The 115,343-nt window shown below is 41.4% G+C and carries 104 protein-coding genes and 1 tRNA gene (2 of these 105 only partly in view); 52 read left to right on the top strand and 53 right to left on the bottom strand.

The window, feature by feature from the left end; genetic code table 11:
* Nucleotides 1–76: the beginning of a chromate resistance protein ChrB domain-containing protein gene (locus AC1RRY_RS19335; protein WP_492821517.1), read on the bottom strand. 788 nt of this gene lie to the left of the window's left edge; 76 of the gene's 864 nt are visible here — the first part of the coding sequence; it begins with the start codon at nt 74–76; its stop codon lies beyond the left edge, outside the window.
* A gap of 439 nt (nt 77–515) precedes the next feature.
* On the opposite strand from AC1RRY_RS19335, the gene AC1RRY_RS19330 reads away from it, so the two are divergent.
* From AC1RRY_RS19330 to AC1RRY_RS19320, 3 genes are all read left to right on the top strand, one after another.
* Nucleotides 516–1,499: a glycosyltransferase gene (locus AC1RRY_RS19330; protein ID WP_492821519.1), complete on the top strand. Its 984-nt coding sequence runs from the start codon at nt 516–518 to the stop codon at nt 1,497–1,499.
* A gap of 147 nt (nt 1,500–1,646) precedes the next feature.
* Nucleotides 1,647–2,003 (top strand): type II toxin-antitoxin system RelE/ParE family toxin, encoded by a 357-nt coding sequence (locus tag AC1RRY_RS19325; RefSeq protein ID WP_492821521.1) that lies wholly within the window; start codon nt 1,647–1,649, stop codon nt 2,001–2,003.
* 403 nt (nt 2,004–2,406) lie between these two features.
* On the top strand, nt 2,407–2,715 hold the full coding sequence (locus tag AC1RRY_RS19320; RefSeq protein WP_492856573.1) for a helix-turn-helix domain-containing protein: 309 nt from the start codon (nt 2,407–2,409) through the stop codon (nt 2,713–2,715).
* A 93-nt stretch (nt 2,716–2,808) separates the two neighbouring features.
* Here AC1RRY_RS19320 and AC1RRY_RS19315 read toward each other — a convergent pair whose 3' ends face one another.
* Complete coding sequence (locus AC1RRY_RS19315; protein WP_492821525.1) at nt 2,809–5,667, bottom strand: outer membrane beta-barrel protein; 2,859 nt, start codon at nt 5,665–5,667, stop codon at nt 2,809–2,811.
* A 311-nt stretch (nt 5,668–5,978) separates the two neighbouring features.
* On the opposite strand from AC1RRY_RS19315, the gene AC1RRY_RS19310 reads away from it, so the two are divergent.
* Entirely contained in the window at nt 5,979–6,701 is a 723-nt protein-coding gene (locus AC1RRY_RS19310) for a carboxylesterase family protein (protein WP_492821527.1), read from the top strand.
* A 41-nt stretch (nt 6,702–6,742) separates the two neighbouring features.
* Here the strand turns inward: AC1RRY_RS19310 and AC1RRY_RS19305 are convergent, their stop codons facing one another.
* From AC1RRY_RS19305 to AC1RRY_RS19285, 5 genes are all read right to left on the bottom strand, one after another.
* On the bottom strand, nt 6,743–7,441 hold the full coding sequence (locus AC1RRY_RS19305) for a leucine-rich repeat domain-containing protein (RefSeq protein WP_492821529.1): 699 nt from the start codon (nt 7,439–7,441) through the stop codon (nt 6,743–6,745).
* 255 nt (nt 7,442–7,696) lie between these two features.
* Nucleotides 7,697–8,113 (bottom strand): VOC family protein, encoded by a 417-nt coding sequence (locus tag AC1RRY_RS19300; RefSeq protein WP_492821531.1) that lies wholly within the window; start codon nt 8,111–8,113, stop codon nt 7,697–7,699.
* Nucleotides 8,114–8,171: 58 nt separating this feature from the next.
* Nucleotides 8,172–8,498, bottom strand: a complete 327-nt coding sequence (locus AC1RRY_RS19295) for a DMT family transporter (RefSeq protein WP_492821533.1) — start codon at nt 8,496–8,498, stop codon at nt 8,172–8,174.
* Nucleotides 8,499–8,583: 85 nt separating this feature from the next.
* On the bottom strand, nt 8,584–9,147 hold the full coding sequence (locus tag AC1RRY_RS19290) for a Crp/Fnr family transcriptional regulator (protein WP_492821535.1): 564 nt from the start codon (nt 9,145–9,147) through the stop codon (nt 8,584–8,586).
* Between the two features lie 59 nt (nt 9,148–9,206).
* Complete coding sequence (locus tag AC1RRY_RS19285) at nt 9,207–10,916, bottom strand: PHP domain-containing protein (RefSeq protein ID WP_492821537.1); 1,710 nt, start codon at nt 10,914–10,916, stop codon at nt 9,207–9,209.
* 65 nt (nt 10,917–10,981) lie between these two features.
* On the opposite strand from AC1RRY_RS19285, the gene AC1RRY_RS19280 reads away from it, so the two are divergent.
* Nucleotides 10,982–11,374, top strand: a complete 393-nt coding sequence (locus tag AC1RRY_RS19280) for a DUF2141 domain-containing protein (protein ID WP_492821539.1) — start codon at nt 10,982–10,984, stop codon at nt 11,372–11,374.
* Nucleotides 11,375–11,438: 64 nt separating this feature from the next.
* Here AC1RRY_RS19280 and AC1RRY_RS19275 read toward each other — a convergent pair whose 3' ends face one another.
* A complete protein-coding gene (locus AC1RRY_RS19275) occupies nt 11,439–12,233 on the bottom strand; it encodes a thymidylate synthase (RefSeq protein ID WP_492821541.1) in 795 nt (264 codons plus the stop codon).
* Between the two features lie 714 nt (nt 12,234–12,947).
* Nucleotides 12,948–15,206: an acyl-CoA dehydrogenase family protein gene (locus tag AC1RRY_RS19270; protein WP_492821543.1), complete on the bottom strand. Its 2,259-nt coding sequence runs from the start codon at nt 15,204–15,206 to the stop codon at nt 12,948–12,950.
* 387 nt (nt 15,207–15,593) lie between these two features.
* Between AC1RRY_RS19270 and AC1RRY_RS19265 the strand changes: the two genes are divergently transcribed.
* Entirely contained in the window at nt 15,594–16,421 is an 828-nt protein-coding gene (locus tag AC1RRY_RS19265) for a sensor histidine kinase (RefSeq protein WP_492821545.1), read from the top strand.
* Here AC1RRY_RS19265 and AC1RRY_RS19260 read toward each other — a convergent pair.
* The 3 genes from AC1RRY_RS19260 to AC1RRY_RS19250 form a co-directional block, all read right to left on the bottom strand.
* On the bottom strand, nt 16,415–16,891 hold the full coding sequence (locus AC1RRY_RS19260; protein WP_492821547.1) for a YdeI/OmpD-associated family protein: 477 nt from the start codon (nt 16,889–16,891) through the stop codon (nt 16,415–16,417). The two genes, AC1RRY_RS19265 and AC1RRY_RS19260, sit on opposite strands and share 7 nt — an antisense overlap.
* Nucleotides 16,891–17,247 (bottom strand): TfoX/Sxy family protein, encoded by a 357-nt coding sequence (locus AC1RRY_RS19255; RefSeq protein ID WP_492821549.1) that lies wholly within the window; start codon nt 17,245–17,247, stop codon nt 16,891–16,893. Before AC1RRY_RS19255 ends, AC1RRY_RS19260 begins: the two co-directional genes overlap by 1 nt.
* A 164-nt stretch (nt 17,248–17,411) precedes the next feature.
* Nucleotides 17,412–18,356: a KilA-N domain-containing protein gene (locus tag AC1RRY_RS19250; RefSeq protein WP_492821551.1), complete on the bottom strand. Its 945-nt coding sequence runs from the start codon at nt 18,354–18,356 to the stop codon at nt 17,412–17,414.
* A 423-nt stretch (nt 18,357–18,779) separates the two neighbouring features.
* On the opposite strand from AC1RRY_RS19250, the gene AC1RRY_RS19245 reads away from it, so the two are divergent.
* Both AC1RRY_RS19245 and AC1RRY_RS19240 read left to right on the top strand, forming a co-directional pair.
* Nucleotides 18,780–19,313 carry a hypothetical protein gene (locus AC1RRY_RS19245; protein WP_492821553.1) on the top strand — a complete coding sequence of 178 codons (534 nt, stop codon included), beginning with the start codon at nt 18,780–18,782 and terminating at the stop codon, nt 19,311–19,313.
* Between the two features lie 16 nt (nt 19,314–19,329).
* Complete coding sequence (locus AC1RRY_RS19240) at nt 19,330–19,722, top strand: VOC family protein (protein WP_492821555.1); 393 nt, start codon at nt 19,330–19,332, stop codon at nt 19,720–19,722.
* A gap of 111 nt (nt 19,723–19,833) precedes the next feature.
* Here the strand turns inward: AC1RRY_RS19240 and AC1RRY_RS19235 are convergent, their stop codons facing one another.
* The gene (locus AC1RRY_RS19235; RefSeq protein ID WP_492821557.1) at nt 19,834–20,259 is read right to left on the bottom strand and encodes an OsmC family protein; all 426 of its coding nucleotides are present in this window, start codon (nt 20,257–20,259) and stop codon (nt 19,834–19,836) included.
* Nucleotides 20,260–20,652: 393 nt separating this feature from the next.
* Between AC1RRY_RS19235 and gatA the strand changes: the two genes are divergently transcribed.
* The 3 genes from gatA to AC1RRY_RS19220 all read left to right on the top strand — a co-directional run bounded on the left by gatA (nt 20,653) and on the right by AC1RRY_RS19220 (nt 25,722).
* Nucleotides 20,653–22,071 carry an Asp-tRNA(Asn)/Glu-tRNA(Gln) amidotransferase subunit GatA gene (gene gatA, locus AC1RRY_RS19230; protein WP_492821559.1) on the top strand — a complete coding sequence of 473 codons (1,419 nt, stop codon included), beginning with the start codon at nt 20,653–20,655 and terminating at the stop codon, nt 22,069–22,071.
* A 272-nt stretch (nt 22,072–22,343) separates the two neighbouring features.
* Nucleotides 22,344–23,864 (top strand): lytic transglycosylase domain-containing protein, encoded by a 1,521-nt coding sequence (locus AC1RRY_RS19225; RefSeq protein WP_492821561.1) that lies wholly within the window; start codon nt 22,344–22,346, stop codon nt 23,862–23,864.
* Between the two features lie 175 nt (nt 23,865–24,039).
* The gene (locus AC1RRY_RS19220; protein ID WP_492821563.1) at nt 24,040–25,722 is read left to right on the top strand and encodes a glycosyltransferase family protein; all 1,683 of its coding nucleotides are present in this window, start codon (nt 24,040–24,042) and stop codon (nt 25,720–25,722) included.
* On the opposite strand, the gene AC1RRY_RS19215 is transcribed toward AC1RRY_RS19220, so the two are convergent.
* Nucleotides 25,700–25,978 (bottom strand): hypothetical protein, encoded by a 279-nt coding sequence (locus AC1RRY_RS19215; protein ID WP_492821565.1) that lies wholly within the window; start codon nt 25,976–25,978, stop codon nt 25,700–25,702. The two genes, AC1RRY_RS19220 and AC1RRY_RS19215, sit on opposite strands and share 23 nt — an antisense overlap.
* 531 nt (nt 25,979–26,509) lie before the next feature.
* Here AC1RRY_RS19215 and AC1RRY_RS19210 point away from each other — a divergent pair.
* The gene (locus tag AC1RRY_RS19210) at nt 26,510–26,815 is read left to right on the top strand and encodes a hypothetical protein (protein ID WP_492821567.1); all 306 of its coding nucleotides are present in this window, start codon (nt 26,510–26,512) and stop codon (nt 26,813–26,815) included.
* Between the two features lie 7 nt (nt 26,816–26,822).
* Nucleotides 26,823–27,776 (top strand): hypothetical protein, encoded by a 954-nt coding sequence (locus AC1RRY_RS19205; protein WP_492821569.1) that lies wholly within the window; start codon nt 26,823–26,825, stop codon nt 27,774–27,776.
* Between the two features lie 42 nt (nt 27,777–27,818).
* On the opposite strand, the gene mutS is transcribed toward AC1RRY_RS19205, so the two are convergent.
* From mutS to AC1RRY_RS19190, 3 genes are all read right to left on the bottom strand, one after another.
* On the bottom strand, nt 27,819–30,446 hold the full coding sequence (mutS, locus tag AC1RRY_RS19200; protein WP_492823120.1) for a DNA mismatch repair protein MutS: 2,628 nt from the start codon (nt 30,444–30,446) through the stop codon (nt 27,819–27,821).
* Nucleotides 30,447–30,938: 492 nt separating this feature from the next.
* Nucleotides 30,939–31,781, bottom strand: coding sequence for an IS3 family transposase (locus tag AC1RRY_RS19195; RefSeq protein WP_492821571.1), 843 nt, complete (start codon nt 31,779–31,781; stop codon nt 30,939–30,941).
* A 20-nt stretch (nt 31,782–31,801) separates the two neighbouring features.
* A complete protein-coding gene (locus AC1RRY_RS19190; RefSeq protein ID WP_492821573.1) occupies nt 31,802–32,236 on the bottom strand; it encodes a hypothetical protein in 435 nt (144 codons plus the stop codon).
* Nucleotides 32,237–32,430: 194 nt separating this feature from the next.
* Here AC1RRY_RS19190 and AC1RRY_RS19185 point away from each other — a divergent pair, with 194 nt between their 5' ends.
* Nucleotides 32,431–33,195 (top strand): SDR family oxidoreductase, encoded by a 765-nt coding sequence (locus tag AC1RRY_RS19185; protein ID WP_492821575.1) that lies wholly within the window; start codon nt 32,431–32,433, stop codon nt 33,193–33,195.
* 68 nt (nt 33,196–33,263) lie between these two features.
* A complete protein-coding gene (locus tag AC1RRY_RS19180; protein WP_492821577.1) occupies nt 33,264–33,848 on the top strand; it encodes a TetR/AcrR family transcriptional regulator in 585 nt (194 codons plus the stop codon).
* A 6-nt stretch (nt 33,849–33,854) separates the two neighbouring features.
* Here the strand turns inward: AC1RRY_RS19180 and AC1RRY_RS19175 are convergent, their stop codons facing one another.
* The gene (locus AC1RRY_RS19175; RefSeq protein WP_492821579.1) at nt 33,855–34,169 is read right to left on the bottom strand and encodes a hypothetical protein; all 315 of its coding nucleotides are present in this window, start codon (nt 34,167–34,169) and stop codon (nt 33,855–33,857) included.
* 236 nt (nt 34,170–34,405) lie between these two features.
* Between AC1RRY_RS19175 and AC1RRY_RS19170 the strand changes: the two genes are divergently transcribed.
* The 12 genes from AC1RRY_RS19170 (at nt 34,406) to AC1RRY_RS19115 (ending at nt 42,769) form a co-directional block, all read left to right on the top strand.
* The gene (locus AC1RRY_RS19170) at nt 34,406–35,242 is read left to right on the top strand and encodes an SDR family NAD(P)-dependent oxidoreductase (protein ID WP_492821581.1); all 837 of its coding nucleotides are present in this window, start codon (nt 34,406–34,408) and stop codon (nt 35,240–35,242) included.
* A 63-nt stretch (nt 35,243–35,305) separates the two neighbouring features.
* The gene (locus tag AC1RRY_RS19165; RefSeq protein WP_492821583.1) at nt 35,306–36,223 is read left to right on the top strand and encodes a helix-turn-helix domain-containing protein; all 918 of its coding nucleotides are present in this window, start codon (nt 35,306–35,308) and stop codon (nt 36,221–36,223) included.
* 230 nt (nt 36,224–36,453) lie between these two features.
* Nucleotides 36,454–36,888 (top strand): VOC family protein, encoded by a 435-nt coding sequence (locus AC1RRY_RS19160; protein ID WP_492821585.1) that lies wholly within the window; start codon nt 36,454–36,456, stop codon nt 36,886–36,888.
* Between the two features lie 252 nt (nt 36,889–37,140).
* On the top strand, nt 37,141–37,539 hold the full coding sequence (locus AC1RRY_RS19155; RefSeq protein ID WP_492821587.1) for a hypothetical protein: 399 nt from the start codon (nt 37,141–37,143) through the stop codon (nt 37,537–37,539).
* Nucleotides 37,540–37,808: 269 nt separating this feature from the next.
* Nucleotides 37,809–38,135, top strand: coding sequence for a hypothetical protein (locus AC1RRY_RS19150; protein WP_492821589.1), 327 nt, complete (start codon nt 37,809–37,811; stop codon nt 38,133–38,135).
* 16 nt (nt 38,136–38,151) lie between these two features.
* Nucleotides 38,152–38,595, top strand: coding sequence for an SMI1/KNR4 family protein (locus AC1RRY_RS19145; protein ID WP_492821591.1), 444 nt, complete (start codon nt 38,152–38,154; stop codon nt 38,593–38,595).
* Nucleotides 38,596–38,758: 163 nt separating this feature from the next.
* Nucleotides 38,759–39,367, top strand: a complete 609-nt coding sequence (locus AC1RRY_RS19140) for a hypothetical protein (protein WP_492821593.1) — start codon at nt 38,759–38,761, stop codon at nt 39,365–39,367.
* A gap of 193 nt (nt 39,368–39,560) precedes the next feature.
* Nucleotides 39,561–40,073 carry a hypothetical protein gene (locus AC1RRY_RS19135; protein WP_492821595.1) on the top strand — a complete coding sequence of 171 codons (513 nt, stop codon included), beginning with the start codon at nt 39,561–39,563 and terminating at the stop codon, nt 40,071–40,073.
* 243 nt (nt 40,074–40,316) lie between these two features.
* Entirely contained in the window at nt 40,317–40,727 is a 411-nt protein-coding gene (locus tag AC1RRY_RS19130; RefSeq protein WP_492887687.1) for a toxin C-terminal domain-containing protein, read from the top strand.
* A gap of 13 nt (nt 40,728–40,740) precedes the next feature.
* Nucleotides 40,741–41,229, top strand: coding sequence for a hypothetical protein (locus AC1RRY_RS19125; RefSeq protein WP_492821597.1), 489 nt, complete (start codon nt 40,741–40,743; stop codon nt 41,227–41,229).
* Between the two features lie 155 nt (nt 41,230–41,384).
* Entirely contained in the window at nt 41,385–41,903 is a 519-nt protein-coding gene (locus AC1RRY_RS19120) for a hypothetical protein (protein WP_492821599.1), read from the top strand.
* Between the two features lie 359 nt (nt 41,904–42,262).
* On the top strand, nt 42,263–42,769 hold the full coding sequence (locus tag AC1RRY_RS19115) for a hypothetical protein (RefSeq protein ID WP_492821601.1): 507 nt from the start codon (nt 42,263–42,265) through the stop codon (nt 42,767–42,769).
* 283 nt (nt 42,770–43,052) lie between these two features.
* On the opposite strand, the gene AC1RRY_RS19110 is transcribed toward AC1RRY_RS19115, so the two are convergent.
* Entirely contained in the window at nt 43,053–44,225 is a 1,173-nt protein-coding gene (locus AC1RRY_RS19110; protein ID WP_492821603.1) for a PepSY-associated TM helix domain-containing protein, read from the bottom strand.
* Nucleotides 44,226–44,285: 60 nt separating this feature from the next.
* Nucleotides 44,286–46,634, bottom strand: a complete 2,349-nt coding sequence (locus AC1RRY_RS19105; protein ID WP_492821605.1) for a TonB-dependent receptor — start codon at nt 46,632–46,634, stop codon at nt 44,286–44,288.
* A 345-nt stretch (nt 46,635–46,979) separates the two neighbouring features.
* Here AC1RRY_RS19105 and AC1RRY_RS19100 point away from each other — a divergent pair, with 345 nt between their 5' ends.
* Nucleotides 46,980–48,020 carry a DUF4238 domain-containing protein gene (locus AC1RRY_RS19100; protein ID WP_492821607.1) on the top strand — a complete coding sequence of 347 codons (1,041 nt, stop codon included), beginning with the start codon at nt 46,980–46,982 and terminating at the stop codon, nt 48,018–48,020.
* A 70-nt stretch (nt 48,021–48,090) separates the two neighbouring features.
* On the opposite strand, the gene AC1RRY_RS19095 is transcribed toward AC1RRY_RS19100, so the two are convergent.
* On the bottom strand, nt 48,091–48,525 hold the full coding sequence (locus tag AC1RRY_RS19095; protein WP_492821609.1) for a hypothetical protein: 435 nt from the start codon (nt 48,523–48,525) through the stop codon (nt 48,091–48,093).
* A gap of 464 nt (nt 48,526–48,989) precedes the next feature.
* Here AC1RRY_RS19095 and AC1RRY_RS19090 point away from each other — a divergent pair, with 464 nt between their 5' ends.
* From AC1RRY_RS19090 to AC1RRY_RS19080, 3 genes are all read left to right on the top strand, one after another.
* Entirely contained in the window at nt 48,990–49,325 is a 336-nt protein-coding gene (locus tag AC1RRY_RS19090; protein ID WP_492821611.1) for a PadR family transcriptional regulator, read from the top strand.
* Complete coding sequence (locus tag AC1RRY_RS19085; protein WP_492821613.1) at nt 49,322–51,982, top strand: ABC transporter permease; 2,661 nt, start codon at nt 49,322–49,324, stop codon at nt 51,980–51,982. The genes AC1RRY_RS19090 and AC1RRY_RS19085 overlap by 4 nt, the downstream gene beginning before the upstream one ends.
* 240 nt (nt 51,983–52,222) lie before the next feature.
* Nucleotides 52,223–53,602 (top strand): TlpA family protein disulfide reductase, encoded by a 1,380-nt coding sequence (locus tag AC1RRY_RS19080; RefSeq protein ID WP_492821615.1) that lies wholly within the window; start codon nt 52,223–52,225, stop codon nt 53,600–53,602.
* Between the two features lie 257 nt (nt 53,603–53,859).
* Here AC1RRY_RS19080 and AC1RRY_RS19075 read toward each other — a convergent pair whose 3' ends face one another.
* Entirely contained in the window at nt 53,860–54,549 is a 690-nt protein-coding gene (locus AC1RRY_RS19075; protein WP_492821617.1) for a hypothetical protein, read from the bottom strand.
* Nucleotides 54,550–54,935: 386 nt separating this feature from the next.
* Here AC1RRY_RS19075 and AC1RRY_RS19070 point away from each other — a divergent pair, with 386 nt between their 5' ends.
* The gene (locus AC1RRY_RS19070) at nt 54,936–55,808 is read left to right on the top strand and encodes an alpha/beta fold hydrolase (RefSeq protein ID WP_492821619.1); all 873 of its coding nucleotides are present in this window, start codon (nt 54,936–54,938) and stop codon (nt 55,806–55,808) included.
* A 185-nt stretch (nt 55,809–55,993) separates the two neighbouring features.
* Here the strand turns inward: AC1RRY_RS19070 and AC1RRY_RS19065 are convergent, their stop codons facing one another.
* From AC1RRY_RS19065 to AC1RRY_RS19030, 8 genes are all read right to left on the bottom strand, one after another.
* On the bottom strand, nt 55,994–56,818 hold the full coding sequence (locus AC1RRY_RS19065; RefSeq protein WP_492821621.1) for a DUF8758 domain-containing protein: 825 nt from the start codon (nt 56,816–56,818) through the stop codon (nt 55,994–55,996).
* A gap of 2 nt (nt 56,819–56,820) precedes the next feature.
* Nucleotides 56,821–57,705, bottom strand: a complete 885-nt coding sequence (locus tag AC1RRY_RS19060) for a DUF488 family protein (RefSeq protein WP_492821623.1) — start codon at nt 57,703–57,705, stop codon at nt 56,821–56,823.
* Nucleotides 57,706–58,002: 297 nt separating this feature from the next.
* A complete protein-coding gene (locus tag AC1RRY_RS19055; protein WP_492821625.1) occupies nt 58,003–58,437 on the bottom strand; it encodes a VOC family protein in 435 nt (144 codons plus the stop codon).
* Between the two features lie 58 nt (nt 58,438–58,495).
* Entirely contained in the window at nt 58,496–58,996 is a 501-nt protein-coding gene (locus AC1RRY_RS19050; protein WP_492821627.1) for an SRPBCC family protein, read from the bottom strand.
* Nucleotides 58,993–59,313 carry an ArsR/SmtB family transcription factor gene (locus AC1RRY_RS19045; RefSeq protein ID WP_492821629.1) on the bottom strand — a complete coding sequence of 107 codons (321 nt, stop codon included), beginning with the start codon at nt 59,311–59,313 and terminating at the stop codon, nt 58,993–58,995. Before AC1RRY_RS19045 ends, AC1RRY_RS19050 begins: the two co-directional genes overlap by 4 nt.
* Before the next feature lie 262 nt (nt 59,314–59,575).
* Complete coding sequence (locus tag AC1RRY_RS19040) at nt 59,576–59,974, bottom strand: VOC family protein (RefSeq protein ID WP_492821631.1); 399 nt, start codon at nt 59,972–59,974, stop codon at nt 59,576–59,578.
* 74 nt (nt 59,975–60,048) lie between these two features.
* A complete protein-coding gene (gene ppsA / locus AC1RRY_RS19035; protein WP_492821633.1) occupies nt 60,049–62,661 on the bottom strand; it encodes a phosphoenolpyruvate synthase in 2,613 nt (870 codons plus the stop codon).
* A 7-nt stretch (nt 62,662–62,668) separates the two neighbouring features.
* Nucleotides 62,669–63,124, bottom strand: a complete 456-nt coding sequence (locus tag AC1RRY_RS19030) for a MarR family winged helix-turn-helix transcriptional regulator (protein ID WP_492821635.1) — start codon at nt 63,122–63,124, stop codon at nt 62,669–62,671.
* 251 nt (nt 63,125–63,375) lie between these two features.
* On the opposite strand from AC1RRY_RS19030, the gene mce reads away from it, so the two are divergent.
* Nucleotides 63,376–63,783 carry a methylmalonyl-CoA epimerase gene (gene mce, locus AC1RRY_RS19025; protein ID WP_492821637.1) on the top strand — a complete coding sequence of 136 codons (408 nt, stop codon included), beginning with the start codon at nt 63,376–63,378 and terminating at the stop codon, nt 63,781–63,783.
* 47 nt (nt 63,784–63,830) lie between these two features.
* Here the strand turns inward: mce and AC1RRY_RS19020 are convergent, their stop codons facing one another.
* The 4 genes from AC1RRY_RS19020 to pheT all read right to left on the bottom strand — a co-directional run bounded on the left by AC1RRY_RS19020 (nt 63,831) and on the right by pheT (nt 68,838).
* Nucleotides 63,831–64,412, bottom strand: coding sequence for a hypothetical protein (locus AC1RRY_RS19020; protein ID WP_492821639.1), 582 nt, complete (start codon nt 64,410–64,412; stop codon nt 63,831–63,833).
* Nucleotides 64,413–64,492: 80 nt separating this feature from the next.
* Nucleotides 64,493–64,846, bottom strand: a complete 354-nt coding sequence (locus AC1RRY_RS19015; protein WP_492821641.1) for a nuclear transport factor 2 family protein — start codon at nt 64,844–64,846, stop codon at nt 64,493–64,495.
* A gap of 637 nt (nt 64,847–65,483) precedes the next feature.
* Nucleotides 65,484–66,272 carry a hypothetical protein gene (locus AC1RRY_RS19010; RefSeq protein ID WP_492821643.1) on the bottom strand — a complete coding sequence of 263 codons (789 nt, stop codon included), beginning with the start codon at nt 66,270–66,272 and terminating at the stop codon, nt 65,484–65,486.
* A gap of 133 nt (nt 66,273–66,405) precedes the next feature.
* Nucleotides 66,406–68,838, bottom strand: a complete 2,433-nt coding sequence (gene pheT, locus AC1RRY_RS19005; RefSeq protein ID WP_492821645.1) for a phenylalanine--tRNA ligase subunit beta — start codon at nt 68,836–68,838, stop codon at nt 66,406–66,408.
* Nucleotides 68,839–69,338: 500 nt separating this feature from the next.
* On the opposite strand from pheT, the gene AC1RRY_RS19000 reads away from it, so the two are divergent.
* The 4 genes from AC1RRY_RS19000 (at nt 69,339) to AC1RRY_RS18985 (ending at nt 73,825) form a co-directional block, all read left to right on the top strand.
* A complete protein-coding gene (locus AC1RRY_RS19000) occupies nt 69,339–70,253 on the top strand; it encodes a sugar phosphate isomerase/epimerase family protein (RefSeq protein WP_492821647.1) in 915 nt (304 codons plus the stop codon).
* A gap of 229 nt (nt 70,254–70,482) precedes the next feature.
* Complete coding sequence (locus tag AC1RRY_RS18995; RefSeq protein WP_492821649.1) at nt 70,483–71,175, top strand: helix-turn-helix transcriptional regulator; 693 nt, start codon at nt 70,483–70,485, stop codon at nt 71,173–71,175.
* A 75-nt stretch (nt 71,176–71,250) separates the two neighbouring features.
* Entirely contained in the window at nt 71,251–71,664 is a 414-nt protein-coding gene (locus AC1RRY_RS18990; RefSeq protein WP_492821651.1) for a DUF1761 domain-containing protein, read from the top strand.
* Between the two features lie 670 nt (nt 71,665–72,334).
* Entirely contained in the window at nt 72,335–73,825 is a 1,491-nt protein-coding gene (locus AC1RRY_RS18985) for a right-handed parallel beta-helix repeat-containing protein (protein ID WP_492821653.1), read from the top strand.
* A 195-nt stretch (nt 73,826–74,020) separates the two neighbouring features.
* Here AC1RRY_RS18985 and AC1RRY_RS18980 read toward each other — a convergent pair whose 3' ends face one another.
* The 4 genes from AC1RRY_RS18980 to pdxH form a co-directional block, all read right to left on the bottom strand.
* Nucleotides 74,021–74,299: a type II toxin-antitoxin system RelE family toxin gene (locus tag AC1RRY_RS18980; protein WP_492821655.1), complete on the bottom strand. Its 279-nt coding sequence runs from the start codon at nt 74,297–74,299 to the stop codon at nt 74,021–74,023.
* A 6-nt stretch (nt 74,300–74,305) separates the two neighbouring features.
* Nucleotides 74,306–74,512 carry a hypothetical protein gene (locus tag AC1RRY_RS18975; RefSeq protein ID WP_492821657.1) on the bottom strand — a complete coding sequence of 69 codons (207 nt, stop codon included), beginning with the start codon at nt 74,510–74,512 and terminating at the stop codon, nt 74,306–74,308.
* An 85-nt stretch (nt 74,513–74,597) separates the two neighbouring features.
* The gene (locus AC1RRY_RS18970) at nt 74,598–76,199 is read right to left on the bottom strand and encodes a GMC family oxidoreductase (protein ID WP_492821659.1); all 1,602 of its coding nucleotides are present in this window, start codon (nt 76,197–76,199) and stop codon (nt 74,598–74,600) included.
* A 284-nt stretch (nt 76,200–76,483) separates the two neighbouring features.
* A complete protein-coding gene (gene pdxH, locus AC1RRY_RS18965; RefSeq protein ID WP_492821661.1) occupies nt 76,484–77,125 on the bottom strand; it encodes a pyridoxamine 5'-phosphate oxidase in 642 nt (213 codons plus the stop codon).
* Between the two features lie 312 nt (nt 77,126–77,437).
* On the opposite strand from pdxH, the gene AC1RRY_RS18960 reads away from it, so the two are divergent.
* From AC1RRY_RS18960 to AC1RRY_RS18935, 6 genes are all read left to right on the top strand, one after another.
* Nucleotides 77,438–79,723, top strand: coding sequence for a DUF349 domain-containing protein (locus AC1RRY_RS18960; protein WP_492821663.1), 2,286 nt, complete (start codon nt 77,438–77,440; stop codon nt 79,721–79,723).
* Between the two features lie 147 nt (nt 79,724–79,870).
* Nucleotides 79,871–79,943 (top strand) — tRNA-Thr (locus AC1RRY_RS18955).
* A 650-nt stretch (nt 79,944–80,593) separates the two neighbouring features.
* Nucleotides 80,594–86,716 (top strand): hypothetical protein, encoded by a 6,123-nt coding sequence (locus tag AC1RRY_RS18950; protein ID WP_492821665.1) that lies wholly within the window; start codon nt 80,594–80,596, stop codon nt 86,714–86,716.
* 243 nt (nt 86,717–86,959) lie between these two features.
* Nucleotides 86,960–87,379, top strand: coding sequence for a hypothetical protein (locus AC1RRY_RS18945; protein WP_492821667.1), 420 nt, complete (start codon nt 86,960–86,962; stop codon nt 87,377–87,379).
* A gap of 119 nt (nt 87,380–87,498) precedes the next feature.
* Nucleotides 87,499–87,936 (top strand): hypothetical protein, encoded by a 438-nt coding sequence (locus tag AC1RRY_RS18940; protein WP_492892924.1) that lies wholly within the window; start codon nt 87,499–87,501, stop codon nt 87,934–87,936.
* Between the two features lie 77 nt (nt 87,937–88,013).
* Nucleotides 88,014–88,496: a hypothetical protein gene (locus AC1RRY_RS18935; RefSeq protein ID WP_492821671.1), complete on the top strand. Its 483-nt coding sequence runs from the start codon at nt 88,014–88,016 to the stop codon at nt 88,494–88,496.
* Between the two features lie 161 nt (nt 88,497–88,657).
* Here the strand turns inward: AC1RRY_RS18935 and AC1RRY_RS18930 are convergent, their stop codons facing one another.
* Together AC1RRY_RS18930 and AC1RRY_RS18925 are read right to left on the bottom strand one after the other, a co-directional pair.
* On the bottom strand, nt 88,658–89,044 hold the full coding sequence (locus tag AC1RRY_RS18930) for a hypothetical protein (protein ID WP_492821673.1): 387 nt from the start codon (nt 89,042–89,044) through the stop codon (nt 88,658–88,660).
* Nucleotides 89,045–89,155: 111 nt separating this feature from the next.
* Complete coding sequence (locus AC1RRY_RS18925; protein WP_492821675.1) at nt 89,156–89,638, bottom strand: hypothetical protein; 483 nt, start codon at nt 89,636–89,638, stop codon at nt 89,156–89,158.
* 646 nt (nt 89,639–90,284) lie between these two features.
* Between AC1RRY_RS18925 and AC1RRY_RS18920 the strand changes: the two genes are divergently transcribed.
* The 3 genes from AC1RRY_RS18920 to AC1RRY_RS18910 all read left to right on the top strand — a co-directional run bounded on the left by AC1RRY_RS18920 (nt 90,285) and on the right by AC1RRY_RS18910 (nt 93,329).
* On the top strand, nt 90,285–91,331 hold the full coding sequence (locus AC1RRY_RS18920) for a vWA domain-containing protein (RefSeq protein ID WP_492821677.1): 1,047 nt from the start codon (nt 90,285–90,287) through the stop codon (nt 91,329–91,331).
* Nucleotides 91,332–91,597: 266 nt separating this feature from the next.
* Nucleotides 91,598–92,365 (top strand): SHOCT domain-containing protein, encoded by a 768-nt coding sequence (locus AC1RRY_RS18915; protein ID WP_492821679.1) that lies wholly within the window; start codon nt 91,598–91,600, stop codon nt 92,363–92,365.
* Between the two features lie 46 nt (nt 92,366–92,411).
* On the top strand, nt 92,412–93,329 hold the full coding sequence (locus tag AC1RRY_RS18910) for a DUF5655 domain-containing protein (protein ID WP_492821681.1): 918 nt from the start codon (nt 92,412–92,414) through the stop codon (nt 93,327–93,329).
* An 85-nt stretch (nt 93,330–93,414) separates the two neighbouring features.
* Here the strand turns inward: AC1RRY_RS18910 and AC1RRY_RS18905 are convergent, their stop codons facing one another.
* From AC1RRY_RS18905 to AC1RRY_RS18870, 8 genes are read right to left on the bottom strand one after another with little or no spacing between them, the layout of a single operon-like run.
* Nucleotides 93,415–93,798 (bottom strand): hypothetical protein, encoded by a 384-nt coding sequence (locus AC1RRY_RS18905; RefSeq protein ID WP_492821683.1) that lies wholly within the window; start codon nt 93,796–93,798, stop codon nt 93,415–93,417.
* On the bottom strand, nt 93,795–94,331 hold the full coding sequence (locus AC1RRY_RS18900) for a phage holin family protein (protein ID WP_492821685.1): 537 nt from the start codon (nt 94,329–94,331) through the stop codon (nt 93,795–93,797). The genes AC1RRY_RS18905 and AC1RRY_RS18900 overlap by 4 nt, the downstream gene beginning before the upstream one ends.
* A gap of 17 nt (nt 94,332–94,348) precedes the next feature.
* Nucleotides 94,349–94,876 (bottom strand): N-acetylmuramoyl-L-alanine amidase, encoded by a 528-nt coding sequence (locus AC1RRY_RS18895; RefSeq protein WP_492821687.1) that lies wholly within the window; start codon nt 94,874–94,876, stop codon nt 94,349–94,351.
* Between the two features lie 21 nt (nt 94,877–94,897).
* Nucleotides 94,898–95,338 (bottom strand): hypothetical protein, encoded by a 441-nt coding sequence (locus AC1RRY_RS18890; protein WP_492821689.1) that lies wholly within the window; start codon nt 95,336–95,338, stop codon nt 94,898–94,900.
* 22 nt (nt 95,339–95,360) lie between these two features.
* Nucleotides 95,361–99,113 (bottom strand): beta strand repeat-containing protein, encoded by a 3,753-nt coding sequence (locus AC1RRY_RS18885; protein WP_492821691.1) that lies wholly within the window; start codon nt 99,111–99,113, stop codon nt 95,361–95,363.
* Nucleotides 99,114–99,116: 3 nt separating this feature from the next.
* Entirely contained in the window at nt 99,117–100,115 is a 999-nt protein-coding gene (locus AC1RRY_RS18880; RefSeq protein ID WP_492821693.1) for a hypothetical protein, read from the bottom strand.
* Between the two features lie 2 nt (nt 100,116–100,117).
* The gene (locus AC1RRY_RS18875) at nt 100,118–102,139 is read right to left on the bottom strand and encodes a hypothetical protein (protein ID WP_492821695.1); all 2,022 of its coding nucleotides are present in this window, start codon (nt 102,137–102,139) and stop codon (nt 100,118–100,120) included.
* Nucleotides 102,124–102,804, bottom strand: a complete 681-nt coding sequence (locus AC1RRY_RS18870) for a phage tail domain-containing protein (protein ID WP_492821697.1) — start codon at nt 102,802–102,804, stop codon at nt 102,124–102,126. The genes AC1RRY_RS18875 and AC1RRY_RS18870 overlap by 16 nt, the downstream gene beginning before the upstream one ends.
* Nucleotides 102,805–103,476: 672 nt before the next feature.
* On the opposite strand from AC1RRY_RS18870, the gene AC1RRY_RS18865 reads away from it, so the two are divergent.
* Nucleotides 103,477–104,514 (top strand): acyltransferase, encoded by a 1,038-nt coding sequence (locus tag AC1RRY_RS18865; RefSeq protein ID WP_492821699.1) that lies wholly within the window; start codon nt 103,477–103,479, stop codon nt 104,512–104,514.
* Nucleotides 104,515–104,543: 29 nt separating this feature from the next.
* Here the strand turns inward: AC1RRY_RS18865 and AC1RRY_RS18860 are convergent, their stop codons facing one another.
* Complete coding sequence (locus tag AC1RRY_RS18860; protein WP_492821701.1) at nt 104,544–104,702, bottom strand: hypothetical protein; 159 nt, start codon at nt 104,700–104,702, stop codon at nt 104,544–104,546.
* A 209-nt stretch (nt 104,703–104,911) separates the two neighbouring features.
* Here AC1RRY_RS18860 and AC1RRY_RS18855 point away from each other — a divergent pair, with 209 nt between their 5' ends.
* The gene (locus AC1RRY_RS18855) at nt 104,912–105,985 is read left to right on the top strand and encodes an acyltransferase (protein ID WP_492821703.1); all 1,074 of its coding nucleotides are present in this window, start codon (nt 104,912–104,914) and stop codon (nt 105,983–105,985) included.
* A 104-nt stretch (nt 105,986–106,089) separates the two neighbouring features.
* Here the strand turns inward: AC1RRY_RS18855 and AC1RRY_RS18850 are convergent, their stop codons facing one another.
* Nucleotides 106,090–106,332, bottom strand: a complete 243-nt coding sequence (locus tag AC1RRY_RS18850; protein WP_492821705.1) for a hypothetical protein — start codon at nt 106,330–106,332, stop codon at nt 106,090–106,092.
* Nucleotides 106,333–107,112: 780 nt separating this feature from the next.
* On the opposite strand from AC1RRY_RS18850, the gene AC1RRY_RS18845 reads away from it, so the two are divergent.
* The 3 genes from AC1RRY_RS18845 (at nt 107,113) to AC1RRY_RS18835 (ending at nt 111,656) form a co-directional block, all read left to right on the top strand.
* Nucleotides 107,113–107,508, top strand: coding sequence for a response regulator (locus AC1RRY_RS18845; protein WP_492821707.1), 396 nt, complete (start codon nt 107,113–107,115; stop codon nt 107,506–107,508).
* Between the two features lie 157 nt (nt 107,509–107,665).
* On the top strand, nt 107,666–111,463 hold the full coding sequence (locus AC1RRY_RS18840; protein WP_492821709.1) for a PAS domain-containing protein: 3,798 nt from the start codon (nt 107,666–107,668) through the stop codon (nt 111,461–111,463).
* 61 nt (nt 111,464–111,524) lie between these two features.
* The gene (locus AC1RRY_RS18835) at nt 111,525–111,656 is read left to right on the top strand and encodes a hypothetical protein (protein WP_492821711.1); all 132 of its coding nucleotides are present in this window, start codon (nt 111,525–111,527) and stop codon (nt 111,654–111,656) included.
* 86 nt (nt 111,657–111,742) lie between these two features.
* On the opposite strand, the gene AC1RRY_RS18830 is transcribed toward AC1RRY_RS18835, so the two are convergent.
* From AC1RRY_RS18830 to AC1RRY_RS18820, 3 genes are all read right to left on the bottom strand, one after another.
* The gene (locus AC1RRY_RS18830; protein WP_492821713.1) at nt 111,743–112,117 is read right to left on the bottom strand and encodes a zinc ribbon domain-containing protein; all 375 of its coding nucleotides are present in this window, start codon (nt 112,115–112,117) and stop codon (nt 111,743–111,745) included.
* 384 nt (nt 112,118–112,501) lie between these two features.
* Complete coding sequence (locus AC1RRY_RS18825; protein WP_492821715.1) at nt 112,502–113,665, bottom strand: LamG domain-containing protein; 1,164 nt, start codon at nt 113,663–113,665, stop codon at nt 112,502–112,504.
* Between the two features lie 81 nt (nt 113,666–113,746).
* Complete coding sequence (locus AC1RRY_RS18820) at nt 113,747–113,989, bottom strand: hypothetical protein (protein ID WP_492821717.1); 243 nt, start codon at nt 113,987–113,989, stop codon at nt 113,747–113,749.
* Nucleotides 113,990–114,201: 212 nt separating this feature from the next.
* Between AC1RRY_RS18820 and AC1RRY_RS18815 the strand changes: the two genes are divergently transcribed.
* A protein-coding gene (locus AC1RRY_RS18815) for a tetratricopeptide repeat-containing sensor histidine kinase (protein ID WP_492821719.1) crosses the window boundary here: on the top strand, nt 114,202–115,343 show its 5' portion. 814 nt of this gene lie beyond the right edge of the window; only the first 1,142 of its 1,956 coding nucleotides appear in the window; it begins with the start codon at nt 114,202–114,204; the stop codon falls past the right edge of the window.

Here is a 115,343-nt window from a genome sequence, read left to right as displayed (position 1 = left end):
CATCAACAAATTTCCTGATAAGCCAGGGGCATGCCAGGCGGTCAATTTTTGGTTTTTCCCGGGTAATCCATTTCATGGGCTTCTATTTTAGTACAAATCTATTGTGCAGTCATTCTTTGTCAAAGTCTCAGGCAGAATTAGTTTTCAGGTTTCGGAAGACTTTCCTGTTAATCCGGCCTGTATATATCGTTCGGAATGTTTTTCCATAAAGAGATCTCATTGGGTTTTGCCTTTAAAAAACAATTCTCTTAAACTATTTATTTGCTTGCAAACGTTTATTAATGGTTGCTTACCGGAATCTGATGTCCGAGCCGGAAAACGAAGCCGATACTTAACATATACTTTATTCAGGTTTATTTGCCTGTTTGTTTTAATGCCGTAATTTTACCCGCAGTACAACTTTGGTAATGCAATTTTTGCTATGGTCTTAAAATTGGTTCAACAACAAATCAGATGATTTTTATTTTTTTTCTTATACACAATCAGTAGTTTCGCCAAAAATCCAAACTTCATTGATGATGAATATTCTTATAGCGAGTAATACTCCTTTGCCTGTGACAAAATACGGAGGGTCTGAACGTGTTATCTGGTGGCTGGGTGAAGAGTTAAGTAAAATCGGACATAAGATAACTTTCCTTACTCCTCCGGGTACGCAGTGTGATTTCGCAAGGGTAGTTATTCATGATCCGGCTGAGCCTCTGGAAAAGCAGATACCGACTGACATTGATATACTCCACTTGTCTGAAGCGCCGAAAGAACCCCTGCCAAAGCCTTATATTGTAATGAACCAGGGGAACAGAACTGATTTTGAACCTTTTGATATAAACACGGTTTTTGTTTCAAAAAACCACGCCGAAAGATACGGTTCTGAAGCCTATGTATACAATGGCTTAAAACTGGAAGACTACGGTAAGCCTTCTTTCACACAGCCAAGAACACACCTGCATTTTCTGGCCAAAGCAGCCTGGCGGGTGAAAAACGTGAAAGGCGCCATAGATATAGCCCGTGCCAGCCATAACAAACTGGCCGTGTTGGGTGGCAACAGGCTGAATATTAAAATGGGATTCCGGTTTACACCCTACCCTAGTATCAGTTTTTATGGCATGATAGGCGGCGAAGAAAAAAACCGCCTGATGAATACTTCTAAAGGGCTACTTTTTCCGGTGTTGTGGCATGAGCCTTTCGGTATTGCTATTATTGAAAGCCTGTATATGGGCTGCCCGGTATTCGGCACGCCTTATGGCTCTTTACCTGAGCTGGTGCCTGCTGATATGGGTACGTTATCAGACCATAAATCGGTTCTGATTGAGGCCCTCGCAAACCTCGGCCAATTTGACCCTAAAAAGTGTTCTGCTTATATAGCAGACAACTTCACCATGAAGCAGACAACAGCAAAATATCTGGAATACTACGAAATGGTATTGAACGGTAAGCCTGTCAATGCCTCTCCGCCGAAACTAAAGGAATTGGCGCCTAAGTTTTTGCCGTTTTATGAGTGAATGGGTGTGTGAAAAGGTAATATCTATATTTAACAAGTAGATTTTAATCATTTTTTGATATGCTTTCTAAAAAATAAGAATTACCAGATTTGGAAGTATTAAAAATTATCTTCTATCTTTGTGTTATACAATTATATAACTTTTGTTGTGGAATTAATAAGAAAAATCAAATCTCACGAAAACTATTTTTCTGATTTTTACAAAAAGCAGTCGCCCGAAGTAAAAGAAAAAATTGATGAAGTGCTTTATTTTATTCAAGTAGTTGAAAGATTAAGTACCCGTTTTTTCAAACATATAGAAGGTGTAAAAGGACTTTATGAAATTCGGGTCATGGTAGGAAATAATATTTATAGAATATTTTGCTGCTTCGATGAAGGTCATCTAGTTATACTCTTTAATGGTTTCCAGAAGAAAGACCAGAAAACCCCTAAGAAAGAAATTGATATGGCTATTAAGTTAAGGAATGATTATTTGGATAAGAAGAATAACTATCTAACAAAGTAAGTGACAATAAAGACTTAGAACTTTAATGAAAGAAAGAATTTATCAGTGTTATTTATTGTACCATACAGGAATTGAAATCTTTAGCACCAATAAATAATCACATATTTTTACCAACCAGAGTTCACTATTATAAAAGATTAATTACGAAAACTAATCTATATTTTAAAGAATAGTATATTATTATCGTTGCATTTGCATTGAGTCATCGAGGAATTTAAACCTAACTTTAAGCACTAAGTGGTACCTGTAGTTTACATACCAATCGCACCATTAAGGAATTGAAATTAATCTTAAATCAGTTGCCCAAAATAATGTTTACTGATTTAGCATTAGTTTATTAAAGTAAATTGTAAACTTTTTGAATGGAATTTTTCCATTCTTTGGAATTGAAACGCTTAGAAAAATGAACACATTAGATAATGCTCCTTTTCTTAAATCATTTGAAGAGCATTTAGACGAAAACTATGGCGCACTCGGTACGCCGAAAAGGGATGCGTTTGAAGAAAGGGCACAGAAGTTTGTGCTTGCAGAAATGCTAAGAGAAGAGAGATTAAAAGCTCATTTAACACAAGAACAACTGGCCGAAAAGATTGGTGCTAATAAAGGGTATATATCAAGAATTGAGAACGGAAGAACCGATATTCAATTAAGCACCCTTTATAAGATTGTTGAAAAAGGTTTTGGGAAACGACTCAGTTTATCGTTCCTTTAATTTGCTGGTAAGATATTTTCAGCGTATAAAGCAAAGCCCTGGCATTCGAAATGCCAGGGCTTTTTTGTATATCTTTATCTCTTCCCAAATTTATTACAATCTGAAATTACGCAGGTTGTAGGTAAATGTAAGCATGTAATAGCGGCCCAGTACCATGTTTTTCACGTCTTCTACGTAAGCAGTTGATACGTTACGACTGATGCTATTATTTTGTTTCAGAATATCAAACACATTGAAACGCAACTCACCGGCTTGTTTTTTCAGGAATTTGTAGCCAAGGCCACCATTCCATAGCGTGAAGCTTCTGTTGTAGCCTGCTCCCAAACCTGAGAACGACTGGTTAACCACTTCTGTCTGAAACACAAAACCTTTGCCAAACAACCAGTTGAGTTTGAAGTTTGAATTCTGCGACAGGAAGTTGCTGTTCAGGTTGGTCTGCAAGCTATTGCGCACAATGTTGTAGCTCGGTGAATATGACAGCGTGAAGTCGAATTTCTCACTCATGCTGCTGCTCACCACTACCCCACCATTGATACCGTAGTTGTTGGTGAAGCTCTTCACCTCATTAATAAGGTTCGGGTTTTTCAGATAAGAAACCCCCGCATTGAAATTGACATTCGACTTGATGAAGCTAACCGGTACACCATAACTCACAAACGAGCGCAGATTCAGCAGGCCGTCCATATTAACAGGCTTGGTCAATTGCGAACCTTTAAAGAGAATGATATCCGGTGCCAGCTCATAGTCTTTGTCGGCAATAAAGGTCGACTGCACAATGGCATTGTTTGAGTAGCTCAGGTTACCGAACACATTAAGGCTCTGTGCCGTTTTAGATTGCGTTGAACCGAAACGTATGGAAACCGAATGGGTATAGTCTTGTTTCAGATCAGGATTACCGGTTGATAACTGTGTCGGGTTGCCGTTATTGATTACATCCTGCAACTGGTTAACCGATGGCGCATTGGTATTGGTACGATAGAATATACGCAGGTTGGCCTTGTTCTGGAAACGGTAATTGAACATGGCATTGGGCAAAACGCTGTTGAAAGCGTATTTCACATTCTGCGGATTGGGGTATGTCTGCTCACTGGCCAGTTGGGCGTTCTGATACGCTGCGCCTACCGTAAAGAACGATTGCTGGTTGCGGTAACGATAGCTTACGCCGGTACGGTTGGTCAGATAATCATTGTCAAACACGCTGCTCAACGACTGATTCAGTATTGAATAAGTATCTGTTTTTTCGTCAAAAGCATTGACACGTCTATCTGATGAACTCAGGTTATATGAAATGTTGTGATCGAACTGCAATTGGGCTTTTTTGCTGATTGGCTCGGTATAAGTTACGTTGGCCGAAATACGGTTGCTGTAAGTCAGAGACCGGGTTTGCTGGTCGATAATCTGAGTGGTATCGTTTGGAGTGAAATAACGGCTCACCGAATACTGGCTGTTTAATCCTGTGCGGTCACTCAGGTTATCCTGCAAACTAACCGAGAAAGTACGTCCTTCTTTGGCAAATCTATGTCTGAAAAGCAATTCACCCGAAAGGCTATATCCTTTGTTGTTTGAGTTTCCGGTGGTTTGTGTCGTATTCTGCAAGGCGCCTTCCATGATGGTTTGTCCGTTCAAAGTAGAATACGAATCGTTGTTCTGCCAGCTGATGCGCGGCGTAAATATAATCGAATTGTTTTTGTTGATGTTATATTCCAGACGCATGGTTACCCGGTGATTCATGTTGCTGACATCAGAACTGCTGGCTTCGTCGTAAGTCTGTGGCAGCGTGCCCAGGTACTCACGGTGTGACGTGCTGGCGTTGCCGTTATTGGCCGAGTTAAAAAAGTAACTCGTATTCAGTTTTACTTTTTTACCCAGGTTGTCGCTATAGTTTAAGCCGATTGAGGTTGTATGGGCAATACCCGGTTGCTGACCCACCATGAAGTCGCCGGCATTGGCTCCGCCGCCACCACCTCCACCGCCGGGACGTCCACCGCCACCACCGCCGGCTCCACCACCTCCACCACCGGGACGACCACCGCCGCCACCGCCAAAACCTCCTCCACCTCCACCGAAGCCGCCACCACCCGACGAACCTAATACGCCGAGGATATCCTGATTGGAGAAGTTTTGCTGATTGATGTTATTCGATAACCCAATGATGGTTAACCGTTGGTCTTTTTTGAATAGGTTCATACTCACGCCTGACTGGTAGCGGTCGTTTTCGCCATAACCTGCATAAACCTTACCAAACTGGCCGTTGTTTTTGCCCTGCAATGTAGTGATATTGATGGTCTTGACAGAATTGCCATCATCGAAACCTGTAAACTGAGCTTGCTCGCTCAAGCGGTCAAATACCTGTACTTTATCTATGATTTCAGCCGGAAGGTTCTTCAAAGCCAGGGTGGCGTCGTCACCGAAAAACTCCTGTCCGTCAACTGTTACTTTTCTTACTTCTTCTCCCTGCGCTTTCACTACGCCGTTTTCAATGGTTACGCCGGGCATTTTTTTCACCAGGTCTTCTGCCGAAGCATCGGGGTTTGTTTTATAGGCGCTGGCATTGTATTGCACCGTGTCGCCTTTTTGCTCCACACGAATCTGCTTTTCGCGCACAATTACCTCGCTTAACTGGCGGGCGTTTTCACCCATAATTACCACGCCCAGGTTTTTGGCCGTAGTGCCTACTGTAATTTTGTTCTGGAGATCGTCATAGCCGATAGAGGTGATTCGCAGCAGGTAAGCTCCGGCTTGCACGCCTGTAAATCTGAAGAATCCTGCGGTATCGGCCTGCACACCTTTACGCTGTGTGCTGTCTGCCTGGTTAATTAATAATACGCTGGCGCCAACCACTGCTATCTTGGTTTTCGCTTCCTGTACTGTTCCGGTTACTTCTACTCCCTGAGCAAAAACTCTGACCGAAACCAGAAGTGTGAGTGATAATAAAAATAGATGCTTCCTCATTGTTTATGTTTCATTGACATCTCTTAGAATGACAAACGTCTTCAAAGTTTAGCCACCTCCGTTCAATAGGCGACCAATCTGTGAGTTGTGTAGATAAAACATCTCAAACTTACCGATTATCGGCACATTTATCATTGTATTTATCTAATATTACTCATGCAAACACTTTTAAAAAAAATTAGTACGCGAAGCAGAATGTCTGCTGTGCTTCTGTAAAATTGACATATATTTGCTTAAAAAACACCTATATACGGCCTTTTAATTAAAACAACATAAATCACTAACAATCAATCTATTATAATATAGTTCGCATGAATCACACACGGTTTGCCTCATATAGGTTTCTCCTGCCCTGTTTTGCAATTTTGCTCATAGCTGCAAGCACTAAACAAGCACAGGCACCCGCCAAGCCAAAGGCACGCTACAATTATTTATTGCACTTACCTAAGGACTACGACAAAAAAACTGTGCCATATCCGGTAATTATCTATTTACACGGAAGCTCACACCGAGGCAGCGACCTCAACAAACTAAAGGGGTACGGGATACCACAACTGATTGATCAGGGGAAGGAATTTGACTTCATCATTGCCTCTCCGCAATGCCCTGACGGTAAAAGCTGGAACAGCGAAAACTGGTTTGATGCGCTCTATGAAGAACTCAACACCAAATACAGAATCGATCCCGACCGCGTGTACCTAACGGGCATAAGCCTGGGTGGCCAAGGTACGTTTTCGGTCGGGATGGATCACACTGATAAACTGGCTGCGCTGGTGCCACTGTGTGGCTGGGTGAACGATGCCGATATCCCGCGCCTCTGCACGACGTTGAAAAAAATACCCATCCTTACTTTCCACGGCACGGCTGATAACGTTATCTCAATCAGTGAAACAGAGCGGATTGTGAAAGAATTAGAAAGCTGCAATGCAAACATTGCGTTTACAAAACTGGAAAACGAAGGACACGGCATACAGTTCCTCTACGATCGTCCGGAAATTTATGAGTGGATGCTTAAATGGAAGCGACAGAAGTAATGAAGATGCCGTTCTAAGAACGGCTGACTCACTGACTCAATTTAAATTGAGCCAAACGGTGTTGAATCAAACTTGTAACCTGACCTTCTTCTATTTATTTCTTTAAGAATAGTGGTATATTCACCACCACCTTTATGTGCATAAGGGATATAACCTGAGGGAGGTTCAGGCAATTGATTTTCACATTCCTTTGAGCAAAGATTAATCAATAAAGGAAACACATTGCTACCTACATACTGAGAAGTCCATAGTTGATTAGTCTTGGCATAATGTATTTCTTTTTTGCAAATGCTACAGTTGAGGTTTTCGCGGAAATAACGAATCGGATTAGTAGTCAAATCAGGAAAACCTTTATTATTTTTAAAATTCCCAAACAATGTGCTAATACTTACTCTTGTAGTCCTAAGTTTTCTACAATTCAATATTTCGAAAGGAAGCCATTTTAACTCACGAGAGCAGTATACATCAAAAGATTCAAGTGCTTCCATCTCTTCAATTTCCGGAGGTATACTTTTTAAATTGCTCTGATAAAGGTATATTTTTTTTACACTTTTCAACTTAGAGATACTTTCCGGTAGAGTGTACATTTTCTCATACAAATCAGAACCTAACGCATCAACTGGCTTAAACTCATCTCCATTTTCTTCTGCCAATTTATCAATATATTCGCATAATTTCCCCCATGCAACTGAGTTCCGGTCTTGAATATGATTCTTAATTATTGGGTTGGTAGAGTTCATACACTTAAAATTCTTTGCTTAATTTAGTTGAGTAAGCCTAACAAATATTCCCGGATGTGCACACAAATTGAGAAAATCATTATTTTCTATTCATTCCAAAAACAGCCAATTATTTATCTGGTGAAGGTCCAATGTAAAGTAGTTTTGCTGTTTATAATCTCGAATCCAAAGCCAATTGATATCCCTCTGAAGCCGCATTGCAATGCGGCTCTACCCGTTTTGCTTACTGGTTACGAATTCCACTCATTTATTACTCTACCACTTTAAATTCAAACTCAACTGCCAGCTCAACCCGTATTTATCGGCAATGAAGGCGAATTTTTTGCTGAATGGGTATTCGCCGAGGGGCATCATGGTCATGCCACCTTCTGACAGGTTTTTGTAAAGGGTATCAATTTCTTCTTCCGACTCACAGTTGACATAGATAGACACCGCCGGGGAAAAACTGAATTGATGCGCAAAACTGCTGTCGATAGCCATATAGGTTTGTCCACCCAGCGTGAAGGTGGCATGTTTTACTGTTCCTTTGTGGCCACCGGGTTCGTCGGTCTCGTAATGTTCCATGTGCTGTATGCCCGAGTCTTTGAATAGCGTTGTATAGAAGTTAATAGCTTCTTCTGCTTTGCCGTATTGTTCGCCAACGAACATCAGAAAGGTTATCGTTTTTTGCATAAGGTTGTTCTTTCAAGTAGTAGTTGTTCTCTAAAATCTTATTTTATGCTTCGGGGTATCAATGCGAAATGGCTTTCAGTCCTATGATTGACCCAACGAGAGTCAATATAAAGAAAATCCGCCAGAAATTCGCCGGCTCCTTGAATACAAATATGCCGATTAGTACCGTACCGACTGCACCGATGCCCGTCCAGACGGTGTAGGCAGTCCCTAAAGGCAGGTTTTGTATGGCTTTCATGAGCAGTAGCATACTGCAGGCCAAAGAAACAATAAAACCTGTATACCACCAATAGGCTTCGCCACCCGTACTTACTTTTGCTTTGCCTAAACATGCCGTAAAAGCTACTTCAAACAAACCTGCAATGATTAATATTATCCAGTTCATATCCACTTTGTTTTGTTGTGATTACACAACAAAGGTCAGCGCATTAGATTTTGAATCCTTTTACAAATGTTAAAAAAGAATCAGGTTATCTGATTTCGGCTCTGATGCGACTTAAACTTACCTGTGTGATACCCAGATAAGAAGCAATGTATCCCAGAGAAACCCTCTGAAGCAGGTCAGGGTGTGTCCGGAGCAGCGATGTGTAGCGCTCGGCAGCGGTGCTGAACTGTCGGGCAATGAGTCGTTCTTCAGTTTTGATGAGTTCCTTTTCAGCGAATCTTCTACCCCAATTGGCTATATGGATATCCTGATTTAATAGATCCTGCAAATGATTGGTATTCAGGGCGTATAATTCGCTGTCTTCCAACAGTTCAATGTTTTCGTAGCCGGGTTGGTTGGCAACATAGCTGCTCATGGATACAACCGCTTCGCCTTCTTTACCAAACCAGAAAGTGATTTCCGTATCGTTCTGGTAAGAATAGGCTCGTACAATGCCCTTTTTAATGAAGTACATTGTTTTTTCTATGTTCCCGGCTTTTAACAACAAATGTTTCCTTGGGAATCTCACTTCATCAATGCGGTCTGCCAGCCTTGCAAGTGAATCATCAGGTAGTGGGTATATTTGGTTGAGTATCCGGTTTATTGGCATGAGTACAGTGAATAGTATAGCCGCAATGCATTACGGCTATAACTAAGTAAACACTACAATTATTTAATCTTCCGCTTTGCCAGATACGCTTCCATTTCAACCAAGCTCAGGGCGTTGAAGGTCATATCGGTGGTGAGGCCGCCTTTTCGGGCTATAGCTACGCCATAGTGCATATCCAAATAGCCTTCCATTTCGTGAGCATCGGGGTTGATACTCAGCATCACGCCCTTTTCAACGGCATACTGAATCCAGCGCCAGTCTAAGTCCAGTCGATATGGGCTGGCATTAATTTCAATGATTACACCGTTTTCGGCGCAGGCATCTATAATGGCTTTATAATCAATCGGGTACCCTTGCCGTGAAAGCAACAAACGACCCGTCGGGTGACCCAGAATGGTAGTATATGGATTCTCAATGGCTTTGATAAGTCGCTCGGTGGCACGTGCTTCTGTCATAGTCAGATTGGAGTGAACCGATGCCACGATGAAATCGAAAGTTGCCAGCACTTCGTCAGGATAATCGAGCGAACCATCACCCAGAATATCCGATTCTATTCCTTTCAGAATTTTAAAGGGTTTACCACCCCCTTCATTGAGTTTTTTGTTCAGTTCTTCAATTTCAGCATGCTGCTGCATTACTTTATGCACGATCAGTCCGGATGCATACTGCGCCGACTGCGAGTGATCGGCAATGCCGAGGTATTCAAAACCGAGCTCCTGACAATAACGGGCCATCTGTTCCAGCGAATGCCGGCCATCAGAATACGTAGAGTGGTTATGCAGAATTCCTTTCAGGCTCTTCCAGGTTACCAGATCTTCATTTTTGCGGTTCAGAACCCAGTCGAACTCGGCTGCACCCTCACGCATTTCGGGTACAATGTAAGGTATGCCGTATTTCTCGTATATTTCTTCTTCGCTGCCCAAGCCTTTAGCCGTACTTAACTGCATCAATGTTTTGCCTTGCTCGTTTTTGCGTTTCAGGTGAGCCACATCCGCCGAATACATAAATTGTTTCTGCACAAATTTATCGGCCGGAACAAACTTAATCTCGAGGTCAATCTTGTTATCCTGGTATTTTCCACGCCAGGTAAATGGTGACGATATTTTGGGGCTCTCTACAAAGCTTTCAGGTAGCTGTGTAAAGAAACCCGCTGCCTGCGGCTCATCGTTTGAAACCAGAAACAGCAACGAGTCTACAATTTCATTTTTACGACGCACCTGTCCGGACACCTCCACCTTGCTATAGTATTGCTTCAGGTCTTCAGCAATGGCTTCAGCCAGTGCCTCCGCCTTATCCATGCGCAACTTACCTGCCTGGCTCTGCAAAAAGACGATTGATTCGAGTATGGTTTCCTGGGTTTTACCACCAAAGCCTTTTACCTTACCAATAGTGCCGTTTTCGCAGGCTATCTGCAAATCGTTCACGTTATCAATACCTACTTCTTTCCAGAGAGTCTTTATTTTCTTAACACCAATCCCCTTGATTTTAAACATATCAATTACACCTTCAGGGGTATTGGCCAGTAATTCCTGCAATTCTTTCAGTGTACCCGTGGTTACAATCTCAATTACTTTGCCTGCTATCATTTTACCTACTCCCTGCACCTGCGTGAGCTCACCTGCTTCCATAGCGGCCAGATCGCCGGTAAATTTATCGAGATAATAAACGGCATTGGTGTAGGCTCTTATTCTGAATTCGTCAACATCATGCAATTCCATTAACTTTGCAGTCAGTTCGAGCGTTTCAACAATATATTCATTAGTAACCATGAGTAGCTGTTATTAGGATAGAATGTATGTTCTGATTTTTTGAAACTCAAAGTAAACAATAATTTATGAGATTGATATTGTTTTTTATACTGATTTCTTTGGCAACCGCAGCGCAGAATCCGGTGCTGAAAGTACAGGTAACAGGTTTTGAAAGCAATAAAGGTATGCTACTGTTGGAGGTGCTGGATGCCAAAAAAAAATCGGTAAAAAAATTGGTGTTACCCATTAAAGACAAGCAGGTCGATATAAAAATTGCGGATTTAGGCACAGGGCAGTACTCGGTGCGGGTTTTTCATGATGCTAACGGCAACAATAAATTAGACACCAATCTGCTGGGGATTCCGAAAGAGCATTGGGGAATGTCGAACAACGTAAGGGCGGTTATGGGGCCACCCGATTTCAAGGAGAGTCTGTTCTGGTTGAAGGACAATAAGACTCTGGAGATTGTGGTGAAGTGAAGAACCCCACCCTGCCCTCCCCAACAGTGGGGAGGGTAATATTTACCCTTCTCTCATTGTTAGGTCAGACCGCTACCGGGGCTTTGATGGCCGGGTATGGGTCGTATTCTTCCAGTCTGAAATCTTCGTATTTGAAATCGAAAACGCTTTTCACCTCGGGGTTCATCCACATTTTAGGCAACTTGCGGGGTTCTCTTGATAGCTGTAGTTCTACCTGCTCCAGGTGATTCAGATAGATATGGGTGTCGCCACCTGTCCAGATAAATTCATAAGGTTCCAGTCCGCATTCCTGCGCTATCATCATGGTCAGTAAGGCATACGAGGCAATATTGAAAGGTACTCCCAGAAACACATCTGCACTGCGCTGGTATAACTGGCATGACAGTTTGTTATCAGCTACATAAAACTGAAACAAAGCATGGCAGGGCATCAGCGCCATTTCAGGAAGCTCACCGACATTCCATGCTGAAACAATGATACGACGGGAATCGGGAGATTTTTTAAGGGTATTCACAACCTCTTTCAGCTGGTCTATGCTGCGGCCGTCGGTTGTTGCCCAGCTACGCCACTGCTTGCCGTAAACCGGCCCGAGGTTTCCTTCGGCATCGGCCCATTCGTCCCAGATAGATACGCCGTTTTCTTTCAGATAGGCCGTATTGGTTTCTCCTTTGATAAACCACAATAACTCATGAATAATCGACCTGGTATGTACTTTTTTGGTAGTTACAAGCGGGAAACCGTCCTGCAGGTTAAACCGCATCTGATAACCGAAAACACTGATAGTACCTGTGCCGGTGCGGTCAGTTTTTTTTGTTCCGTTTTCAAGTATGTGTTTGAGCAGATCCTGGTATTGTTTCATGAGGGGTATTGGCTATTGGGATTTTATGCAAAGGTAATAAATTCTATTCTAACGATTAGTAATTTGTTACTTGAACTATGAGGTTAAACTTTCATGTATATGAGATATTGAAAAAACATTTCCTGTTCCTCTGTTGTTACTTTTTGAGCTGCAAAAAGTAACCAAAAAGCAGCCCATCATTCTAACTCACACAATTAAAAATCCGATAGACATCTCATGTATTTATAATCAAACGCTTGATTTTTAATTGCGCTCAAACAGGAATGACGTAATATGGTTTTTAATTTTTAGTTGTATTTCGTTTTTTTAAGTATTCTGCGCTTTTACTTTATAAAAATCTGATTTACTTCTGGTATTCTATCTAAAAGTCATTTTATCATTCATCTATCCCTGAATCAATTAATTATGAAAAATTAAAACAACTGAAAATTGTAACCTTATAACATCATTTCCTGTTTGAGCATGGTTAAAAATCTGGAAATAGATCGTATTAATCTTATTTGATTTTCGGATTTTTAATCGTGTGAGTTTAAATGATGCCTGTTTTGCGGACGGCTAGTCTTGCGTTACTTTTTTTCAGGTAAAAAAAGTAACAACCCGATACTTTAAAATCTTTGAACGAAGTCTTTGTCAGAAGTTCTAAATTGAAATGATATCGGAATATAATTGTGGCGGAACATGCTGCAAACAGGATGCTCGCGCCACATGAATTTATTACAACGCAATAGGCGCAGCCAGACAGGAATCCGGGATATTGAAAGCTTCTACCAATGGTACGGCGTCGGTACGGATTTCCCAGCATAACTGATTCACAAGCTTGCGGATAGCCTTTGTCTTTACGGCTTCCATGTAGCCCTCCTCCAGATACCAGCCTTTGTTTTGCTCTATTTGTGATAAGGCAAACAACTGTTTCAATTTTGTAAGAATAGCCTTCGTTCCTGTGTCTTCTACGGCGTTTACCGCTGTCTGAAACTGCTCCAGCATCAGGCGATCGAGATACGCCCGGGCGACATCCTGCATCTGGTGCTGGGCAACGTTGAAGGCATCGTAAGCATCGAGCCCGCTGTCAATCAGTTTTTTCATGCGCCTGGCAGCCGAAGCCAGAATCACTTTCTCACGATACTCGAATGCGTTTTTATGGAAGGTGTCATCTAACAAATGTGCTTCATCTGTTTTGCGGGTGGCCATCGGGTTCTTCTGCAAAATCACGGTTTTTGTTTGCTCATAGACGTAATTCAGCATACCCATGCTGTCCATGTTTTCAAACGTTTTCCGGAACTCCGCCAACCTGCTTTTAGCCACCAGTTGCATCAGCACGGTGTTGTCGCCCTCAAAAGTGGTATAAATCTCCGTATCGTTTTTGAGTGCGTCTATCCGGTTTTCCGACAGATAGCCTTTTCCGCCACAGGCCTCGCGGCACTCCTGCAATATATCGCGGGTGCTCCAGGTAACGTACGATTTCATTCCGGCCGCCAGGGCTTCAATTTCCTGCATGTCGGCTTCAGTTCGTTGTAAAAACCGGTTGGTAAGATACTGCAAACCGAAGTGCATGGCGTAGGTTTTGGCCAGTAGTGGCAATAACCTGCGTTGATGCATGCGGTAATTGAGGATGGGCACTTCCGAGCCCCCCTCGGGGCCAAACTGCCTACGCTGGTCGCCATAGGTAATGGCAATGGTCAAACCCGATTTAGCCGCTGAAAGCGCTGAACGAGGTATGCCTATTCTTCCCCCAACTAGTGTACCCAGCATGGTAAAAAAACGTCGACTATCGCTCGGAATCGGACTTTCAAACTCTCCTGCGTCATTGATTGAAGCAAAGCGGTCGAGCATGTCATCTTTGGGTATTATGACATTATCAAAACTGATGGTGCCATTGTCAACCCCGTTCAGACCCATTTTATGGCCGCAGTCGTGAATAGTAATGCCATCGAGAACCTTACCGGACTCATCTCGCAGCGGTACCACAAAGGCATTGACACCATAGTCTTTGCCGTCAATAATCAATTTAGCAAAGACAGTAGCCATTCGCCCGTGCCGGGCAGCATTGCCTATGTATTCTTTCTGCGCTTTGGCGTGAGGCGTATGTATGGTAAAAGTCCGGCTTTCGTGGTGGTAGGTTGCCGTTGTTTCTATACCTTTTACGTTAGAACCATGATTGGTTTCGGTCATGGCAAAGCAACCGGGCAGTTCGAGCGAACCGATTTTTTTCAGATACTTTTTATAATGTTTTTCGGTACCGAGCGATAACACGCTCATGCCCCACAGCCCGAACTGCACCCCGAATTTAATCACCAGGCTCAGGTCGTGGTAACTCAGGGTTTCCATAATGGCAAAGTAATCGGCTATGTTGTTGCCACCGCCGTATTCTTTCGGATAAGCCATATTGCCCAGGTTTTCCCGTGCCAGTAATTGGCACCATTGCAGCACTTTTTCACGATAAACCTGAATATCGGTTGATGTTTCGTAGGCAAACTCCGGCCGGCTGATGATATCCTTTACTCTTGCAATAATGGGCGCGTAGTTGCCATCAAGTATTTCGGTCAGTTTCCGGGTATCAAAACTACTGGCTGTATGGTGGATAGAAGTGAAGGTATTGCCGAATGTTCTGAACTGGCTGATGGCTTCTTCGCCCGCCAGACCGAGATTCGACTCCAATGTGCTGAAGACTGGTTCGAGTGCCATGATGTCGGCATCATTTCCGGATAGCCACACCGAAATATCAAAGATATCTTTCGCTTCCGGCAATGCCTGCAAAGCGTTTTCAATCTCTGTTTTCCACACAGCCAGTTGTTGTCTGCTTGGTGGCGAGGCAATGTCAATCTGCAACATCAGCTCTTCCTGCTCCTGTTCAGTAAGCCAGGGTTGCCTGTCGATAAATTCTTTCAGTGTCAGTAGTTCCTGGCGGGTCAGGAGGTCGTCGGACCATACCAGATAAAAAAGCGGAAGAAAAGCTTTCAGTTTTGTGTTCTCCATATAATTACATAAGGTTGTGCCTGATGAGATAGGTAAATATAGCGAGTTTATGCTTAGCTATAAAACTGTTTTCCAATTTGTTGCAGCTCCCGGACTTATTACAGCGGTTCCATAAGCCTGGCGAAATCTTATGGTTGTGTTCAAAGCAAAGAACCGACCGGCTACTGCCAACAGCACACTTTGTCAAAATTTTGCAATAATTATGAAAATCGTTTTATTTTACGACGATTTCATGTAGATTAGTTTAGACTTTTGCAAATCTGAATATACCTCTACCCGTGCCTGGTATCTTCGGACACCGCGGAACCATTCCGGCTAAAAACTTCTTCTATTCTGTTACCTTACCGTCAATTGCAGTATGTAGTCATCATTTATCATCGGGTTGATATGGCAGATCAGAACAATGTAAAAGAGGCAATTTTTATTGCTATTGACCTGGCTCCATTAATTTTTTTTGCGCTTTCTGCTGCAATCACCGGCACCATAGTTTTTTTTCAGCGAAGGCAATGGAGGGGTATCCGTCAGAAAATAGAATTGAAGGCCCAACTGGTGCAGGCAATACTTCTTGAAAGAATCGATTTACAAAACAATCTACTGAAACAAATCAACAGAGAGCTGCACGACAGGCCCGGGCAATTGCTTTTTGTTGCGAAAATCAATCTTAATATTCTGGAAGAAAAAGAACAACCCGCCGACAGCCTGCACTACATAACTACGGCTAATAATCTACTTACGCAAACCATTGACGAACTGCGGGTATCCATGAGGCATCTGGAAGAGATATCGGTGCGTCAGGACAACCTGGTGCAGGGTGTCAGACACGAGCTGGATAAAATCAGAAATAAAGCACAAACGGATACCCATGTAATTGTAAACGGTAAACCGTACCGGTTGCTGAATGAGCAGGAAATTGTGCTGCTGACAGTAGTGAGAGATATTCTGGGTCTGGTAATGAAGCATAAGGAACCCGACGGAATCAGGGTGACTTTTGGTTTCGAACGGGGGAAATTCAGACTAAGTATAGGCATTGACCACCACAATTACGGAAACTGTGAACATGCTACCTCGCATGTAAACCTACTGAACCAGCTCATAAACAAATGTCGGCTTATTGATTTTGATTGCCGTGTTGACCCAACAGACGGCCACAACACAACTTTTCATTTTTATGCCCTACACCGGCAAACCACTTTTAGCCTTCAGCGGCTTTATTGATAAAACTTCAGACCTTTTTCTATTTTGTCGAGCGTTTTTACTATTCTGTCGGCTCTGGTTTCGTCGGTTTTGGCCGAATAAATCCAGTCTATGAAACCTTTCTTTTCACCATCTGAGTAGCCCATAAATTTTTCGTACAGTCCGGGTTCATCCTGCAAGCATGCTATGAGTTCATCAGGAATCTCGGTCGGCAAATTATCGGCATAAAAGATTATTCTTACGGTGTCGCCCGCCTGTTTCTTAATCTTCTTCCTGATTTCGGCTCTGACAGGAAAAAAGAGATTACCATTGCTCATGGGCATCAGGTTATAGCCCTGTATCTCAAAATCGTCTATCGTGCCCCGCACCCTCACCCAGCCGAAAGGCCCCTTTTGGGTGGGAGGTATCCCTATAATCTCCACAAAAGTCCACCCGCCTTTGCCATCCACTTTCTGCATGCAATAGTCTTTGTCAACAAGGAGTTTTTCCATTATTTTTTTGATTTTCTGGCCAATGGGTTGAAATCCAGATACAGCTGTATCCAGTGAGCCAGGTCTTTTTGTAAACGAAACCCATTTTGGGTCACATAAACGTATCCTTTCATGGCCTTGCCTGTAAAATCCATAGGTTGGCAATCATTATTTTCCAGAGCTGCCTCATAGTCTTTTTCACTCAGTCGGCAAAGCAACACGTCATCACCGTTTTTCTTGTCGGTGTGGGTGGCACAAAACATTTTGTCAGCAACCATGATGCACACCCCGCCGAACATCGTCTTTTCAGAAAAAGTCACCTGTTTTTCATCAAGTATATCTCTGATACGATTCAGGATGGCTTCGTTATAGGGCATGGGATAAAGTATTTGAGTAAAACCAGCAACTTAATTTTCAGATCAGGAAGACACGTATTTTACCTTAATTCTCTGCTATCAATTTTTCATTAATTGTATGGTAAGTTCTTCTTTTAAAAACCTAATCCTTTTCTATACTTTCTAACTTGATACTATTAGAAGCTTTACTCTTTATTTCTCTTTTTAAGGAGTACTAATTTAACCTCCTTTACAGTTTCATCAGCGGTATTTTGCGGTTTTTTATCAGTTAAAGCTTTTATTTTTTGAATATGAGGACTTAATATACTCTTGTCGAATATATCACTACTTGATTGCAACGATTCAAGCTGAGCGATTGCAGTTTTTGCCAATGCGGTTAATCTTCTATCTATCGGTATATGATTCCTGATCATTTCTGCATTTAAACTTTCAAGATTTGATAAAACTATCAATTGGTGTGTATCTGCATAATCTCTTAAATTTCTACCCTGTAAAACTAACTGAGGATTTTCTTCTCTCCATTTCTTCGATGTTATCCCAAATAAAGCAAGATTTAATATTTCAGCTTCTTCAGCATATACAACTCCTTCTTTGGTTTTTAGCAGGTTTCTCAAAGGCAAAAGGTTTTCTTTAATGGAATCAGTCTGTATTTTATAATTTACCTTACTTATTACTCGCCGTATGTCCCAGATTTGACCTAACTGTTGAGATTCTTCCTCTTTGAATCGCTGGAACTCTTTTATTAAATAAAGTTTGAACTCAGGACTTAAATATGTACCAAACTCAAAAGCAATATCCTTATGAGCAAAAGTTCCGCCACCATACCGACCAGCCTTGGATATCACCCCTATTGCATTAGTTGCATCAATCCATTTTTTGGGTGTCAAAGAAAAACTATTTAACCCTGCCTGAGATCTAAAGGTATCGAATTCGATACCTTTAAAATTCGGGTTATGAATTTGTTCCCATATTCCCAGAAACTCAACTGTATTTCTATTCCGCATCCAATTATAAATCATTGAATCATCACCAAAATTCTTTACCATATCAGTTAAGGATATATAATCCTCATGATTTTGTTCAATGATTTTTATTTCCGCTCCTTTTACCTTTATATGTTTGCTTGCCATACAATAATGAGTTTCTAACTTTTATCTTAAATAAGAATCTCCAAATTCGGTATTAGTTTAAAAATATCAAAATTCTACTATTGCCTTATTACGGTAATTTGTCAGCGCAATATTTTATATTACAATCAGCATTGCTTCAGTTTTTCTAAGCCAAGGGCTAAAATTCAGAAACATTAATCGCTTTTCTAGTGTAAAACAGGCATTAAAATCAAGCTTAAAAATTTATCTATGGTAATTCCACATATCATCTCTTTTCAAAATTAGTCATCACATTAGGCACATACTGAAAAAACATTATACCTTTGCTGAAGGTTGTAAAGGCTGCCTGTTCTCACAAAAGATAAATTCACCTTTCTTATTCTACTGTTTTTTTTGTTTATTTAATTTCCGCCGATTGTGAGATAATGGCATAAAGGGAATCATATGAACAAATTACAACCACTCCGATTAACTGAGTTGAAAACTCAGGCTCATTTTCTTCTTAAAGACCTCGAAAGGCAATCTGACGTTTCTCTTAAAGCCGCCAACAGATTTCGTATTCATCCCGCTTTCGCAGAAAAAACTGACTATTGGCTACTCGAAAACACTGACGCCATTCAGTTGAAACATGCCTATGCAGTATTGGCGCTGGAAAAAGGATTCACGAATTGGGCAGCGCTTCGAAACACAGTGATTGAATCCGACTGCCTCTATCGTGCCTCGGCTGTTGCTTTTATTCATGCATGGTTTAAGAACTATCATACCGCACAGGCCTATCTCATGAAAAACGGAGGATATTTGCTCTCATTCTGGGACGATTTTGTGGTATGCGGAAAAGAATACGTTACCCGATTGGGCCTTATTGACTACGAGAGCCAATGGAAAAACATTGGCTTTGACTGGCATGAACCCAAAGACGCAGCGGCTTTTCAGTTGCTGAAAGAAGTCGCCATTAAAAACTATCTGTTTCAACAATAACATTAAAAAACAAACAATGAAAAATTACCTCGGACGAATAATAATACTGGTGAATGATTATGAAGAAGCATCGCTTTTTTATGAAGAAAATTTTGGTTTTAAGAGAATTTTCGACGTCACTACGCATGTAGGGCAGCGTTTTTTGCACATCGGCACTGATACTTTAGATGCCCTTGGTATCTGGTTTCTGAAAGCCGATACAAAAGAACAAAGGGAGAAAGTGGGGAATCAGACCGCAGGGCAACCAACCCTTGTCATTTATACTACCTCTTTAGAAGAACTTTACGGAAAACTAAAAAGTAATAATGTGCAGATTAAAGTTGAGCCGGTATTAACACCCGAATATAAGTTTTTCCATTGCTACGATTTATATGGAAACGAAATTGTGGTAGTAGAAATAAAAGAATAACGCCCAAGCAGGTGTTGATTATATACAACTAAGGGTAGTATCTCTATTCAACTAAAATAGAGATACTACCCTTAGTTGCTCTTTACATAACCTGTTTCAGGGTGTAATTTTTTATTCCTGATTCAAAGAATACGAATGGGTGATTTCGGCTGAGGCAGATAGTTGCGCGGTAGCCGAACAGTATTTTTCCATCGATAGCTTGATGGCTCTCTCAATTTTATCCGGGTCAATGGTGCCTTTAAATGCAAAATGCACGTTTATTTTTCTGAAAGGCTTCATTTCAGTGCCTTCAATCTGTACGCGCTCGCCGTCAACAGAAATTTTTAAGTCTTCAATTATCTGGCGTTGCTTCTTCAGCACCAGTATTACGTCAATAGCAGTGCAACCTCCTAATCCCATTAATAGTAATTCCATAGGCCTGGCACCTGCATTATGGCCGCCTATGTCTACGTTGGCGTCAATGTGTGTGGCGATGTCTGACGTTCCTTTGGCTTCAAAATGAAAAGCATCGTCTACTCTTACTAATTCTACTTTCATATTATTATTTTGTTGTAGTGCTGTTTACCATTTATACTTTTTATCGTTTCATCATGTTTTTCTCGATTTTTTCAACTTCGGAATAGCCGTCTGCCTCAAACATGAAATGATGTTTTAGGGTCTTTAATTTTTACCTGTGCATTTTACTTATATATACGAAAACAATTAATGTTGATACGAAGTTTCCTGATTGTAGCGAAAGAAAGTTCGTGCCACAAAGGGAATTCGACAATCTGAAATCGACATTCGACAATCTCAAAGGTTTTAATTTTGAAAGTTTTTTAGGAAATTGCAGTTTCAAATGGCGCAGCACTTTTTTTAATGATGAATACCTGCGCTATCAATGCCGATTCTGTGGCAAATAAAACAGATTTCTAAAGAAAAACCGATAAAATGGCAAAATACAATTCACTGGTAGAAATTCAGGAGGCAATCAGAAAACAGGAGACGTCTTGTGTAGCGTTGGTGAAATATTATCTGGAACGAATTGAGGCAAATAAAAATCTGAATGTTTTTTTAGAAGTATATGCTGACGAGGCGCTGAAAAAAGCGGCAGAGGTTGACAATAAAATCAAGAACAACACGGCAGGGCGCCTGGCCGGAATGGTGATAGGTGTGAAAGATGTACTGGCGTACGAAAACCACGGGCTGCAGGCGGCAAGTAAAATATTGAGCGGGTTTGAGTCTCAGTTTACAGCCACGGCCGTGCAAAGGGTGATTGACGAAGATGTGATTATTATAGGACGCCAGAACTGCGATGAGTTTGCGATGGGGTCGTCGAACGAAAATTCGGCATTTGGCCCGGTGCGCAACTACGCCGACCCAACCCGTGTGCCGGGCGGTTCGTCGGGGGCATCGGCAGTAGCAGTGCAGGCAGATATGTGCCTGGCTTCGCTGGGGTCTGATACCGGAGGTTCGGTGCGCCAACCGGCCGCTTTCTGCGGAGTAATAGGGGTAAAACCCACCTACTCGCGGGTGTCGCGCTGGGGTTTGATCGCCTACGCGTCGTCGTTCGACTGCGTGGGGCCGATCACCCGTGATGTGGACGATGCAGCCCTGTTACTCGAAATCATTGCCGGAGCAGATGAGTACGACAGCACGGTTTCTACCCTGCCGGTACCCGAATACAGCAAGCAACTGACGCCCAAAATCCACTACCGAATTGCGTACATGCGTGAGGCGCTGGAAAGCGAAGGACTGGACGAAGATGTGAAGCAGCGAACTTTTGATAAAATAAATTGGTTAAGAAACCTGGGGCATGTGGTGGAAGCTGTTGACTACCCATTGCTAAAATATCTACTACCTACGTATTACATATTGACTACTGCCGAAGCCAGTTCGAACCTGTCGCGTTTTGATGGGGTAAAATACGGCTACCGTGCCGGCAGCAGGATTGAAAATCTGGAGAGTCTGTATAAAAAAACACGTGCCGAAGGCTTCGGAGCGGAGGTTCGCAGGCGTATCATACTAGGCACTTTTGTATTAAGTGCAGATTATTATGATGCCTATTATACCAAAGCACAGCGGGTTCGTCGTTTAATAAAAGAGTCGACAGAGAAAATCCTGACATCGTATGATTTTTTAATTTCGCCAACGACTCCAACGCCACCATTTAAAATAGGAGAAAAATCGGAAGACCAATTGCAGATGTTTCTGGCTGATATTTTTACAGTTCAGGCCAATGTAATCGGAAACCCGTGTATTTCGGTTCCAAACGGGCATAGTTCTGATGGCCTGCCCATAGGAATACAGGTGCTTGGCAAAAATTTTGAAGAAAGCGAGATGCTTGCTTTCGCCAAACTTTTGCAGTGACAATAAGCCGGAAACGAAAATCTGATTAACAATCCTGTTTGATTCAAAATGATGTTTTTCACTGATTGTGAATAGCTAATGCCCTCATTTTGAACCAAAATGTGACCTCAGATTGCCCTTCTATTGCTTATTGTTTTTTCAGAAAAAATTGAAAATTTCAAAAAAAACTTACAATTCCTTGACAAACAAGTGGTTATGGTTTATTTTTGAGAAAGATTGCTTTCTTATTGCCATAACTAAGCTGAGATCCCTTAGTAAAAGACATTCAAATTATGACATTACTCAAGAAGTGCCTCGTCATTGCGAGCTTTATTGGCTGTGCCAGTTTTTCATCACACGCCCAGTCTATAATTCCTCAGGAAGCTACTACAGTTTCGTCTGAAGACACTCTCCCCGAGCAACCCGTAGAAGCCTTTATTCCAAGTACCGACTCAAGAAAGGTACGCGAAGGCTTTCAGAAAATGCAAAAAACCATGCCGTTAGAATACAACGCAACGGTGCAGAGCTTTGTAGAATATTTTATCTACAAAAAGCCGAGCTTTACCAAACGCATGCTCGAAAAGAAAGACTTTTATTTCCCGATTTTTGAAAAATACCTGGCCAAATACGAAATGCCCGACGAGCTGAAGTATTTGTCGATGATCGAATCAGCGCTTAATCCAAAGGCCGTTTCAAGAGCAAAAGCTGTGGGCTTGTGGCAGTTTATGAAACCCACCGGCCGCGAGCATGGCCTGAGAATTGACGAGTACGTAGACGAAAGAATGGACATTGAGAAGTCGACCGATGCCGCTTGCCGGTATTTCAGACAATTGTATAAGATATTCGGCGACTGGGAACTGGTGCTGGCCTCTTACAATACCGGCCCGGGTAACCTGAGAAGAGCGATACGCCGTGCCGGAAACATAACCAACTACTGGCAGCTTCATCCTTATCTACACCGCGACACCCGCACTTATGTACCGCAGTTTACGGCCATTATGTATATGATGCACTATGCCGACCAATATGGCATTGCCGGTGAAGATTCGTTAAGAATGGCGCCGAGAGAATACCAGACTGTAACGATTGACGGCTATGTAGACATGGAAGCATTTTGCACCGCCAGCGGGATAAGCCTTGACGATATCCAATTACTGAACCCGCATATACTGAAAAGCTACGTGCCCGCCTGGAACCGCGGTCTGGAGCTCAGGATTCCGTCAGAAAGCTATGCTTATTTTGAAGAAAACCGCCAGACTATACTCGAATCGGCCTCTAAAAAGCATGGAAATACCATGCTGGCTTCAAATGACCCGCAAGCTGAACCCGGCGTAGTAATTATAGGAGCCAACAGTAGCAGTTATGCAGCCGCAGATGACGAAGGTACCGATGAAAACGTAAAACCTGAGCGGGAAGAAGAAGAGGTTAAGAAAATAAGAAAGGTAAAGAAGAGGTATCATGTGGTGAAACGAGGCGAAGTACTGAACAGAATTGCCACGAAATACAATGTAGAAATGTATGACCTGAAGGTATGGAATAAACTGAAATCATCAAAAATACTGGCAGGCCAACGCCTGGTGATTCTTGACGACGACAATGAAGAAGTAGCCGAAGTTGAGCGCACGATCAAGTCAGAAAGAAAAACCAAGAACCAGATTGAGCATAGCAAGCCCAAATATCATCTGGTACAAAAAGGTGATACTTTATGGAAAATATCACAACGCTATGGCGGCATTTCAATAGAAAAACTCAAGAAACTGAACGGTTTGCGCTCTAATAGTGTAAAAGCCGGCCAGAAACTAAAAATAAGCTGATGTGAAATAACGGCATCCGGCTACAAGAAAGCTCTCTTTTTAAGGAGAGCTTTTTTTATGTACATGAGGCACCAGTATGCACTAAAATGCCAATACATTGCTTAAAAATTTGCAATTATTGTGTTTTTTTAATTAATTCGCCTACCCTTTTTAACTTATAAGTCACCTACCCGCAATGTTTCAATTTGACAATGATCCCAGATTATATCTGAGTATCTGTAACTTGTTATTGATACTTCTCGCCTTCCTGAGTTTCTGGCCTCTGCTCCGGGATCCCGGCAAATCCAAAATTTACCTCTGGGCTTTACTCATCACCATTTCGATGGTTTTTATTGGTTATCGCTTGCCGGTTATCGTCTACAATGTGGCGCTGAATCCGGACGAAAACCTGTTTATAGTGGGAGCCATGACACTGGTCAAAAAGCATATCTTCTGGAAATCGGTAGACAGCGGTTCCAGCGGGCCTTTTAATGTGTATATCATCACGGTTTTCTGTGAGCTCTTTAAACAGCCTTACGATTACGTATCTGCACGCATCATCGGCGCGGGTCTCATGCTGGGCAGCATCATTCTGAATTTCTTGACGCTGAAAAAGTTCTTTTCACTCAAGATAGCAGCGCTCAGTATTTTCCCGGTGGTAGCCTGGCTGGCTACAACCAGATACTCCAATTTTGTGCATTACAGCAGCGAACATCTTCCGATTTTCCTGCTTAGCATTATCAGTTATCTGTATATGCTTTTGTCTGAAGAAGCAACCCTGAAGCTGAAACACCTTTTCTTATTGGGGTTTATTGCCGGTATGATTCCATTCGCCAAGTTGCAGGCCACTCCTGTTGCGGCATTTATTGCATTCATTACTTACTGGCTTATCTACAGGAAAAAGAAAAAAGAGTCTGCCCTCCCTTTTGCAGTGCTTACTTTAGGAGGCCTTTCGATACCTCTTATTCTTGTTGCACTTGGCATTTCTTATCATTTTCTTGACGACATGTGGACATCCTATATTCAGTATAACCTGAGTTATGGAAATAAGCAATCCATGTGGCTATACCTGACAAATTCATTTGCCGATCCGGTTAATTTTCATATCAAAATCGTAGCGGCATTAACCGTATGGGTGCTGATACACAGACTTTATTTTCTGAAACAATATAAGCTAACAGCAAAGTCTGTATTTACTATTGTCTTTGTGAGTGTCAGCATTTTTTCAGTCTACAAAACAGGTTATATGTTTCACCATTATCTTTTATTTCTGGTGTTTCCCTCAGCCTTTTTATTTGCTTACTTTCTTGACGGGTTTCTGTCGATACGGAAAACTATAATTAACTATGCCATTGTAGGTACCCTGCTTGTGACAATCCTGGCGGCCACATTGATTATTCCGACCCATAACGAGTACATTACCGTATCTCAAACAAAGCGACCACTTGAGGTGTCGGATATCGGCCATGTGATTTTAAAGTATACACAACCCACCGAGCCCCTGGTTATCTGGGGCGACCAAGGGTCTTACTATCTGGAAACCAAACGTGTGCAGGGTATCAGATGGAGTAATTCTCACTGGGGTATGTATAGCGACACGGTGCAGAAACTTTGCACAAAGCAGTTTGTAAAAGAGTTTAAGGAGCAATTATCGCCCGTATTTATCGATACGCATGTTGTTACAGGCTCAACTATGGTTCGCACAAAGCTTGGCTATGAAACCGTGCCCGAACTCAAAGAGCTGATTGATACCCATTACCGTTTTCTGACAGAGATAAACCAGCAAAGGGTATACATTCGCAACGACCGGTATGAAGAAATAAATAAAAGTATTGCCCAATTGACACCGGGTAAAGTTATTTCATCAGAAATTCCTTAATAGTGCTTTCAATTTTTCTGGTAGAAACGAGAAAGGGCTTGTCGGTGATGGTAACCTCGATTTTGATTTCAGGGCTGTCTGGCTCTGAGAGAACCAGGTAGCCTCCCTTTACATCGCCTATGGGTGTGTCAATGCTAAAGGTACCTTTGGTATCGTTTCCGTCAAATGCACCACCTTGATTAGTGATAGCTTTTTCGGCTGCTGATACAAATTCGCCAGACGTTCCGGGGTAAGCAATGTTGAATGATGATGCCATAGTTTTCAGAGTTTAATTGTGGACGAGATGTGAAATTTAATAAAACTTTTGGAGGCATACAAGCCTCGTGAAGTATAAAAAACAAAATATTATTTGGCAAAGTTCCGATTAGGGGTATATACACCCACTACTATATCTCAGATAGGAGCAGGAAAAACCAGTCAAAAGTGCGCTTTACGATTTCTTCTTTAAAGGTTTTATGTAGAATTTACTTCCATTATCTAGAAAACTCCCTCACTTAACAAGTCTTTCAAAATAATGACACCCGCTCTTTAAACACATTTCCCAAACCCAGTTTACTTTCATAATTAGATTAAAAGAGCAAAAGCGCTCCATAATATTTTGGGTACCGGGGAATAAAAAAAATCTAAACATTCAAAACTTCTCTCATAATTTTATTGCCGATTATTACAATTTGGTGTCAATAGCTCTGACGGCTATAGCAATACAATCAATGTATTCACCGTCTTTATATGTATTTGCAATCCTGACATTTTACCATCGTTTCTTTAACTTTTAAAAACAAAAATTATGAAAACTTTCAATTTGTATCTAACAATTCAGTTCCATGGTTCAGTTTTAAGCGATGAAGTAACATTAGAAGATGTATTCAAAGTAGGGCACTGGGTGTTTGATCCTAGTAAAAATAGATTTGAGAAGAATTTGCCTGATTACAGAATTGAAGATAGTATTTTAAGCGTAGCTCTGTTGATTCAAGGTAAAAGTGGAGCATCGGCAAAAATGACTATCCAAATCAACAATGAATCAGAAGTTCCGTTAGAAGTTACTATAGTCGACGGTATAGGTAAAAAAAGAATTGAATTAAACGTTAAATAATAACACTATGAAACGCTCACTTTTAATTTTTACTCTTTCAATTTTCTCTCTGACTTCCTATTGTCAGATTCTTTCAGATGGTTTACAAGGAGATCCTATTATTGCAAGTCCAATTGTGATGAGTGGATCTTCCCTTTTCGGCAATGTTAGTGTAACCGACCAAAGTATTGGCATGAAATTCTTCTATGGTTTTCCTGGTGCCAGTGGAGCTTTACCATCAAGAATTTTATCCTTTGGCATAAAAGCAAAGCCAACAGATGGAATAGCTACTCTTGTAAATGGTGGAAAGCTTAACGCGGGTACCAATTTTTCTAGTACTTATACTATTGTCAAATTATTCGCTAGTGATGCAAAATTTATAGATTTTCTGAATTTCAATTTAGGTTTTGAATCAAATAAATACACATTATTTAAAAGCGATACTACTTTCAAGAATCAATTGTATTCTAAAACTTTTAACCCAATTAATTTAGGTCTTGGCTATAATGCATTATTAAATGGCAAGCATTTGTTTAGTATTTCATTTGGGTATCAACGAAAAAGTAATTATGGTGAATTGAATTCCGTTCAGCTTGAAGAACAAATCTCGTATATAGATTCTGCAACAAATGCTACTAAAATAAAAATCAAAACTACACAAGCTAAAGAAGGGGTTTTCAAAGAGTTTGACAACTTTCCACTCAAATTTGTCTATTCTGTTCTTCCGTCTGACGGAGGAGCAAAAACTAATATAAAGCCGGGATTTAGTTTCTATTTGAAGAAAGATTCATCAGTCGACAAACGGATTATCGACCTTGGGATAACATTGTTTCTTACAAAACTTAATGCTAGTAATGTACGAGTGCCCATTGTTGGCTTGACACTCCAAGGGAATGATTTTTTTGACATTCTACAAAAAAACAACGGATTGGGCAATAGAATTTCTCTTGGCGTTACGTCTGTCTTTGCTATTGTTAATTAACAATTAGAATATATTTCCTTTCTCATTATCGACCATATTTTTCTACAGCATTTTTACAAGCTCATTCAGCTTCAAAAGCGCTTCAATCGGTGAAAGTGTGTTGACATCCAGCGATTTCAGTTTCTTTTTCACCTCTTCCATTTTAGGGTCTTGCGGCTCGAAGAAACTTAGCTGAATATTATTTTTAGGCGCCTGCTGAATTTTCTCTTTATTGTGTTCTTTGATGTGGTCTTCTTCCAGATGATGCAGTATCTCGTTGGCTCTTAAAACCACCGATTGCGGCATCCCGGCCATTTGTGCCACGTGGATACCGAAGCTGTGTTCGCTGCCCCCTTCTTTCAGTTTACGCAGAAACACCATTTTATTATCAACCTGTTTCACGGCCACGTTGAAATTCCTGATGCGTGGAAAATCGTCTGCCAGTTGGTTCAGTTCATGGTAATGGGTGGCAAAGAGTGTCCACGGTTTGCTTCCGGCATGGCTGTGCAGGTATTCGGCAATGCTCCAGGCAATGCTTACGCCGTCGTAGGTGCTGGTTCCCCGCCCTATTTCGTCCATGATAATCAGGCTGCGGTCGCTCAGGTTATTCAGGATACTGGCCGTCTCAGTCATTTCAACCATAAATGTCGACTCCCCTCGCGACAGGTTGTCGCTCGCCCCTACCCGCGTAAATATCTTATCGACAATGCCTAGTTCGGCGCTTTGGGCAGGCACAAAACTACCCACCTGCGCCATCAGCGAAATAAGGGCTGTCTGGCGTAACAAGGCCGACTTACCGGCCATATTCGGCCCCGTGATGATGATAATCTGCTGGGTTTCGTCGTCCAGAAAAAGGTCATTGGGCACATAGCTTTCACCCAACGGCAACTGCTGCTCAATTACCGCATGCCGGCCCTCTTTTATATTAAGCACTTTGTCTTCAGTAACCTGTGGCTTGCAGTAGTTGTTTTTGCGTGCCACTTTGGCAAAAGAGGCCAGCGCATCTAACACCGAAATGACCCGGGCGTTCTGCTGTATCTGTGCCACAAACTCGCCCGCGGTTGCCACCAGTTCATTGAAAATCCTTTGTTCAATCTCAAATATTTTGGTTTCGGCCGTCAGTATCTTATCTTCATATATTTTAAGTTCTTCTGTAATGTAGCGCTCGGCGTTCACGAGCGTCTGCTTCCTGATCCATTCAACAGGTACTTTGCTCTTATGCGCGTTTGACACCTCAAGGTAATACCCGAACACCTTGTTGTAGGAGATTTTGAGCGACGGAATGCCCGTACGCTGTGCTTCCCGGTTCTGGATTTCTATCAGGAAATCCTTGCCTGAAAACGCTATCTTGTGTAATTCGTCCAGTTCGGCATCTACGCCTGTTTTAATCATATTACCCAGATTACTCACAATCGGGGCGTCGTCGCGCAGTTCGCGTTCTATTTTATCAAACAGGTATTTGCAGTCGGTCAGTTGAGCCACATATTTCTGCAATACTTCAAACTCCAGGCTGCCGTCGTCGAGCAGTTTTCTGATGGGCGGAATCTGCGCCAGGGCGCGTTTCAGTTGCACGGTTTCCCGCGGACTGATGCGGCGCACAGCCACTTTAGAAATCAACCGCTCTAAATCGCCAATTGGTTTGAGCAAAGCAGACAGGTTATCGGCCATTTCGTCGTTTTCCACAAAAAACTCTACAGTGTCCAGGCGTTCCTGTATCAGGTTTTTTTCTTTGAGCGGCAGCACCAGCCATTTGCGCAACAGCCTGGCGCCCATAGGCGTAATGGTATGGTCGAGTACCTGTATCAAGGGTACGCCGCCTTCGTGCTGGGCAAAAACAAGCTCCAGATTGCGGATGGTGAAGCGGTCGAGCCACACGTACTTGTCTTCATCAAGACGCGTCAGGCGCGAGATATGCCCCATTTCCTTATGCTCGGTATCTGACAGGTATCGGAGAATCACCCCTGCCGCTATAATGCCCTCCGTGAGGTTTTCGACACCGAAGCCTTTGAGCGTAGCCGTATGAAAATGATTGATCAGCAGGTTGTAGGCGAAATCGTATTGATAGGCCCAGTCGTCAAAGCAGAATTCGTTGAACTTGTCACCGAAAGTGCCATGAAACTCGTGGCGGTGTTTTTTACAATATAAAATTTCTGATGGCGCAAAGCTTTGCAGCAGCTTATCGATATAGGCCGTGTTGCCCTCGGTGGTGAGGAATTCTCCGGTTGAAACATCCAGAAAAGCCACTCCGAAATAATCGGGCCTGGCAAAGTGAACAGAGGCCAGATAATTGTTCTGCTTGGTGTTGAGTACGTTGTCGTTGAAAGAAACCCCCGGTGTAACCAATTCGGTAACACCCCGGCGCACTATTCCCTTGGCAGCCGAAGGGTCTTCGAGCTGGTCGCAGATGGCTACACGTTGGCCAGCACGCACCAGTTTGGGCAGGTAGGTATCCAGCGAATGATGCGGAAAACCCGCCAGTTCTTCCTGTGCACCACCGTTGTTGCGGCGCGTCAGTACAATACCCAGAATCTTCGAGGCCTTGATGGCATCTTCACCGAATGTCTCGTAGAAGTCTCCTACACGGAACAAAAGTACGGCTCCGGGGTACTTGGCTTTGATCTGGTTGTATTGTCGGTTGAGAGGAGTCTCCTTTGGCTGTTTTACGGTTTCTTCTTTTGACGGACGTGCCACTTTATTCGGGATTTTATCTACTAAAACAGCCAAAGTTACACATTTTTATTGAGGGATGCTAAGAGGGGTGGAGGGAAAATAGCATGCTGGAAACATAAATAGTTGAGTGAGAAGAAAATGGATTATGACTGAAGGCGCGGTTGGTGGGTAGAGACAAGGCAATGCCTTGTCTCTACTGAGGTAATGATGCTTGCTTTATGATTTTTTAAGGCTTTAATTTTGGGTACCGGCCGAGTCTCCCAACTAGGCGTCCCCATGTGTGTAGGCCACAAGCCGAGCAAGGGGACTCTACTATAAAGGCTGTTACATCCGAAAAATTCTAATTGGTGCAAAAAACGCAGAGTCCCCTTGCCTACCGTATCCCAACGCACACGGGAGACTCTGCCGGGGCATAAGTATGGCCTTTGACTCGTCCTAAAAAAAGTTTACAGTGACTCGTCCTAAAAAAAGTTTACAGTTTAGTGGTAATAATTTTTTAGTCCTAAAATAGGTTTACAACTTTTTGTGATAATAATTTTTCCAATATCTTTCCAGTTTCCCTTCTAGACTATGAGCTTGCTGAGGCGTTAACAGTCCAACACTTAAATGTGGTCTTTCCTGATTATAAATCTCTATTATTTCCTTTAGCAACTTTTGTGCATGAGCTAAACTTTCGATTGATATTTGAAAGATAAACTCATATTTGAGGATGCCATTTACTCTTTCAGCAATTGCATTTTCCAAAGGATTTCCATTCTGTGTCATACTGATTTGTATGCCATACCCCTGTAATAGGTTTACATACTCTTGTGAACAGTATTGAATACCTCTGTCAGAATGGTGAATCAATCCATCTCCTTTTGTAGCTAATGCGCTCAAGGCCATTTTAAGTGCTTCAACACTGCTGACAGCTAAAAGATTATCAGCCACATGATACCCAACTATCTTTCTTGAATAGGCATCTGTAATCAAAGACAGATAAACGAAGCCTTCCTGAGTTTGCAGATAAGTAATATCTGATACCCATAATTGGTTCGGTTTCATCGGCGCTATGTTTTTAATCAAGTTAGGGTATTTTCGTAGCCAATGAGATGAAAAAGTAGTTTTGACTTTTCGTACCCTTCTCCTGATTAATAAACCATTTTTTGCCAATAAATCAAATAAAGCATCTCTTCCTAACAGAATCTGATGTTCTGACATAAACCCCTGAAGCATACCGTATAACTTCCGGGTTCCTATCATTGGCTGTCTCTGACGTATTCTAGCCACTTCTTTCAGAACCAGCTCTTCTTCAATCTGATAATCACTTTCTCTCCAAAAGTATTGATAATATGCTTGCCTGCTAATGCCAAACAATCTACATAAACGGCCTAATCCTATTTCCGGTCTGGCTGCTTTGAGCGCATAGATTGTTTGGCAACGTACTTTTTTCTGATGTCTATTTTAAACTCTTCTTCTGCTATCTCTATCATTTTCTGATATGCCTCAGCTCTTAAATTAGCTTGTGCTAATTCCTTCTTAAGTCTATCAAGCTCTGTTTCTTGAGATTGTACTTTTTTAGGTCTGGGCTGTGGCATTTGTAAACTTAATTGCTCACTTAAAGATAAGACCTTTACTTTATCTTTCAAACCAAATTGTCGTAACCATACTACTATGGCTGTCTTGGCTCGTATGCCATTACGTCGTTGTACGGCTAGCTTCGTCTCACTATTGTTGAGATATTCCTGGCATATCTGCCATTTATAATCTGCATTATAATGTAATTTGTGCTTATTATAACCTGAGCCTCTGTTACTCTTTGTCCGTGCCATCTCCTTTAATAGATTTGTGTAAACCTATTTCAGGACGTGACATCCCTCTGCACGTAAATATTTTTCCGTAAACAGGATGTTTGCGCCACAAATATCTTCCGAAAAAAAAGCTTTAGATTTTATTTGGAACGTTCATTCCGTTATTCATATATTTGCGGAACAATCGTTCCATTAATCATACGTTCAAATACATCATGGGTAAATTAACCAACAAAATCGCTGTCATTACAGGTGGCAACTCGGGTATAGGCTTTGCCACAGCCCAACAATTTATTGCTGAAGGCGCCAGGGTTATCATCACAGGGCGCAATCAGTCGGCTATTGATGCAGCCGTGAAAGAACTAGGCGAACAAGCCACGGGTATTCTTGCCGATGCAGGCAACATTAGCGACACCGAAAAACTGGTGGCTCAGGTTGCTGATCAATTCGGCAAAGTGGATGTACTCTTTGTGAACGCCGGTGTGTTTTTTGCCGAGCCTGTGGGACAAATCACCGAGCCTACGTATCATCGTATTATGGACGTAAATTTCAAAGGCGCCATTTTCACGACTGATAAATTCGTCCCTGTTCTTGCGGAAGGTGCGTCGGTTATCCACCTGTCGTCGGTGAGCGCTTATGCCGTTGGAGCAGGCACAGCCATTTATGCCGCCAGCAAGGCTGCTCTCAATGCCTATAGCCGCACAGCCGCCATAGAACTCGCTGGCAGAGGCATAAGGGTTAATGCCATTACACCGAGCATGGTTTCTACCAATCTTTCAGCCAAAGCCGGATTCCCGCAGGAGGCCATTGCCCAGATGGATGCCTTCATGCAAAACAAAATGCCGTTTAAGCGCTACGCAACACCTGCCGAAGTGGCAAAGCTGGCGGTTTTTCTGGCTTCTGACGACGCCTCGTTTATTTCCGGTGCTGAGTATACCATTGATGGTGCCGTGACAGTGAACGAACCTTTCAGAGCCTGATTTTTTTTGAGCAAAAACGGAACAATCGTTCCGTTTTTGCTATCTTTGTGTCAGTAACAGAATTTTTTATGGCACGTACAAAAGAATTTGACGAAGAAACGGTGCTCGCCAAGGCCATGCACCTGTTCTGGCAAAGGGGTTATCATGCCACCTCGGCGCAAGATCTGGTCGAAGGGCTGGGCATTAGCCGCTCAAGCCTATACGACACCTTTGGCGACAAGCATTCGCTTTTTGTAAGGGCACTGAAACAGTATAGAAAAGAGCGCATTGATGATTCAATAAAAGACGGACAGGAAACCGGGAATCCGGAAGCCTACATCAGAAGTCTGTTTGAATTTGCACAGGCAGAAGCCCTGAACGACAATCGCTCGCAAGGATGTTTTCTGGTAAATACGGCTGTAGAAATGGCCCCGACAGATGATGAAGTAGCCAGCATTGCCAACGACATTATGCGCAACTTTGAAGATGCCGTTTGCCATGCCATTGAACAAGGGCAGCAGGACGGCACATTCACAACCAGACATTCGGCACGCTCGCTGGCTAGATTTGTGTTCAATTCGCTGAATGGCCTGCGTGTAACTGTAAAATTTGATGCCAGTCGTGCCGCATTTGAAGACATCGTGACGGTTTCTCTGGCAACGCTGCGCGCATAGCACCCATTATTTTTTAGCCAGACGATATTTCAGATACAAGCCGCTTACTATTGGTATCACGCCGATTAAAGTCTGGATAATGAGCTGCACAGGTTTGAACTCCTGAAAAAGAAAATGGTATAAATACGTTGTAGCCAACAGTATCATACCCACAATAATAAACCGATTGGCTTTCAGGCGTGTGTATCTGCTATATGCCTGCGTGGCAATCTGCACTGTTTCAACCTCGTCGTACTTTTCTGATAAACTGTCCTTTACCTCCCGGTAGTTAGCACCATTTTTAAGGTTTTTGATTTGCAGTTCAATTTCCTGTTCGTACATGGTCGTAATCGTTAGATGTTTTTCAGTCTGCTAAGTTATGATCAATAATAGCCGAAATTATCGAATAATGCAATAGTTTCAGGCATTTTCATACAAATAAATCCGCAAACAGTCATCGTTTTCGCCAATAAATCTGCCATCATTGTTTCGGCTACAACAAGCATTGATTTGGTTACGCCCGCCGGTTGCATTCTGTCCAATTTTGCATTGCAATTATTCATTAAACAATTAAGAAAATGGACACAAAGAAAGTTTGGCTGGTAACCGGAGCATCTAAAGGCTTAGGTTTATCTTTAGTAAAAAGATTATTGAACGATGGCTACAAGGTAGCCGCCACTTCCAGAACTATCGGGAGCCTGGAAAAAGAAATAGGCACCCCTGCTAATTTCCTTCCGCTGGAAGTAGATATCACCAACGAAAAGAGCGTGAGCAATGCCATTGCCCAAACCATTGAAACCTTTGGCGGTATTGATATAGTGGTAAATAACGCAGGTTACGGGCAATTAGGCACTTTAGAAGAATTAAGTGATATAGAAGCCCGCGGGAATTTTGACACCAATGTATTCGGTCTGCTGAATGTAATCAGAAACGTGATGCCGCATTTCCGCAGTAAGCAGTCGGGGCATATCATTAACATTTCATCTATTGCGGGTTTTCTGGGGGCATTCCCCGGTTGGGGCATTTATAACGCAACCAAATTTGCAGTGGCCGGACTCACAGAGGCCTTTTCGGCAGAGGTTAAATCAATGGGTATCAAGGCAACTATTGTTTACCCCGGCTATTTCAAGACCAACTTCTTGCTGAAAGGTTCATTACAATTGGCTGAAAATCCGATAGCTGACTACAAGGAAGCCCGGGAACTGGAAATTGTACACGAAACACAAATCATCGGTAATCAACCAGGTGACCCTGACAAAGCAGCGCTTGCTTTCATTCAATTGGCCGAAAGCCAAACCCCGCCGCTTCACTTCTTTATGGGCAGTGATTCTTACGGAATGGCGAAAAGCAAAATTGAATTGCTTCTGAATGAATTGGGTGCCAACGAGGCTTTGAGTCAATCGACGGATTTTTAAGCATTATCATTGAAAAGAGACAGAAGTCTGTCTATTCTGTCTCTTTTTCTTAAATTTGATACAATGAAAAACAAAAGCGTACATACATTCAATACCATCAGCGATTTCCACAGAATGAGCGGTTTACCAAAACCTGAGCATCCGCAGGTGAGTCTCGTGGATTATGGATTGGTAGAGTATCAGACCGATGAAAAGGAAATTAGTTGGGTACAGAATTTTTATTCGATTGGCTTGAAACGGAATATCCAGGGTAAGTTTCGTTATGGCCAGCAGTCGTATGATTTTGATGAAGGGCTGATATCTTTTGTAGCGCCCGGTCAGTTGGTGCATCTTACGGTTGAAAAACCCAAAGTAAAACCTACGGGTTACCTTTTATGTATTCATCCTGATTTTATCTGGAACACCTCGCTGGCTAAAAACATTAAACTGTATGAGTTTTTCGGGTATTCGGTTAACGAGGCCCTGTTTCTTTCAGACAAGGAAGAAACCATCATTACAGATATTCTGCAAAATATTCAACGGGAGTACCATTCCAACATCGATAAGTTCAGTCAGAACATCATCATTGCGCAGATAGAACTGTTGCTCAGCTATTGCGAGCGGTTTTATCAGCGGCAATTCATCACCCGTAAGAAAAGCAGCCATCATATATTGGAAAAACTGGAGAATATTCTGACAGAATATTTCAACAGCGACAATCTGATTGACAGGGGTTTGCCTACTGCCCAGTACATGGCAGATTTACTGAATGTGTCGCCCAATTACCTGGGGAGCCTGCTCAAGGCACTGACCGGACAAACCACACAGCAGCATATTCATAACAAACTGATTGACAAAGCCAAAGAGAAACTGTCGGCCACGCAGTTGTCCGTCAGTGAAATTGCTTACGAACTGGGCTTTGAGCACCCGCAATCGTTCAGCAAACTATTCAAGAGCAAAACCAGTCAGTCGCCGTTGGAATTCCGGGCATCGTTTCAGTAGAATTTGAAATATAGTAAGAGACAGGGCTGTGCCGCTGTCTCTACGAGTTTATGGTTAATAAAATCAGGTTAAAGACGCAGAGTCCCCTTGCTTTTCTCAATGCTCGCGCACACGGGAGACTCTGCTGATAAGGTTTACCACTTGCCCTTCTTAATACATTCTCACACGGCACGGGCTTGTGGCTATGCGTCTTTTCTATTACTTTTATCGGGCATAAATCTGTTATAATCATGACCAATGAAGCCGGAAATCAACCCAATGTAAATCAGGCAGTACCATTTTTTATGGTAACCAATATGCAAGCATCTCTCGACTTCTACTGCAAAGGACTTGGATTTGAACTCAAAATAAAGTGGGAACCCCGAGGCACCATAGAATGGTGCTGGCTACAGATTGGTAATGCTGCACTGATGTTACAGGAGTATCGGGATAATGCCCCGACAGAAAAACGCGGACTAGCTGTAAGTGTTTGTTTTATGTGTGCCGATGCGCTGGCCATCTACAAAGAGGCTGTGTCGCGAGGGTTGTCACCTGCTGAACCTTTTGTGGGCAATAATTTATGGGTAGTAGAATTGATTGACCCTGACGGTTACCATGTACTCTTCGAAAGCCCAACCTATGTACCCGAAGAAACGATGTATTCAGACTGGCTCAAAACTTTATGAAAACTATTTCAAAGAATAATTTAGTTGGATTAAAAGCAGATTTCTCTCGCTCGGCTAAATATTCATTATTCAGTCGGGGCGGATGGCGTTCTTAGAACGCAAATTAAGAATGAGGTTCTAAGAACATCTGACACTCTAACTGATAATTCCATTGGGGTTGAATAATCAGCCAAACGGGGGAAAATGTATGAGAATAATAGAAAGGGCATCTTCCGAAGTTTTTAAAGGTTTTGATTGGTTATATTGAATGCTATGAAGAATATTGAAAAAACATATAGCCTACTAAAATCAAATGGATTTAGTCTTATAGAAAAAAAAACATCTGAATTTTTTGGAGACTACTACTATGTATTTACCAAAGGAAGCATTCAGTTAATGTTTAGTAGTTCTAAATCTTTTGAGACTGTTGATGTACGAAGTAACCTACCCGACGAGGATTGGTTTGATTTAGCGTTGGTAAAAGCCCTAATGTATGACGAAAAAAATCTTAATAAGGTAACGGTTATTGAAGAGCATATAGACTTTTTGCAGAAAGAACTTGCCAAAGTGGTCGAGCTGTTTAATAATAGAAATTATCAAGCAACAAAAAAGAGACTAGAAGAATTAGAAAAAGAAAGAGCGCAGCAAAGGTTTCCAGGAATGATGAAATAAACAAAAGCCCAGTCAATCTGAGAAAAGCATTAGATTGCAACTGGGACTTGAGTAATTAAATTTTTTAATATGAGTTATGAACAATAAAATTTTTTCAACTATTTCTCCTCTGGGAGGTGCGACATTTTTTATAAGATGCATCGAGGAGTGCATTAAATACTATCAACTTAATCAGTCAGAATGGCAATTTGTATTGAATAGACTGTGGCAATTATGCTGAATTAGAAGATTGGGATAGATTTGATGGAGAAATAACGCCTTTTGTGATTTTGGAGGATATTCCTTTTGAAAAGAAAGAACTCAAAAGAATTAATAATGAGGAGCATGATTCATTAAAAAATCTATATCTAAAAACTCCTCTGTTAATTTTGGATACAATTGATGACTTATTTTTTATAGTACCACGAATAATCGGATCAAATTTTAAAGAGTTTTCTTTGGATTTGACAGAAAAAATAAGCCGGCTTATTGAAAAATTAGAAGAAAAAAACATTTCATTACCTGATATATCCTTATCGCAGAACTCTAAAATTAGTGAAAACAATGGTTTAGGGACCACATTAGATAAATATAAGATTTCACAGCTATTAAGTTAGAATAATTTTAATAATTATGGGACCTATTGAAGTAACCAAATTTGAAGAAGACTTTAATATTCAATTACCATCAGATTATAGGAACTTCTTAATTCAAAATAAAGGTGAAAATTTTTCTTTTGACTACTTCCCGATAGAAATTATTTACAATGATGAAGTGGTGGAATTTGGCATTTGTGACTTTGAATCATTAAGTGATGTAGAACTATCTACAGAAAGTGTATGGGCGTTTATTCCGGAAAATATAGATGAACAAATTACCTTTATAGTAGATGCAGACTGTTTTGTGAAAATTACTTGGGATGTCAGTAACTGTGCAATTTTACTTGGAGTAAAAAAAGAATATTATGGTCAGGTCTATCTTCTTGATAAAGAACCTCTCGATCCTTCAATGGAGTTAAGGAAATTCTTAATAGCAAATTCTTTTTCAGAGTTGTTGAATAAAATCCAATCAAGGTAATTGCTAAAAGGGTCTTTTATGAATTACGAATAATATCTAGCCAGTAGAAGAGTAAATCTATTAAAGTATCGTCCATTACTCCAGAGTCTCTTAAAAAATACGAATTTATGCAAGGTAAGCTGATTCAAGTTAGTTATTGAAAACAATTAAATAAGGAAAATGTATGAGGATAATAGAAAAGGAATCTTCTGAAGTTTTTAAAGGTTTTGATTGGTTAAATTTTGACTCTTTGCCAGAAAGTGATGGATTTAAGTTTGAAGTATATTTTGAACCATCAGATGACCTGGTTTCACAATCCATTTTTTACTTTCATTTATTATTTAATGGTTTAATTGACGAAATATTAGTTCAACAATTTAAACCTGAGTGGGAATGGGGCAGTTTTTGCGATGATACATGGGTCATGGAAAGTGACACCTTTGATTATTCTACTGACAATAAAGATGAGCCAACAGCAAGTTATCTTGCTATGCTTAATGATAGTGATATTGACCCTCACTACAAGGGGTTTTGCAAATGTCTTGATTGGGATAAGTTTTTATATGTTACGCTTCATTGTGTAATGATGCATACGGCTTCTTATAGTATGATGCTTTATATTCAGGATAGAGAAATTGTGTTTTACTTCCATCATACGGGTAGTTTAGGAATCTATTACAAAAAACTAAATGAGGAAATTGAAAACATTGTTAGCGTGGCCATAGAAGAAAATATGACAATTAAGTTTTCTAATGATGAACGTATATATGGTTTAGTTAATAGTATTGAATAAAGACGCTATGACGAGTGCCAATCTTTTATCAGAAGCAATTACCACATTTTCAGGATTTGAATACCTGTCACATTCTAAAAGAAGTTCACAAAAAATATTTAGCTTTTCAATTATGAGGATGAAGAGATTATACGATTAGAAAGAGATATTAAAAGAGTTAAAGATTATCTGGATAACTTACAGCATAATGAATATGGAAACGTTAAAAAGGAAAAATAGCACTTACAAAAAATGGAAGCAATTCGTGAAAATTCTGGACGAAATGGGAGATAAGAGAAATGAATTGCTTAAAGAGAACGATTTCCGGGAATTGGCTCGTGATCTTTTAAAAGATCGAACAGAAATAACAGCGTTCCTGCGTTTATGTTGTACACTAGCAGATTTCATGGATCAAGAATTAATCAAATTTCTATTTAAGGAAATTACTGAAGTCGCCTTGCTTGGTCATCAAACAAACATAATATATGCTCGAGCAGTGATAAAAACTATAGAAAATGATTGGTTAAAAGAGCATTTGGAAGGAACAATATATAAAATACTGGATGGGATTGAACTGGAGTCAGAGCAAGAATGGGCGTATAGAAGAACAGCTGAATTACTATACTATTTAGGATTTGACACTATGTTAACAGCATTTTTGGAGAAATGCAAAACTCATACAAATCCAGAGATTCTTGATATTATTGATGATTTTTCTTCAGAATAATCCTATAAAGTATTATTCTGATTTGCAATTGAATCACACTTGATAGCGAATTAGTCCCCTCGCTCGACTAAATATTCATTATTTAGTCAGGGAGAACGACGTTCTTAGAACGCAAATTAAGAATGATGTTCTAAGAACATCTGACACTCTAACTTATTGGATAATCAGCCAAACGGGGCTGACTATTACCATGTTTTATGAATCAGAAGAGCGAATGGAAATATTGTAAAGGTTGTCTGAAAGATTGCTAACGACGTTTTTAAAGGTTTAAAACCAAAGACAACTGCTCATAATAAGTTAATTGGTACTTATGAAGGTGAGATTGAATTTACAAATGGTACTAAAGGGAAAGGAACCTATGAACTTTGGGGTAAATGTGGAAGTATTGGTAATTTATGTGTAGATTCTAATTTATCTGATGCTAATGCATGTAATGCTGTTAGCGAAGTTGAAGCTGCTAAGACTGTTATTCTGAAAGGGTTTACACAGACAAAGAAATTTAGTTATCAACGTGGTCAAAAGGTTTATGAATATAAAGGGAAGTATTATTCAAAGGATGTAGATGCGCATAATGGTGGCATTTGGAAAGTAATTGAAGAAGTGGGTGGTAAGCTGAAAAGGATAGAAACAGCAGACGAAATCTTAATACTTTAAAAAAATAAGAGAGATGAGTATAAATTTTATCAATTCTGAAAATTTTGATATACGGCTTCTTAAATTACTAAAAAGTAAGAAGGGTAAAAATATAGCAATCGGTAAGTTTGATATGGAAAATATTGAATTAAGAAAGAAGGCTGACTTCATTATTAAACTCCTCTTATCTATTAAATTTATAGAAAATGTAACCTATAAAATTCTTTACTGGGAAAAAGATGAGATTTTGAAAGAATTCTTTAACAATTCAGGCAATAATAATTTCGCTATTAGTAGTTCATACAGAAATGGTAAGCTTCCTGGAGTTGTTTTTGTAGAAGATACAGCAATAGATGAGTTCTTTTTAAAATTATTATTGAAAAATCATTTTAATTATGAAATGGCTGAAGATCAGGCACTTAACTTAAGGGTTCAGATATGTATAAATCAAGAAGAGTTTATAACAGTATTAGACATTTATGACGATAGAGGGTTCGATATATTCTATTTAAGTTGCCATTAAGACAATAGAAAAGAACTTCAGTATAATTTCTGACTATCACATTCTGAAAGAAGTTGACAAAAAACACTTAGCTTCTCAATTTGAGGCAGAAGAAGTAGTGTAACTGGAAAGAGATGTTAAAAGAGTTAAAGATTATCTGGATAACTTACAACATAATGAATAGACAGGAAACAAAAAGAAATAATAAGACTTCCAAACAATGGGAAGAATTAGTAAGAATTCAGGTAGAATTGCAAGATAAGAGAGTTCAAATACTTAAGGACAAAGATTTTTGGGAATTGGCACGCGGTTTTTTTAAAGATCGAATAGAAACAACAGAGTTCCTCCGTTTTTGCTGTACTCTAGTAGATTTCAAGTATAAAGAACTAATCAAATTTTTATTTAATGAAATTACTGAGGTCGCCTTGCTTGGTCATCAAACAAACATAATATATGCTCGAGCGGTGATAAAAACTATAGAAAATGATTGGTTAAAAGAACATCTGGAAGGAACAATATATAAAATACTGGATGAGATTGAACTGGAGTCAGAGCAAGAATGGGCGTATAGAAGAACAGCTGAATTACTATACTATTTAGGATTTGACTCTATGTTAAATGCATTTTTGGAGAAATGCAAAACTCATACAAATCCAGAGATTATTGATATTTTTAATGATTTTTCTTCAGAATAATCCTATAAAGTATTATTCTGATTTGCAATTTAATCACACTTGATAGCGAATTAGTCCCCTCGCTCGGCTAAATATTAATTATTTAGTCGGGGTGGATGGCGTTCTTAGAACGCAAATTAAGAATGATGTTCTAAGAATATCTGACACTCTAACTGACAATTCCATTGGGGTTGAATAATCAGCCAAACGGGGAAAACCTATAAAATGAAGCATTTCTACAAACCTATATGCAAAATTTGGATTTTGCTGTTATTAGTATGTGGCTTTATATTGGCAGTTCATGCCTTACCTACAATGTCATTAGGTAGCTAATATTGGAAACAAATTGGAAACTGTTAAACTTTTTCAAGGGAAGTAATATGAAACAGATAATTAAAAACATTTATATCAAAGCATTTAGATTTACTTCTTTACGGGAAGCATCATTTTTTTTAAATAATCAAGTAACAGAAAAAGTACTTTCCTTAAACGAGACTTATGGAGATTATTACTACTGTTACGTTGGGTACCACTCTTTAACACAAGAGAAAAAATTTGTTTTATTATTTAGTAGTGATGAAAAAGAAGATAATTTGAATTTCTTGTTTTGGGATAACTCGTTTGTATTAGATACAGGAAGGAGTATTTATTTAATAAATGAAAACCTGGATGTAAAAGTTATGCTTGAAGTTTTTACGCCAGCGATAAGTTTATACTTAATTAATAATGAAAAGTTACTTGTATTGGAAGAAATCTCTTTGACAGTGATAAATTACGATGGTATTATTTTAATGCATGAATCGTTTGACCTCATAGAGAATTTTGAAATTAATGATAATGTGCTGTCAATACAAACTGAGGAAGGAAACAAAGCTTTTGAATTATAATAAACATAAAAGCCTTCGACTAACTGGCCTCTGTTCTATTTAAAGAGAAAAACCTATAAAATGAAGCATTTCTACATTACCTATCTATAAAATTTAGTATCCTGATGGCGTCTCTCCACTTTGCATTAATTGCGTAAATGAGAGACGTTACTGATACCAAAAAAAGAGCCGGGGCATTGCCCCGGCTCTACGCATTTATGGTTAATGCTGAATGTCTCGTTCTTACTAAACTGCGAACAGCCTATTCGGCGTTCGGCGTACCAGCCAAATAGCAGGTTCTGTCTCAATTCACAGCCATCTTTTTAATCCTCTTTTTCTTCTTCTTTCCGTTGCCGTTTTCTTTGTTCAGCCAGATTATAAAGCCCGTAACAGGCAATGAAGCACAAATGAGGGAAGCGAAAAAGGCGATTATTTTTGTAGTTAGCCCACCGATTGCACCCACATGTAAATCAAAGTTCAGTGAGGCCAGTTTATCGCCGGGGGCCTGGTTTTCGCTCGACTTCAATTGTTTGATCTGTCCGTCAGACTGATTGAAATACAGCCATCTGAAAACACCTGTGCGGTCTTTGTCTAACCTGATCTGAATGTCATGCAATTCTTCGGTCGAATCACGCAGCCTTATCGACATCATGTCGGCTCCGGGATAGGTTTTCAAGGCGTATACCAGAGCGTTGTCGAGGGTGTAATTCAATGGCTGGGGTACCGGCTCAAATTCCTTTTTGGATTTTGTTACGCTTCCTAATTTGTTCAGCGAATCGGTATAGAAAGTTTTAAAGTCGGGGAAGGCAAATACCAGACCTGTGACACCTATGATAAAGGCAAAAACAAGACTGTAAAAGCCCGTTATGTTGTGTAAATCGTAGTTGATGCGTTTCCATTTCCTACTGAAATTGAGCCATAAGCCCTGCTTAACGGTTCTGGCGTTCCATTTCTTAGGCCACCACAGAATCAGACCCGTAATGAGAAGCACCACAAAAATGGCCGTAGAATACCCAACCACCGGATGACCTATTTTTTTGCCCAACAGCAAATTCATGTGCATTTGCAGAATCACCTGAAAGAATTCATATTTCGAGTTCTCTACCACCTGAATGGCTCCGGTGTATGGATTTACAAAAACCCGTTTATAATACACCTGATAATTCCAGTGGCCAAAGGCATCTTCCTTAGTTTTCGATGCCCTGAATACCCAGGTTCTGGATGAGTCGGGGTAAAGGTCTACCCGTGAAATTTTCTCTCCGGCTTCCAGTCCGGTTTGGGCACGCTTGATGAGCTCCGTTAAGGGCATCGGCTTGCTTGCCGGTGTTTTGCCGGATACATAGTACTTTTCAGGGTACACCCAGACTTTCAGGTCATCCTGAAAAACATAAATGCATCCGGTAATGCTGACTAAAAAAACAACAATACCGGTTATGAGACCAAGCCATTTGTGTATCCAAAGAAAGAAAGCTTTCATAAATGGGGTTAGGTTAAAAGGATATTGGCGATGGGCAGATACCCATCGCCAAAGTTAATATCAAAACCGGAATCTGGTGTTAATGTTCAGTTGAGTACCGTTTCCTCGTACATAATTCGTATTGACAGCCGTATACTGGCTCACAGGGTTGTAGTAAACATTATTGAACAGGTTTTCCGCACCCAGGCTAAAGCTCAATCGGGTATTAACGTTATAAGAGGCCGACAAATTGAATAAATGATATGCTTCTATTGGCCCCTCTCCGTTGAGGTATTTACCATTTGATTGTTTCGGAAAGCGGTCGCGATTGCCCACATATACCCAGAACAACTGCAGGCTAAGCTTGCTAACCGGATTGTAATACAAAAAGCCGGTTGCTTTAGGCGGGGCTATTCTGGTGCCGTTCAGGTATTTTTCAGAGCCGTCATCAAAAAGGGCTTTGCCTTCTACAAATGCGTAGGTTCCACCTACTTTCAGCTTGTCAGTTATTTTCAGGTCTGCTGCAAATTCATATCCATACACTCTTTCAGGTTCTCTTTGTGGCATCAGGTATCCGCCAACATCAACCAGATTTACGCCTAAGTCTGAAGTACTTATGTAATAGGCAGCAGAAACATTCAAGCCTTTTATTCTGCTGGAGAATCCTATCTCGTAATTATTGGTGATGATAGGATCTGTTTCAAGGCTTTCAAGGGTATTGGCAGTTGCTCTGCGGACTATCCTACCTAATTCGTTGATGGCAAACCCTTGTGAAAAACTTACAAACGGGTTGAAAATCTCATACTTGGCATATCTCAGACCCGCATTAAACATAGTGGCATTGTATGGTATTTTACCGCCCTTCACAGGAATACTCCCCTGATTATTAGGCCCCGTGGCGATGGTATTGAAATCGTCGACTGTAACCGTGGCATTTTCATATCTTACTCCTCCTTTCAGAATTAGATTATCGATAATGTCCATTCTCAACTGCGCATAAGGCGCCAGATTGACCATGTCCATGTTCGGGATGTAAACGCGGCCATCTACCAAATCCTGATTGGTGATGTCGTTCAGAAGGTCGAGTCCGTAGGTAACTTCGGCAGGCATTTTGCCGATTACAAACGGAGTATTAAAGTTTAATCTCAGCCCCTTTTTCTCCGAGTTTATTTTGGTTTGTCCCGGGCCATACCATGCCGTGGCAGAAGCTACATAGCGGTTCATAGAACTGAACGAGTTATAATAGGCCGATACATCCAGCTGGGTATTACCGAACAATTTCTTGCGTGTGTAGGTAAGCATCGCATTGTGATTGAAGGGAGTTCCGGCAGGTTCACCCGGGTCAGTTCCTTCTACCCCAATGGTGGGTGTTTGTCCGTATACACCGTCTTTGCTGATATACTTGGTATGCTGGGTGCTATGGAAATAATTGTAAAAAGCATTGATAGACGAATTTGCATTAAAATCATAGCTGATCTTAGCAAAGGCATTGTATTGATAAGAATTAGAAAGGCCGTCTGTTTGTCCTAACGGCAGCCCTTCACCATCTCTTTGAAGCCCGTAATATTCTGCCGAACCGGCTACGCTGTATCCCCACTTGCCGGTTTTACCGCCTAGGTACTGCGAGACCCGATAGCCCAGTGTTCCATCCGCACTGAATGGATTGAATGACACCCCTATGCTGCTTTCGCCATTTAGTGGTGTATCACCGGCGTTTTTCTTGGTGATGTAGTTAATAATACCTCCGCCTGAACCATTGCCATAAATGGAAGTGGCACCTTTAATAACCTCTACGCGCTCTATTACCGCAGGATTGATGGTACGGATATCGCGTGAGCCATTCATTAAAGGAGTAGATTGAGGTATACCGTCAATCAATACTAGAACGGCTCTACCACGAAGCGTCTGCCCGGCGTTGGTGGCTTTATTGGTTGATACCCCTAAGCCCGGAACCGTAAAGCCCAGCACGCTCGAAATATCGGTGGTAATGTTGCTCTGTGCCTCAATTTCTCTGCGGGAGAGAATCGTTATTGATGAGGGAATGGTAGAGATGTGCTCTGGCTTACGGCCTGCCGTTACCACTACCTCTGAAAGACTCTGCTGCCCATATTGTAATATCACAACCAGTGTATTTTTGAGTGTATCTGACCGGAACGAGGTCTTGTAGGTATCGTATCCTATAGCACGTACTTCCAATGTATTGCTTTGTTTCAGAGACGCATTGGCCTGATAGCCGCCTGAAGCATCGGTGAACCCGACTGCTGTCTGGTTAAGGATGATGGTTGCTCCGGGAATGGCCTCATTCTGGCCGTCTTTAACGTGGATTCGAAGCCGCTGAGCTGACGCACTTCCGGCTATAAAAATGAATAGTATAAGGGCCGCGAAAGTAAGTGTGCGGCACGCGCGATTTGTGTAAAAAGGTGTAGACATTATAAAAATTCGGATAATTATATTTAGACTAATTATAAATAAGCCGCAAATATACGAAAAGAAATGAATTAGCGGTAACAGGGGGAAAATATTTGGTAGGGAGTGTTAGGTGGGGACAACACAAAGCAAAGGATTCAGAGCGAAGACAATTGATACTTTGGTAAAGCCCCCTACATGTGTAGACCCTAATGAAGTAAAGGGGGTTCTGCCGCTGTGGAATCTATCACTACTTCTCTATTCCTACTTCTTTTACAATAAGCATTTAGAATTAATGGGGACAATGTCGATTAGAATCATTTGAAAGTTTTCTTTGTTTTCCTTTACAAATCAAAATTCCAGTTATTTATGTCGTTAGCTAAAAGACATCATTTTGTGCCAAAAGCTTACTTGAGAGAATTTGGAGTCGGTTCTGAAAAAAATCTTACTGTTTTTACCCAAAAAATAGATTTGAACTATTTCCGCCCAAAAAAGGAACCAATAGGCAAAGCCATATGTGCGGAGGATTACTTCTATAGAATCAATCTGCAGCATAGCTTTCTTGCAGCCCATTTTGGCACTAATCCAAATGTCATTGAGGATAAAGGATTTCCATATGAAAGACAATTACCAGAGTTATTTGAAAAATTAAACAGAAAAAAGCAACCGCAAATTTCAATTTCAGTATCTGACACTAATACTCTTATTTTCGCTCTAATAAGTATCAAATTTAGAAATCCATTTATACGAGAGGTATATAAAAAGATTCAACCAAAACTTGAACAAGAAATACCAACACTGAAGGAAAAATTCCAGCGGCAAATAGATCAAAAACGAGCTGACCTTTTAAATGAAAATAAACTTGATACAGAGGCGTTGGCTTTTTTTAACGCCGGCGTAGAGGAATATAGAAGAAGAATAGATTATGATTTTTCCAATGCTGGAGAACTGTTAAAATTAGTACATACTGTAGCTATGCATTATCCAGATTCAAGTCTTCAAGACTCCGTAAAGAATCTCAGTCAAAGAATGATGGATTGTAGATGGGAAATACTGCAGACCAGCCCCGATAAGCAATTCATTACTTCTGATAACCCAGGTGTCTTTTTAGGCAATAACACATCTGTTTATTCTATTTTTTTTGAAAATTTTAAAGAGTTTGGTGTTAATCGTTTTTTCTTCCCTCTTTCTGGATTGCATGGATTATTAATGCATTTAAATGAGCCTGATACTTCATTTTCTTCAGAAAAACTGATCCAATGCGTTTTTCGTCCTAAAGCGGTTATAGAATATAATGCTGCCCATTGTTGTCACGTTAACAAAATTTTAATAAGTAGTAGTGAAACTGCGCTAAAAGAATCATATAACTTGGGCAAAGAAAATTGGATTGATGTAAAAACTAGAACTTAAATTATGTATCGGCAGAATCTCCCGTGCGTGAATGCGCGCGCCCGGCAAGGAGACTCGGCCGCAGAGGTAATTAATCAAATTTTGCAATTGGAATATAATAATGGGTTACAGAATCCAATTTTTCAGAATATTCGCCCTGCATCAGATTACTCATTCTTAAAGTAACATCATTTCCACTTTTTCTGTCCAGAGTAATAATAACCCTGAAGCTTTGACCATCGTTAGCCTTAAAAATATAATCATCTGTTCCCTGACAACATTCCCCCAAAGAAGATTTCGTTTCATACGACGAAACCATTACTTTATTCTCATAAAAAACTGTTGTGGCCGCATAATCACCAAATTTCAGCTGTCGCGAAACGCCCTGTTTATCTATTTTTTGATTGGTTTTGGTATTAATTGAATACTGCCATTCCCAGTATGAAACACTTATAGGATAACTTGGCCCTGATAATCGGGGATTACAAGAACAAAGCAAAATGGAAATGATTATCAGTTTTTTCATGGATGTATTATAGTTGCATACATACTTGCATTGTTATAAACGACGCCTTGTCCCGTAAAATTATAAATAGTATATCAGTTATTGTTTAAAGCGCAAATCTCAGAATATGCCCCGGCAAAATCTCCCGTGTGCGAATACTTGAGCCCGGTAAGGGGAATCTGCCGCAAAGGTATTGATTGGAACAAACGCAGAGTCCCCTTGCCTTTCGCATACCAACACACACGGGAGACTCTGCTGATACCACTCCTCCTCACCCTCTCCTTTCAGACATAGGTAGAGACAGGGCAATGCCCTGTCTCTACGCATCGAACGGCAATCTCCAGACCGAGGTGTACCCGCATGTCATGCCACCAAATCCCCCTGCCCTTCGCCCTTACCCCTATGCAAAACTATTTTACATACAAAACCATAGTTAATCATTTTATTTTACATACATTTACTGAATAAATACTTTTTTGATTGTTATGAAAGGAACCAACCTGGGAGAATTTGAAGAACTGGTATTACTCTGTATTGCTGCGTTGATAAGCGATGCCTATAGTGTGGCGGTCTGCGATGAACTGAGCAAGCACACCGGCCGCACTGTGAAACTGGGTATTGTACACGCTGTGCTGAACCGACTGGAAGAAAAAGGCCTCGTGACAAGCCGCCTCGGCGAAGCCACCAGCACCCGTGGCGGTAAACGCAAACGCTTCTATGAAGTAACCCATGCGGGCAAAGCATCGCTGCTGAAAGCCAAAGATGCACGTGAGGCACTATGGCGTATTATTCCGGACTTTAATCTGGAGGGCTCTATATGATACGATTCCGCAAAAGCCAAGATCAGAAAGAAGCCGAACCTCCGAAACTGGCGCAACGCCTGCTGGAATGGTACTGCCGCTCTGACATACTGGAAGACCTGCAAGGCGATTTGAACGAATACTTTGAGCGCAACCTGAAAACCGTAGGCAACACCCGTGCCCGGCTGATTTACTGGCTCGATGTGCTCAAGTTTTTTCGCCTGTATACGGTTCGTGAACCGAGTTTCACCAATTTTTTTATATACATAATTATGATTAGCAGCTATCTTAAAACATTCCGCCGCAGTTTGGTACGCAACAAACTGTTTTCGTTTATCAACATTTTCGGGCTGGCCGTCAGTATTTCGGTTGGTTTGCTTGTAGTGGGTCTGTTATCAGACCTGACCTCATACGACGATTTCCAACTCAAAAAAGAACGTAGTTATCGGATAATGACCCGTTATCAGACTCCTACGCAATCGCCTATGGAACTGGCGTCTACCTCGGTGAAAGTGGGCAGAAGAATCCGCGAGACTATCACCGGAGTGGAAGACCTCACCATTATGCGCAACGGGTTTTATGGCGATGCCCGCGTGGGCGACAATTACCTGCCACTGAATGCCTACTGGGCTGACGAATCGTTCTTCAAAGTATTTACGTTTCCGCTCATTAAAGGTGATCCCGCTACCGCTTTGAAAGAACCGTATTCGCTGGTGCTGACAGAAAAAACAGCCGAAAAGCTTTTCGGTAAAGCCGATGCTCTGGGCAAGGTAGTAAAATTTGACACGCTGAATTATGTAGTGACAGGCATAGCTGAAGACGTAAACAAGTTTTCGCACATCCGTTTCGATGCACTTGTTTCATTTGCCACTGCCGACGCCAGCTTAGGTAAAACCGACCAGAATTTCTATGGCTGGGACAACATCTGGCAGAATTACGTTTATATTACATTGCCCAAAAACACCGACAGTAAGGCCTTGCAAGCTAATCTTGACCGCTTGTCGGCACAGGAAAACAAGGCCTTCACTGACAAACAGATAAGCGTAGCCCTGCAACCCGTCAGAGAAATTGTATTGGGCAAGCCGCTTTCCAATTCTATTGGTCCTAATGTATCGCCGGTTGTATTATGGGTACTGGGTGGGTTATCACTGGTTGTCATGCTGTCGGCCTGTTTCAATTACATGAATCTGTCTATTGCCCGCTCTTTGAAACGCGCCCGCGAAGTAGGCATCCGTAAAATTATCGGTGCTCCGTTTGGCCATATTTTCGGACAGTTCATGAGCGAATCTGTGTTCACCGCGATGTTATCGTTAATCTTTGCTTTTTTTCTCTTTCTTTTTCTACGGAAACAGTTCCTCGACCTCAATCCTTTTCTGAGTAATCTGGTTTCCCTAGAGCTTTCGTTCAGGCTTGTCCTTAATTTCATACTTCTGGCCATAGGCGTAGGTATAATAGCCGGGTTCTTCCCTGCCTTGTTTTTCTCACGCATCAATGCGCTGCAGGTAGTGAAAGACAACTCCAGGTTCAAGGTGTTCCGCCATGTCAATATCCGCAAAGCCCTGATCGTGATCCAGTATTCGCTTTCGCTGATTTTCATTGCCACTACGCTTATTGGTTTCCGCCAGTACAAAGGATTTCTATCGTTTGACCTGGGTTTCAAAACCGAAAACATTCTGAACGTGCGCCTGCAAGGCAACAAAGGGAGCCTGCTGATTAAAGAGCTATCCGAAATCCCGGCTATAGATGCCATATCTCAGTCGATGATGATTACAAGTCTGGGCAGTATACATGGCACGCAATTGAAATACACCAGCCCGAAAGACAAAACCACCGACTCGTCGATGGTGTGGATGAATACAGTTGATGAGCATTACCTGCCCATTCATGAGCACAAGCTTCTGGTCGGAACCAATTTTACGCAGCACCCAAGAAGTGGAGAAGAAAGCGAGATAATTGTGAACGAACAGGTATTGAAACGTTTCAACATCACCGACCGCAACCCGCAAAAAGCGCTTGGCCAACGAGTGATTGTTGACGGCAAGCAACTGACCATTGTGGGTATACTGAAAGATTTCCATTATGGCACCATGGAAAACAAAATTGAACCGATGATGCTCCGCTATTCGGCCGAACCTCAGGGGGGCTATGTGAATCTGAAAATCAGTTCTAATGATATACCCGCGGTGATGGCCAGTGTTGAAAACGCCTGGCGCAAGATAGACAAAGTGCACCCGATAGACGCTCATTTTTACGACGAGCAGATTGAGGTTGCCTATAGCCAGTTTTCTGTGATGGTGAAAGTAATCGGGTTTATCAGTTTTCTGGCTATATGCATTGCTTCTTTAGGTTTGTTTGGTATGGTGGTGTTTACCACAGAAGTAAGGCTGAAAGAAATCAGTATCCGCAAGGTGCTGGGCGCTAAAGAAAGCGGATTAATCTTCTTACTAAGCAGGAGTTTTCTGATACTGCTGGGCATAGCAGCTCTGGTGGCGCTGCCTGCTACTTACTTTTTCTTCGATCAGGTGATACTGACCAAATTTGCGTATCACCTGCCGATGGAGCTCTACGAGTTTGTGGTTCCGCTTTTGGCAGTAATGGTTCTAGCATCGGTATTGATAGGCTCTCAAACCCTGAAAGCCGCCAGAAGTAATCCGGTGAAAAACCTGAAAACGGAGTAGTTTTGGAGAACGGAGGAAGGAATAGGGAGAAAGTTCCATTCTTAACACAGGTAGAAGACAAGGCAATGCCTTGTCTTCTATTGTTTACATCGGGTATTCTCACTTAATCCACCGCCATTTGCTCTTAATCAATACCATTCAATAACAATTTTTGCAAGCCTGCTACTTATTTTTTATCATTGTAACCAGCATTGATAATGATGCGTCTGAGAATCATTCAGTCAACAAAAACCACATCACATGAAACAATTCCGGATTCTGGTTCTGTTTACTTTGCTTGCCTGCTCATCCGATAAAAAACAGGATGCAGCCGGCGACACAACCCCTAAGGCATTCACACTTATTTTCAAGTCGACAGACACCGAGCCCTTAATGGCATTCCCACGTCTCACACCTGCGGAAGAAGATAGCCTGACCTCACATTATGTGGTTAATCCCGGTGATACCCTCAGCATCACCCTTCAGGATAATCAGCAATTAGTTGATCTGTTTTATCCCGCTGACTGGGACTATTTTTATACTGTTTCCAACGGAGATACCCTTCTGGCTGAAATGAATGCCGACAAAAAAGCTGTTTTCAGATTAGTCAATGGCAAAAAAGAAACGTTCAGAACAGCACAGGAAGAGGCTTTCGCCCAAAGCCCACGCAGAAAAGAACTAGACGAACTGTTGCAAAAAACTATAGAATCGAAGAGTGCAAATAAGGCTGAAATGCTGAATACGTACAGGAAGGCCAGTAAAGAATATTATGACTCACTGCGCGACTCACTGCTGAAAAGTAAAGGAGCAAGTGCGCATATACTGGCAGATGTGGTTCTGATGGAGCAATACAATAAGTTATCGGACCTGAACGCTGCCGTACACGATGCGGAACTGACCGCCTTATTGAAGTCTGACAAATACCTTAATACCGACAACTTTAATAACCGGAATCTGGGCACTTTGCTTAATACTTACAGCTACCATAACATTATCAGAAATCCGCAGAACAAAACTCTGGTCGAAAAATACAATACGGAATTTGAGGGATTCCCGGAAGAAATAAAGGCTGACTTTAAACTGAGAGCAATTATACAGATGATTGTTCAGAAATATGACCGCAAGACCACCATTCAGCATATTGATGACTACATAGCAAACTATGGGTCAAGCAATACATTGAAAGACTGGATGAAAAAAATTGAATACGGCGCAGTGGAAAGTGATGATTTGGATCTGGCAGATGCCAATAACCATAAACAAACATGGACAGCACTTGTAAAACAATGGAAAGGCAAAGTGATTTACGTCGATTTCTGGGCAAGCTGGTGTGGCCCCTGTTTAGCTGAAATACCCTATTCTAAAAAACTAAAGAAAGAACTGAAAGATGTGGTGTTTGTTTATCTGGCCCTAAGCGACGAAGAAACCGCCTGGCGCGCAGCCACGGAAAAATACGAGCTAAAAGAAAATAGTTATCTGATTACCAACACCGAGAGCTCGGGTTTTGTAAGCCAGCACAAGATTAACACCATACCACGTTACATGATTGTCGACAAAAACGGTGACATCATCAATCCAGATGCCCCAAGGCCATCGTCCACCGAAATCAGTTATCAGTTAAAAGAAGCCTTGAAGAAATAATAGGCATCAGTCCGGCAGAGTGAGCATTAATATATCGTCCCTGACGGGACTTTAAACACCTTTTGCTCTGATTACTACAGATATAACGTCCTTACAGGACTAAAATCTTACTGAAAAAGTTGACTAGCTGTCCGCTCTATTATTTCATATCCCGTTAGGGATAACATATCAGTAGAATAATGAGTATGCAAGATTTCATTCAAAGTCCCGTCAGGGACGATATATGCAGGGTTATTGTTTTACAAACCCCGAATCTCTTATTTCTTATCAATCAACACCTTCAAATCTCCTTCAATCGACACTAACTTGTCTCCCTTTATTCTTATTTTGCCGTTTACTTTATTAGTGGTTACCAGTTTAAAGGCACGCTCCGTCGTCGGTGATTTCACCCAATACCTTACAGGTACACCTCTATACTGTGGGGGATAAACTGCAGTACCACCAATGGCATAAAACGAATGTAACGGAGCATCTCTAAGGTCGCTCGTAAACCAGGTCTCAAAAGTATAGCCATTATGCTGGTAGATAATTTGCTTGCATAGATAATTGTCTATTAAGCTATCAGGTTTTAAGCGCTCAAAAGCACTTGTGTCTACCCGCAACTTATAAGTACGGCTGCCAAACTTTGAGTATTGATTGATTATCAGTTTCCCGTCCTTGTCGTTCAGATTGGCTAAATAAGACTGGTTATTTTCAAAATCAATAATGTTGATATGTTTTTGGGTAGAATCTGCATTAAAAGACACTATAGAGAAATAGCTGCGATCCTTGCTGTTAAGTAAGGTACACACAAGTCTTTTTTGATTCAGGCTTTTATTGGGTTCAATATTTTTAAAGTTGTCTTCCAAATCCATAGTAATGGCATAGTCGAAAGTATAAGTTCTTTTCTGGGCAGAGGCGGTATAAATAAAAGTGAAGGTGATGATTGCAGCAAAAAGTGTTTTCATTTTAATTTTAGTGATTGTGTCAGGCAAAGCTTAAAAGTATGAAAATAAATTAATCGTAAAAAATAGAATTGTACTTTATCATGCTCAAAGAATAGCTGACATAGACTTACTAAATAATCAGCCGAACGGAGGCGCGATTTGGATACCTCATACCATTATTCTAGGATAGCTTAAAACAATAATTGTTCACCAAAAAGTTCAATGCGATAAATACTGTCTTTCAATCTTCCTTTTCATTCCTTGTTTATACATTGCAAAACATTAGGCACCTAAAATATCAGTGTTTTGTCGGGATTTATCCCTAATGTTGTCGTTTTTACACAGTGTAGAATCCTAAAATGTTTCCCATATTTGTATTATCACTAACAACTAAACTGGGCAAGTTTATGAAAAATATATTCAACGCAAGCAATCATATTAAATTACTCCTAATCGCAATCATTATGGCTACGGCATCTATAGCTAATGCGCAGCAAATCAAACCTACCGCCAGTGGCTACGCACCGGCTAATGGCATCAAAGTTTATTACGAAGTATACGGCAACGGTAAGCCTATCGTTTTACTGCATGGTGCCTACTATACCATTGAGATGAATTGGGGGGAATTAATACCTGAATTGGCAAAAACAAGGAAAGTAATTGCCTTAGAATTACAAGGGCACGGACATACACCCTTTTCAGATAGAAAATTATCATTGGCAACTTTAGCCAGCGATGTGGAGAAAGTAATGGATTATCTGAAAATTGACAGCGCGGATGTAGCGGGATATAGTTTTGGTGGTGAGGTAGCCTACCAGTTTGCGATACAGAGCCCTAAACGATTGAAAAAACTGGTCATCATTTCTTCTGTTTATAAAAGTGAAGGCTGGGTAACCGGAATAGCCGATATTTTTAAAAGTATGAAGCCTGAGTTTTTTGCAAATACGCCACTGCAAACCGCCTATGATGCAGTAGCACCGGATAAAACAAAATGGACTGCATTTCTGGAACAGATGATTGCCTTGGCCGGAGAGTCATTTAATCTGGGTGACGACAATATAGCAAAAATCACTGCTCCTGTATTAATCATTTCAGGCGACAACGATGGCATGGATAAAATCGAACTGGCAAAAACATATCAATTATTGGGAGGCGGTATTGCTGCAGGTTTCCAGCCGATGCCAAAATCACAGCTAGCCATTGTTCCTAATCAAGACCATGTCAGCCTGATGATGCAGACAAAAACAATACTCGGGTATTTGAATGGGTTTCTGGAGTAGGGGGAATCGGCTAAAGCAGAAATGCCCCTTTCCACGTGGCTACTATAAGGTCCTCAGGGATTTAATTTTAGTGGAGAGGGGGATTACACTTTAATATCTAATAAATACCTCTTTTGAAGTTTTTGGACGGTATAGAAAAATATACTCAACAGCCATAACAAAACTAATAATTGAGTACGGTTAACTTAGAATAGTGGTAGTTGACTTTCTATTTTAGGGTAAAATGCCCCAATAATCATAAACGGATTTTTTCCTGTAAAATGATGAAGTTGAGATGTTCCTAAAAATAAATACAGGTCTTTTGTTTTTGCAAAATCATCAAAGTATTTCTTCTTTACGTCTTCAACTGCTTTCTCTTCATTCCCCGCATGCTGGCCGAGGCAATTCCAATAAAGTTGTCCAATTTCCCAATCTTCAATCATCATTTTACTTTGTTTTCCGTTACAGTCATGTAAAACATAAGAAAACTTATATGGAAGTTTGCTAACAACTTCAAACAAATCCTCATCTTCTTTGGCAAATAAATTACTGCTTCTTTCTTGCTTTAATTTTTCAAGTTTTTTCTTATCCCATTCTCGTTCAACCTCTTCAATTTTGAAATCTATAATTCCGCTCGGCTTGAATACAGCAAGAGACGTCATGACATTTCTGTCTTTTGCTTCTGAAATCAGTTCTTCAATATCGGTATAAACCTTTTTTTTAAACACGATTTCTTTTCGCAACAACCAATTGCTTCTTGTGTCTAAATGGTCTACGATTTTTATTTCAGTATCATAAGAAACAGGCCTATAACTTTCCTTTCTGAAATCACTGGTGTTTTTCACAAGGTCTATTTCAATCCAATCGTATTTTTTGTATTGCTCTTCAAATGATTTTTTACGAAACTGTATGGGATAAATCCTTATCCAAGAACCATCTTCAAGAAAACCTGCTGTACAGACCAGTTCATCATACTTGCCTGAAATAGTAGGATAGGTTTTTGCGGCAATCAAAACTTTTGTCTTTGCCATTGTCAAATATGTTTAACCTCATAATTAAAGTTAGGCAAGCTTTCAATGGCTTCTGCGAGGTGTTTTCGATGACACTGACATATATTGGCTTCAAAACAAGTTAGAGCAATACGCTTTTTTTCTTTCAGTAAGTTTAAAATCTTTTCCTGCGAAGCGGTTGTTTTTGTTAAATTGTTTTGGCAGTATACAGCAAATAATTTATCATAATCAGCTTGTGTATTCAATTCTTGCCGTTGTTCTGATTGTATGCCAACCTCAGGATAATGAACATATTCTATTCCCAAGTTATTACAATAGCGTTGTAATTCACTTTTGCTAAAACCATATTTCATACTTAGCGGATTGTTGCGGACGTCAACCAACACTTTTACATCGTTTTTAAGTAAACGATTCAGGTATTCTTCCAACGATATTCCCTCATAGCCGATAGTATACAAAACAGTTTTTTCATTTCTTGGGCGGCTGCTGTTAACCTTTTCAAGTTCTTGAAGAGTTAAAATTTCTTTAGCTTTTAAGCTATTAATAGCCCAATACGGAAAATTTAAATATGTATGCTTCATTAAAGCACTTGCATTCATTTTTCCGTATTGCATTTTGACCTCCTGCATCAATTTTTTGTCAGCATCTTTTAAAGCTTTGAAATAATCAGTTACTTCGTTGCTCGCAAAATGACTTGTCGTTTCCGACAACATTCCTCTTTTTACCATTGCGGTTAAGTCCGCGTTTGCGGAATATGAGTAACAGCCATAGCGATATGGAATAAAATCGTATTCAGCCTTGGTTTGTCGCCGTGTAAACAAAAAAAGCAACTTTTGAAGGCTTATCTTATCTATTTGGCCTTCAAAAATTTGCAATAATGCCAATATAACTTTTCTTCTGTAAAACATAATACAAAGATACTAAAATTGATTTTTCAAGCCTAGTAGCAGACTGAAATATTGTCAAAATGTAATTTGCCCGTCGAACTTAAAGCATGATTGATTTGAAAGTATTGAATTGGAAAAAAAATCAAAAACTGTCTCCCATTCTTTATCCTTACTTTTTCATAATCTGCTTTTCAGTCTGCCGTTATTTATATTTGTCTATCAACTTCTGTAAACTTTTCTAATTCCTCTATTAATAAGGACTCAGTTTTTATTTAAAAATGCAAACCGGATTAGGGAGTGCTCTTTCTCCGGCTAAACTTACCCCTTATAATTCGGGTCAAATTCCACAATCCATTCAATACCATATTTGTCTCTGAACATTCCGGCGTACGTACCCCAGGGACTCTCGCCAATGGGTCCTTCAATACTTCCACCTGCTGATAGTCCGTTAAAAATTTGGTCTGCTTCTTCGCGACTTTCTGCGCTGATTGATATTTTCGACCTGTTTTCGTTTTCGTTTACTCGTCCCATAAATTCCGGCACATCATTGGCTATCAACTTATTACTTTTACCGATAGGCAAAGCAATATGCATAATTTTATTTTCTTCTTTTTCCGGAACACTGAATTCAGCACTTGCCAGGTCTTTGAAACGAATAATATTTGTAAACTCTCCGCCAAATACTGATTTGTAAAAAGTAAATGCTTCTTCGGCATTTCCATTGAAATTGATCCAGGGATTGATTGTTGCCATAACTTTATTTTTTAGATTGTTAAATTCGTTACTTTCTTATTTGTTTTGAAAACGAAAATCATTTTTGAGATAAACCCGCCAACAGATTTTCCAAATTGCTCATTGATAATTTGAATCCTTCCGTAAAGCCCATTTCAATCATCCTCTCCATACGGGCAAGCGATTCATTATAAATAGTAATGCTCACTTTTGTCTTTTCGTTTTGTTCGCTGAAAGTGTAATCCCATTCAGAACCTGGCAATTCGGGGTTTTCGTCTTTGTCTGCAAAGGAATTATACATCTTAAAATTTGTTTTCGAGGTAATGGATGTATATCTCTGAATTGACCAGCGCTCTTGTCCGTCGGGGCTTATCATCGCATAAAATCTTTGTCCTCCAACCTTGAAGTCCATATACTTAGTTTTGGCGCGTATGGGTGCAGGTGCTCCCCATTGGTCCAGTAGTTCCGGCTTAGTAAAAGCATCCCATACTAAAGAAAGCCCGGCATTAAATTCCCTGATTATAAATACCGTTTTCGCTGCTTTGTCAACATTAAAATCAAATAGCAAATCGTTGTTCATTTTGTCTGTTCTTTAATTGTTGATAATAGTTCGTCAAGTTGATTAAATTGAATTTCCCATTTTTGCCTGAATTGGGCTAACCAATGATCAAATTCCTGCATTTTTTTTTCATTAAAGTGATAATAAATCTCCCTGCCGCTCTGCTGTGGTTTAATCAATCCGCATTCGTGCAATACTTTAATGTGTTTTGATACCGCCTGGCGGGTCATATCAAATTTTTCTGCCATCGCATTTGGTGTTAATGCCTGAATAGCAATTAACGCTAAAATGGCCCTGCGTGTCGGGTCTGATATGGCCTGAAATATATCTTGTTTCATGGTTGATTATCAATTGTGCAACTTGTAGGTTGCAAATATATATGCAACTTTTGAGTTGCGCAAATAAATTAGCATTTTTTTGTTGAGGTATAATGACAAGAAATTCAGTGGATTGTGTATTTGTTACAATAAAATCAAAGCGGGGCCTTGCTTTACATGAAGAAGGGATTTGAATCCTCTATTATCCCTGACTCATAAACGCAGAGTCCCCTGCCCCGAACTAGCCATCGCACTCGGGAGACACTGCTAATACCTGATTATTTTATTTTTTGGTTTTTTCTGCAAAGGCAATGATGTGCCCATCTGCATCGGCAAAGTAGCAGGCGGTATCGCCCCAGTTTCTGTCTTCTATTGGACTGATGAGCATTGCTCCGCTATTGATAGCATTCGTGAACGCTTCCTGCACATCATCTACTATCAGATACAGCTCACATCTTGGAATACCCGTACCCTCGTTGGGGTGGGGTGTTTTGTCACCCAATACTTTGGCTATGCCTTCGTTGGGCATCAGACCTAATTTACAGGTTTCAGACAGGTGAAACTCAGTCATTCCCGGTACATCCAGTTCAGGTATTTTCCCTAATATTTTCTGATAAAACAGTGCGCTTTCCTGCTGATTGCGAACGTATAATATGGTATGTATTAGTTTGATGTGAGGCATGGGATTATTTTTATTTTTTCGTTTAATGTAATAATATTTTATTGCAGCGAACGAAATGTTCGCGCCACAACCATTTACAAAATCTCCACAAACCCGTCTGTTCCATTCACTCTTATTCTCTGGCCGTCTTTAATCAGTTGGGTGGCTTTCTCAACGCCTACTACTGCGGGTAGTCCATATTCACGGGCGATTACCGCTCCGTGGGTCATGAGTCCACCCACTTCGGTTACCAGACCTTTGACAGATACAAACAGGGGTGTCCAGCTCGGGTCGGTAAAGGGTGTAACCAGAATATCACCCTCTTCCAGATTGGCCTCTTCTATATTCACGATAACCCGCGCCCGCCCTTCAATTACACCTGTAGAAACCGGCAAGCCCACGATAGCATCGGCCGGAAGGTTTTCCCGTTTATACTTCCCGGTAATAATTTCACCGTCGGAGGTTATCACCCGTGGCGGAGTCAGTTTTTCAAACAGTTCGTAATCGGCTTTTCGCTGATTGATAATTGCGTAATCGGCGTGATGCGTCCGTACCACTTCGCGCAGCTCTTCAAAACTAAGGTAATATATATCTTCTTTTTCATGAATAACGCCTGCCTGCACCAGTTTTTCTGCCTCGCTCAATAAAGCCTGCCTGTAAACAAAATAAACATTGATTTTGAAGTATTTCGGATATTCACGATAACCTGCGAAATTCCTGAGCTGAGCAATCATTTCTCTGGTTTCTTCCGCTTTCTGTTCGCCATCCGGCAGTTGCTTCAGCCTGTCGAGCAGCTCCAGTTCTTTTGTTTTTGCTTCTTGTTGTCCCTGTTCAAATTTCCGGTGACCGGCACCGGCTTCAAAGTTTTTAATGTTACTGAGAATAAGAGGTACCAATGTGAGCGGTTTTTCGCTCCAGCGTGTTCGGGTAATATCAATTTCTCCTACACACCGCATGCCGTATGTATCAAGATACCCCTCAATTGCTTCCCGGGCTGCCTGTCCGCCGTTTAATTGGGGCAGTTTGTCAAGAAAATTATGGTCTGTTGTCTGCTGCAGATAGTCAATCACTTCCGGATAAGGGCGAATCGCATCGGCCACATCCAATAACGCCAGACCCATTGCTGAAGTAATGTTGTTGGCCACAGACTGGGCAAGCGTATCGGCTGCATTCTTTTCACCCAACCAATCCATCATTTTTTCGTTAATCCAGGCCGCAGCATTGACACTAGCCATAATAGCAGCCAGGCTTTGCGAGTCGAACAGGTCTTTCTTTAATTGCAGAATATCAGCCTCAATAAAATCAAACAGATCCACCCCTGATTGACTTGCGATATTTTGCTTTAGGGCTTCAACAGAAGCCCGGTTATTCTTAATCAACTGTGCAACAATAGCAGGGTCGTTTTCAATGGGTAGCTCAGCCATTGAAGAGGGCATTCTTACCTGATTGGCTTCGGGGGTTCCGTCTTCCAGTTCCTGTATAAAATCGCCGCGGTCTACAATGGTGCTGAGGGCATCTTTAATGAGCGGGTCCGATTTCCCTACCATATTAAATATCATGGCGCGTTTATTGGGTACCGCCAGCATGGGAGTCACGTCTACAAAGAGCCTGCCGCCTGCGGTGCGCATGGGGGCATTGGTTATGAGCAGGAAGAAAGATAGTCCGAGGGGTTTGATGGGGTCGGTCATCATCTGCTGATGCCCCACAGATATATACACGTGGTTATCCGCATCGGTCGCTTCCGGAATGGGAAATAAAGTAGTAATCGGCCGACTCTGAACTATATAAAATACCCCATCGGCAAGACACCACTCAATATCCTGCGGACAGCCGAAATGTGTTTCTATTTTTCTACCGAGCTGTGCGAGTTGCAAAATCTGTTCATCGGTCAGCACCTGTGCGTTCTGCTGTTCGGTTGCAATCTCTCGTTCTTCAGTACCACCTTCCGGCAGGGCATAAATGGCCAGTTTTTTGACAAATATCTGTTTATCAATCAGTTGATTATCCTTCACTTGATAGACATCAGGATTTACACGACCTGACACGAGTGCCTCACCCAAGCCGAAGCCTGCATCAATAGATACTACCTTCCGGTTGCCGGAAACCGGGTCGGCCGTAAACAAAATACCCGCTGCTTGCGGAAAAACCATCTGCTGCACCACCACAGCCAGCTGGACTTTATGGTGGCCGAAACCGTTTTGCAGACGATAAATAATAGCCCGTTCGGTAAAGAGCGAAGCCCAGCACTTGCTGATGTGTTTCAGAATTGCCGCACTACCGATAACATTCAGGTAGGTATCCTGCTGACCTGCGAACGATGCCGTCGGCAGGTCTTCTGCCGTAGCGCTCGACCGAACGGCATAGGCCGCGTTTTCACCCGACTGCCTGAGGTATTCTGTAATTTCTTCTGCTATATCTACTGGAATGGGCGTTTCTTCTATTAGTATACGGATGTGGGCACTGATGCTGCTGATGTGCTTTCTATCTGCGGCTTTCAGTTGCGTTAACTCATCCAGTAGTTGGTTAAGTTCGGGGTTGTTTTCGGTTATTGTTTGGTAGGCTTCGGTGGTTATGCAAAAGCCTGGTGGCACCAATATTCCCTCAATTCCGGACAGTTCTCCCAGATTAGCACCTTTACCTCCTACGATTATCAGTTTTGTTCTGTCAACTTCTTCAAAGTCCAATATGTATGTACTCCTGTTTTCCATGTTACTATTATTGTTCGTTGAGTTGGTGTGATGTTTCGTTCATGAGTTCAATCGCTTTCGAAAAGTAGGTCTCTATGACTTTGATTTCATCGTCAGAAAATGACGCCAGCAATGCTTCTGATTGGCTCCGGAACGCTCTGTAAAGCGGTTCGAAAAGCGCCATAATTTTTTCAGTTTTCGGAACAATGATAATCTTCCGTCGGTCGTCTGCAGCAAACTGGCGTTCCACCAGGTTTTTCTTTTCAAACCGGTCAATTAAACCCGTAACCGCCCCGGTAGTGAGGCCCGTCAAAGTGGCGAGTTCGCCTGCGGTCATCTGTCCTTTTTCGATAATGAATCCGAGGTACTTATGGTCAGTGCCAGACAACCCCGCCTTCCGGCCTACGGCTTCGTGCATCTGAATAGAGGTGTAAGCATAGAGCTGGCTCAGTTTCCTTACCCGGTTGAGTGTTTCAATTTCCATCGATATATCTTATTAACTAATTATCTTAGTTACAAAGATAATATTCGAATTGATAATATCCAAATCATTCTTTAAACTGAATTTTTAAAAGCAGTTTTAAAAACGGCCGACACACCGACTGACAATTTCATTGGGGTTAATAATCAGCCGAACTGGGGTGATTGATTGTGAATTGGTGGGTAACTCATACTGACCACAAGCTTTTTGTTTAAAGAAATAATGCCTAATTTGCCGGAAATAAAATCTAAAATATGCTTACTAATGTAGAACATATAGGCATTGCCGTGAAAGACATGGCGGCTTCTAATGCCCTGTTTACCAAATTACTGAATGTGCCGCCTTATAAGTCGGAGGCCGTGGAGAGCGAGGGTGTGCAGACGTCATTCTTCCAAATAAACGAAACCAAAATTGAACTATTGGAGGCCAGCAACCCCGACAGTGCCATTGCGAAATTCATAGAAAAAAAAGGCGAGGGTATTCATCACATTGCGTTTGAGGTAGACGACATATGGGTAGAAATGAAACGTCTGGAAAGCGAGGGTTTCATCTTATTGAATGCCGAACCCAAACAAGGTGCCGACAATAAACTGGTGTGTTTTCTGCATCCCAAGAGCAGCAACGGGGTTCTTATAGAGTTGTGTCAGGAGAGGAAGGCGTAAGCTCTTGCCGGATATTATTGAAATTACACCCCTTCCGGCAAAGCCCTTTACATATCATGCATATTAATATACCCCCCCGCACTCTCATGAGCCGGATGAACTATTATAGCTTTACATTTTAGCGAAACACTATCAATATCAAAACTTACTCCCTTATCTATATCAGAGTAAACCAGCAAACCTTTTTGTTGGGCGGATATATCTTCTACCTTTTTTAGCTGATATTTTTCTTCAATTTCGGTCAGTTTAGCACCGGTTGCTATGCCCTCTTCCGTTTTAAACCAGGGGGAACTGACCATGATTCTCTTGATGCGGTGGAATGCCTCATTACCCATATTCATACTTGCAAAAACAGCCGTGCGATATTTGGGGGCATCCTTACTGTACCAGACCATCAGCGCACTCCCCATGGCTGCATCAGATGAATCGGGACGACCGAGCCTGACTATCGCGCTGTCAACCGGCCAACCAATCTTAAGTTGTCCGATTCCATTACCCGGGCTTATCAGTTGATCGGGCATTACCCCCACGTCGGTACGCTGTGCGGTACTGTCTGTTTTTGCTGTATTATCAGCGGTTCCACAGGCCGATAACAACAGCGCGGCAATTATCAAAAATGTTTTGTTCATAAAAAGCATATGAATGGGTCGATAATCAATAAAACTATTGTATCGCCACATTGTTATACGCGCTTGCTACTACTGACGAATTACGACGGTTTTGTCATCAGGTAACTGGTCAATTTTTTAATCAGTCCGTTTTCCATTTCAAATACATCGCTGAAAACAATATGCAGCACAACGCCTTCTTTGGTCTTCGCCAGTACGGTTCCTTCAGCAATTACCACGTCGTTTTCCTCCGTCATCCGCGACACCTTAATAACCGGGCTACCCGTAAAACCCTCGTTCTCTATCTCTTTATCAAAAGCAGCTTTGCCTTTGTGAAGATACACACCCGGTAGCTCCCAGATTACATCTTCCGTAAGACACGAGAGTATTTTGGCGTGATCTGTTGCGTTAAAGCCCTCCATGTATCGGGCCACTGTTTGTTTATTGATGCTCATGGGTTTCATCTGTTTTGATGTTGAATGATTCAGACAACTGCATACTGTAAGAGTTGCCAAAACTAACACAATTAGCCGGAATTGAAGTATGGGTTTTGTCTTCATTATTCATCGTTGATTGTTCGTAAAGGAAATATTCTGAACGACAAACCTATTGAAAAAAATGAATACCGGGAAACTCTGCCGGAGCAATATTTTTGTAGAGACAATGGCACCTTGTCTGAATTTGCCAAAGATGTTTCGTTTGAATCTCCGGTGCGCAATTGAATATATCGTCCCTGACGGGACTTTGAGTGAAATCTTGCATACTCGTTATTCTACCGATATACAATCCCTAACGGGATATGAAATAATAGAGCGCACGACTTGTCAACTCTTTCGGCAGGATTTAAGTCCTGTAAGGACGTTATATCTGTAGTAATCAGAGCAAAAGGTGTTTAAAGTCCCGTTAGGGACGATATATACACTGGTATTAGCAGAGTCTCCCGTGTGCGAGGGCATGCGAAAAGCAAGGGGACTCTGCGTTGGCTTTAGCCGGGGTAAAGAATCTTCATATCATTAATGCCCCTGCGACGTCAGGGTCCCCTTCTCAGCTAATGGCTTGCGCACACGGGAGACCCCGACGGGACAATACTTTCTACTTAGATTTTAAGATTTTATATTCGAATAAATCCTCAAATCTTAGAATTTCAACTTCACTCTTTATTTTTAAGAAAATGTATTTATCATTATTATATAATACCTCAATATTATCGCGAGGTATTTTCAATTCTAAACTATACTCGCTCACTAATTTTTTCAAATTAGTAGATTCCTTAGGAAAATAAAACCTATCATGTATAAACGGGAACAGGTAAAAAGGAGACATCATGATTATAAAGCCTAAAATGTGAGTTCCCCAGAATAGATTATTTTCTATAAAGTTATTAACAGAATCCAATCTAATAAGACTGTATTTAATAAACACTGCAAGAAAAACCACCATTGTATTAAATGTGATAAAAACAATCAACATAACAGCGAAAAACATCATAACAATTTCACCAAAACCAATTTTCTCAAAATTAATACAAGCCCTTTTTATTGAAGGTCCCCCAATATATAAGAATATTGTTAGTATTATTATATGGATTAAAAAGGTTTTAAAGTAGTACCCAATATTTCGATTTGAACTAACCAAATCTCCTAATTTGAGTATATTGAATGATCTAAATAAGATAAGAAAACTTCCTCCTAAAGCAAAAAAGGAAAATAATATTACTAGCCCATCAGGAATTAATTGTGACACGGAGAAAAACCGTATATAAGCCGGAGAAATAATAGCTAATTCCAAAATTTGCCAAAATCCACCTATAATTATTGGCACTAGAGAAAACAATGGTAAATAGTCCTTAATACCATTATACAAGGAAATTAATTTCTTCATTTTAAAATATCACAACAAAATTAAATAATACGCTAAGCTACTAAGTACAATTAATTCATATTATCTACAAACAAAAAAACGCGAAGTGACCAAATTAGGGTCGCTCCGTGGTAAATATATAAATCCGAAAAAACTACTTCCGTATCACCGCGCCCAGTTCTTTTTCGTAGGCGGCAATCAGGCGTTGCATCGTTTTGTCGATGGTTTCGTCGGTCAGGGTTTTGTCTTTGTCGAGCAGCAGGAAGCTCACCGAATACGATTTCTTGCCCTCTCCCAGTTTCTCACCTTCATAAATATCAAATACGTTCACGGCTTTCAGCAGGTTGCGTTCTACCTTATACGCAATGGCCGACACCTGATCAAACGTAGTGGTTGAGTCTATCACCAGCGAAAGGTCGCGGCGCACCTCAGGGAATTTCGATATCTCTACGTACTCCACCTTATCTGAATACTGTTTCAGCAGGTATTCCCAATCGAAATCGGCATAAAAAACGGCCTGTTTTACATCTGCCAGTCGGGCAATGGAAGGCTTTACCAGCCCCAGGCTTACCACCGATTTTTTATTGATAAGGTAGGTCAACCCATACTGAAACACTGCCAGATTGGCTTCCTGTGTATCATATTTGGTTACTTTCATGGTTTTCAGCACCTTTTGTACAGCCAGTGCCAGGTCATGAAAAGTAACAGGTGTACTGGCAGCCAACCAGGTTTCTGCCTGTTGGTTGCCTGAAAGCCATAAGCTCAGATGCTTGCTTTCTTTATATTTTTTCTCCTGTCCTTCGTCCTGTTTGGTAAAATACGAACGACCGAACTCAAACAATTTTAAATCTTTCTGCCGGCGGTTGATGTTATAAGCCACCGACTCCATACCTGTCAGCAACAGACTCTGGCGCATCACCGATAATTCTTCACTCAGTGGGTTCAACAGCGTTACCTGTCCGCCTTTGGCTACACTTTGCACGGCCTCGTTGTAGGCAGGTTTGGTGATTGATAAGGTCTGAATCTCGTTGAAACCATTGGCAGCCAGCAACTCAATCAAGCGCATCTGTAATTTATCGGCATCCTTTTCAGGGAAACCCGACAGGAAGTCGGCCTGCAGGTGGTCTGACAGCTCGATGTTATCAAAACCATAGATACGCAATATCTCTTCAATCACATCGGCCTCACGGGTTACATCAACACGATACGGAGGCACGCTCACGGTCATTTCGTAGGCGTCGTCGGTCAATACTTTTATATCAAGGCTTTCCAGAATGCTCGTTATCAACGCATCGTCCAGATTTTTGCCTATCAGGCGGTTGATGTTCTTATGTTTTACCTTTATTTCAAGGTTTTCAATCGGGTTCGGATAATTGTCAATCACGCCATCCTGAATCGTTCCTCCGGCCAGTTCCTGTACCAGCAAGGCAGCGAATCTGATAGCAAAAGGCGGCATGTTCGGGTCGGTACCGCGCTCGTATCTGAACGACGCGTCGGTTTTCAGACCATGGAAAGTAGCAGTGCGACGCACCCACACCGGACTAAAATAAGCGACTTCCAGAAAAATATTGGTAGTAGTCGGTTTAATGCCGGACTTCTGTCCGCCGAATACCCCGGCAATAGCCATCGGCTCTTCAGCATTGCATACCATCAGGTCGTGGCCGGACAACGTTCTTTCAGTGCCATCAAGCGTTGTGAATTTCGTTCCTTTTTCAGGCACACGTACCACAATCTTTTTCCCTTTCACTTCGTCGGCATCAAAGGCATGCATGGGTTGCCCCAATGTGTGGCATACATAATTGGTGATATCGACAATGTTATTGATTGGATTGAGACCAATGGCCTGCAGGCGGTTTTTCAGCCAGTCGGGCGACTCCTGCACGGTTACGCCCTGAATCTCGAGTCCGCAGAAACGTGGGCAAGCCTCGGTGTTTTCCAGCGTTACGGTAAAATCAGTCTTGTGGTCTGACACCGCAAATTTCTCTATAGACGGCAGTTGAATCTCACGACCCAGCACGGCTTTCAGGTCGCGGGCTACACCAAAGTGCGACGCCGCATCGGCGCGATTAGGGGTTAGTCCGATTTCAATCTGAAAATCAGGCTCCAGTTTAAAATATTTTGCCGCAGGTGTGCCATTAGGCAGGTCGGTATCCAACACCAGAATGCCCTCATGCGAGGTACCGATACCGATTTCGTCTTCGGCACATATCATGCCCTCAGAAGGATGACCATACACTTTGCGTTTTTCGATGGTGAACGATGTTCCGTCAGCAAAATAAATGGTGGTACCTAAAGTGGCCACCACTACTTTTTGTCCGGCACGTACATTGGCTGCTCCGCACACAATGGTTGAAGGCTCGCCGGTACCGATATCGACTGTGGTTAAACTCAGTTGTTTTTCTTTTACGGTAAAGGTTTCGCAGGTAAGTACCTCTCCTATCACAAAGCCTTTCAGGCCGCCTTTTACCGATTCTATTTCTTCAATACCCTCAACCTCCAGGCCTGTGCCGGTCAGTAATTTACCGATTTCCTCAGGCGACTCTTGAATATCTATCAGACTCTTTAACCAGTTATACGAAATTTTCATGCAAACAATAATTGTAGTGTAATGGTCGGGTATAACGCATAACCCGGATTTTTCGCAAAGATAAAGATTTCGATTGGGATGTAAATGAGTTTATTTGGTATTACTTTTATTTGTTTGCTTATTCCTCTGATGTAAATTTGATTTAATGACATTTTCTATATCTTGGTTCTTACTTTTTTTACCTGAAAAAAAGTAAGCAAGACTAGTCGTCCGCAAAGCAGGCATCATTCTAACTCACACAATTAAAAATCCGATAGCACTTTGGACGTTTTCTCAATTCATTCGCCGATTTTTAACTGTGCTTAAACAGGAATGACGTAATATGGTCTTTAATTTTTAGTTGTTGATTGTTAATTCTGTGAAACTTGGTACTTAACTCCGTCAACTCCATGGTAAACTAAAATTGTGCTACATAGTGTACATTGCGGCAATTCAATTCTGGCAAATACTCAATCTTTTTATTAATTTCAGCACGATTTTGCAACCTACCTTTCTGAACTATGAACCGAAGAGATTTTTTAGAAGCAAGCGCCGGAGGAGGCGCAATGCTGGGCAGCATCCAGTTGGCCGCGGCACAAACCCAACCACAAACCACCGCCAACCTGAAACTGAAACTACTGGCCACCAACTGGGGTTTCCCGGATAATACTGATGCCTTTTGTGCAGCCGCCAAAAAAGAAGGGTATGATGGCATTGAGGTGTGGTGGCCCAATGAAAAGAAAGATCAGCAGGAATTGTTCACTGCCCTTGATAAACATCAGCTAGAGGTAGGTTTTCTGTGCGGTGGGCACCAGAAAGACCCGAAAGAGCATCTGGAAACCTTTAAAAAAGCAGTGAACGCAGCGGTGCAATCGCCTGTAAAACCCTTATATATTAACTGCCACAGCGGGCGCGATTATTTCAGCTACGAACAGAACAAACTTTTTATAGACCATACAACCGGGGCATCGCAGAAAAGCGGTATCAGGATATTGCATGAAACTCACCGCGGACGGATGCTTTTTGCAGCACACATCACCCATAATTTTATTGAGAAGAATCCGGCACTAAGGCTTACGCTTGATATATCGCACTGGTGTAATGTGCATGAAACGTTGCTGGAAGACCAGACCGAAGTCGTGCAGGCTGCTCTGGCACGGGTTGACCATATCCATTCACGAATCGGGCATCAGGAAGGGCCACAGGTAAATGATCCGCGTGCCCCTGAATGGGAAAATGTGGTGAAGGCACACCTGGCCTGGTGGGACAAGGTGGTGGAATACAAAATAAAATCGGGCGAGGTACTGACGATACTGACGGAGTTCGGCCCACCAAATTACCTGCCTACGCTGCCTTATACTCAACAGCCACTAGCTAATCAGTGGGGCATTAACGTACACATGATGCAGTTGTTGAGGAAGCGGTATCTGGGGTAAACAAAGGCTGTCTTTAAAACTTATAATTCTTATTGAGGACAGCGAATAAATTCGCCGGCTATCGGAACAAAGGTCTTTCATCATGCCGTGCCGACTTAAGTCGGCATATACAAATCAAAATATTTCCTTTGTTTGAATAGCCGCTGAATTCATTCAGTGAGAATAATGGTAAACAATTCTCTAAACTCTGATATTACCTTTTAAAACTCTCAGATTCTAAATCTTCCTCATGCACGAAAACGACACCAAACGGCTCTCCCGACTGACGGCGACATTAACCATGTTGCAAACCAAGCGTTTGCTGACAGCCACTGAGCTTGCCCGTAAGTTTTCGGTAAGTGTGCGCACTATTTACAGAGATATCAGGGCTCTGGAAGAAGCCGGTGTACCGATTATTACGGAAGAAGGCAAAGGGTATTCGCTGATGGAAGATTACCGTGTGCCGCCTATTATGTTTACTGAGAATCAGGCTAACGCGCTGATATTAGCCGAACAATTGGTGCTAAAAAACAATGACACTACGTTCATTAAAGACTACACCGAGGCTATTGATAAAATAAAGGCTGTATTGCGGACAAGCCAGAAAGACAAAGCCAATCTGCTGGCTGACAGAACGCGTTTTGACCAGATTGTTTATCGGGAAAGGAACAGCAGTGTATTATCTGATCTGCAATTTGCGCTCACTAATTTTTATCTTACACGCATCGACTACACCAACGAGGCACAAGAAACTTCTACTCGTCTCATTGAGCCTTTTGCCTTACTGAGTACCCGGGAAAACTGGCTGCTGATAGCCTGGTGCAGACTGCGGGAAGATTTCAGGTATTTCCGCCTCGATCGTATCATAAAACTGGAGGTATTCACCGAGCGGTTTACTCCTCACGAAATGACACTGCAGGAATTTTTCGAAAAATTTCATTAATTCCCAAACACCCCTGACATACCTCTGTCACGACACGCTGGTAGCTTTGCATCATAAACTTTAAAACAGCATTTTATGATCAGTCAATTAGCAAATCTCAACTGGCTCAGCGTGGCCCTCGCTTTTGTAGTATATTGTGTTTTAGGTGGCTTGTGGTTCACCTTGTTTTTCACCAAACCTTATAAAATCTCACTGGGTAAAGAAAACGAAATCCTGCCTAATGCACCTATTTTTATTGTCGGTCCTACAATTTGTACGTTGGCGATTACACTGACAAGCGCTATTCTCATTCAGGCATTAGGTATCAATACTTTGGGCGGCGCCTTTGAGTTTTCTCTATTAGTTGGCATCGGTTTTCTGGTAGCCAATACGGTCAACATCGCCATTAATCCCAACATTCCCCGGCCGATTCTGTATGGCATCATCAGTGGTACTTATCACCTGGTGTGTATTACTGCTGCGAATGTGATATTGGTGGTGATGAAATGATTCTGCCTTAAACAGGTAGAGGCCGTCTCAAAAAGAAAAGTTGCAAAATATTATTTGGTACCAGAAAACCGCAGCGGCGGCCGCCCCACTCTCTAAATCTCTCTCCGTGCGACGGTCGCCCCAACAATGGGGAGCGGACGCCGCGCGGAGAGACTTTAAGCCCTTCCCCACTGTTGGGGAAGGGTTGGGATGGGGTCTTTGCCAAAGATTATTTGGTTTGAAATCTTTTTGAGACGGCATCAACGCAAATGTATTTTATCACCCCCCGAAGATGCATTGCAATGCGTCTCTACCCGGAATTATTATACTTACAAGTAGACGTAGAATCACATAATACGCCCATCACCAATATTATATTCCTCGCCCCTATTCATGCTCTACCTCTTCTGATATACCCGTAAATACAATTACCGAATAATAAGTAAATGTCCGGAAGTATCATTTACTTGAAATTGTTTTTATAAATTAGTTCAAAATTTCAGTGGATGCTAGTCACGGACACACGCATGCCGCAATTGTAGCCAGAATTTGAGCAACCTGATTTATTTTAAAGCCTTGAAACACTAAATTATCTGCAACAAGATAGCCCACTCTGCATTGATGCAAAATGCCAGTCAGTTTGAACATTCACAATAGCCAAATACGAAAACTAAAATTTATAAATAAACACATGGAAACTACCCATTTAAGCTCACTTATTAAAAGAATAGCCGACGGCTTGCGTCATAAGATTGATGATACCGAGGCTATCTTAAGAAAATATGAACAAAAGATTGAGTTTCTTGGCCAGCGGTTGAAGAATCCGGATGCGCGGGTACAAGATGGAGATATTATAAGCGATATTCCACCGGAGGGAATACTGATAGATAAACCGGGAACCTACCGGTTTTCGAACGATATCTATTGGACGCCCGGCCAGAAAACCACGGCTACAGCCATTGACATTATTGCTGATGAAGTAACTCTCGACCTGCAGGGCCACAACCTGATTGCCCTGCCCATAGTTTATACAAATAGTGTTGTCGGAATCAACATCACCGGTGATAACATAAAAATCACAAGCGGAGGGTTGGTTGATCTGTCGCTGCATGCCATCAGTGCATCATTATGCAATAACCTGACCATCACCGATATAACAGTGCAAGGCTCTGAATACACCTATCTGGGCAATGACCCTCTGATTACGGCCTCCGGTATTTTTATTGAGTTGTCGGAACAGATTACCCTGCAAAACTGCTATGTTACAGGTGCAAATGTTACGGCTCCGGCGTACGCGGGTATTCAGTTGTCGGCATCCAAAAATGCCACAGTTACCGAATGCCGGACGAGCCATCTGATTAATAATGACGGTACGGTAACCGGCTTTAGTTACGTTGGCTCCGACCACGTGACAACCGTTAACTGCCATGCAACCAAATTCCGCTCTTATTATCTGGGGGAAACCACCACTTTCGGTCATACGGTTCTGGGCTTTTTACCAACCTACTGCAAAAACATGCATTACGAAAACTGTTCGGCCATAAGTTTAAGAGGCTGCTGCGATGATTGCCATGGCATGTCTATTTTTGACTCTGATGACGTTACGGTTACCGGTTTCAAAGCTATTGGTATTGTAGATGGCGATTGCCCGACAAACACAGGGGCTAAAGCCACAGGATTAGAGGTATATGGCAACAATATTACCATAAAAAACTGCCAGGTACAGAGCATTTTTGCCATTGTGCCACAAGACAAACAAAGTTGCGGATTCAGCGCCGCAGGCAACAACATAACGTTTGAATTTTGTGTGGCCTACAATGTGTTTGTTTTTGATGAAACCAGAAACATAACCAAAAACTTTAGCAAGTATGGCTATGGCATAGGCTTTGGCTGGGCACCAGACCCCCGTAAACCTTTTGTAGATATGAACGCCCAGAATACGGTTTATTCAAACTGCGGCGCCATTTTTTGTCAGGCAGGTTTTGATACATTTAACCACATTGGCGGCCAATGGAACAATTGTTCTGTTGAAGATTGCTTGGTGAGTGTGCTACAAGAAGTGGGTGGCCAGCGGGTTTTCAGCATGGACAAATGTTCTGAGCTTCCGCCGGATATGAAAAGCCCCATGACTATTATCAACTATGCTGCCAACAATACGTTTAATCCCCCAATCGGCAATTAATCAGGCAGCAAGTTGTGCAAGCCCAGTGATACGGAAAGTGTCGGGCAACGTTTGTCGGACAACGCTTTCTTTACACTGGGTTCAATGAAAAACATTTAGCCGAACAGAGATTTTCTCTCAATGAAAAATCAAGAATCTTCTAGACCAACGGAGACGCATTGCAATGCGTCTCTACAAGAAATTATTTAATACACTTTACTCATAAACCTCTTTCCTGTTCCCAATTTTAGCTATTGTGACGGTAATAAGGTTATCTTGAATGGCGTAAACTATTCGATAATCTCCTACCCTCACTCTATAAAGTGGTTTCAATTGGAGATTCGGCACTTTAAATGAATTGAGCTTTTTGTATCCGTGAGGTCGGGGGTTCTCTTTTAACTCTTCTATCTTCTCGAAAATATCATCTTGAATCTGAGCAGGAAGTTTCCGGATTTCTCTTTCAGCACTGGCAGTGAAGACAATTGTATAAGACATAGCTGATTACTTGCGTTGAGCCAGAATTTCCTTTTTGATATCGTCAAAATTACGGGTTGGCTCATCTTGTCTTTCCAATACTTCAAGTGTATCAAACAAATCCTCCATAAGCTCCTGTACTTCTTTATTCCGCAAATCAAATTGTACAGCTACTTTCTTCCCTTCTGAATTCGTCAGAAAACTAATGTTTTTTTTGAGCGCTGTTTGTGTCATTACTTTGTATAAATTTATACACGAATATACAACTTATTGTAGTATGATACAACTTATTGTAGTATCAACTTCTGAGTCCATCCCTCTACTTCAATACCAGATCTGCACCCTTCTCGGCTATCATATATACGGGGGCATTGGTATTGCCTGATACAATGGTGGGCATAATGCTGGCGTCAATCACCCGCAGGCCTTCGATGCCTCTTACACGCAGGCGGTCGTCGACCACGGCCATTTCGTCATGACCCATTTTACAGGTGCCTACGGGGTGATACACCGTTTCCAGTTGTTTTTTGATATGCAGTATAATTGCGTCGTCCGAACTCCGGTCGGGCGGAGTAATCAACCGGTCGCGATAGGCATCAAAGGCCTGGGCGTTTATTACTTCAAGTGCTTTTCTGGTAGCTTTCAACAAGGTGAGCCCATCCTGCTCTTCCGACAGGAAATTCGGTTGAATAACAGGCGCATCGAGCGGGCTATCACTTCTTATACCCACATAGCCACGGCTTCTGGGGCGTAGCAAGGTAGGCAGAATCGTGAAACCATCGTTACGCGGATAGGTCGATATATCATACATATCTACGGAATAATCATCGCCATTCTGCACCGCCGCAAAATGAAACTGATAATCGACGCGGTTGGGGCTATCGTCGGTCTTGCCAAATGCCACTGCTTCCAGTGGGCCGATGGTCATAATGCCTTTTTTCAGAAACAGATATTGCGCCACTGCCTTCAACTGGTTGAGCGGAGCAAGATGATGGTTTTGTCCCCATTGCTGGCGGGACAGCGCCGTAACACCCATAAAAAGGTGGTCTTGCAGGTTTTTGCCTACGCCGGGCAATTCTTTCTTACAGGCAATGCCCGCTTTTTTCAGTTCGTCTTTATCGCCCACGCCAGACAACATCAGCAACTGCGGCGAGTTGAACGCCCCGGCAGAAAGGATTACCTCCTTCGTGGCCGTAATGCGTTCGGCGTTGTTTTTTCCGCGTATCACCTCCACCCCTACTGCTTTGTCGTTTTCAATCAACACCCTGCTTACAATGGCATGGGTATAAACTGTCAGATTCGGGCGTTTCATGGCCGGTTTCAGAAAGGCCCCTACCCCGCTGTGTCTGCGGGCATCTTTGATGGTAAATTGCATGAACGATACCCCCTCCTGCCGCTCACCGTTATAATCCTTATTATCGGCAAAGCCGTTTTCAATACAGGCCTGCACAAAGGCGTCGGTAAAGCGTGTCCGGTAATGCTTGGCAAAAGTGACATTCAAGGGGCCATTCTGCCCGTGATAAATATTGTTGATTTGTTCGTTATGCTCCGACCGCTTGAAATACGGCAGTATCTCTTCGTAAGACCAACCCTCGTTTCCCTCATCAGCCCAGTCGTTATAGTCTTCCTTATTACCCCGCACATAGGCCATTGCATTGGTAGAGCTACAGCCACCCAATGTTTTGCCCCGGGGCAGGTACAATTTCCTGTTCAATACATGCGCCTGTGGCTCTGAGTAATAGCCCCAGTCTACCTCTGTCCGGTGCAGTTTGGCGTATCCGGCCGGAATATGTATTTCAGGTTTTTTATCAGGCCCGCCCGCTTCAATGAGTAAAACCCGGTGCGAGGGATTCTCCGACAGACGGTTAGCCAGCACACAACCGGCCGAACCGGCGCCGATAATGATGTAGTCGTAGGTCATGGTTTGAATAGATAATAGGTTAAGAAAAGGCTTCAAATCCGGGAAAAGTGGTATCTGCGAACTAATTTAAGAAAAAGATACTTTACTGCTGAAAATCGGGAGAATTATGTTTTGCTTAACCGAAATATGTCCATCAATATTTCCAGATCCTCTGTAACCACCCCGTCTATTTCCCAACGTTGTCAGGGAAATACACACCCCTCCTTGAAATAAGGAGGGGAAGTTCTTGTTATGGAAAAAATATGTTTCCCCTCCCCACTGTTGGGGAGGGCTAGGGAGGGGTTTCACGGGCTCAAACGCTCAATCTTCCAGCTTCCGTCTGCATTCGTAAACAGCAGGCGGTCGTGCAGGCGGCTTGGGCGCCCCTGCCAGAATTCCATGCTTTCGGGTACGAGGCGGTAACCACCCCAATGCGGTGGCCGCGGAATGTGCTCTTCGCCAAACTGTGCTTCCAGTTCTTTCAGTTTGTTTTCAAGGGTTTCCCTGCTCACTATACGTGACTGGTTCGATACCCAGGCACCAATCTGGCTGCCTCGCGGCCGCGACTGAAAATACTCGTCAGATTCCTGCGCACTTGTTTTTTCGATACGACCTTCAATACGCACCTGCCGCTCGAGCGACACCCAGAAAAACGTGAGCGAAGCATAAGGCACTTCGGCCATCTCCTGGCCCTTGTTGCTTTCATAATTGGTAAAAAACACAAATCCGTTTTCATCGAAGCCTTTCAACAACACAATCCGGCCATGCGGCCTGCCGCCTGACACCGTTGCCAGATGCATGGCGTTGGGCTCTGGAACGTTGGCTTCCAGGGCCTCGTCGAACCACTTTCCGAATTGTTTGAACGGGTTTCCCAAAACATTTTCTTCGAGCAATTCGTTGAGTAAATAATTAAGCCGAAGCGAGGCTACGTCAGTTTTTTTATTCATTTCTTGCAACGTTTTACGCTTTTTTTACGTATTTAATAATATTGAAACCTCTGAACCTTCTGGCTGAAAACCATGCATCAAACTACCTTTTAGTACTGAAAATCAGGCCGGTTCTCACATAAATCCGGGGTTTTTGAATAATTTAATTACCATAAAAGTTGTTTTTCAGGGTAGAAAGACTGAGTTTTCTCCCCGATTAGCAAAAATATAATTTCACACGGTGGATTGTTAGGCAAAAGTATTTTTATATTTATTACATTTGCAAATCTAATGAAAACATATCCACGATACTACGAATCGTAATATTTACAAATGACGCCCAAAGAAATAGATTTAAAAGAAACCGTTAGTGATGCTGCCGAAACTAAAGATTTGTCTTTAACTGAGGCTGAGGCTCCGGCCAATACACAAGTAGACTCTAAAGAAATTATGAACGAATTGAATGATTCCATCGACACTTCGACTGATGAACCTGTTGAAGCTGGCAAAAAAGAGGTGGAAAATGCCGCCCCCGTTGCTGAAAATACTGTAGAAAATCCTGCCGCCACTACAACCGACCCGACCGTAGCAGACACCGCTACTGACGAACCGGCTACCGCTGCTTTGGAAATTGCAGAAGCCCCTGTTGAGGCTGTTACCATTGTAACAAACGAAGACGAGGCGCCTGTGCTCGGAACAGACGAAAGCTCCTTGGAAGAAATTGTGGTAAGCAACGACCCGACTGTAATGGTGGAAGTATCTCCCAAACCTATAGAGGCCGAAGAAGCTTCGGCAACAGAATTGGAGTCGGTAGATCTGATTGATGAGGAAGTGGTTTCGCACGCAACTGAAGAGGCTGACTACAGCAATTTCACCAAAAAGGATTTCGTAGACCTGGGTGAAAAATTACTGGCTTCTATTAAAGCAGAAGGCGTGGGTGTTTCAGACGTAAAAAATGCCGACAACGTGATGAAGGAAATCAAACCTTTGTTTGACGACCTGAAAGCGCGCGAGAAATCGGAGGCATTGAAAAAATATATAGCAGACAACGGCAATAACGAGGGCTTTGAGTTCAAAAACGACAACTATGTGGTGCGTTTTGAATCGCTGAGCGCGCAAATCCGTGATGCAAAAAACAGTTTCTTCCAGAAAATTGAACGCCTGAAAGAAGATTATTTTGAGCGCAAGACCAATCTGTTGCAACGCCTGCGCACCATTGTAGAGCAGGAAGAACAAGGTGGCTCAAAAAGCAACTGGCAGGATTTCAAGAAACTGCAGGAAGAATGGAAATCGGCAGGGAACGTTAACTCTCCGCATAATACATCGTTGTGGTCGGCCTATAATGCTTTGGTTGACAGATATTTCAGTATCCGTCATATTCAGAACGAACTGAAAGACCTTGACCGCAAGAAAAACCTGACAGCCAAAACTGAAATTGCAGAGCGTATAGAAGCCATTGCCGCCACGCTGGAAGAAAGCGGACTAAGCAATGCCACCCTACGCCAGGCAAACGACCTGCTGGAAGAATACAAACACATTGGTCCTGCTCAGCGCGAAGCCCAGGAAGAACTCTGGAAACGCCTGAAAGCAGCCTTTGATCTGATACATAACAAACGTCGCGAACAGTCGTCGCAGGCAGGTCAGCTGCAGGAAGAAATCTATCAGGCCAAACAACGCCTGGTTGAAAACCTGAAACCGTACATACAGTTTAATACTGACAGTATCAACGAATGGAACGCCAAAACCAAAGAGGTGCTGGCCGTGCAAGACCAGTGGAATGCAATCAAAGGCGCGATGCCGAAAGATAAAGGCAAGGAGATAAGCCGTGAGTTCTGGTCGTCGTTGAAGACTTTCTTCCGCAACAAGGGAGAGTTTTTCAATCGTCTGGAAGCCGAACGCGAAAGCAACCTGAAAGCCAAAACTTCTCTTTGCGAGCAGGTAGAGGCATTGCTGGAAGCAAGCGACTACTCTCCTGCCAATACCGACAAAGTAGTAGAACTGCAAAAAACCTGGAAGACGATCGGCCACGTGCCCGAGAAATTCAAGGATAAAATATATGACCGCTTCAAAAAGGCCTGCGATGCCTTCTTTAACACCAAACGTGCCAAAGGCAACGAGGTAGAAAAAGAATACGAAGAGAACCTGAAACAGAAACAGGCACTTTGTGAGGAGATCGAGAATGCAGCTAAAACGGGAGATTCTGATTTGACGAAGCTTGCCGGCTTTAAGGCACGATACAACGAAATTGGCTTTGTGCCCCGCAAAGAAATGCAGAATATTCAGCGCCGGTTTGTGGAAGCCATCAATGCCTACGTGAAAGCGAGCTCGGGTGTGAGTGGCTCGGAGAAAGAAAAAATGCTGTTGCAGAACGAGGTGGAAGTAACCCTGAAAAACGACAGAGGCAACACCAAAGAACTGGACAAGAAAGAAAACGATTTGCGCCGTAAGATGAAAAAGCTGGAAGACGACATCAGCCTGTGGCAGAACAACATCGAATTCTTTGCCCGTTCTAAAAACGCCAATGCCGTTCGTTCCGAATACGAAACGAAGATTAAGGGTGCAGAAAAAGAACTGGCTGAGTTGAAGCAAAAGCTGAAAATAATCGTGGCAGCGAACTAAAAATATTTCGTTTCTTAACTCGTTGGCGATCAGCGAGTTAAGAAATTGTTAAAAAATATTTCAAAAAAACGCTTGCGCCATATACCTGAAAGCATTAATTTTGCACCACGATTTCAGAACGACACAGCGAAGAAATCAAAAATAAAAGCCTCCATAGCTCAGCTGATAGAGCAACTGACTTGTAATCAGTAGGTCGCTGGTTTGATCCCGGCTGGGGGCTCAGAATAAACGCCTGATAATCAATAGATTGTCAGGCGTTTTTGTTCCTACCTGTATCTCCTTCTCTTCTCAGTTGCAATAAAACTTGCAACAAACACTTACCATTCACTTTACTTCTATTCTGCTCTTTATCGTAAACTTTTAGCAATTAGAATTTTGCATATAATTCTTAACAAATGCGTATCTTATTTTAAGTTTTCATTAAGTAAGGTACCGTTAGATAGAAATATTTTGTATTACATAAATCAAATATTATGTTTACGACATTCTAACACACTTTATGTTTAAGTCATGCTCAAAACTAAACCACCCAAAGAATATCTCCTGGATTTTGCTGTTAAACCTGTCCTTTCAAAGTATCATAATATAAAATTTCCCAGCTCTTTGGTCTTCAAGAGTTGTAGAGGTTCGGTATGTACTATAGCTGAAATTTACTAACCCAGACCTTTTAAAAGAAGCAATTGAAAAACATAAAATCAATTGTCTCTTCCTTTGAATTGTCTTCTTGTGAATATAGGATTACCAGATACGCTATGAATAGGCTTAAAGTCGGCGCACTTCAAGGATTCTAATTAAGCGATCAAAATTATATGATTGTTGTTAAAAAGCTACCACTAAAAAAGAATTATTAACCTAAATCCAAGTCCACGGATGAAAAAAATCTACTTACGCAATTTTCTTTGCATTGCTGTGCTCGTTTGCCTCAACAATTTACTCTTTGCTAAAACTATTGTTGATTTCCCTTCAACATTAAGGCCTCTTCCGGTAAAACCTTTACCTGTAAGATTCAATCCAATATTGAATAAACCGTCTTACCTAAGTAAAGTTGAACTATATCAATTCGATAAAAAGGAATCTATTTTTAGCAAAATCAATAGTGATTTCCCTATTTTAACTCTGCACGAAAGGCAAGCTGTTAGTAATGACCCTATTAGATTTACTCTGACTCCTGATAAACCAAATGCTCTTGTAGGCGAAGACATTGAGTTAACGCTTACAGCAGAGTTGCTCAACATTTCTCCGTCGGTAATGTTTACCTTTGAAGAACTCCGCAGTTATACGCTAAAGGTTGTCTTACCGGGAGATTTTATTCAAACAGGCGGCACATATTACGATTTTGTGTCAGACAGGCTCGACCCTGCCAATCCTCGTAAAACATATACCATCAAAGGTCGCTATCTCGCCAAACCTGCTCTTGATGATTGCTTTAAAGTACTCAGAAAACTGAGTAACGAGGTATTTATTCTCAAAGACTCACAATGTCTGACTGTTAATGAGGTTGATTTGGCACCTATTACTACTTCAATAAGATCAGATTCTTCAAAAAATACAAGAGAAAGTACAGTAGGAATTGATGTAAGTAAACTCCATTTTTCTTTTGCTTTAGGAGATGGTACAGGAAATACTGTTGGGATTTCGGAGGATACTGATACATTACATCTTAGTTGTCATAAGTGGATTCGACATAATATATCTGTAATACTAAACAATTCAGGTTTTGATGAGATTCAAAATAAAAATGGCATTATGGACATCGACTTTACTGGCATGAAAAATAATGCAATAGTTGTATGGCCAAACTCTAGTTGTGGGCATACATTAAGTACGGAGCAAATTTGGAATATTGGACAATCTCTAGATAAACTCATCCTAAATATAAAAGTATACAACTCCAATGATTGTTCCGGAACTCCCATATATACAAAGTTAAAAACTTTTATTATAGACCGCATAAAATGTTCAGTCGAAGCAATGGATTTTGGTATTTCAACTGCGGCAACTTCTATTTGTCCTGGTAATACAACTATAATAACAGCTTCAGGGAATTGCCCTGTAGGCAATATTTCGTGGAAAAAAGATAATGTTACATATGGTGGCAGTGGAGCAAATATAACAGTAAACGAAGCAGGAAGCTACACGGCGCATTGCTCAAGTCCACTCATGGCTTCCGCATCTATTACTATCAGTGTTTCTTCAGCTCCACCTGCACCTTCTGTGGCAACTAATAGAAATATAATTACGCCCGGAGATTATGCTCAGCTTACAGCAAGTAACTGTTCAGGCATTATTCACTGGATTGGTCCAAATAACTTCACAGCAGTAGGTAGTCAAATTAATGTTAATATTCCTGGAGGTTATAATGCTAAATGTCAGACGAGTTGCGGTGGAAATAATTATTCTAGTGGTCTATCGCCTACTATTGAAATCTCTTCATCACCGCTTCGAATTGAATCTGATAAAATGTCAATTCACCCCAACGAATTTGTTACACTTACTGCGCACGGCTGTTCGAATGGGTATATCAGATGGAAAATAAACGATGTACTCCAAAATTCGACTGACAACCCCTTTACATCCAACTTAAGTGCTACCTATAGCGCCAGTTGTAATAGCTGGGATGGCACCTATGCTTCCGGATGGGTCTCTGTTTTTATTGGCCAATCTCCGGCCAATACACCTTCAGTATCTGCCGACAAAATAAGAGCTTATAATAATGAAGACGTAGTCTTATCAGCCAATGGCTGTAGCAATGCTTCTTTTCAATGGTCGGTGCCACTACGGCAACCCAATGGGTCAATTATTACTACCTATCTTACGGGTAATCCAATTACAGTAAAAGGCTCAGGTACTTACAGTGTCAGATGCTATTATGATGCCTCGAACCAAGGCCCCTGGGCAAGTGTAACCGTGTATCCGCTACAACCAGGCGATATAACCATAACAAGCAATAAAACAGTAGCTAATACCGGTGAAGCAGTTGTGTTGAGTGTTTCAGGAGACTGCCCAAGCTCGGCAGGAATCCAATGGAAAATAGCAGGAGTAGACAGCTGGACGAACAGGTACGATTCTAAAACCGTATATGGGCCGGGTACTTATGAAGCCCGTTGTATTTCAGATAACGTCTCCTATGGTAGTTGGGCATCCATCAGAGTAACTGCACCAGCGCCGGGTGGAATTACGATCACGTCTAATAAAGCCAGTGCCAGTAGTACTGAATTAGTAACATTGCGTGCCAATGGTTGTACAGGAGAAGTGGTGTGGACACTGCCAAATACCACAGAGGTACGCGGCAGCGATTTGCTGTATGGCTATGGCTCCGGAACCTATAAAGCCAAGTGTGTACGATTCGGTATTAACGGCGAGCCGGCCACTATCAATATTCAGACAAAAGCCAATGATGCCCCGCGTTTTTTTGCAACACAGTCTGTAGCGGCAGGGAACCAGATATTTCAGCTATTTGCTGAAAACTGCCCCAATAACTATGTGCAATGGGGCGTGCCGAAACAAGACGCCAACGGCGAAACTTATTATGACTACGCCAATTTCTTCCCAAGCCTGATTGTCCGTGGCCCGGGTACCTATCAGGTGCGATGCAATGAGGGTGATTACACCGATTTTCAGGATATAGTAGTGTTCCCGAGTCCGTCAAATGCGCTGGTGATAGTGGCCGATAAAGCCAAAGTGCTTCCGACAGAAAACGTGGTTCTGACCGCCTATGGCTGCCCCAACGGAACAGTAAAATGGGAAATAGGCACGCAAACTGCCGAAGGTGTTCAGATAACCCGACAAGGCCCGGGCGACTACAAAGCCCGTTGTGTGGGTGACGCCAGCAATAACGGCGACTATGCAGTTGCCTCTGTAATGCCCAACGGAAGCATTGTGCCGGCAATCAGTTCAACCCATAACTCAGCATGCCCGACAGAATCTGTTACCCTGACAGCCAGTAACCCTGGTGGTACATTCGGGTGCCCTGCAGGCTGGCCGGTGCAGTGGCAATACGTGCGCGACGATAAAGTAGAGTACTGGCTCAACAACAGAAATGCCATTGAAAACTTTGGTGAGAATTATGGCGAAGTATTTGAATTTATTAATAGCAATCAGGTAACAAGAAACGGGCCTAGGGTGTATTATGCCCGTTGTCTGAAGCCTGACGGTAGCTGGATGGGCGAGTTTAAGGATAAGTCGTTTACGGTTCAGCCTGTTTTTCCGTCATACCTGCGGGCAAGCAATAACGGCCCGGCCATGATGGGAGCAACAGGCATCAGAGTTTCTGTAACCGAAGTGCCCGGCCCGAACATTACCTATTCCTGGACTGGCCCAAGCGGATTTACAAGTACGCAGCGTAACCCAGAAATAACTAATCTCACCGATGCCAAAGCCGGTGACTATATTGTAACCGTACGCAAAGGCACGGCCTGTAGCGTGAAGGACACAACAAGGCTTTTGGTGAGTGGGTGTGATATCAGGATTAAGGCGACGGATCCTACTAATGGACTGGAAACCAACTCCTTGCCGGTTATCTCCGGTACTACCAGTCAATTTGGTTCCTTGGCCTTAACGGCAATTTTCAGAAATGATTCAACCATTAAGAATAGTACTTTTACATGGACAAAGCCAGATAGTACCACATATACAGGAGAATATTTAGTAACCAGCACACCTGGGGTTTATAGAGTAAAAGTTACTCCAAGTGGAAGCTCAGTGAGTTGTACGGCAATAAGCTATATCATAAAAGAAAATTTCCATATACAGGAATGGGAAAAAGCACAAAATTTAAAATTTAAAGACAGTTCATCTGTTACGGTTGTGCCAGTTATACATAAGTCCGTAGAAAAGTCTGGTATTTGGTATGATCCACGTATAAAGGATGATTCTCTACTAAAAAATACTGTGGTATCGAAACTTTTAAGATATACCTTACCTGATGGTACTAAGAAAAAGGAAGTACTCTATATCATTCCAAAGGTGGAATACCTTATTGAAAATAATTATACTATCAACTCCAGTAATCTTGATGGTTTTGTATTAGTTTTTAACGAGAATGAGCAACAGTATCAAGGAGGGTGGATTTATGAAAATGGTAGTCCTATTTCAAGAGTAGCCGTTTTTGACAAATTAATAACAAACCAAGGTACCGAACGTTGTTGGCTTGAAATATACGAAACAACATATACTGAACCTGGACCACCAACTTCTGCGGGGGTATCGACCAGCACAAGTGGTATGGATCCCAGACTTAATCCAAATAATTATGGTAAAAATGTTATAGCATCTATTCCTATACAATGTCCTGAAAACCCCAATAAAGATCCGTTTGAGCCTATAACCGTCCCTCCTTATGGTGGTAATGGTGGATACGGTAACCCTAATTGGCCATGGAATCAACCACATAATGGAGGAGGCGCTTTTGGAAATGATTCACCATTCACTCCAACTATCTTAAAAAATGACGAAAACTTCAATTATACTGCTCTAAGGCAGTACACAAATGGCATTGCCAGAATATTAAGTGAGGTAGGAAATCAATTCCCCGAAACTGACCAAATTAACAATTACGAATTTAATTTATTGACATTACTAATAAACCAGACACTAATAAGGTTATTCCCAAATGATGCATATAGTATTAATTTCAACAATTTGAATTATGCAATGGAGGCATTTCAAGATGGTGATTATTCATCAGCAGCTCAGAGCCTGACAAATGGTTTTGGAAATCTTCAAACTTCAAATCCGGGTATTATAACAAATTTAATACTTGAAAATACAGATAGTATTGTCAGAACGTTTTTTGCATTCTCAAAACTTCAGCAAACCTTATTTGCACGGGTTTCAACTCAAAATTTATTCAATGCCATATTTACAATTTTAGTAAATGCTGATAAATATACTTATTCAAATAGTTTAGATATAATAACTGTCAATCAATTATCTGCCAGAACATTCTGGGCTAGCTTGGTATCTGCCTATAATGCTACAGTTGTATCGACAAATAATTCTGCGAATCCGTTTGAAGTGAAGATAACAACAACTGAGAACATGGAGATTTATTTTGACCCTACCAGGTACAATTCCATTAAAATCAAAAATGACTTCACATCTGGCGTATATTTATCATTCCCTGATACACCAAGTATACCTGCCGAAGAAACATTTTATACACAAGAAGCAACAAAGCTATTAACTGCCTATGGATTTTCTGATTTAAATGCATTAGATGCTTTTATAACTGTTCCCCCCGGTGGCACCGGCTTAAATCCCTGGGCTTTCTTAACGGCCCAAAAAACCTTGAGAGAGTATGCATGGTTAAGAAGCAGACACCCCAGTTGGACTAAAGCACGTTGTTTATTTCAGGCAAATTTGAATGTATTGGGTGAAGCGACACATTATACATTAGATGTTTTAGGCTTAGTACCTGTTTTGGGTGAAATACCTGATTTAATAAATAGTGGTGTATATGTACTTGAAGGCAAATATGTAGATGCGTCATTAAGCTTTGCAGCAACTTTACCCATCGGAGGTCAGTTAGCAACATTAGGAAAATGGGCAAAAAATGCCTTGAAATTTTCTGATGGCGCCTTTCATACTGCAAGTGGCTTAACTTTTACATTAGGGAGTAGAGATGGGAATAGACTTACTCATGCATTAGCCCACTTAGTTGATAATACTAAAAAATCATTCCACTCATACTTTACAAAAGTAAAAGATAGTGGTGAACTAGTAGAACTATTAGATAATGAATGGGCTTCAATTGTGCAGAAAAATTTCAATCCCAATCTTGCAGAAGGGGCATCTCAAACCATAGGAAATATTACAAAAACAGTAGAGAGAAATCCAGGGTCAGGGCTTTTACAAGATGTTTATGTTATAGATCATGGAACTACTGTGATTGGTAAGCAAGGAGGTGCTAATGGACTTCAGGAGAATTTGAACAAAATAAAATTAATCGTATATAAGAATACATCTGAAATTGTCACAGCTTATCCCTATTAATAAAATAAATAATAGTATATGTTGTATCATATACCTTGTAATAATATATAGATAAAAAAGTTAGTATTTTTCATTTTTAGAAAAGCCATAGCGACATGGTTAAAAAAATCATTATTAATACTTTTGAAATGGAATATTAAGCAAAAAATATTATAGAATATTAATGTTATGAAAGAGCTATTATACTAAATTAATCACCATACTTAAGTAGTAAAAAATCTAACGTTAAAAAAGTCAACAAAAATGATTAAAATAGAATTCATTGAAAATCCTAATGATAGTTCTCATGAGGATAGTATTATTGAATTTCCAACTCTAGGGAAAAAGCTAATTGGAGATACCTATTGGTTTGCGATTGATGTTAAATCAGGCATTTCATATAAGCAAATGATTCAAAATATAGCATCTAAATTTTATATAGATTTTAAATCAATTAAAGAACTTGGTGTTAAACGCTCTTATTTCTGGTTTTTTCATATTTTTGATGAAGGTGAATATGGAGTTATTATAACTAATACAGATAATGTCAAACTAAAGCTGGGTTTTGTGTTTAAATTCAGAAATCATAACAAAGAATATTTTTTTGAGGAAGAAGAATATTTTTTAGAGAGGGAGCCATTTCTAATTCAAATGGAAAAAGAAATAAACAAATATCTGGTTTAAGTACCTTGTCCTTTGTAGGAGTAACTAGCTAAAAAATATGCTATTGACTACGACAAAATCGTAATTGTGTATCCTCAATAATGCTAGATTCAACTATTAACTACAACGTATAGAAATTTGTGCTAGAAATTAAAGAAATGATTAAAATAGAATTCACTGAAAATCCTAATGATAGTTCTCATGAGGATAGTATTATTGAATTTCCAACTTTAGGAAAAAAACTTATTGGAGATACCTATTGGTTTAGAGTTGGTATTGACCCAAGTGTTTCATATGAGGGAGTTGTTAATTTTATAGCATCCACCTTTCAAAGGGACTTCAATGCAATCAAAAATCTTTATACGAAACGCTCTTACTTTTGGTTTTTTCATTTTTTCGATGAAGGGGACGAGGGAGTTATAATAACGAATATAGATAATGTTATGCTGAAACTGAAATTTGGATATAAATTAAAAAATTCTTATCAAGAGTATATCTTTGATGAAGAAGAATATTTTTTGGAAAGGGAACCATTTCTAATTCAAATGGAAAAAGAGATAAACAAATATCTGGTTTAATCCTTTACAAGCATAACTGGCTAAAAAATGAGGTCTTGGCTACAGCAAAATCGTAACTGCGTATCCGGTAAAATAAAATGTTTAAAATTACACTAAATACAATAGATGCTCCATACAAGAATTTTCAACTGGAGTTTTCTACAAAAAAAGAAACCCTTACTGAGTATTGTGATTTTTATTACTTCTGCTTAGATCAGATTTTCCTAAAAAATGAAACTGAATATGTGAAAGGCGTACTGAATTTTGTCTACCTGTTAGAAAACTGGAAACGAAAATTCAAACAATTAGCTGAGGATAACCCTATATTTTTACCTTTTGATTTCAGTGATCAATATATTGGCGGATTTTTATTTACAGAAAATACTGACATCTCTATGAGATATGCGTTTTCGCGAAAATTTACCGGAAGTATGTACTCTCCTACACAGATTGATTTAATGTCTCCGCCGGAAGATGAAATTACTATTGTGTCAGAGGACATTAAAATCACTAGAGCCGACTTTCTTGATTTAATGGATAAAACTATTGTTGATATATTGGATTCCGTAAAAGTATTATAAAGTTGTGAAAGAGATTAATTCAAACCGTGTGCATTTCTGATGCATTACATCTTGAATGAAATAACCACGATTTTATCTGACAGCTACAAATAATTAACGGTTTTTAAGCCAACAGAAGTACTCCAACTGGTAGTGCTTCTATTAAATATCCTCACTTAATTCTACTTCTCTCCATCCTTCTCCGCAATATGCTTCCTCCGCATCAGGTAATGATACACATTTTGCCCTCCTCCTACATGAAATGCATATGCCTGCACAAATTCATAACCGTTTCTATTCATGAAATTGAGCGCATCAATCATTGAATTCAGTTCCAAAAGCTTTCCGTTTTCATCCTTTAAAACAGTATCATTACCATCAAAAAACTTATTTCTCTGTCCGAAATCAATCTCAATGGTTACTTTTGAAGACAAAAATTTAGCTGTACCCACAATTTGAACATACTCTACCGTAATATCTTTTAGTGGTATGTTGTTTACAGTTTGTGAAAAGCCGGTAAATGGAGCAATAATCAACGAGCAGATAGCAAAAATTTTCAGTGCATTCATAATTGAGAATCGGTTTAGATTAAAACAATTCGCAATACTATCCATATAATATATCAACTTCAAAAGAAATTATTATCCGGCGTCGAAATTCTCATTCTGCTAAAACTATCATTAACCCCTCTCCCACACCATCCAGGTGTGCCAGCAATGCAAGCTGACAAACACCGCTGATACAAGCAGGTAATAAGACCATCGGTATGGTACTCTAAAGTAGAACGAATCGGCGATGAAGGCAATACCCGCCAGCCAGAGGATAGGCGTGAATGCAGGAGCCATGAAACCCCACAGGCTTTGGCTCCAGGCGCTTTGGGGGTAGTCAATCAATGCTATCCACGACAAGAAATACAAGGCCAACCCGGCTATATATAGTTTAAAACCCGGCTTTTGGTGTAGTTTTCTGACAGGAAGGGGCAGCAGGAATGCCAGTAGGAAAACCAATGTCCGAGAAATATTCTCTCCATAACTAAGCCATGCAGGTATATCGTGCCAGAAAATATCGGATTGGAAAGCCACCGGAAGCCGTTTGGTAAAAAGCATATCCCAGAACATAACGGGTAACAAAAGCAAAAAACAATTGAGCAGGTATTTCTTCATTAATTGACGATTTTGCGCGAAATTATCAGCCATACCCTCAAAAATAAATGATAATGCTCATATAATTATTAAGTATCTACAGTAAATGTATGCTGCCACTTCAAGAGGAGGCGTGCGAACGGGCAAATAATGTCCGGATGGGTGCGGTTCAGTAGCGATGATAAAGGTATAAATAAAAATACCTCCGCCATGGGCAGAGGTATTTCCTAATCAAACAATTAACAATTTAACTGTCCTATGGAACAGCCTTAATAAGTATAATTTATTAAGTTCTTTTATTGATCGGCGGTCTTTACCCCCTGTTCTATCATCCTGACAAGGCTCAAAAACCTGCCGGGCATCTATTTCTGCATCAAACGGTTTAGCAAAGGTTTAAACCTAAACTTTGTCAAACTTATTCAATCAGTGCGACAATACCAATTAAAAAAACCTTAAGACTTACCCCGTGCTATGGCACTATATAATGGCCTGTGTGCACGCTGAGCCGATATATGCCAGCCTGCAATTTCATCGGTTTATATTCAATATATATTCCTTTCAAAATCACATTTCTGTTTTTTTTTCGTTAGAAATGCAGAGCAGAAACTAATTGATTGGTTAATTTGCAGGCTTAAATGTGCGAGTACTCATTAAATCCATTGATAACATGTTGAAAAAGACTTTTCTAAACGTATCACTAATCCTGATTGTACTGTTTTTCAATTCCTGCGGGAACACCGTTGAAAACAATTGCCCCAATATCTCCTACAGTGACCTGACAATTACGGTTATACAGGAGCCTAAAATTATAGCCGGCAGCAGCAAGCTGAGTATGATTCTAAAAGTGGATGAAAACTTCAACAAACACTTACCGGTTTCGGGTCTTACCACGGGCAATTTCAAAGTTTACGAAAAAGGCCCTAACGATGAGTGCGCCAATCCGATTTCGGAGAGCGAGGCCAACAAGCAGTTTTCACCAAGTCCGCAGAAATTCAGACACAACACCCTCATAGTGCTCGACCTCAGCGCCAGTGTTACCACCAGTGCTCTTTCACAACTGAAAAGCTCTACCACCAGTTTTATTAACAACATCATCACCAGCAATGGAGACGACTCGTATCTGGTAGGGATCTCGTGGTTCGACGGAGAAGATAAACTGAATACGCTGGTCGATTTCACGTCCGACAAAAACAAGCTCATCACTGCCGTGCAGAATGTAAATGCGGGCATCACGAATGACCCATCGACGGATCTCTACGGAGCGGTTATCAAGTCGGTCGACAAAGCTGAACAACGCCTGAAAGACCTACAGAAAGAAAGCTATATATCGGCCTTTTCGATTGTGATTTTCACCGACGGAACCGATCAGGCCGCCCGCTATGGCAAGCAGGCAGCCCTAAACAAAGTAAGCGGAGCCAATTCAAAAATCTCTTTGTTTACTATTGGCCTGGGTACTGAAATCGACAAAGCGGTGCTGACGTCAATCGGTAAAAACGGAGCGGTGTTTCCGCAGAACAAAAACGAGTTGGAGGCCAAGTTTATAGAACTGGCACGTATAGTGAGAGGCGAAGCCAACAGCTATTATCTATTTGAGTACTGCTCACCCAAGCGCGCCGGTAAAGTAACACTAGTGCTGGTAGTGCAGTATGACGCCAAAAAAGGCACCTACTCTACCAACTTTGACGCCACCGGGCTGACAAGTAATTGCTATTAGAATCCAGTATTTTTGATTTATACAATCCCCCGGGCAAGCCTGGGGGATTTTTTTGTATTAGAGAAATTTATTGATTGTGATTTCCTTTGTTAATTTCAATCTTTTTCATTTTTTTGTACTGCAATGGATGTGACTTAAAAGAATGAAGTTTTGAGCTTTACTTATTCTTTCATGCTTTCTTTTTTCTTGAAATCCGCTTTCAAAAAGCCAATTAGCCACAAGTATTATTAAACCAGGACGATTAATCGAAGAAATGTTCTTTGTATTTGACTCAGGCAAGAAAACTATCATTTCAAATTTTAAATATATTTTCTATGGGCTTTTTTACAATCTTAATAATTGTGTTCGTTGTAGTTTTTATAATAACAATCCTCTCAGGAGCGGCTGGAGCTAAAGCGAACACGGAACATGGCGATAAAGTAAGGACGAAATTAAGTGAATTAGGTGTTACTGATCATTCTAATGCGTTTGTATCAAAATTCTCAGGTATTTCTTTTGCGATTGACTACACACCAAAAAAAATTTATTTTATCGACAAAAACTTAAATACAAACTCGTATGACCTCGAAAAAATTCTTCAATGCGAAATAGATATCGATGGTCAGACCATAGTAAAAACCAGTACTTCAAGCACGGTAGGCAGAGCAATTCTAGGGGGTATTCTAACTGGAGGGGTTGGCGCCATTATAGGTGGAGTAACTGCAAGTAAAACTCATAACGAAGAGATTAAAAGTATGGATTTGAAAATTATTGTTAGTGATACTTCAAACCCTATTTATAAAGTTAACTTTTTCACGGGTAGTACTAAAAAGGATGGTTTTCTGTATAAGGTAACTTATCCTGACATGGAACGCTGGCATGGAGTATTATCGGTAATAATAAAAGAAAATGAAGCTATTAATAAACAATTGAATGTTATAGCACCAACGCTATTATCTGCTGCTGATGAAATAAAAAAACTTAAAACCTTAATGGATGAAGGGATAATTACACAAGAAGAGTTTCAAGCGCAAAAGATTAAATATTTAAACTAATATTATAAAGGACATTTTTTACTGACAATTACACAATTCCGAGCAAATGCCTGTTTACAAAATACAACAAACCCTAGAGCATATTAAAGAAGTTTCATTTAAGTTTGAAAGAGAAATTCAGCAAATGGTGGAACAAAATCTGGGTAAGCTAATGAACCTTAATTTTATACGCTCAGAATTTTCATTGAACAATTTCAGAATTGACACGTTAGCGTTTGACCTGGAAACCAAAGCTTTTATTATTATTGAATATAAACGAGATAGATCATTTAGTGTTATTGATCAGGGATATGCTTATCTATCCTTAATGTTAAACAATAAAGCTGATTTTATACTGGAATATAACGAGAGTCAAAATCAAAGCCTGAAACGAACTGATGTGGATTGGACACAATCCAAAGTAATCTTCATATCTCCGGTTTTCACGATGCATCAACGTGAAGCTATCAATTTTAAAGACTTACCTATAGAATTGTGGGAAATAAAAAAATTTGAGAATGAGACCATTTCATTTGAACAAATCCAAAAAACATCCGCAAAAGAAAGTATCAAGACAATATCACGAAATAACGATGAGGTGGCGATAGTGAGTAAAGAGGTTAAGGTATATACAGAACAAGATCATCTTAACAAAATTGATTTCGAAATGCGAGAGCTATATGAATCTTTGAAAGAAAGACTTCTTGTTTTAGATGATAATGTTAGTGTTCAACCAAAGAAGCAAACAATTGGCTTTAAAATAGAAAATAACATCTTTTGTGACATAGTTCTCCAGAGCAGTGGTTTAAAAATATACTTGAATCTGAAAAGTGGAGATATTCAAGATCAAAAAAATATCGCAAGGGATGTATCAAATGTTGGTCATTGGGGTAATGGAGCTTATGAAATAAAACTATCAGATTTAGATGATATCGACTATATACTGAGTTTGCTAAAACAGTCATTACGTAAAAATAAAGAATAGAGCGTATTACTGAACGTGACAAAATGGTTAAAAAAACACCTCCCCAAAAAAGGGGAGGCTTTTAACTACCCCTAAAAGTAAAAAATCAAAACAGTCTCTTTTTCTGCTTGGCCTTTTCCAGGTCTTTCTGCAATTCAAGTACCCGAGCTTCAAGTTTGGCGCGGTCACGGTTAATTTTAATCACGCTGTCGCGCATGATGGCAATCACCGACTGAAAAGAGGCCGTCATGCCCTTGCTAAGCGCATAGAGTTCAGCAGCATTGCGAGTATCTATCAGGCTTTTGGCCAGCCATTCTTTGTGCAACCGTAGAGAATCAAGCAGCGCCTTTTTATCTGAAGCCAGCACTTTGTTTTCGCTTGTCACAACCTTATAGTCTTTCAGTTTTCTGAAAGCTCCCTGCGCCCATATGGTACCGCCTATAGTGGCCAGTACCGCTACAGCAAGGATAATATTCCTGATCTGATTCATGGATTCGGTGTGGTTGATTGGTCATTGTTTTCAAATAATTTCCCGGTATCACCTCCGGAGTCGACGAATGTTTCCACCCTACTGATTACTCCTGCGGGCATCCGGATACCGAAATTCTGGCTCAAGTTGTCTTTAATTGACAAAAATTCAATTCCTGCAAAAAAAAGCATGGCTGTCATCATGGGTACATTCAGATAATAACTGTCAATAAACGGCACACCATCTTTAATATTCATGAGAAAAAGCATCATCGTGAAGGTCCAGAGTGTGATCAGAAATATTACATAACCAAGCACCTTTTTTATTGCTTTTTCTTTCAGCACCTTGTAATCATAGACCTTCGTTTTTTTAGCAACCCGTATACCAGTATACGTATCTATTGCAATCATAAAAAACAGGAATATGAACAGCACACCATCTACCTGCCACGACTCCACTACAAACCGCAGGAGTGTGGCCATTAAAGCAAAAAAAGAAATCATATAAGGATGATCCAGAATTTGCTGCTTAAAATCAAACATCATTGTTTTCATTGTTGTGTGGAAATTTTTCATACACTACCTGCTAACACATTTGCTATTTCCTCAACCAATAAGTCGAAAAAATTATCTAATTGCTCCATATCGTATTTATTGGATAGGAAACAAACCTCCACCAGCACGTTCAGGCCGGTCGGGCGCATCATACCGAGCTTTTTATGCTGGCTCGAACTCTCCTTCTTTACGCCTCTGTTTCTGATTATCAATGTTGATGCAATGGTGTCAACCAATTGCCTTGCCAAGGCTAACTCAGTTGTATCGGCTGTGTCGGCCACAAAGACCTCACATCCAGTGGCCGACGGGCCACCGGCGTTGAAATGTAAATCACATATAATATCACCGAGCTTTGAGAATTTCCTAATTTCGGTGATGACCCTGTTTAAGTCCCAGTCGTCATGGTCAGTGAAAACTTCTACTTTTTTATCGCGCAATGCTTTGGTAATGGCATTGCGAAGCCTGATTGTTTCTTCAGCCTCTTTCCGACCATTATACACTGCCCCTGAATCTTTCCGATGGTGTCCCGCTGTTAAGAATATCATGACTATAAAGTTTAAATTTACCTATTTCCTCACCAAGCCTTTACGAGTTAAAAACAACAAAGCTGATCGAACAAGACTAATCCCGTCTTTCATCCGTTTATCAAGATTCTCAGATTCTGTGGGGATTTTGCTCATATCAATTGGACTGAAATTTCCTGTGAACTCATCTCCAGTAACTTTATCCCACTCTATCTGAGCCCTATCCGCTTCAACTTTAATTTCTGCCTCAATAGCTTTGAGTTCTTTTACTTTTTTCAAGTCAGATTCAATAGCTGTTTTTTTCTCTTGCAAAGGCTTCAATTTTTTATTCAGCACATTCTGAATGTTTTCAAGTGAATCCTGAACAGGTTTTACTTTTTTACTCTCATCAAGCAACTCAAGAGAATACCCAAAGTCAATACCGGTCATTTCCAGAATTACATCATAATTGGCCGCAATAATTAGCGCTTCGTTGTTTGTCATATTTGTATTTATTGTTTAATTATTATGGATTTACCCATTCTGCCTTTGTGGATGAGGTGGCTTTCAAAACTTTGCCGGTTGCAAAGCCTGAGAAGTCAAATTCTACAAATTGTATCCACAGTTTTCCACTGCCTGCACTATAAATTTTTAAATTGGTATTGACTTGAGACATTAATATCATGGAATCAGTCGATGCGTCATAAGATAAATTTGATGTAGTGATGCTACTGCTATTCCGGAATGTTAATGCAGCATTATAGTTAAAAGTAAGCCGATAGTTAACATAGCTTTGTTCATAAAGTGTAAACCCATCGCTCAACCCACCGCCTCCACCGCTAACAGTACCCCACACAACAGAACCTCCGCTTTTCATGAGTACCTGCCCGTCAGACCCACCGCCTGGCAGACTAAACCGATTATAAAACATAGACCAGTCAGCTCCCGTAAGGGCACCTGTAGTGCCCTCATTTGCGGTGGCAATTGAAATAGTAGTTCCCGAAACATTGATTGCCCCGGATCCGGAATAGATAGGTATTGAACCCCAGTTCAGAATTGTGCCGGATTTTACTAAAACTTGCCCGTCAGATCCGCCGCCTGGCATCGAAAGTTTATTGCTAAACATCGACCAGTCAGCCCCTGTTAATACCCCCGTAGTACCTTCATTCGCAGTGGCAATTGAAATAGTACCTCCAGATATTGACAAAGGCGCTGATGCAGTCAGGGCGCTGGAAACGGTTTGCCATTCTGCTTTTGTGGATGAGGTGGCAACAAGTACTTTTCCGGTAGCAAAGCCCGAAAAGTTTATTTCCTTTTCCTGTAGGATTAACTTACCTTCTGTTGCAATTTTTATATTTCCCAGATAACTCTGAATATAAATGTGTGTGCCTTCGTGACCTGTAATAGAAAGAGAATACATATCGCTGGGACTCGCTGGCCACTGATCGAGGTGTATAGTTGCTCTTTCTGTATCAACACCGTCAACAACTGAATTATACGCTATACCAGCGTTATATACTAATGTCCCCGAAGTGTATACATCTTTGAATCTTATCAGATTTCTATGTGTTACAGCCAGATCTGCAGTAAATCCATCTGCCAGCTTATTATTAAAAGTCGTCCAGTTTGAGGCCGACAGTGCTCCTGTTTGCGAGCTACTCGCAGTAGCAATTGATATTACAGTACCAGAAACACTTATCGGCGAACTTCCCGAATAAACAGGCAATGTTCCCCAGGTTATTGCACCTAAAAATTTCGTCAATACCTGCCCATCAGTACCCCCGGCGGGCATCGTTATCTTATTATTAAAAGTATTCCAATCGGTTGAACTCAAAGCACCTGTAGTTGAAGCATTGGCAGTAGCAATCGATATTACGTTTGTTGTACCATTGACAGAAATCGCTCCGGTTCCGGTATATTTCCCAACCTCAATCCAGCCAGAATCATCCACACCATAAATACCTCTTATATATAGTTTTCCATCAAAATAAGTAGAGTACGGCCTACCAAAAGCCAGGTACGTTGCATAGGTAGAAACATCCGTACCAATACCCAACTTCATTACATGCCATTGGGTTGAGCTACCTGGCATCCCTGTTCCCGAACCATTCACAAACGTTGCCCCCCAGTTGGCCACCGAAGCAAAGGAACTATACTGCGTTGACGTCTGAAAACTACCCCATTCACCGACACGAACGCCTCCGATACGGTAATATGTCGAGGTATTTACATCCCCGGTTACATCTAACTTGTATGTTCCAGCATTAGTACCAATCCAAACGTTACCATTAAAGTAATTACCGGCAGTACCTGAATGATAGTTGTTCCAACGCCCGGCACCTGCAGGAATATCCCCTCTAAAGCCATGATTATTTGTCGCGCCAACTAAAGTAGCTGCAGCATAAAATGCAATTTGATTAGTAACCGTACTTCCGGCTCCAAACGTGCCCTGCGCCGCATCATATAAAACCATCCACGGCATCGTAAATGAAGCCGCTGCTGTGCTGGATGTAGTTCTAAAATATGAAACCGTGCTAGTTACATCTGATTGGACTGTGCCATCTGCTGAAATAGCCATTGAACTAACATTACCTGTTATATTCCTTGAAACGCGTAAGTTATAGCCTGTTAAGGCAGTAGTTCCAATCCCCAAAGAGCCTGCCATGTAATTATTAGCAGTACCAGCCATATAGATGTTCCAGCGATTTGCTCCAGCTGGTATATCTCCATAAAACCCATAATTATTAGAAGCACCGGTCAAGGACGAACCTACAAGGAACCCAATCTGATTAGTAACTGTACTACCCGCACCAATCGTACCCTGAATAGCAGCATAATGATAGGCCGATGCCAAAGTGAAACTGGCTGCCTGTGTACTTAACGACGTATGATTCATGTACGCCGCAGTAGTTACTCCTGATTGTATTTCACCAGAGTTTGAAATTCCGTAGGATGTCACGGCACCAGTTATTGTCTTCTGAATACGAAGCGCATATCCCGTTAATGTGCTAGTCCCAATACCTAAAGCACCGGAGAGAACTGTGACTAAATCACCTCTAAATCGCACAACTTCATTTCCATGTACCAGAAACTTATGTCCGTGCGTTGTTCCGTTTCCAAAGCCGGCCCTAAACACTAAATAATTTTCTGTGCCTGTGGCGGTTTGTCCGATGCTAAAAGCTGGCAATCCGTCGGTAGTAGACGGTTGCCCAATTCTAAAATCTACCATCGTCACATAATCAGAAGCACTGGCGAAGTTTTGAAATGAAAGTGGAGTTGCAGTTTGCCCGGTTACTCTTAATAATCTTGCCTCTCCGGTTCCATTGATTGTTAAAATAGTGGCATCGTTTATAGTAAATCGATGCCCGTATGCACTATTCGTAGCACTTCCAGCCCGATAGATCAAATACGCTGAGGTAGAAGGGTTACTTAATCCAACAGAATAGGCAGGAACCCCGCTTGCAGTTACAGAGCCGTTACGATAATCAACCACGGTTGTTTCCGAACCTGCGGTTACAATATTACTCCCAAATATCAATTGAGCACCTTGCCCATTGATTGTATTTATATGAAGTGCCCCGGTTCCTCTGAAGGTGGCTATCTGCGTATTATTCACATAGAATGAATGCCCATCATTTGCAGTACTTCCGATGCTGGCTCTGTATATCAGATAATTATTAGCAGCACTGTTTCCGAACGCAAAACCATAAGCCGGCAAAGTGCCAGCTACCTGTCCTTCCCGCAGATTAATTGCCATACGGATTTGTGAACTATTCACAATAGTATCCTCAAATGAAAGCCGGGCTGTTGGTGTAGTTGCACCTCCTATATTCAGATTACCACTACTTTCGTAGATTACACTCACACCATGAGTAAGCGCACCGGTGTATTTCGCTAAATACCCGTCCGTGCCGGCTCCTGAAATTTTCGCATCCAACGCAGTCTGCAAACCAGTAATGCCCGAGATAGCAAGCGCGGGGATATCACCGGCCACCAGATTTCGGAAGGTAGCAGCCCCGCTACCGGACGATGGCCCGGCAAATACCGAATTCTGCGCACGGCTGGTAATCAAGGATGGATAACGGCCATCCAAATACGAAAGGTTGACATTGATAGTCACGTCTCCGGTGCCGGCATCTGCTCCGGATGAGGACAATGATATTCCATCCCCGGCTATAGCCTTTGTAATTACTGAGCTTCCTGCAGTAGTTGTATTCAGGTCTGGTCTTGTAATAGATCCGTCTAATACCTGTGTACCTTTGACATTTGTTCTTGCCATGATCTATTTAAAATAAGAAACCACAATTTTATCGTCCGTCGTCGGAGCCACAGCCATTGTAATTGTGCTCCCGCTAATTGTATAATCGTTACCCGAGCCGGGTTCCTGAAGTACTCCGTTAAGATAAAGTTCCTCTGTTCCGGTTGTAGGCGCATAGGCCAGTGAGAAACTCGTATTTACCCCATTCTTTGTACCTGCCGGCGCTTCTCTTGTTACACGATTCTGGGTGATTGATATATAATTCTGAACTACGGCTCCGGTTACTCGTCCGTAAGCATCAATCGTGAAGCCCTGATATGCACCCGGAGTGACAGCCGTAGTAGCCAGATCAATTGTATCGGTGTTGACAACTATTCTGGCTGAAGATGCCGTTCCTATATCCAGCGTATTACCACTTTTTGTTAAACCGGCCCCGGCTGTAATTTGGCCGGCACCAGAAAACTGCACCCAGTTGATGCTGCTCGTGCCAATCGTAATTACCCCATCTGTACTTAGTAACCAGCCAGAATCTGCATTGGCTGTACCTTCCGATACGAATACAAACGAACCTGCTTTCAATTCTCCGGCCGAATCTGCGTCTGCCGCTCTGCTCCAGGCACCTACTGCACATACATAAATGCCGTTCTGACTGGCTGTCGACTGGTTTTTCACCAATACCCTGTCTCCGGCAGCTACTGAAACCCCGTCGATCGTCTGCGTGCCAGACAAACTGATATTGACTGTCGTAGCTATTCTCACACTTTCTTTGCCCGATAAGCCCGCAGCTGAGTTTTGCACATCTACCAGCCGGGCGGCATCGTTGCCGGAAACCGGCGCCCCGAGGTCAGTAATTTTATTGTTACCCATCGACATATCGGCCGTAAAAGCAACCGAACCGTCTTTCTTGACAAAGTTTCCGCCATCGGCTAGTTTAGAACTGGCAATAGCCGCTCCTGACGCCACATCTGCATTCTCAATCTGCAGATTTTCAATCTGCCTCTTCCTAATTTTCGAAACTGCCATAATTATTGTTTTTGAAAGTCTACCACTAAATTATCATCTTCATAAGGCGCCAGCGCAAAGGTTATCTGATCCGGCCCCGATTCCACATAATCAGCAGAAGCTCCGCGAAACTGCCTTACTCCATTAATAGATACTATTGTTGAACCCGCCACAAATGCCGCGCTGGTCTGAAAAACTCTATTGATACTGTTCTGAACACCTATGAGTCCGTAATCAGAGGTGAGCGACGGAAATGCCTCAGGTATACCGACTATATACTGCCAATCATTTACCACAATATTCTGATCCGGAAACGTAACCTCCCGGTCTTCGGTGAGCAAACCCAGTCTAAAACTGGTAAGATAGCCACTCTCATTTCTTATACCCATGTCACCTAATACCTCTATAAGGCCACCGGCCATTCCGACTTTCACCTGTCCTGATTTCTTCCCTACTTCCAGCATGGGTGTATTCTGAACATACTCCGGTATCTCTGCTATCATCTGCGTATCACTTCGCCAGTCAGTTTTCCGGCGTACAGGGTCATCCTTTGGGTTGGGTACCGGGTCACCATGAATAATATTGTGCGCTCTAAAAATCCGCATAACATTTGTAGTGGGCGAATCCTGAATGACAAGACTATATTTGTAAGGCCTCAGAATATCTCTTGTAAACTCTGCAATCTTGATCCGGCTGTTGATAGCCAGGGCATCGTCCAGTATATTGACCGTATCGCCGACTTCAAAAACATTTAATGTACTTGCTGTGCTTTTAATAAAACCCTCATCCAGTTCCAATGAATATTTCAGTGTAGGATACGAGTACGAATCAAGATAATCGAAGGTCTTCTGAAGCAGTTTATCTTCAGCCACGTTAATGTACGACTGCGGCATCATGATGTCTACAATTACGTAGGTATCACCAATATTGATATGGAAAGCAGTTCCATTAGGATCATCAGAGGGCATACTGGTCCCTTTGGGGTCTTTATTCTGAGTAAGGGTAAATGTCTGTGACGAATGATCATACTTTGAGATTTCAAATTCATATCCGGCCAGATTTCCGCTTTGAAAAACAACCTTCGCCTTATTACCAGGTATCAAATAAGTGGACTTGTCACCAATCTTTTCGTTCAAGTCAAAATCCATCGTGGCGTCTGAAAACTCCTCTCTTTTAGAGGCGTTTATACTGGTAACTACTCCGGTTCTGTTCGGATAAATCTCTTCAAAAATAACGCTACCCTCAAAGATACCGAAGGCTGTCACTGACGTGCTTTCTACCGTTGGCAAGTCATAATCGCCGCCTATTCTTAGCCGTGGAGAAGAATTCTTATAATTGGCCGGCAGGTTTTTACTGCTGCCATAAGAATACACCGTATTCACCATGTTTCTGGTGTCTACGTTTTCTCTGGTCAATCTATAAAGGCCCTTCCCATGCCCGTATTTAAAGCTGTAATCGAGCGCTGCTCCCAAATTTTTGATGTGCAGAATAGTCTGTGTCGACGTTTCTGTAAAAACAAACTCCTGCTTATACTCTTCACAAAGTCTTTGCAGCACTGTAAGACAATTTTCGCTGTTAAATGTAAGATTTTTGGTCTCCGTACCTGAGGGGAACGTTCCTAACGCAAATTTGTTTGGTACAAATATCCTGTTCAGATTATTAATGAGCACGTTCAGAAACATCTCCATATCGCCTATCAGACTGAAATCAGAAGCCATATTAACGGAATCTATGTCTGTATTCCGGTAAGAGGCCCTCGACAAATCATACTGCGGCCCTTCAAATATCAATTCATATTGATACTTTCTCTCGCTGTTTTTGGTAACGGTGGGCAACTGGTTGATTTTATACTTCGTAAGGCCGAAAATCCTGATGTAATCGCCGATTCCAAAGTTTCTTGTCGTTGCCGACTCCACAGTCATAGTAATGATATCCTGCCCCAGCAATGCCTTTTTATGCTCCGCTTGCTTAATAACACTAACCGTACTGTGGTCATTAATAGGTTCGGATGTTCCGTTAGAATGATATATCAGTATTTGTTCCATACTACGTCTGCATTGGTTTTTACAAAATCTTCAATCTCTTCTATTACCCCGCACAGCAATATGTAATGTGGGCCGGCAACAGTATACGTGTGCGATTTAAGCACACTTGTGCCGAATACATTCAGGGTCTTCTGTCCGTCTCCCCAATAGATATCAATCGGGTCTTTACTGGTAAATTGCAAACTAACGGTAGTAGATGTACGTACAAGCAAACGTTTGATCGGCGAAGGCTCAATGAGCTTCAATGTAAAGGTGCCGAACATCTCGCCTTCATGCCAGTGCTTGTCGATGCTTACACCATCGACCGTGTATACCATATAAATAAGTGGCTTACTGGCAATGTGCAGTTCGAGCGTGCGAAGCCCCGGTTTCTGAAAAATTTCCAGAAAAGTCCGCACCTTATTAAAAAAATCAAGTTTCCCGGAGGCTCTGATAAAACACTCCAGTTCAATTTCCCGGTTATTGTATCGGGGGGCAGCTAAATCAACAACAGTTCCGTGAGAATCGGGCCAATCAACGGTTTGCGGTTCTTTCATGGTCGGTATATCCTGCATACCCTTTGAGGTACTGACATACACGCCCAGATTCAGAAAAGGAACCCCGTCAATTTTATAAGTTAGTATGGATTCAGTGCCCGGAATTTCAGGTAATATATCTTCCGGCATCTTTATATTTATTTGATACAAATATAACATTTATACTTATATAATAAGCATGAATCAGGAAAATTATTTTTGTAATTCCTACCCCAAAAATGGATAATGAAAACAAAAACGGATAACCAACTGACCTTGTAATAATGCTACTTACCACTTGTTTTTCAATAGATTAGCTTTCTGGATATATATACGTAAAATCAGCTTTTTAGCTATCAATCATGTCAGGTTTAGTAATAATATCTCTACAATGCTCTTATAACCCGAGCAACACCTATCCTATTGTTAGTTGCCGTTTTCAAAAAAAAATCCAATTTATTTTGATTGAATTCTGTACATAAAAAAAACATTAAAAATGATTATGGGCTTTTCTTTTTAGTTTTTCTTTTATTAACTTGCCAGACAAATAAACCAAACTGTTGAAACAAACAGCTTTTCATATTTGTCAGAATTAATTATTGTATCTCTTGTCAGGAACTTTAATTCTTCAATTATGACTGGCTGGCTCAAAATCGTAGCATAAGCAAATTTCCTTTCCCTTGTTTTATAATTAAATACTCGTAATCTACTCAACGTAATTACTAGTTTTTACCTGTGTTCTATTCAAAATGAACATGTGGCTGGCTGCGCATTATTAATTCTGAGAAATAACTAAACGCTATTGAGCAACCTATTATAAAAATGAAAACATCGGCTGCCAAAAACACTGCCTATCTGGACTTCCTGCGAGCATTGGCAATTACCATTGTTGCATCAGCGCATACAAGTAAGTTCGTCATTGAATTCAACACTTCCAATTTTGATTCCCACGTTAAGCTGGTTTTATGGCAAGCACTCCAATTTGCTGTACCTATGTTCTTGTTTATCTCCTGGGGATTTATGTCAAAAAAGGCAATCACTTCAAAATCAGAATATAGCACTTATCTGAGAAAGCATATTCCGCGCATTATTATTCCTTTTCTTGTATGGAGCGTCATTTACAGTATAATTTCTTTGCTTTTGGGAGCAAGGTTACTCGAAGTACTCAAAAGATTCTTTATATTTCAGGCAGCAGTACCTCTCTATTTTGTTCTTTTGCTGGTTCAGCTCTACCTGTTGCAACCTATAATAGCATGGCTCGCCAAAACCAGCAAAACCGTACTTTTGGCCTTATTGATAACTCTCGCATTTTGTCTGATCTGTGAGTATCTCCGCTATTGGCTCAATATAAGAGTCCTTTTTATTATGGAATACGGTAATGCATTAGGTTGGTTGATTTTCCCGGTGCTGGGTATCTATATTAAAACTCACAATCCTAAACTGAATACCGTTGTTTGGCTATTGCTCAGTATTTTTTTCCATTTGCTTTCAGTTTTTCACACCTACTTTCTGATTGATCGGTTCAATCAGCCCGAAAACGCACTTTCTGCAATGAAAGCCTCCTCTTTATTGTATAATGTGTCAATGGTTTTATTCTTTGTTTCGATTAAAGAAAAATTTACATACAACCGCATGACGGCCAGAATTGCAGGCATATCATTTGGCATATTTTTAAGCCATATATTTTTCAGTATATGCCTGCGCCATATTATGTATTTATTTCTTGGCGAAGGTTTCCGCTTCGGCAGTTTTTGGTTTCAATTTCCGATAGGTTTCCTTATCATTTATCTGTGTTACCTAACGAGCAAGCTTTTAAGAAAATATACGTCGAGGCAATTCAGTAAATACTTTGGTTTTTAGTGCATTTGCCCTGCCAAAGCAGCAACGGTTTATTCAACATAAACCGTTACTTTTATTTTTTTGGCTTTAGGGCAGAACCAGGCCGTGTAATTCTCGTTTTCCTCGTTCAGGTAGTGAATCAACCGCTGAAACTGCTGCGTATCAATTTTTCTTGCAAAGGTTGTGCTATGGGCATTAATTGCTATCACGTATTTTGATTATACGTACACTATTATTTATTTTGCACATCAGAAGACAGACCTATTCACTAAAACTTAAATTAGTGTTCTATCTAATTCTTTTATTAAATACCTTATGTATTGCTTTTTCTTTTTGATTATTTTGATTTGACTAACTAAAGACCTTAATATAACATTGTGACCATAAAAACCTTACCTACCTTAAAAACGTCTGTCAAATGAACCAACTGAAATCGCCGGATAATGAAAGGGTTGTAATTTTTGATTATATAAAGATAAGCATCATAATACTTGTTATTTACGGACATGCTCAATACATTCTGGTCAATAAAGAAAACGGAGAACCATTGAGCCATTCGCTTTTAAACTTCACCATCTTATTTAAGGTTTTTGCTCGACAGACTTTGTTATGCGCTGTGCCGCTTTTCCTGTTTATTAGCGGCTATTTAATGTCAAAGAAAACGATTAAGACAAAATCAGAGTATATCAACTATCAAAAAAAACAAATCCCTAAAGTCTTTATTCCTCTTCTTGTCTGGAGCATCATTTACAGTATATATAGCTTATTTTATGTTGGCGAAAGCATAGGCCTTGTTGTTAAAAAATTTGTGTATTTTCAGGCTGCCGTTCAGTTTTATTTTATACTTCTTATCATACAATATTACTTACTTCAGCCTTTAATCATACAACTTGCAAAAAACATAAAAACATTACTGTTTGCATTTTCGATAAGTATTATAACTTGTCTTCTTATTGAATATCTGGTGTATGCTTTAAATTTCGGCATTCCCCTTTCTTTATATGCCGGAAACTTTTTGACATGGCTTATTTTCCCGGTTCTCGGAGCGTTTGTTCAAATACACAACCCAAAACTTAAACCTACTACCTGGCTGATATGTACTGTGCTTCTTCTTGCCATTTCCTTTGCCCACTCAGTTTATGCGTTGATTAACTATACGCAGTTAGGAGGTGCAATAACAGCAATGCGGATCACAACATTTTCTTACTCCGTAGCGCTTATATTGTATATTGTTTCGATTAAAGAGAAAATCACTTCAAATAAACCACTGGTTGAAACGATAGCCGGAATGGTTTTTGGCGTATTCTTCGTTCACTTATTATACCTGCGCATTTTACAGGATTTAATCGGCAGATTATATGGTAAAGCGCTCTTAGAAAACATTTTTGGAGAAATTTTAATAACTTTCGTTGTCTTGTTGCTAAGTTTAGCAACCGGAAAATTACTGATTCGAATCAATAAACAGATATCTGCCAAATATTTTGGCTTTTAGGCGAGTTCGATAAATCTGGGAATGTACGTCAGTATTTTAATAAGCCGTTTCAGAGTCTTTGTCTATTCTTTGCCGTGGCTTTTATAAAAATGTTCTGCCTGTTTCTACTCAACATAAACCGTTACTTTTATTCTTTTGGCTTTAGGGCAGAACCAGGCCGTGTAATTCTCGTTTTCCTCGTTAAGGTAGTGAATCAACCGCTGAAATTGCTGCGTATCAATTTTTCTTGCAAAGGTTATGGTAAACCCCTCATTGCCTGCAGCGAGCGCAATGTCTTCATGAAGCAGCTCGTATTTCTCGAGCAAAAACATCAACTCTCCTCTAAGGCTGTTTATTGTTTTTTTCATAGATTCCCCATTCACTGGTATAGATACCCCGGCAATGACTCAACAAAAATAAAAAAATAGTACATACAAAGCCAAGGAGTTTCTATAAAAGAAAAATACCTGAACCGGGCCTGTAGTTCACTAAAATTCAAAGCTCTGAAAACGTTTGCATACGTTCGCCGTGGTTTAATGCCGGTCTGCATATAATGCTCAGGCACCACATCAGACAAGCCGATTTGTTAAAATCTCGCGTAATGTATCCGCTAAATAACTTTATTTTTTATTGTTTGATAACTTATCCGCGATACTCTAATTTTACCACGGAATATTAAATCCTGATGTCGGAACATCAATGATTCCGTATTGCTTCAAGAAAGCTTTTGCCTGGAAACACACCCATGCCGCTTAACCTTAGAATACCGCCTGAAAACACTAGAAGAATGAAAGGAAGCGTGAGGCTGATACCTGGCAATAAAAGTGGCAGATATCTGTAAATTTGGCAGGCATTGTCTGTTTAATCACCTCATCAATTTAGGTTCAGTATTGAGTTTATTGACAGGGGGTTTCAGCAAATCGGTTTTAAATAGTTACGCATACAACATTATTTAATTATCAATATCCGGACCTACAGTATTAGCTTTTCACCTGCTGTTTAAACAATAACCTTTGCAACCTTTCTCATTCTGCCTTTTATAATTATATTGCTGTAGCAATTTTATAAATACCTGTATCACTGCCTTTTCAGTTGAAACCGGCAGTGTAATCATCAATTGAAATTGAGCCAAACCCTTATCAAACTGAATGAAGATTAAAAGATTGCTTTGTGTCGACGACGATAAAATAACATTAACCCTCATAAGGCTGGTGGTGGAAAAAAACTCTTTTGCGGAAGAAATAACCACCAAACAGAACGGAAAAGAAGCGCTGGACTATTACGCCGACTTAGTCGCAAACCACAACACTGACCAATACCCTGAGTTGATTTTTCTTGACCTGAACATGCCCGTGATGAACGGGTGGGATTTCCTCGACGAATTTACCCATCGCTATTATCCTTTATTCAACAAAACCAGAGTCGTAATCCTGTCGTCATCAACAGATCTGGTAGAGAAGACTAAAGCCGAGCAATACCCCATGATAATCGATTATTTAACAAAGCCTCTCACCATAGTTGCATTAAGCAATTTAAAAGTATAATTTTGTTCGGATAGTCAACTGCTGCCAAATTCTTCAAACGTATTTTGCTCTTTAAAAAAAAGTACTTAACCTATTTACTTAAAAGCTGCTTATGTGCTTATATTTATACGCATATGTACGCAGAATTTAAGTTCACTTTGAATGACATACCGTATTCATGAACGATGATATATCTACACCGGCTGATAATACCCCGGCCGACCCGCAGCAAAAAGCGGGTGAAATACGCAACAGCCTGAAGGAAATAATCGATTACCAAAGCCTGATGGAAGACTATGTTGACGAAAGTTACATGGTTGTAGATAGTCGTTTAATCATTGTTAAATTCAACCAGGGATTCCGCGACATCTGTTTTAATTTCTCGGGGTTCGAGCTCAAAACTGGCGAAAGTATTCTCAATTTTGTTATCGAAGGAAGAGAGGAAGCAGTGCGCGACTATTACCGGCGCGTATTGAATGGAGAAGAACTTGAAATAGAGCTGAATCTGCCCGAATACAATAATGATATTTACAGTTTTAATACCAAATACAAACCCATTTACGATTCCGCCGGGGCAATCACCGGTGTTTATGTTTCTACCGCTAACCTGACTCCTACCCACAAAGCCCTTCTTGAAAACCGTAAAAATGAAATCAAATACCGGAATATTGTTGAAAACTCGCTCGACGCTTTTTTCTTCAACACGGCCGACGGTAGAATTCTGGACATAAACAACGCCGCAGTAGATCTTTTTGGTTATAGTCGTGAAGAATTCATGCTGCTGAATCGCTCCGACATCATGGAAGATGTAGACGGCGCCATAGCCGATTATTACTCAGAGGGAGAGAAAAAAGGCAAAATGAAAGGCGAAGCAATCGGTATCCGGAAAAACGGCGAGCGTTTCCCTTTCGAATTCTCGGCAGTGATCTATAATGATATCGACATTAACAACGAACAACGGATCTGCACGTTTATCAACGAAACTACCGTACGAAAAAAAGCAGAAAAGATAATAGAACTCAGCGAAAAGCGGTTCCGGGCGCTTATCGAAAACGCCACAGATATTGTTCTGCTTACCAACGAAATCGGGGTGGTGCAATATGCCAGCCCGTCTTTTGAACGTATAACGGGTTATTCGTTCGAAAGAATTTCAAAAAACCATATCATACTCATCTCGAACATTAACCCGACTTGCCTTGATCACCTGAAAGAAACTTTTCATCAGGCTTTGGCCAATCCGGGGGTTGCCATTCCGAGGTTATTCCAGTTGAAACACGCAAACGGGCATTACATATGGCTGAAAGGGGTAATCACCAATCTGCTGCATGAAGAAAACGTAAAAGCCATTGTAGCCAATTATCGTGACATCACCGAGCGCAAAGAAGCCGAGGCCAAACTGGCAGCACGCGAAAACCGTTTTAAAGCGCTGGTGGAAAAGGGCGAAGACATCATTATTCTGACCAGGCCTGACGGCATCGTCTCTTACGTAAGCCCGGCTTTCGAAAAATTAACAGGCTTTGCTGCAGATGAAGTAATCGGAAAACACAACCAGGAATTAATGCACACTGAACAGGTTGAAGAAAGCAAAAACCTTGTTGAAAAGCTGCTGACAACACCCGGTTCTTCTTTACCCAGAACCAACCGCCTCAAGCATAAAGAGGGGCACTTCATCTGGGTTGAAGGCTATGTTACCAATCTGCTGCAAGACGAAAACATACAGGCGTTTGTATCCAATTTCCGCGATATCACCGAGCGTTTACAAGCTGCCGAGCTCGTAAGGAAATCAGAAAACAACCTGAAGGCCATCTTCGATAATACTTCTGAAGCCTTTTTGCTCATGGATACCGGCATGAACGTAAAAGCCTTTAACACTAATGCGCTAACGATAGGCTTTCTGAGCAACGACAAAGACATTGTAATTGGTGAACACATACTCAATTTTATTGAAAGCTCGAGGCATGCGATAGTAAGCCCGCTGTTTGAACGATCGATTAAAGGAGAAAATATTCAATATGACCGCCATTTTCAGAAACCTGCCGGTCTGTCGGCATGGATAGAGTTTTCGATCAACCCTGTCTATGAAGATGGCACCATTGTAGGCTGCTGCATAACCGGCCGTGACATCACCGCCAGAAAAGCCGCTGAAGACGAAATCAGAACGCGCGAATTACGCTTCAGGTCTATTCTTGAAAACAGCCACGATTTCTTATTGCTCTTTGATGCAGACGGCAGAATTGAGTTCTACAGCCCGGCTGTTGAAAAGATGTTTGGTGCAGTTAATACCAAACATACAATGTATCATATTCTGGACAGTATCCACCCCGACGACCAGAAGATTGCCCGGCAAAAACTGAAGCTGGCCTACAGCAATCCTTCAGAGCCTGTTCCGGTTACGTTCAGAAGAAGAAAAAACGATGGCACGTATGTATGGCTCGAAGGCACCTTCAGCAACATGCTGCACAGGCCCGAAGCAAAGGTTCTGGTAGCCAATTTCAGAGACATTACCGAGCAAAAACAATTTGAAGAGCAGCAGGCACTTTTAGTGTCTATCGTCAATTCGTCGGAAGATTCCATCCTGAGTATGGACCTCCACAAAACGATTCTGAGCTGGAACCAGGGCGCCGAAAAAATGTTTGGTTTCACCGCCGAAGAAGCTATCGGCCAGAGCACCACCATCATTATACCAGACGACCGCTGGCATGAAGAGACCGAAATCATCAACAGAATACAAGGCGGGGGCTCTGTAAAGCATTATGAAACACGCCGCAAGAAAAAAAACGGCGAACTGCTGGACATGTCACTCACTGTTTCGCCCATCAGAGACAACAAGGGTAATATTACCGGCGCCTCAAAAATTGCCAGAGATATTTCAGACAGAAAGAAATCGGAAGAGATTATCAGAAACAGTGAGAAACGTTTCAGAAGTTTATTAAAAAACAGCACCGACGGGCTGGGTCTGTTTTCGGCAGATGGCAAAATCATTGAAATGAGCCCGGCGGGTACAAGAATACTGGGCTTTGAAGATGACCAGACAATTGCCGGTACGCTGCGTGACATCGTCTATCCGGACGATCTGGAACTGATGAGACAGGTCTATTATGATTCAATTACCGACCCCTCAAAAATCAGAAATCTTGAGTGCCGTATTGTAACCACCAACGGGCAAATCAAATGGCTGGAAATCAGCTGCCAGAATCTGTTGTCTGAGCCTGCCGTGGGAGCCATCGTGATTAATTTCAGAGACATTACCGACCGGAAAGGACAGGAGATAGAACGTGAGAAATTGATAAAAACCCTTAACCAGAACAATAAGGACCTCCGCGATTTCTCCTACATTACTTCTCATAACCTGAAAGCCCCGCTTTCCAACCTAGTCGGGTTTGTGGAATTACTGGCTGATATTCCGATTGAAGACCCGACTCTCAAAATCATACTCGACGGCTTTAATGTTTCAACCCTACAGTTGAATAACACCATTAACGATCTGGTGAAAATACTGGTTACCAGAGACACCTACGATATTGAACAGAAAGAAATAAGCTTTGCCAAGATTTTCGGACTGGTGCAAGGCCAGCTTCGCAATCAGCTGACAGAAGCGCAGGCCGGCATTGAGCTCAACTTTGAAAAGGCACCCAGTGTGATTTTCAATGAAACCTATCTGGAAAGCATCTTTATGAATCTGCTTACCAATGCCATCAAATACAGGTCGTTCGACAGAACACTGAAAATTACCGTTACCACCCGAAGAGAAGACAGCACCATTGTGCTGACATTTGCCGACAACGGCATCGGCTTTGATGCAGCAAGGCACAAAGACAAGATTTTCGGACTTTATCAGCGTTTTCATGACCGCCCCAATAGCAAAGGGCTAGGGCTTTATCTTATTAAATCGCAGATGGAAAGCTTGCAAGGCAGCATAGAGGCCGATAGCACCGAAGACGTAGGCACTACGTTTACGCTGCGGTTTCAGGGATAATCTGGCGCAAACCTCCGCGTTCGCAGCAAAGGCAACGGATGCACTTCCGTACCGTGCATATATGAGAAGGAATATACTGAAAGGTGGCGCCAGGGTGCAGAATATTCTGCTGACAGGTGCCTCGGCCGGATGGAATATCACCTTGCGGGTAGCAGATCGGCCTCAAGCGCGGCTTTTTTTACAAAGGATTTAAAGATTGGATAGACCCGATTATGGACTGGTTTAAAAAATAACCCACTCCCCCATGCCCTCTGCACCCCACCCAATGCCCTCTGCCCACTAATCCCTGTAAGGATCACCCGAGGCAGCCGTAACGATGCAAATCAAATGCAGAACAAGCCCGGGGATTACCAGCGCAAAGTAGCCGATGGTTACAATCACCAGCCATACAATGCCCAGACCCACATCACCCTTGTACATCTGCCCGCCACCGGGAATAATAAGGCTGATGAGCGCAGCTACACCAGGGCTCCATTTACGCTCGCGGAACTGAGGAATCTGCACGTTCACAGTAGGATTCGGCGGAACGGTTGTTTTCCTGTATTCGGGGTGTCCCTCCAGCGCCTCGCCGCAATGCTTGCATTTAATGGCCTCAACCTTAATCAGTTCGGCACAATAGGGGCATTTTCTCAGAGTTGAATCTACATTAATCATTCGTTTTCCGTTTAATGATATGGGTGTGCATGCTATCTTTCACTCATGGTAAATATACAAAATAATGCGTATCCGAGAAATAAACAGTACTGAAATTTGCAATGCCTAAGTTAAAGTCAACCATATAAATGGGTGCTGTTTTAGGAATTTTCGGAAAATAATATCTGGCGAAAACACGAGGAGTCTACCCCACCCTGAGAAGCTTTCTAAAGAATATTTTTGACCGATAATCTTTGGTAAAAACCACACACCCCAACCCCTCTCCCCAACAGTGGGGAGAGGGGCTTTTTCATTCCCTCCCCATTGTTGGGGAGGGTTAGGGTGGGGTTGAGTTGCCAATATTACCAGGCTTGAAAACTCTTCAACACAGCCCCAATCCTACCCTTACTTCAAAAACTCCACACCTTCCATGTTTTCGAGCCGGGCTATGATTCCCCAGCCATAAAAATCGTTCGATACAGCCACAATCAGCTCATTTTCTCCGGCTTTCAGGTTGAGATTCACACGGGCATTCTGAACTGAGATTCGTCCGCTCGGATACTTCCGCATCGCAGGCTGCAGATAAAGGTTCTTGTCTACATACGCCAGCGACCCGTTCAGAAACAGCCATACCTCATCACTAAAGCCCAGTTGCAGCACGTTTCTGTGTGCTTCGGCGGTTTTTATTTTTACTTTCAGCCACACAACCCGGCGTGGGGTATTCCCACCCAGTTTCCTTGTCAGGTTTATCAGTCCCTGTCTTTCAGCAGTAATAGATTCCGTAAACACCTCCGGTTTCGGTAGGTCAGAAAGCGTAACCTCCTGCCTGGCCGGTAAGTCTGCCGGTTTAGTCAAGCTCCAGTTTCTGATATACTGGGCATCGTGGTCGGTTAAATCTGGTGCTTCCATAGCCGGCAGATTCTCCGTCACATTCGGTTTAATCTGCAAGTTCCATATTACCATGCCGCCGTCAATGGCAATCGGGCCTTCGGTGGCATTACCCTCCAGTTTAGGTATATGCAGGGCCGGCTTGTTCATATCGTTCACAAACACTTTCATCTGTTTGCCCGAAATCACCATTTTCAGGTGGTTGGTTTTCCCGGCTTCAAACAGGGCATGTCCCTGATAATCATTATACATGTCCCACATGTTCACACCACCCAGAATCGGACAATACTGCACGGCATCGTTGGCGGTTGGCACACCGGGGCGGCCTCTGATATACAGAATCTCGACGTCGCTCTTAGACGTATCAGTTCTGAAATAAACCGACGGCGACGATGCGAGTGTCATCGGTGAAGCAGGCTCGAAGTCAAACTCGATGGTGCCATCTTTAAAAACCACGTCTTTCAGCAATACCGCACCCTGATTGCCTTGTATAATGCGCATGGCTTTGGCACCGTTCTTCTCGATGAACTCCACTTTGCCTTCTTTAAACTTCCACTTATCGGCACTGAGGCTGATATTATAATCAACCGGTGCCGGGGGTGGACTTTGGTTTTTGGTTTTACTCTTCTGGGCTACAACCGTGGTAGCCACACACACAAGAACTAAGATTAACTTTTTCATGATTTATTTGTGTTTTTTTCAACAAATAAATGAAAGCCTCTCATTTAGTGGGTGTCCAAGTAGATACCAAGTTGGTTCAAGTTATTTTTCTTTCCCTCCGAAAATATCCGAACCCAGCGACACCGCCTCTACTGCCACGGTAGCGCCCAGGTCTTCGCCTAATTTAAACAGCCGGTTGAAAGTATTACTGAAATCGGCATTCGCCGTTTTGTCGTCTTTGCCTTCCAGCTTACTGACCGTATAATGGATACCGCCAATAACCAAAGACGGAGAAAAAGCGGCCATAGCTCCTATAAAACCGCCGAAATCACGTGCTGTACGCATATTAGTCTGGTTTTTAAAATCTGAATTGATGATCAAAACTACAAAGCACCGGATAACCTGCCAAGCGAATCTAGACAAGAGGGCGGAATCATATTTGACACAGGCAAAATGATTGATGAGCACGCCAGTATTTATACATTTTGTAAAATTTATCTTAAAAAAAACCGTATACCACATTTTTGTTTATTTTTGGCTTCAATCTAAATCAGACCATGCCCGGTATAATGTTCCGATATTTTATTTTTATTTTTCTTTTTGCTGCGGCACCCGTAGTTTTAGGCCAGACCGATATTTTAAACCTGCAAAGCAAACTCAGAAAAAGCGGTGCAGATCATAACCGGATTCAACTGTATCTGGCCATAAGTAAGTATTATGAGAAAAAACAGGCCGACTCTGCCACCCACTATGCCATTGAAGGCCTCAAACTGGCGGCACACCTGCACCAGAAAAAGGCGCAGGGGCAAATGCTCTACCAGTTGGGGGTAATCAATGTGGCACACAATAACCTGTCTACTGCGCATCAGCACCTGATAGCCGCACTTGATATCTTTACCCGGCTCAAAGACCGCAAAAATATAATTATCACCTACGAAGAGCTGGGCGTGGTAGAAGGCAAAGGCGGTAATCTGCATAAAGCCACCGAGTATCTCAATAAGGCCATTCAGCTGAGCAAGGAGGCTAAAGATACGGTCGATATGATACAGAGTTACCTGAAACTGGGTTGTATTGAAGAGCTGAACGACAACACCACCAAAGCATTGGGGTACTACAGAAAAGCCGAAGAACTCAATAAAAGCCTGCCGCTGGGTAAGATAAACATGGCTATTCTGAGCCACATCGGCCGGGTACATCTGAAAGAGGGGAATCATGCACACGCCATTACTCATTTTAAAAGAGGTATCGCCCAGACAGATCATCCGTCGCAGGCGCACAAACATATTTCGTATCTGACACACACCGGCGATGCCTACCGGCAATCGGGCAATGACGATAGCGCCCTGGCTTACCATAAAGATGCGCTGGCCAAAGCACAGCAATTTTCAATGCCTGAGGAACAAGCCAAAGTGCTGATAAAAATTGCGGATATTGTTAAAAGCGAGAATTCAGACAAAAGCCTGGAGCACCTGCAAAATGCACTGGCAATAGCCCGGGGCTTGTCGCATCCGAAATTACAGGCAGAAGTGTACGAAGCCATGGCCGAAATTTACCGGTATCAGGAACGATACAACGAGGCGCTTTTTGCACTGGAGCAACAACACACCCTGCTCGACAGCCTGTTTGTAATCAATAAAATACAGGAACTGGCAAGTTTAAAGGCTAAAAATGCCTTGATTATATCGGCTGAAAAACTGGA

The sequence above is a fragment of the Emticicia sp. GW821-FHT11C11 genome, from assembly GCF_058808615.1.
This window is presented reverse-complemented; position numbering and strand designations above follow the sequence as displayed.

Excerpts from the sequence above, each read along its gene's own strand:
- AC1RRY_RS19330 (WP_492821519.1), top strand. The coding sequence starts at position 516 with ATGATGAATATTCTTATAGCGAGTAATACTCCTTTGCCTGTGACAAAA.
- AC1RRY_RS19320 (WP_492856573.1), top strand. The coding sequence starts at position 2,407 with ATGAACACATTAGATAATGCTCCTTTTCTTAAATCATTTGAAGAGCAT.
- AC1RRY_RS19315 (WP_492821525.1), bottom strand. The coding sequence starts at position 5,667 with ATGAGGAAGCATCTATTTTTATTATCACTCACACTTCTGGTTTCGGTC.
- AC1RRY_RS19310 (WP_492821527.1), top strand. The coding sequence starts at position 5,979 with ATGAATCACACACGGTTTGCCTCATATAGGTTTCTCCTGCCCTGTTTT.
- AC1RRY_RS19305 (WP_492821529.1), bottom strand. The coding sequence starts at position 7,441 with ATGAACTCTACCAACCCAATAATTAAGAATCATATTCAAGACCGGAAC.
- AC1RRY_RS19300 (WP_492821531.1), bottom strand. The coding sequence starts at position 8,113 with ATGCAAAAAACGATAACCTTTCTGATGTTCGTTGGCGAACAATACGGC.
- AC1RRY_RS19295 (WP_492821533.1), bottom strand. The coding sequence starts at position 8,498 with ATGAACTGGATAATATTAATCATTGCAGGTTTGTTTGAAGTAGCTTTT.
- AC1RRY_RS19290 (WP_492821535.1), bottom strand. The coding sequence starts at position 9,147 with ATGCCAATAAACCGGATACTCAACCAAATATACCCACTACCTGATGAT.
- AC1RRY_RS19285 (WP_492821537.1), bottom strand. The coding sequence starts at position 10,916 with ATGGTTACTAATGAATATATTGTTGAAACGCTCGAACTGACTGCAAAG.
- AC1RRY_RS19280 (WP_492821539.1), top strand. The coding sequence starts at position 10,982 with ATGAGATTGATATTGTTTTTTATACTGATTTCTTTGGCAACCGCAGCG.
- AC1RRY_RS19275 (WP_492821541.1), bottom strand. The coding sequence starts at position 12,233 with ATGAAACAATACCAGGATCTGCTCAAACACATACTTGAAAACGGAACA.
- AC1RRY_RS19270 (WP_492821543.1), bottom strand. The coding sequence starts at position 15,206 with ATGGAGAACACAAAACTGAAAGCTTTTCTTCCGCTTTTTTATCTGGTA.
- AC1RRY_RS19265 (WP_492821545.1), top strand. The coding sequence starts at position 15,594 with ATGGCAGATCAGAACAATGTAAAAGAGGCAATTTTTATTGCTATTGAC.
- AC1RRY_RS19260 (WP_492821547.1), bottom strand. The coding sequence starts at position 16,891 with ATGGAAAAACTCCTTGTTGACAAAGACTATTGCATGCAGAAAGTGGAT.
- AC1RRY_RS19255 (WP_492821549.1), bottom strand. The coding sequence starts at position 17,247 with ATGCCCTATAACGAAGCCATCCTGAATCGTATCAGAGATATACTTGAT.
- AC1RRY_RS19250 (WP_492821551.1), bottom strand. The coding sequence starts at position 18,356 with ATGGCAAGCAAACATATAAAGGTAAAAGGAGCGGAAATAAAAATCATT.
- AC1RRY_RS19245 (WP_492821553.1), top strand. The coding sequence starts at position 18,780 with ATGAACAAATTACAACCACTCCGATTAACTGAGTTGAAAACTCAGGCT.
- AC1RRY_RS19240 (WP_492821555.1), top strand. The coding sequence starts at position 19,330 with ATGAAAAATTACCTCGGACGAATAATAATACTGGTGAATGATTATGAA.
- AC1RRY_RS19235 (WP_492821557.1), bottom strand. The coding sequence starts at position 20,259 with ATGAAAGTAGAATTAGTAAGAGTAGACGATGCTTTTCATTTTGAAGCC.
- gatA (WP_492821559.1), top strand. The coding sequence starts at position 20,653 with ATGGCAAAATACAATTCACTGGTAGAAATTCAGGAGGCAATCAGAAAA.
- AC1RRY_RS19225 (WP_492821561.1), top strand. The coding sequence starts at position 22,344 with ATGACATTACTCAAGAAGTGCCTCGTCATTGCGAGCTTTATTGGCTGT.
- AC1RRY_RS19220 (WP_492821563.1), top strand. The coding sequence starts at position 24,040 with ATGTTTCAATTTGACAATGATCCCAGATTATATCTGAGTATCTGTAAC.
- AC1RRY_RS19215 (WP_492821565.1), bottom strand. The coding sequence starts at position 25,978 with ATGGCATCATCATTCAACATTGCTTACCCCGGAACGTCTGGCGAATTT.
- AC1RRY_RS19210 (WP_492821567.1), top strand. The coding sequence starts at position 26,510 with ATGAAAACTTTCAATTTGTATCTAACAATTCAGTTCCATGGTTCAGTT.
- AC1RRY_RS19205 (WP_492821569.1), top strand. The coding sequence starts at position 26,823 with ATGAAACGCTCACTTTTAATTTTTACTCTTTCAATTTTCTCTCTGACT.
- AC1RRY_RS19190 (WP_492821573.1), bottom strand. The coding sequence starts at position 32,236 with ATGGCACGGACAAAGAGTAACAGAGGCTCAGGTTATAATAAGCACAAA.
- AC1RRY_RS19185 (WP_492821575.1), top strand. The coding sequence starts at position 32,431 with ATGGGTAAATTAACCAACAAAATCGCTGTCATTACAGGTGGCAACTCG.
- AC1RRY_RS19180 (WP_492821577.1), top strand. The coding sequence starts at position 33,264 with ATGGCACGTACAAAAGAATTTGACGAAGAAACGGTGCTCGCCAAGGCC.
- AC1RRY_RS19175 (WP_492821579.1), bottom strand. The coding sequence starts at position 34,169 with ATGTACGAACAGGAAATTGAACTGCAAATCAAAAACCTTAAAAATGGT.
- AC1RRY_RS19170 (WP_492821581.1), top strand. The coding sequence starts at position 34,406 with ATGGACACAAAGAAAGTTTGGCTGGTAACCGGAGCATCTAAAGGCTTA.
- AC1RRY_RS19165 (WP_492821583.1), top strand. The coding sequence starts at position 35,306 with ATGAAAAACAAAAGCGTACATACATTCAATACCATCAGCGATTTCCAC.
- AC1RRY_RS19160 (WP_492821585.1), top strand. The coding sequence starts at position 36,454 with ATGACCAATGAAGCCGGAAATCAACCCAATGTAAATCAGGCAGTACCA.
- AC1RRY_RS19155 (WP_492821587.1), top strand. The coding sequence starts at position 37,141 with ATGAAGAATATTGAAAAAACATATAGCCTACTAAAATCAAATGGATTT.
- AC1RRY_RS19145 (WP_492821591.1), top strand. The coding sequence starts at position 38,152 with ATGGGACCTATTGAAGTAACCAAATTTGAAGAAGACTTTAATATTCAA.
- AC1RRY_RS19140 (WP_492821593.1), top strand. The coding sequence starts at position 38,759 with ATGAGGATAATAGAAAAGGAATCTTCTGAAGTTTTTAAAGGTTTTGAT.
- AC1RRY_RS19135 (WP_492821595.1), top strand. The coding sequence starts at position 39,561 with ATGGAAACGTTAAAAAGGAAAAATAGCACTTACAAAAAATGGAAGCAA.
- AC1RRY_RS19125 (WP_492821597.1), top strand. The coding sequence starts at position 40,741 with ATGAGTATAAATTTTATCAATTCTGAAAATTTTGATATACGGCTTCTT.
- AC1RRY_RS19120 (WP_492821599.1), top strand. The coding sequence starts at position 41,385 with ATGAATAGACAGGAAACAAAAAGAAATAATAAGACTTCCAAACAATGG.
- AC1RRY_RS19115 (WP_492821601.1), top strand. The coding sequence starts at position 42,263 with ATGAAACAGATAATTAAAAACATTTATATCAAAGCATTTAGATTTACT.
- AC1RRY_RS19110 (WP_492821603.1), bottom strand. The coding sequence starts at position 44,225 with ATGAAAGCTTTCTTTCTTTGGATACACAAATGGCTTGGTCTCATAACC.
- AC1RRY_RS19105 (WP_492821605.1), bottom strand. The coding sequence starts at position 46,634 with ATGTCTACACCTTTTTACACAAATCGCGCGTGCCGCACACTTACTTTC.
- AC1RRY_RS19100 (WP_492821607.1), top strand. The coding sequence starts at position 46,980 with ATGTCGTTAGCTAAAAGACATCATTTTGTGCCAAAAGCTTACTTGAGA.
- AC1RRY_RS19095 (WP_492821609.1), bottom strand. The coding sequence starts at position 48,525 with ATGAAAAAACTGATAATCATTTCCATTTTGCTTTGTTCTTGTAATCCC.
- AC1RRY_RS19090 (WP_492821611.1), top strand. The coding sequence starts at position 48,990 with ATGAAAGGAACCAACCTGGGAGAATTTGAAGAACTGGTATTACTCTGT.
- AC1RRY_RS19085 (WP_492821613.1), top strand. The coding sequence starts at position 49,322 with ATGATACGATTCCGCAAAAGCCAAGATCAGAAAGAAGCCGAACCTCCG.
- AC1RRY_RS19080 (WP_492821615.1), top strand. The coding sequence starts at position 52,223 with ATGAAACAATTCCGGATTCTGGTTCTGTTTACTTTGCTTGCCTGCTCA.
- AC1RRY_RS19075 (WP_492821617.1), bottom strand. The coding sequence starts at position 54,549 with ATGAAAACACTTTTTGCTGCAATCATCACCTTCACTTTTATTTATACC.
- AC1RRY_RS19070 (WP_492821619.1), top strand. The coding sequence starts at position 54,936 with ATGAAAAATATATTCAACGCAAGCAATCATATTAAATTACTCCTAATC.
- AC1RRY_RS19065 (WP_492821621.1), bottom strand. The coding sequence starts at position 56,818 with ATGGCAAAGACAAAAGTTTTGATTGCCGCAAAAACCTATCCTACTATT.
- AC1RRY_RS19060 (WP_492821623.1), bottom strand. The coding sequence starts at position 57,705 with ATGTTTTACAGAAGAAAAGTTATATTGGCATTATTGCAAATTTTTGAA.
- AC1RRY_RS19055 (WP_492821625.1), bottom strand. The coding sequence starts at position 58,437 with ATGGCAACAATCAATCCCTGGATCAATTTCAATGGAAATGCCGAAGAA.
- AC1RRY_RS19050 (WP_492821627.1), bottom strand. The coding sequence starts at position 58,996 with ATGAACAACGATTTGCTATTTGATTTTAATGTTGACAAAGCAGCGAAA.
- AC1RRY_RS19045 (WP_492821629.1), bottom strand. The coding sequence starts at position 59,313 with ATGAAACAAGATATATTTCAGGCCATATCAGACCCGACACGCAGGGCC.
- AC1RRY_RS19040 (WP_492821631.1), bottom strand. The coding sequence starts at position 59,974 with ATGCCTCACATCAAACTAATACATACCATATTATACGTTCGCAATCAG.
- ppsA (WP_492821633.1), bottom strand. The coding sequence starts at position 62,661 with ATGGAAAACAGGAGTACATACATATTGGACTTTGAAGAAGTTGACAGA.
- AC1RRY_RS19030 (WP_492821635.1), bottom strand. The coding sequence starts at position 63,124 with ATGGAAATTGAAACACTCAACCGGGTAAGGAAACTGAGCCAGCTCTAT.
- mce (WP_492821637.1), top strand. The coding sequence starts at position 63,376 with ATGCTTACTAATGTAGAACATATAGGCATTGCCGTGAAAGACATGGCG.
- AC1RRY_RS19020 (WP_492821639.1), bottom strand. The coding sequence starts at position 64,412 with ATGAACAAAACATTTTTGATAATTGCCGCGCTGTTGTTATCGGCCTGT.
- AC1RRY_RS19015 (WP_492821641.1), bottom strand. The coding sequence starts at position 64,846 with ATGAGCATCAATAAACAAACAGTGGCCCGATACATGGAGGGCTTTAAC.
- AC1RRY_RS19010 (WP_492821643.1), bottom strand. The coding sequence starts at position 66,272 with ATGAAGAAATTAATTTCCTTGTATAATGGTATTAAGGACTATTTACCA.
- pheT (WP_492821645.1), bottom strand. The coding sequence starts at position 68,838 with ATGAAAATTTCGTATAACTGGTTAAAGAGTCTGATAGATATTCAAGAG.
- AC1RRY_RS19000 (WP_492821647.1), top strand. The coding sequence starts at position 69,339 with ATGAACCGAAGAGATTTTTTAGAAGCAAGCGCCGGAGGAGGCGCAATG.
- AC1RRY_RS18995 (WP_492821649.1), top strand. The coding sequence starts at position 70,483 with ATGCACGAAAACGACACCAAACGGCTCTCCCGACTGACGGCGACATTA.
- AC1RRY_RS18990 (WP_492821651.1), top strand. The coding sequence starts at position 71,251 with ATGATCAGTCAATTAGCAAATCTCAACTGGCTCAGCGTGGCCCTCGCT.
- AC1RRY_RS18985 (WP_492821653.1), top strand. The coding sequence starts at position 72,335 with ATGGAAACTACCCATTTAAGCTCACTTATTAAAAGAATAGCCGACGGC.
- AC1RRY_RS18980 (WP_492821655.1), bottom strand. The coding sequence starts at position 74,299 with ATGTCTTATACAATTGTCTTCACTGCCAGTGCTGAAAGAGAAATCCGG.
- AC1RRY_RS18975 (WP_492821657.1), bottom strand. The coding sequence starts at position 74,512 with ATGACACAAACAGCGCTCAAAAAAAACATTAGTTTTCTGACGAATTCA.
- AC1RRY_RS18970 (WP_492821659.1), bottom strand. The coding sequence starts at position 76,199 with ATGACCTACGACTACATCATTATCGGCGCCGGTTCGGCCGGTTGTGTG.
- pdxH (WP_492821661.1), bottom strand. The coding sequence starts at position 77,125 with ATGAATAAAAAAACTGACGTAGCCTCGCTTCGGCTTAATTATTTACTC.
- AC1RRY_RS18960 (WP_492821663.1), top strand. The coding sequence starts at position 77,438 with ATGACGCCCAAAGAAATAGATTTAAAAGAAACCGTTAGTGATGCTGCC.
- AC1RRY_RS18950 (WP_492821665.1), top strand. The coding sequence starts at position 80,594 with ATGAAAAAAATCTACTTACGCAATTTTCTTTGCATTGCTGTGCTCGTT.
- AC1RRY_RS18945 (WP_492821667.1), top strand. The coding sequence starts at position 86,960 with ATGATTAAAATAGAATTCATTGAAAATCCTAATGATAGTTCTCATGAG.
- AC1RRY_RS18935 (WP_492821671.1), top strand. The coding sequence starts at position 88,014 with ATGTTTAAAATTACACTAAATACAATAGATGCTCCATACAAGAATTTT.
- AC1RRY_RS18930 (WP_492821673.1), bottom strand. The coding sequence starts at position 89,044 with ATGAATGCACTGAAAATTTTTGCTATCTGCTCGTTGATTATTGCTCCA.
- AC1RRY_RS18925 (WP_492821675.1), bottom strand. The coding sequence starts at position 89,638 with ATGAAGAAATACCTGCTCAATTGTTTTTTGCTTTTGTTACCCGTTATG.
- AC1RRY_RS18920 (WP_492821677.1), top strand. The coding sequence starts at position 90,285 with ATGTTGAAAAAGACTTTTCTAAACGTATCACTAATCCTGATTGTACTG.
- AC1RRY_RS18910 (WP_492821681.1), top strand. The coding sequence starts at position 92,412 with ATGCCTGTTTACAAAATACAACAAACCCTAGAGCATATTAAAGAAGTT.
- AC1RRY_RS18905 (WP_492821683.1), bottom strand. The coding sequence starts at position 93,798 with ATGAATCAGATCAGGAATATTATCCTTGCTGTAGCGGTACTGGCCACT.
- AC1RRY_RS18900 (WP_492821685.1), bottom strand. The coding sequence starts at position 94,331 with ATGAAAACAATGATGTTTGATTTTAAGCAGCAAATTCTGGATCATCCT.
- AC1RRY_RS18895 (WP_492821687.1), bottom strand. The coding sequence starts at position 94,876 with ATGATATTCTTAACAGCGGGACACCATCGGAAAGATTCAGGGGCAGTG.
- AC1RRY_RS18890 (WP_492821689.1), bottom strand. The coding sequence starts at position 95,338 with ATGACAAACAACGAAGCGCTAATTATTGCGGCCAATTATGATGTAATT.
- AC1RRY_RS18885 (WP_492821691.1), bottom strand. The coding sequence starts at position 99,113 with ATGGCAAGAACAAATGTCAAAGGTACACAGGTATTAGACGGATCTATT.
- AC1RRY_RS18880 (WP_492821693.1), bottom strand. The coding sequence starts at position 100,115 with ATGGCAGTTTCGAAAATTAGGAAGAGGCAGATTGAAAATCTGCAGATT.
- AC1RRY_RS18875 (WP_492821695.1), bottom strand. The coding sequence starts at position 102,139 with ATGGAACAAATACTGATATATCATTCTAACGGAACATCCGAACCTATT.
- AC1RRY_RS18870 (WP_492821697.1), bottom strand. The coding sequence starts at position 102,804 with ATGCCGGAAGATATATTACCTGAAATTCCGGGCACTGAATCCATACTA.
- AC1RRY_RS18865 (WP_492821699.1), top strand. The coding sequence starts at position 103,477 with ATGAAAACATCGGCTGCCAAAAACACTGCCTATCTGGACTTCCTGCGA.
- AC1RRY_RS18855 (WP_492821703.1), top strand. The coding sequence starts at position 104,912 with ATGAACCAACTGAAATCGCCGGATAATGAAAGGGTTGTAATTTTTGAT.
- AC1RRY_RS18850 (WP_492821705.1), bottom strand. The coding sequence starts at position 106,332 with ATGAAAAAAACAATAAACAGCCTTAGAGGAGAGTTGATGTTTTTGCTC.
- AC1RRY_RS18845 (WP_492821707.1), top strand. The coding sequence starts at position 107,113 with ATGAAGATTAAAAGATTGCTTTGTGTCGACGACGATAAAATAACATTA.
- AC1RRY_RS18840 (WP_492821709.1), top strand. The coding sequence starts at position 107,666 with ATGAACGATGATATATCTACACCGGCTGATAATACCCCGGCCGACCCG.
- AC1RRY_RS18835 (WP_492821711.1), top strand. The coding sequence starts at position 111,525 with ATGAGAAGGAATATACTGAAAGGTGGCGCCAGGGTGCAGAATATTCTG.
- AC1RRY_RS18830 (WP_492821713.1), bottom strand. The coding sequence starts at position 112,117 with ATGATTAATGTAGATTCAACTCTGAGAAAATGCCCCTATTGTGCCGAA.
- AC1RRY_RS18825 (WP_492821715.1), bottom strand. The coding sequence starts at position 113,665 with ATGAAAAAGTTAATCTTAGTTCTTGTGTGTGTGGCTACCACGGTTGTA.
- AC1RRY_RS18820 (WP_492821717.1), bottom strand. The coding sequence starts at position 113,989 with ATGCGTACAGCACGTGATTTCGGCGGTTTTATAGGAGCTATGGCCGCT.